General features: G+C 68.6%; 104 protein-coding genes (2 of these 104 running past the window's edge). 49 read left to right on the plus strand and 55 right to left on the minus strand.

Translation table 11 applies throughout. The features are described 5' to 3' along the window. Together cobM and cbiE are read right to left on the minus strand one after the other, a co-directional pair. Positions 1 to 586 carry the 5' portion of a precorrin-4 C(11)-methyltransferase gene (gene cobM / locus EIZ45_RS26560; RefSeq protein WP_043839025.1) on the minus strand. 176 nt of this gene lie to the left of the window's left edge, so the window shows 586 of its 762 coding nt (coding positions 1-586); its start codon is at positions 584 to 586; its stop codon lies beyond the left edge, outside the window. Continuing rightward, complete coding sequence (gene cbiE / locus EIZ45_RS26565; RefSeq protein WP_134662575.1) at positions 583 to 1,731, minus strand: precorrin-6y C5,15-methyltransferase (decarboxylating) subunit CbiE; 1,149 nt, start codon at positions 1,729 to 1,731, stop codon at positions 583 to 585. The genes cobM and cbiE overlap by 4 nt, the downstream gene beginning before the upstream one ends. 70 nt (positions 1,732 to 1,801) lie before the next feature. Here cbiE and EIZ45_RS26570 point away from each other — a divergent pair, with 70 nt between their 5' ends. Genes EIZ45_RS26570 through cobC form a run of 4 tightly spaced genes read left to right on the plus strand, consistent with a single transcriptional unit; the run spans position 1,802 to position 6,768 of the window. After that, a complete protein-coding gene (locus tag EIZ45_RS26570) occupies positions 1,802 to 3,790 on the plus strand; it encodes a putative cobaltochelatase (RefSeq protein WP_134662574.1) in 1,989 nt (662 codons plus the stop codon). After that, positions 3,790 to 4,404, plus strand: coding sequence for a cob(I)yrinic acid a,c-diamide adenosyltransferase (cobO, locus tag EIZ45_RS26575; RefSeq protein ID WP_134662573.1), 615 nt, complete (start codon positions 3,790 to 3,792; stop codon positions 4,402 to 4,404). The genes EIZ45_RS26570 and cobO overlap by 1 nt, the downstream gene beginning before the upstream one ends. Further along, positions 4,398 to 5,750: a cobyrinate a,c-diamide synthase gene (locus EIZ45_RS26580; protein WP_134662572.1), complete on the plus strand. Its 1,353-nt coding sequence runs from the start codon at positions 4,398 to 4,400 to the stop codon at positions 5,748 to 5,750. The genes cobO and EIZ45_RS26580 overlap by 7 nt, the downstream gene beginning before the upstream one ends. After that, on the plus strand, positions 5,743 to 6,768 hold the full coding sequence (gene cobC, locus EIZ45_RS26585; protein ID WP_134662571.1) for an Rv2231c family pyridoxal phosphate-dependent protein CobC: 1,026 nt from the start codon (positions 5,743 to 5,745) through the stop codon (positions 6,766 to 6,768). The genes EIZ45_RS26580 and cobC overlap by 8 nt, the downstream gene beginning before the upstream one ends. On the opposite strand, the gene EIZ45_RS26590 is transcribed toward cobC, so the two are convergent. From EIZ45_RS26590 to EIZ45_RS26605, 4 genes are all read right to left on the minus strand, one after another. Beyond that, entirely contained in the window at positions 6,746 to 7,891 is a 1,146-nt protein-coding gene (locus tag EIZ45_RS26590) for a hypothetical protein (RefSeq protein ID WP_240692038.1), read from the minus strand. The genes cobC and EIZ45_RS26590 overlap by 23 nt on opposite strands. 248 nt (positions 7,892 to 8,139) lie before the next feature. Continuing rightward, positions 8,140 to 8,895, minus strand: a complete 756-nt coding sequence (locus EIZ45_RS26595) for an adenosylcobinamide-GDP ribazoletransferase (protein WP_167756563.1) — start codon at positions 8,893 to 8,895, stop codon at positions 8,140 to 8,142. 277 nt (positions 8,896 to 9,172) lie between these two features. After that, on the minus strand, positions 9,173 to 10,186 hold the full coding sequence (gene cobT / locus EIZ45_RS26600) for a nicotinate-nucleotide--dimethylbenzimidazole phosphoribosyltransferase (RefSeq protein ID WP_167756564.1): 1,014 nt from the start codon (positions 10,184 to 10,186) through the stop codon (positions 9,173 to 9,175). Positions 10,187 to 10,196: 10 nt separating this feature from the next. After that, positions 10,197 to 10,802: a bifunctional adenosylcobinamide kinase/adenosylcobinamide-phosphate guanylyltransferase gene (locus tag EIZ45_RS26605; protein WP_134662570.1), complete on the minus strand. Its 606-nt coding sequence runs from the start codon at positions 10,800 to 10,802 to the stop codon at positions 10,197 to 10,199. A 36-nt stretch (positions 10,803 to 10,838) separates the two neighbouring features. Between EIZ45_RS26605 and EIZ45_RS26610 the strand changes: the two genes are divergently transcribed. Together EIZ45_RS26610 and EIZ45_RS26615 are read left to right on the plus strand one after the other, a co-directional pair. Next, positions 10,839 to 11,834 (plus strand): cobalamin biosynthesis protein, encoded by a 996-nt coding sequence (locus EIZ45_RS26610; RefSeq protein ID WP_134662569.1) that lies wholly within the window; start codon positions 10,839 to 10,841, stop codon positions 11,832 to 11,834. Continuing rightward, positions 11,831 to 13,309, plus strand: coding sequence for a cobyric acid synthase (locus EIZ45_RS26615; protein WP_134662568.1), 1,479 nt, complete (start codon positions 11,831 to 11,833; stop codon positions 13,307 to 13,309). The genes EIZ45_RS26610 and EIZ45_RS26615 overlap by 4 nt, the downstream gene beginning before the upstream one ends. Positions 13,310 to 13,318: 9 nt before the next feature. Here the strand turns inward: EIZ45_RS26615 and EIZ45_RS47415 are convergent, their stop codons facing one another. Genes EIZ45_RS47415 through EIZ45_RS26630 form a run of 3 tightly spaced genes read right to left on the minus strand, consistent with a single transcriptional unit; the run spans position 13,319 to position 15,287 of the window. Beyond that, positions 13,319 to 13,561, minus strand: coding sequence for a response regulator transcription factor (locus EIZ45_RS47415; RefSeq protein ID WP_255443420.1), 243 nt, complete (start codon positions 13,559 to 13,561; stop codon positions 13,319 to 13,321). After that, complete coding sequence (locus EIZ45_RS26625) at positions 13,558 to 14,199, minus strand: response regulator transcription factor (RefSeq protein WP_134662567.1); 642 nt, start codon at positions 14,197 to 14,199, stop codon at positions 13,558 to 13,560. Before EIZ45_RS26625 ends, EIZ45_RS47415 begins: the two co-directional genes overlap by 4 nt. Then, positions 14,193 to 15,287: a sensor histidine kinase gene (locus EIZ45_RS26630; RefSeq protein WP_240690583.1), complete on the minus strand. Its 1,095-nt coding sequence runs from the start codon at positions 15,285 to 15,287 to the stop codon at positions 14,193 to 14,195. Before EIZ45_RS26630 ends, EIZ45_RS26625 begins: the two co-directional genes overlap by 7 nt. 145 nt (positions 15,288 to 15,432) lie before the next feature. Between EIZ45_RS26630 and EIZ45_RS26635 the strand changes: the two genes are divergently transcribed. Further along, positions 15,433 to 15,897, plus strand: a complete 465-nt coding sequence (locus tag EIZ45_RS26635) for a phage tail protein (RefSeq protein ID WP_134662565.1) — start codon at positions 15,433 to 15,435, stop codon at positions 15,895 to 15,897. Here the strand turns inward: EIZ45_RS26635 and EIZ45_RS26640 are convergent. Both EIZ45_RS26640 and EIZ45_RS26645 read right to left on the minus strand, forming a co-directional pair. Beyond that, positions 15,881 to 17,119, minus strand: coding sequence for a hypothetical protein (locus tag EIZ45_RS26640; protein WP_134662564.1), 1,239 nt, complete (start codon positions 17,117 to 17,119; stop codon positions 15,881 to 15,883). The genes EIZ45_RS26635 and EIZ45_RS26640 overlap by 17 nt on opposite strands. Positions 17,120 to 17,328: 209 nt before the next feature. Beyond that, positions 17,329 to 18,204 carry a LysR family transcriptional regulator gene (locus tag EIZ45_RS26645; RefSeq protein ID WP_205669870.1) on the minus strand — a complete coding sequence of 292 codons (876 nt, stop codon included), beginning with the start codon at positions 18,202 to 18,204 and terminating at the stop codon, positions 17,329 to 17,331. A 100-nt stretch (positions 18,205 to 18,304) separates the two neighbouring features. Here EIZ45_RS26645 and EIZ45_RS26650 point away from each other — a divergent pair, with 100 nt between their 5' ends. Genes EIZ45_RS26650 through EIZ45_RS26655 form a run of 3 tightly spaced genes read left to right on the plus strand, consistent with a single transcriptional unit; the run spans position 18,305 to position 21,262 of the window. Continuing rightward, a complete protein-coding gene (locus tag EIZ45_RS26650; protein WP_240690582.1) occupies positions 18,305 to 19,204 on the plus strand; it encodes an MFS transporter in 900 nt (299 codons plus the stop codon). After that, entirely contained in the window at positions 19,131 to 19,610 is a 480-nt protein-coding gene (locus EIZ45_RS46945; RefSeq protein WP_240690581.1) for a hypothetical protein, read from the plus strand. The genes EIZ45_RS26650 and EIZ45_RS46945 overlap by 74 nt, the downstream gene beginning before the upstream one ends. Before the next feature lie 5 nt (positions 19,611 to 19,615). Next, positions 19,616 to 21,262: an amidohydrolase gene (locus EIZ45_RS26655; protein ID WP_167756565.1), complete on the plus strand. Its 1,647-nt coding sequence runs from the start codon at positions 19,616 to 19,618 to the stop codon at positions 21,260 to 21,262. A 172-nt stretch (positions 21,263 to 21,434) separates the two neighbouring features. Here EIZ45_RS26655 and EIZ45_RS26660 read toward each other — a convergent pair whose 3' ends face one another. Both EIZ45_RS26660 and gltB read right to left on the minus strand, forming a co-directional pair. Beyond that, on the minus strand, positions 21,435 to 22,886 hold the full coding sequence (locus EIZ45_RS26660; RefSeq protein WP_134662562.1) for a glutamate synthase subunit beta: 1,452 nt from the start codon (positions 22,884 to 22,886) through the stop codon (positions 21,435 to 21,437). Positions 22,887 to 22,978: 92 nt separating this feature from the next. Further along, the gene (gltB, locus tag EIZ45_RS26665) at positions 22,979 to 27,511 is read right to left on the minus strand and encodes a glutamate synthase large subunit (protein WP_134662561.1); all 4,533 of its coding nucleotides are present in this window, start codon (positions 27,509 to 27,511) and stop codon (positions 22,979 to 22,981) included. 561 nt (positions 27,512 to 28,072) lie between these two features. On the opposite strand from gltB, the gene EIZ45_RS26670 reads away from it, so the two are divergent. Next, complete coding sequence (locus EIZ45_RS26670; protein WP_037817567.1) at positions 28,073 to 28,699, plus strand: YigZ family protein; 627 nt, start codon at positions 28,073 to 28,075, stop codon at positions 28,697 to 28,699. Positions 28,700 to 28,720: 21 nt separating this feature from the next. Here the strand turns inward: EIZ45_RS26670 and EIZ45_RS26675 are convergent, their stop codons facing one another. The 6 genes from EIZ45_RS26675 to EIZ45_RS26700 form a co-directional block, all read right to left on the minus strand. Continuing rightward, positions 28,721 to 28,975 carry a hypothetical protein gene (locus tag EIZ45_RS26675; protein ID WP_037817566.1) on the minus strand — a complete coding sequence of 85 codons (255 nt, stop codon included), beginning with the start codon at positions 28,973 to 28,975 and terminating at the stop codon, positions 28,721 to 28,723. 132 nt (positions 28,976 to 29,107) lie between these two features. Beyond that, a complete protein-coding gene (locus EIZ45_RS26680) occupies positions 29,108 to 29,602 on the minus strand; it encodes a phosphotransferase (protein ID WP_240690579.1) in 495 nt (164 codons plus the stop codon). Between the two features lie 103 nt (positions 29,603 to 29,705). Continuing rightward, on the minus strand, positions 29,706 to 30,272 hold the full coding sequence (locus EIZ45_RS26685; protein ID WP_043839001.1) for a TetR family transcriptional regulator: 567 nt from the start codon (positions 30,270 to 30,272) through the stop codon (positions 29,706 to 29,708). 70 nt (positions 30,273 to 30,342) lie between these two features. Further along, complete coding sequence (locus tag EIZ45_RS26690) at positions 30,343 to 31,551, minus strand: cytochrome P450 (protein ID WP_134662560.1); 1,209 nt, start codon at positions 31,549 to 31,551, stop codon at positions 30,343 to 30,345. A 126-nt stretch (positions 31,552 to 31,677) separates the two neighbouring features. Continuing rightward, a complete protein-coding gene (locus tag EIZ45_RS26695) occupies positions 31,678 to 33,096 on the minus strand; it encodes an MFS transporter (RefSeq protein ID WP_134662559.1) in 1,419 nt (472 codons plus the stop codon). Next, positions 33,097 to 34,533 (minus strand): FAD-dependent monooxygenase, encoded by a 1,437-nt coding sequence (locus tag EIZ45_RS26700; RefSeq protein ID WP_205669869.1) that lies wholly within the window; start codon positions 34,531 to 34,533, stop codon positions 33,097 to 33,099. It abuts the gene before it with no gap. Positions 34,534 to 34,624: 91 nt separating this feature from the next. Between EIZ45_RS26700 and EIZ45_RS26705 the strand changes: the two genes are divergently transcribed. Both EIZ45_RS26705 and EIZ45_RS26710 read left to right on the plus strand, forming a co-directional pair. Then, on the plus strand, positions 34,625 to 35,137 hold the full coding sequence (locus tag EIZ45_RS26705; RefSeq protein ID WP_205669868.1) for a MarR family winged helix-turn-helix transcriptional regulator: 513 nt from the start codon (positions 34,625 to 34,627) through the stop codon (positions 35,135 to 35,137). Beyond that, positions 35,134 to 35,532: a hypothetical protein gene (locus tag EIZ45_RS26710; RefSeq protein ID WP_134662556.1), complete on the plus strand. Its 399-nt coding sequence runs from the start codon at positions 35,134 to 35,136 to the stop codon at positions 35,530 to 35,532. The genes EIZ45_RS26705 and EIZ45_RS26710 overlap by 4 nt, the downstream gene beginning before the upstream one ends. 90 nt (positions 35,533 to 35,622) lie before the next feature. Here EIZ45_RS26710 and EIZ45_RS26715 read toward each other — a convergent pair whose 3' ends face one another. Continuing rightward, entirely contained in the window at positions 35,623 to 36,330 is a 708-nt protein-coding gene (locus EIZ45_RS26715) for a bifunctional 2-polyprenyl-6-hydroxyphenol methylase/3-demethylubiquinol 3-O-methyltransferase UbiG (RefSeq protein WP_134662555.1), read from the minus strand. A 165-nt stretch (positions 36,331 to 36,495) separates the two neighbouring features. Here EIZ45_RS26715 and EIZ45_RS46225 point away from each other — a divergent pair, with 165 nt between their 5' ends. Then, positions 36,496 to 36,648 (plus strand): hypothetical protein, encoded by a 153-nt coding sequence (locus EIZ45_RS46225; protein WP_167756566.1) that lies wholly within the window; start codon positions 36,496 to 36,498, stop codon positions 36,646 to 36,648. 149 nt (positions 36,649 to 36,797) lie between these two features. On the opposite strand, the gene EIZ45_RS26720 is transcribed toward EIZ45_RS46225, so the two are convergent. From EIZ45_RS26720 to EIZ45_RS26735, 4 genes are all read right to left on the minus strand, one after another. Then, positions 36,798 to 38,060, minus strand: a complete 1,263-nt coding sequence (locus EIZ45_RS26720; protein WP_167756567.1) for a pyridoxal-dependent decarboxylase — start codon at positions 38,058 to 38,060, stop codon at positions 36,798 to 36,800. A 248-nt stretch (positions 38,061 to 38,308) separates the two neighbouring features. Continuing rightward, positions 38,309 to 39,241 (minus strand): hypothetical protein, encoded by a 933-nt coding sequence (locus EIZ45_RS26725; protein WP_134662553.1) that lies wholly within the window; start codon positions 39,239 to 39,241, stop codon positions 38,309 to 38,311. Continuing rightward, positions 39,228 to 40,784, minus strand: a complete 1,557-nt coding sequence (locus tag EIZ45_RS26730) for a class I adenylate-forming enzyme family protein (protein WP_134662552.1) — start codon at positions 40,782 to 40,784, stop codon at positions 39,228 to 39,230. Before EIZ45_RS26730 ends, EIZ45_RS26725 begins: the two co-directional genes overlap by 14 nt. A 275-nt stretch (positions 40,785 to 41,059) precedes the next feature. After that, the gene (locus tag EIZ45_RS26735) at positions 41,060 to 41,506 is read right to left on the minus strand and encodes an enediyne antibiotic chromoprotein (RefSeq protein WP_134662551.1); all 447 of its coding nucleotides are present in this window, start codon (positions 41,504 to 41,506) and stop codon (positions 41,060 to 41,062) included. Positions 41,507 to 42,192: 686 nt separating this feature from the next. Between EIZ45_RS26735 and EIZ45_RS26740 the strand changes: the two genes are divergently transcribed. The 9 genes from EIZ45_RS26740 (at position 42,193) to EIZ45_RS26780 (ending at position 51,141) form a co-directional block, all read left to right on the plus strand. Next, positions 42,193 to 42,744 carry a VOC family protein gene (locus EIZ45_RS26740; protein WP_134662550.1) on the plus strand — a complete coding sequence of 184 codons (552 nt, stop codon included), beginning with the start codon at positions 42,193 to 42,195 and terminating at the stop codon, positions 42,742 to 42,744. A gap of 14 nt (positions 42,745 to 42,758) precedes the next feature. Further along, the gene (locus tag EIZ45_RS26745) at positions 42,759 to 43,679 is read left to right on the plus strand and encodes a SagB/ThcOx family dehydrogenase (RefSeq protein WP_134662549.1); all 921 of its coding nucleotides are present in this window, start codon (positions 42,759 to 42,761) and stop codon (positions 43,677 to 43,679) included. 2 nt (positions 43,680 to 43,681) lie between these two features. After that, entirely contained in the window at positions 43,682 to 44,896 is a 1,215-nt protein-coding gene (locus EIZ45_RS26750) for a coproporphyrinogen-III oxidase family protein (protein WP_134662548.1), read from the plus strand. 50 nt (positions 44,897 to 44,946) lie between these two features. Continuing rightward, positions 44,947 to 45,987, plus strand: a complete 1,041-nt coding sequence (locus EIZ45_RS26755; RefSeq protein WP_134662547.1) for a TOMM precursor leader peptide-binding protein — start codon at positions 44,947 to 44,949, stop codon at positions 45,985 to 45,987. Positions 45,988 to 46,103: 116 nt separating this feature from the next. Further along, positions 46,104 to 47,375: a YcaO-like family protein gene (locus EIZ45_RS26760; RefSeq protein WP_167756568.1), complete on the plus strand. Its 1,272-nt coding sequence runs from the start codon at positions 46,104 to 46,106 to the stop codon at positions 47,373 to 47,375. 112 nt (positions 47,376 to 47,487) lie between these two features. After that, positions 47,488 to 48,153, plus strand: coding sequence for a CPBP family intramembrane glutamic endopeptidase (locus EIZ45_RS26765; protein ID WP_167756569.1), 666 nt, complete (start codon positions 47,488 to 47,490; stop codon positions 48,151 to 48,153). Next, on the plus strand, positions 48,153 to 48,995 hold the full coding sequence (locus tag EIZ45_RS26770; protein WP_134662544.1) for a type II CAAX prenyl endopeptidase Rce1 family protein: 843 nt from the start codon (positions 48,153 to 48,155) through the stop codon (positions 48,993 to 48,995). Before EIZ45_RS26765 ends, EIZ45_RS26770 begins: the two co-directional genes overlap by 1 nt. Positions 48,996 to 49,006: 11 nt before the next feature. Further along, positions 49,007 to 50,068: an LLM class flavin-dependent oxidoreductase gene (locus EIZ45_RS26775; RefSeq protein ID WP_134662543.1), complete on the plus strand. Its 1,062-nt coding sequence runs from the start codon at positions 49,007 to 49,009 to the stop codon at positions 50,066 to 50,068. 38 nt (positions 50,069 to 50,106) lie between these two features. Further along, positions 50,107 to 51,141, plus strand: a complete 1,035-nt coding sequence (locus tag EIZ45_RS26780; RefSeq protein ID WP_240690607.1) for an alpha/beta hydrolase — start codon at positions 50,107 to 50,109, stop codon at positions 51,139 to 51,141. An 89-nt stretch (positions 51,142 to 51,230) separates the two neighbouring features. Here EIZ45_RS26780 and EIZ45_RS26785 read toward each other — a convergent pair whose 3' ends face one another. Next, positions 51,231 to 51,860 (minus strand): TetR/AcrR family transcriptional regulator, encoded by a 630-nt coding sequence (locus EIZ45_RS26785; protein ID WP_167756570.1) that lies wholly within the window; start codon positions 51,858 to 51,860, stop codon positions 51,231 to 51,233. Between the two features lie 147 nt (positions 51,861 to 52,007). Between EIZ45_RS26785 and EIZ45_RS26790 the strand changes: the two genes are divergently transcribed. After that, a complete protein-coding gene (locus EIZ45_RS26790; RefSeq protein ID WP_134662540.1) occupies positions 52,008 to 52,757 on the plus strand; it encodes a class I SAM-dependent methyltransferase in 750 nt (249 codons plus the stop codon). A 10-nt stretch (positions 52,758 to 52,767) separates the two neighbouring features. Here the strand turns inward: EIZ45_RS26790 and EIZ45_RS26795 are convergent, their stop codons facing one another. Continuing rightward, complete coding sequence (locus tag EIZ45_RS26795; RefSeq protein ID WP_167756571.1) at positions 52,768 to 53,337, minus strand: response regulator transcription factor; 570 nt, start codon at positions 53,335 to 53,337, stop codon at positions 52,768 to 52,770. A gap of 1,392 nt (positions 53,338 to 54,729) precedes the next feature. Between EIZ45_RS26795 and EIZ45_RS26800 the strand changes: the two genes are divergently transcribed. Next, complete coding sequence (locus EIZ45_RS26800; RefSeq protein WP_134662538.1) at positions 54,730 to 55,920, plus strand: cytochrome P450; 1,191 nt, start codon at positions 54,730 to 54,732, stop codon at positions 55,918 to 55,920. A gap of 3 nt (positions 55,921 to 55,923) precedes the next feature. Next, positions 55,924 to 56,139: a ferredoxin gene (locus EIZ45_RS26805; protein ID WP_134662537.1), complete on the plus strand. Its 216-nt coding sequence runs from the start codon at positions 55,924 to 55,926 to the stop codon at positions 56,137 to 56,139. A gap of 123 nt (positions 56,140 to 56,262) precedes the next feature. Here EIZ45_RS26805 and mtnA read toward each other — a convergent pair whose 3' ends face one another. Continuing rightward, a complete protein-coding gene (mtnA, locus tag EIZ45_RS26810) occupies positions 56,263 to 57,228 on the minus strand; it encodes an S-methyl-5-thioribose-1-phosphate isomerase (protein ID WP_134662536.1) in 966 nt (321 codons plus the stop codon). Between the two features lie 60 nt (positions 57,229 to 57,288). On the opposite strand from mtnA, the gene EIZ45_RS26815 reads away from it, so the two are divergent. Next, positions 57,289 to 57,687 (plus strand): RidA family protein, encoded by a 399-nt coding sequence (locus EIZ45_RS26815; protein ID WP_134662535.1) that lies wholly within the window; start codon positions 57,289 to 57,291, stop codon positions 57,685 to 57,687. A 1-nt stretch (position 57,688) separates the two neighbouring features. Here the strand turns inward: EIZ45_RS26815 and EIZ45_RS26820 are convergent, their stop codons facing one another. The 6 genes from EIZ45_RS26820 to EIZ45_RS26845 all read right to left on the minus strand — a co-directional run bounded on the left by EIZ45_RS26820 (position 57,689) and on the right by EIZ45_RS26845 (position 65,022). Continuing rightward, positions 57,689 to 58,669 (minus strand): GTP-binding protein, encoded by a 981-nt coding sequence (locus tag EIZ45_RS26820; protein ID WP_134662534.1) that lies wholly within the window; start codon positions 58,667 to 58,669, stop codon positions 57,689 to 57,691. Between the two features lie 13 nt (positions 58,670 to 58,682). Next, positions 58,683 to 60,044: a UbiD family decarboxylase gene (locus EIZ45_RS26825; protein ID WP_167756572.1), complete on the minus strand. Its 1,362-nt coding sequence runs from the start codon at positions 60,042 to 60,044 to the stop codon at positions 58,683 to 58,685. Then, positions 60,041 to 60,646, minus strand: a complete 606-nt coding sequence (locus EIZ45_RS26830) for a UbiX family flavin prenyltransferase (RefSeq protein ID WP_037817523.1) — start codon at positions 60,644 to 60,646, stop codon at positions 60,041 to 60,043. The genes EIZ45_RS26825 and EIZ45_RS26830 overlap by 4 nt, the downstream gene beginning before the upstream one ends. 9 nt (positions 60,647 to 60,655) lie before the next feature. After that, positions 60,656 to 62,017 (minus strand): nucleobase:cation symporter-2 family protein, encoded by a 1,362-nt coding sequence (locus tag EIZ45_RS26835; protein WP_134662532.1) that lies wholly within the window; start codon positions 62,015 to 62,017, stop codon positions 60,656 to 60,658. A gap of 208 nt (positions 62,018 to 62,225) precedes the next feature. Next, positions 62,226 to 63,581, minus strand: a complete 1,356-nt coding sequence (locus tag EIZ45_RS26840) for a nucleobase:cation symporter-2 family protein (protein WP_205669866.1) — start codon at positions 63,579 to 63,581, stop codon at positions 62,226 to 62,228. A gap of 34 nt (positions 63,582 to 63,615) precedes the next feature. Next, positions 63,616 to 65,022: an amidohydrolase family protein gene (locus EIZ45_RS26845; protein WP_134662530.1), complete on the minus strand. Its 1,407-nt coding sequence runs from the start codon at positions 65,020 to 65,022 to the stop codon at positions 63,616 to 63,618. A 340-nt stretch (positions 65,023 to 65,362) separates the two neighbouring features. Here EIZ45_RS26845 and EIZ45_RS26850 point away from each other — a divergent pair, with 340 nt between their 5' ends. Continuing rightward, positions 65,363 to 66,346, plus strand: a complete 984-nt coding sequence (locus EIZ45_RS26850; RefSeq protein ID WP_134662529.1) for an amidohydrolase family protein — start codon at positions 65,363 to 65,365, stop codon at positions 66,344 to 66,346. Between the two features lie 25 nt (positions 66,347 to 66,371). On the opposite strand, the gene EIZ45_RS26855 is transcribed toward EIZ45_RS26850, so the two are convergent. After that, entirely contained in the window at positions 66,372 to 67,367 is a 996-nt protein-coding gene (locus EIZ45_RS26855; RefSeq protein WP_037817515.1) for a LacI family DNA-binding transcriptional regulator, read from the minus strand. An 82-nt stretch (positions 67,368 to 67,449) separates the two neighbouring features. Here EIZ45_RS26855 and pucD point away from each other — a divergent pair, with 82 nt between their 5' ends. The 3 genes from pucD (at position 67,450) to EIZ45_RS26870 (ending at position 71,465) form a co-directional block, all read left to right on the plus strand. Beyond that, positions 67,450 to 69,774 (plus strand): xanthine dehydrogenase subunit D, encoded by a 2,325-nt coding sequence (gene pucD / locus EIZ45_RS26860; RefSeq protein ID WP_167756573.1) that lies wholly within the window; start codon positions 67,450 to 67,452, stop codon positions 69,772 to 69,774. Positions 69,775 to 70,122: 348 nt separating this feature from the next. Then, positions 70,123 to 71,001 (plus strand): xanthine dehydrogenase family protein subunit M, encoded by an 879-nt coding sequence (locus tag EIZ45_RS26865; protein ID WP_134662527.1) that lies wholly within the window; start codon positions 70,123 to 70,125, stop codon positions 70,999 to 71,001. Further along, a complete protein-coding gene (locus EIZ45_RS26870) occupies positions 70,992 to 71,465 on the plus strand; it encodes a (2Fe-2S)-binding protein (RefSeq protein ID WP_037817511.1) in 474 nt (157 codons plus the stop codon). The genes EIZ45_RS26865 and EIZ45_RS26870 overlap by 10 nt, the downstream gene beginning before the upstream one ends. Positions 71,466 to 72,205: 740 nt before the next feature. Here the strand turns inward: EIZ45_RS26870 and EIZ45_RS26875 are convergent. Further along, a complete protein-coding gene (locus EIZ45_RS26875) occupies positions 72,206 to 72,985 on the minus strand; it encodes a PIG-L family deacetylase (RefSeq protein ID WP_134662526.1) in 780 nt (259 codons plus the stop codon). Positions 72,986 to 73,193: 208 nt separating this feature from the next. Between EIZ45_RS26875 and EIZ45_RS26880 the strand changes: the two genes are divergently transcribed. Next, positions 73,194 to 74,546, plus strand: a complete 1,353-nt coding sequence (locus tag EIZ45_RS26880; protein ID WP_134730500.1) for a TrpB-like pyridoxal phosphate-dependent enzyme — start codon at positions 73,194 to 73,196, stop codon at positions 74,544 to 74,546. Between the two features lie 640 nt (positions 74,547 to 75,186). Here the strand turns inward: EIZ45_RS26880 and EIZ45_RS26885 are convergent. From EIZ45_RS26885 to EIZ45_RS26895, 3 genes are all read right to left on the minus strand, one after another. After that, complete coding sequence (locus EIZ45_RS26885; RefSeq protein ID WP_134662524.1) at positions 75,187 to 76,773, minus strand: hypothetical protein; 1,587 nt, start codon at positions 76,771 to 76,773, stop codon at positions 75,187 to 75,189. Positions 76,774 to 76,950: 177 nt separating this feature from the next. Beyond that, complete coding sequence (locus EIZ45_RS26890) at positions 76,951 to 77,721, minus strand: ABC transporter ATP-binding protein (protein WP_134662523.1); 771 nt, start codon at positions 77,719 to 77,721, stop codon at positions 76,951 to 76,953. 42 nt (positions 77,722 to 77,763) lie between these two features. Next, positions 77,764 to 78,321: an ester cyclase gene (locus tag EIZ45_RS26895; RefSeq protein ID WP_134662522.1), complete on the minus strand. Its 558-nt coding sequence runs from the start codon at positions 78,319 to 78,321 to the stop codon at positions 77,764 to 77,766. A 79-nt stretch (positions 78,322 to 78,400) separates the two neighbouring features. On the opposite strand from EIZ45_RS26895, the gene EIZ45_RS26900 reads away from it, so the two are divergent. Continuing rightward, positions 78,401 to 79,078, plus strand: a complete 678-nt coding sequence (locus tag EIZ45_RS26900) for a TetR/AcrR family transcriptional regulator C-terminal domain-containing protein (RefSeq protein WP_134662521.1) — start codon at positions 78,401 to 78,403, stop codon at positions 79,076 to 79,078. On the opposite strand, the gene EIZ45_RS26905 is transcribed toward EIZ45_RS26900, so the two are convergent. Both EIZ45_RS26905 and araD read right to left on the minus strand, forming a co-directional pair. Next, the gene (locus tag EIZ45_RS26905; protein WP_134662520.1) at positions 79,062 to 80,837 is read right to left on the minus strand and encodes a VanW family protein; all 1,776 of its coding nucleotides are present in this window, start codon (positions 80,835 to 80,837) and stop codon (positions 79,062 to 79,064) included. The genes EIZ45_RS26900 and EIZ45_RS26905 overlap by 17 nt on opposite strands. A 148-nt stretch (positions 80,838 to 80,985) precedes the next feature. Beyond that, complete coding sequence (gene araD, locus EIZ45_RS26910) at positions 80,986 to 82,704, minus strand: L-arabinonate dehydratase (RefSeq protein ID WP_134662519.1); 1,719 nt, start codon at positions 82,702 to 82,704, stop codon at positions 80,986 to 80,988. Between the two features lie 118 nt (positions 82,705 to 82,822). On the opposite strand from araD, the gene EIZ45_RS26915 reads away from it, so the two are divergent. Genes EIZ45_RS26915 through EIZ45_RS26925 form a run of 3 tightly spaced genes read left to right on the plus strand, consistent with a single transcriptional unit; the run spans position 82,823 to position 84,986 of the window. Next, complete coding sequence (locus tag EIZ45_RS26915) at positions 82,823 to 83,476, plus strand: GntR family transcriptional regulator (protein WP_037817500.1); 654 nt, start codon at positions 82,823 to 82,825, stop codon at positions 83,474 to 83,476. Between the two features lie 4 nt (positions 83,477 to 83,480). Further along, positions 83,481 to 83,984, plus strand: a complete 504-nt coding sequence (locus EIZ45_RS26920; protein WP_134662518.1) for a metallophosphoesterase — start codon at positions 83,481 to 83,483, stop codon at positions 83,982 to 83,984. Between the two features lie 18 nt (positions 83,985 to 84,002). Then, complete coding sequence (locus EIZ45_RS26925; RefSeq protein ID WP_134662517.1) at positions 84,003 to 84,986, plus strand: PHP domain-containing protein; 984 nt, start codon at positions 84,003 to 84,005, stop codon at positions 84,984 to 84,986. On the opposite strand, the gene EIZ45_RS47420 is transcribed toward EIZ45_RS26925, so the two are convergent. Continuing rightward, positions 84,975 to 85,109 carry a hypothetical protein gene (locus EIZ45_RS47420; RefSeq protein WP_255443417.1) on the minus strand — a complete coding sequence of 45 codons (135 nt, stop codon included), beginning with the start codon at positions 85,107 to 85,109 and terminating at the stop codon, positions 84,975 to 84,977. The genes EIZ45_RS26925 and EIZ45_RS47420 overlap by 12 nt on opposite strands. 109 nt (positions 85,110 to 85,218) lie before the next feature. Further along, entirely contained in the window at positions 85,219 to 86,070 is an 852-nt protein-coding gene (locus tag EIZ45_RS26935; RefSeq protein WP_134662516.1) for a chitosanase, read from the minus strand. A 290-nt stretch (positions 86,071 to 86,360) separates the two neighbouring features. Between EIZ45_RS26935 and EIZ45_RS26940 the strand changes: the two genes are divergently transcribed. The 3 genes from EIZ45_RS26940 (at position 86,361) to hrpA (ending at position 91,865) form a co-directional block, all read left to right on the plus strand. Further along, positions 86,361 to 86,678 carry a hypothetical protein gene (locus tag EIZ45_RS26940; RefSeq protein ID WP_134662515.1) on the plus strand — a complete coding sequence of 106 codons (318 nt, stop codon included), beginning with the start codon at positions 86,361 to 86,363 and terminating at the stop codon, positions 86,676 to 86,678. Positions 86,679 to 86,719: 41 nt separating this feature from the next. Beyond that, entirely contained in the window at positions 86,720 to 87,913 is a 1,194-nt protein-coding gene (locus tag EIZ45_RS26945) for a cation:proton antiporter (protein ID WP_134662514.1), read from the plus strand. 76 nt (positions 87,914 to 87,989) lie between these two features. Beyond that, the gene (gene hrpA, locus EIZ45_RS26950) at positions 87,990 to 91,865 is read left to right on the plus strand and encodes an ATP-dependent RNA helicase HrpA (protein ID WP_134662513.1); all 3,876 of its coding nucleotides are present in this window, start codon (positions 87,990 to 87,992) and stop codon (positions 91,863 to 91,865) included. 3 nt (positions 91,866 to 91,868) lie between these two features. Here the strand turns inward: hrpA and EIZ45_RS26955 are convergent, their stop codons facing one another. Both EIZ45_RS26955 and EIZ45_RS26960 read right to left on the minus strand, forming a co-directional pair. Beyond that, entirely contained in the window at positions 91,869 to 92,204 is a 336-nt protein-coding gene (locus EIZ45_RS26955) for a hypothetical protein (RefSeq protein ID WP_134662512.1), read from the minus strand. A 151-nt stretch (positions 92,205 to 92,355) separates the two neighbouring features. Beyond that, the gene (locus tag EIZ45_RS26960) at positions 92,356 to 94,050 is read right to left on the minus strand and encodes a bifunctional 3'-5' exonuclease/DNA polymerase (RefSeq protein WP_134662511.1); all 1,695 of its coding nucleotides are present in this window, start codon (positions 94,048 to 94,050) and stop codon (positions 92,356 to 92,358) included. Between the two features lie 208 nt (positions 94,051 to 94,258). Between EIZ45_RS26960 and EIZ45_RS26965 the strand changes: the two genes are divergently transcribed. After that, complete coding sequence (locus EIZ45_RS26965; protein ID WP_134662510.1) at positions 94,259 to 95,884, plus strand: acyl-CoA synthetase; 1,626 nt, start codon at positions 94,259 to 94,261, stop codon at positions 95,882 to 95,884. Positions 95,885 to 95,890: 6 nt separating this feature from the next. Here EIZ45_RS26965 and EIZ45_RS26970 read toward each other — a convergent pair whose 3' ends face one another. Continuing rightward, on the minus strand, positions 95,891 to 96,475 hold the full coding sequence (locus EIZ45_RS26970) for an ATP-binding cassette domain-containing protein (RefSeq protein ID WP_134662509.1): 585 nt from the start codon (positions 96,473 to 96,475) through the stop codon (positions 95,891 to 95,893). Beyond that, complete coding sequence (locus EIZ45_RS26975) at positions 96,472 to 97,410, minus strand: hypothetical protein (protein ID WP_134662508.1); 939 nt, start codon at positions 97,408 to 97,410, stop codon at positions 96,472 to 96,474. The genes EIZ45_RS26970 and EIZ45_RS26975 overlap by 4 nt, the downstream gene beginning before the upstream one ends. 393 nt (positions 97,411 to 97,803) lie before the next feature. Here EIZ45_RS26975 and EIZ45_RS26980 point away from each other — a divergent pair, with 393 nt between their 5' ends. From EIZ45_RS26980 to EIZ45_RS26995, 4 genes are read left to right on the plus strand one after another with little or no spacing between them, the layout of a single operon-like run. Then, entirely contained in the window at positions 97,804 to 98,559 is a 756-nt protein-coding gene (locus tag EIZ45_RS26980; protein ID WP_134662507.1) for an SDR family oxidoreductase, read from the plus strand. A gap of 13 nt (positions 98,560 to 98,572) precedes the next feature. Then, positions 98,573 to 99,229, plus strand: a complete 657-nt coding sequence (locus EIZ45_RS26985) for a histidine phosphatase family protein (protein ID WP_134662506.1) — start codon at positions 98,573 to 98,575, stop codon at positions 99,227 to 99,229. Positions 99,230 to 99,238: 9 nt separating this feature from the next. Further along, positions 99,239 to 100,159: an SMP-30/gluconolactonase/LRE family protein gene (locus EIZ45_RS26990; protein ID WP_134662505.1), complete on the plus strand. Its 921-nt coding sequence runs from the start codon at positions 99,239 to 99,241 to the stop codon at positions 100,157 to 100,159. Positions 100,160 to 100,208: 49 nt separating this feature from the next. After that, positions 100,209 to 101,030 carry a MerR family transcriptional regulator gene (locus EIZ45_RS26995; RefSeq protein ID WP_134662504.1) on the plus strand — a complete coding sequence of 274 codons (822 nt, stop codon included), beginning with the start codon at positions 100,209 to 100,211 and terminating at the stop codon, positions 101,028 to 101,030. Here the strand turns inward: EIZ45_RS26995 and EIZ45_RS27000 are convergent, their stop codons facing one another. After that, positions 101,031 to 101,858: an enoyl-CoA hydratase family protein gene (locus tag EIZ45_RS27000; RefSeq protein WP_134662503.1), complete on the minus strand. Its 828-nt coding sequence runs from the start codon at positions 101,856 to 101,858 to the stop codon at positions 101,031 to 101,033. Next, positions 101,855 to 102,559, minus strand: coding sequence for an SDR family NAD(P)-dependent oxidoreductase (locus tag EIZ45_RS27005; RefSeq protein WP_037817472.1), 705 nt, complete (start codon positions 102,557 to 102,559; stop codon positions 101,855 to 101,857). Before EIZ45_RS27005 ends, EIZ45_RS27000 begins: the two co-directional genes overlap by 4 nt. An 88-nt stretch (positions 102,560 to 102,647) precedes the next feature. Here EIZ45_RS27005 and EIZ45_RS27010 point away from each other — a divergent pair, with 88 nt between their 5' ends. The 4 genes from EIZ45_RS27010 to EIZ45_RS27025 all read left to right on the plus strand — a co-directional run bounded on the left by EIZ45_RS27010 (position 102,648) and on the right by EIZ45_RS27025 (position 106,638). Beyond that, positions 102,648 to 103,421 (plus strand): PaaX family transcriptional regulator C-terminal domain-containing protein, encoded by a 774-nt coding sequence (locus EIZ45_RS27010; protein ID WP_134662684.1) that lies wholly within the window; start codon positions 102,648 to 102,650, stop codon positions 103,419 to 103,421. A gap of 8 nt (positions 103,422 to 103,429) precedes the next feature. Next, positions 103,430 to 104,221 (plus strand): tryptophan 2,3-dioxygenase, encoded by a 792-nt coding sequence (locus tag EIZ45_RS27015; RefSeq protein WP_037817470.1) that lies wholly within the window; start codon positions 103,430 to 103,432, stop codon positions 104,219 to 104,221. Continuing rightward, on the plus strand, positions 104,218 to 105,417 hold the full coding sequence (locus EIZ45_RS27020; RefSeq protein WP_134662502.1) for a kynureninase: 1,200 nt from the start codon (positions 104,218 to 104,220) through the stop codon (positions 105,415 to 105,417). Before EIZ45_RS27015 ends, EIZ45_RS27020 begins: the two co-directional genes overlap by 4 nt. A gap of 147 nt (positions 105,418 to 105,564) precedes the next feature. Then, positions 105,565 to 106,638 carry a Glu/Leu/Phe/Val dehydrogenase dimerization domain-containing protein gene (locus tag EIZ45_RS27025; protein WP_134662501.1) on the plus strand — a complete coding sequence of 358 codons (1,074 nt, stop codon included), beginning with the start codon at positions 105,565 to 105,567 and terminating at the stop codon, positions 106,636 to 106,638. Positions 106,639 to 107,301: 663 nt separating this feature from the next. On the opposite strand, the gene EIZ45_RS27035 is transcribed toward EIZ45_RS27025, so the two are convergent. The 3 genes from EIZ45_RS27035 to EIZ45_RS27045 all read right to left on the minus strand — a co-directional run bounded on the left by EIZ45_RS27035 (position 107,302) and on the right by EIZ45_RS27045 (position 108,935). Further along, positions 107,302 to 107,487 (minus strand): DUF5302 domain-containing protein, encoded by a 186-nt coding sequence (locus EIZ45_RS27035; RefSeq protein WP_037820589.1) that lies wholly within the window; start codon positions 107,485 to 107,487, stop codon positions 107,302 to 107,304. Between the two features lie 71 nt (positions 107,488 to 107,558). Continuing rightward, positions 107,559 to 107,975 carry a hypothetical protein gene (locus EIZ45_RS27040; RefSeq protein ID WP_134662499.1) on the minus strand — a complete coding sequence of 139 codons (417 nt, stop codon included), beginning with the start codon at positions 107,973 to 107,975 and terminating at the stop codon, positions 107,559 to 107,561. A gap of 93 nt (positions 107,976 to 108,068) precedes the next feature. Beyond that, positions 108,069 to 108,935: an alpha/beta fold hydrolase gene (locus EIZ45_RS27045; protein ID WP_134662498.1), complete on the minus strand. Its 867-nt coding sequence runs from the start codon at positions 108,933 to 108,935 to the stop codon at positions 108,069 to 108,071. A 69-nt stretch (positions 108,936 to 109,004) separates the two neighbouring features. On the opposite strand from EIZ45_RS27045, the gene EIZ45_RS27050 reads away from it, so the two are divergent. Next, a complete protein-coding gene (locus EIZ45_RS27050; RefSeq protein WP_134662497.1) occupies positions 109,005 to 109,715 on the plus strand; it encodes a TetR/AcrR family transcriptional regulator in 711 nt (236 codons plus the stop codon). Between the two features lie 204 nt (positions 109,716 to 109,919). Here the strand turns inward: EIZ45_RS27050 and EIZ45_RS27055 are convergent, their stop codons facing one another. From EIZ45_RS27055 to EIZ45_RS27070, 4 genes are all read right to left on the minus strand, one after another. Further along, the gene (locus EIZ45_RS27055) at positions 109,920 to 110,549 is read right to left on the minus strand and encodes a TetR/AcrR family transcriptional regulator (protein WP_037715077.1); all 630 of its coding nucleotides are present in this window, start codon (positions 110,547 to 110,549) and stop codon (positions 109,920 to 109,922) included. A gap of 106 nt (positions 110,550 to 110,655) precedes the next feature. Further along, complete coding sequence (locus EIZ45_RS27060; protein ID WP_134662496.1) at positions 110,656 to 112,350, minus strand: NAD(P)/FAD-dependent oxidoreductase; 1,695 nt, start codon at positions 112,348 to 112,350, stop codon at positions 110,656 to 110,658. Beyond that, positions 112,347 to 113,123 carry a carbon-nitrogen hydrolase family protein gene (locus EIZ45_RS27065; protein WP_134662495.1) on the minus strand — a complete coding sequence of 259 codons (777 nt, stop codon included), beginning with the start codon at positions 113,121 to 113,123 and terminating at the stop codon, positions 112,347 to 112,349. Before EIZ45_RS27065 ends, EIZ45_RS27060 begins: the two co-directional genes overlap by 4 nt. Beyond that, positions 113,120 to 113,534 carry the final stretch of an amino acid permease gene (locus EIZ45_RS27070; protein ID WP_037820601.1) on the minus strand. Its footprint extends 971 nt past the window's final position, so only the last 415 of its 1,386 coding nucleotides appear in the window; its start codon lies beyond the right edge, outside the window; the stop codon is at positions 113,120 to 113,122. The genes EIZ45_RS27065 and EIZ45_RS27070 overlap by 4 nt, the downstream gene beginning before the upstream one ends.

Raw genomic sequence — 113,534 nt, forward strand, 5'->3', positions numbered from 1 at the left:
GCTGGCTGGCCAGCGCGACGACGGCGGCCGGACAGTCCTCGCCGTAGTGCCCGGAGAGTTCTTCGGTGACGCGCTCGATGTGGTTGATCGCCAGGTGCAGCGCGAGAGTCGTGCCGGTGCGGGCGAAATTCTCCAGCGTTTCGGCGTCCGGCATCGCGGTGGACCTCGCCTGCGCGCGCGTGATCACGAGGCTCTGCCCGATTCCCGGGACGGTCAGTTCGCGGCCGAGCACGGCGGCGGACGCGGCGAACGCCGGAACGCCGGGCACCATCTCGTACGGCACGCCTTCCGGTTCCAGCCGCCGGACCTGTTCCGCGACCGCGCTGTACAGCGACGGGTCTCCGGAACACAGCCGCGCGACGTCGTGTCCGGCTTGATGCGCTTCGATCAGTTTCGCGGTGATCTGGTCGAGGCTGAGGTTCGCGGTGTCGACGCGCTCGGCGTCCGGCGCGCAGTAGGCGAGCAGGTCGGTCGGCGTCATGCTGCCCGGGTACAGGCACACCTGGCAGCGCGCGAGCAGGTCGCGGCCGCGCACGGTGATCAGGTCGGCCGCGCCCGGTCCGGCGCCGATGAAGTAAACGGTCATTTCCAGCTCCACTGCGTGACTGCCCGGGACGGCGTCCATCCGGTGAACCCGCCGAGCGGTTTCGCGTGCTCCACGGAGATCCGTTGCAGTTCCCCGCCGTGCCGGGCGTACGCGGCGGCCAGGATCTGCTCGGCTTCGAGGGTGACACCGTGCGCGACGATCCGGGCGTCGGTTTCGACACACTGGTCGAGGACGCCGGGCACGGTCAGGCCGCCGCCGACGAAGATCGCGTCCGGGCGGGGGAGTCCGGCGAGTGCCTCGGGCGCCGGACCGGTGACCACCTGTAATTCCGGCACGCCAAGGGTATTGGCGTTGCGCTGGACGCGTTCGGCGCGCGCGGGGTCGCGTTCGATCGCGATGGCGCGGTTCAGTGGATGGGCACGGGACCATTCGATCCCGATGCTGCCCGCGCCCGCGCCGACGTCCCACAGAAGTTCGCCCGGAGCCGGGGCGAGGCGGGCGAGGGCGGACGCGCGGAGGTCGCGTTTGGTGAGCTGGCCGTCGTGCTCGAAGGCGTCGTCGGGGAGGCCGACGAGCGGGAGGCCGGGACCCTTGCAGAGCACGGCGAACACAGTGAGCGGGCCGGGGTCGCAGGTCCAGCCGTCGGAGCCGCGCTCGTCGGCCGCGCCGAGGTTTTCCCAGGCGGTAAGGGCGGAATCGCCGTACCCGCGGGCTTTGAGCAACTCGCGCAGTTCTGCTGCGGAGGCGCCCAGGACCAGCAGTTTCCGGTTGGGTGCCAGGGCTCGCGCGACGCGGTGGACGGCGCGGCCGACGACCGTCACGACTTCGGTCTCCTCGAACGACCAGCCGAGCCGCGCGCGGGCCAGTGTCGCTGACGAAACCGCGGGGTGGACGTCGAGCGCGTAGCCGCGGTCACGGAGGGTGGTGGCGATGCCGGACAGGTACGGATCGCCGCTGGCCAGCACGCACACCCGGCCGGTCTGCGTCGTGAGGATCTCGTCGAGCGCGGGGAGCAGCGGGCTCGGCCAGGGCTGGGTCCGGAGGTCCGCGGGCAGGGATTTCAGCTGCCGTTCCGAACCGAGCACGACATCCGCCTGCCGCACGGCGTCGCGGGCCGCGGGGGTGAGCCCGGCCCACCCGTCGGCCCCGATCCCGACCACCGTCAGGCGTGATTCTTCGCGCACGATTTCCCACCCTAAGCGACGGCTTCGCTGTGCGATGATCGGCCGGACGCCGACCCACGAGGGAGTGCTCTTGAAGCCCTATCCGTTCACCGCTGTCGTCGGGATGCCGGACCTGCGTCTGGCGCTCGTCCTGTCCTCGATCTCGCCCGCGGTCGGCGGGGTGCTGGTGCGGGGCGAGAAGGGCACCGCGAAGTCGACCATGGTGCGCGCGCTCGCGGGGCTGCTGCCGGGCGTCGACGTGGTGGAGCACTGCCGGTTCTCCTGCGACCCGGTCAGCCCGGACCCGGCGTGCCCGGACGGGCCGCACGCGGCGGGCGCTCCCGCGCACCGGCGGCCGGCGCGGCTGGTGGAACTGCCGGTCGGCGCGGCGGAGGACCGGGTCGTCGGCTCGCTGAACCTGGAGAAGGCGCTGGCCGAGGGCGTCACCGACTACCAGCCCGGCCTGCTGGCGGCCGCGCATCGCGGGCTGCTGTACGTCGACGAGGTCAACCTGCTGCACGACCATCTGGTGGACACGCTGCTCGACGCGGCGGCGATGGGCCGGGCGACGGTCGAGCGCGAGGGCGTTTCGGTTTCGCACGCGGCGCGGTTCGTGCTGATCGGGACGATGAACCCGGAGGAGGGCGAGTTGCGGCCGCAGCTGCTCGACCGGTTCGGGCTGACCGTCGAGGTCGCGTCGAGCCGGGATCCGGAGCAGCGCGTCGAGGTCGTCCGGCGGCGGCTGGCCTACGAAGCGGATCCGGACGGTTTCGCGGACGGCTACGCCTCGGCGGACGCGGAGCTGGCGGCGAAGATCGAGGCGGCGCAACGGCTTCTGCCGTCGGTGAAGCTGCCGGACGAGGCGCTGCGGCAGATCGCCGAGGTGTGCGCGTCGTTCGAGGTCGACGGCATGCGCGCGGACATCGTGACGGCGCGGACGGCGGTCGCGCACGCGGCGTGGGCCGGGCGCGCCGAGGTCACCACCGAGGACATCCGGGTCGCGGCGCGGCTCGCGCTGCCGCACCGGCGGCGGCGGAATCCGTTTGACGCGCCGGGGATTTCCGAGGAGCAGCTGGAGCAGGCGCTGGAGGATTCGCAGCCGCCGCCCGAGGGACCGGACGACGACGGTCCCGGCGAGGGCGGCCCCGGTCCGGATGACGGCGGCCCGCCGCCGGACGGAGGCCCGTCTGGTTCGGACGGTCCTCCGCCCGCGGACAGCGGCGAAACCCCGGCCCCGTCGGGCAACGGATCTTCGCCGCAGAAGACGGTCAGTGCCGGGGATACCTTTCGGGCGCGGGTCTTCCGGGTGAAGGGCACCGGCGAGGGCGAGCGGGGCCGTCGGTCGCGTGCGATCACGGACACCGGCCGGACGATCGGCGTGCAGCCGCCCAGCGTGCGGGAGGGACGGCCGCATCTGGTCGCGACGATCCGTGCTGCCGCACCGCATCAGCAGGCGCGGGGCCGATCCGGGGCGGGCCTCGAAGTGCGGTCCGCGGATCTGCGGTTCGCGCTGCGCGAAGGCCGCGAAGGCAATCTGGTGCTGTTCTGTGTGGACGCGTCGGGCTCGATGGGCGCGCGGGCGCGGATGCGGGAAGTGAAGACCGCGGTGCTGTCGCTGCTGTTGGACGCCTACCAACGGCGAGACAAGGTCGGTCTCGTCACGTTCCGTGGCACGGACGCCGAGCTGGCGCTCCCGCCGACGATCAGTGTCGAAGCCGCCGCGGCCCGGCTGGAAGGCTTGCCGACCGGCGGCCGCACGCCGCTGGCTGAGGGATTGCTGGAAGCCGCGCGGGTGCTGCGCGTCGAGGCGATCCGGGATCCGCGCCGTCGGCCGCTGCTGGTACTCGTCACCGACGGCCGCGCCACGAGCGGTTCCGACGCGGTCGCGCGGGCCAAGGCCGCCGCGGGTTTGCTGACTGACGTGACGACGATCGTGATGGACTGCGAGACCGGCCGGATGCGTCTCGGCCTGGCCGCGGAACTGGCCGGGTATTTGGGAGCCGAGCACGTGCCGCTGTCCGATGTGGCCGCTGAATCGCTGGCCTCGGCCGTGCGCGAACGGACGGGGAGGGCTGCCTGATGCCGCAGGGAAAACCGGCTGTCGTGCCGAAGGACGGGCTCACCACGCGGCAGCGCCGCAACCGTCCGCTGCTCGCCGTGCACACCGGCGAGATGAAAGGGAAATCGACCGCGGCGTTCGGCATGGCCTTGCGCGCGTGGAACCAGGGCTGGTCGATCGGCGTGTTCCAGTTCGTGAAGTCGGCGAAGTGGCGCGTCGGCGAGGAAGCCGCGTTCAAGGCGCTCGGGAAGCTGCACGACGACACCGGACAGGGCGGTCCGGTCGAGTGGCACAAAATGGGCGAGGGCTGGAGCTGGTCGCGCAAGCAAGGGTCCGAAGAGGACCATGCCGCCAACGCCCAGGAGGGCTGGGCGGAAATCAAGCGCCGGCTCGCCGCCGAAACGCACGATTTCTATGTGCTGGACGAATTCAGCTACCTGCTCAAATGGGGCTGGCTCGAGGTCGACGACGTGGTGTCCACTTTGGCCTCGCGGCCCGGGCACCAGCACGTCGTGATCACCGGCCGTTACGCGCCGCCGGAATTGATCGAGGCCGCGGATCTGGTCGCGGAAATGACGAAGGTGAAGCACCCGATGGACGCCGGGCAGAAGGGCCAGCGGGGGATCGAGTGGTAGCACGGGTCGTCATCGCCGCACCCGGTTCCGGGCACGGCAAAACCACCATCGCGGCCGGTCTGATGGCGGCGTTGCGCGCAGCCGGGCACGCCGTGTCCGGGCACAAGGTCGGTCCGGACTTCATCGACCCCAGCTACCATTCGCTCGCCACCGGCCGCCCCGCACGGAACCTGGACCCGTTCCTGCAAGGCGAGGACACGCTGGTTCCGTTGCTGTGCCACGGTTCCGCGGGCGCGGACATCGCGATCATCGAAGGCGTGATGGGCCTTTTCGACGGCGCTTTGGGCACCGAAGGCTACGCGTCGACCGCCCATGTCGCACGGCTGCTCGACGCGCCGGTCGTGCTGGTGGTCGACGCTTCGGCGGCTTCGCGCAGCGTCGCGGCGACCGTGCTGGGGTTCGCGCAGTACGACACCCGCGTCCGGCTGGCCGGGGTGATCCTGAACAAACTGGGCTCGCAACGGCACGAGGACGAGATTGTCACCGCGCTCGAAGCGACCGGCGTCCCGTTGCTGGGTGCATTGCGGCGTAACGAAAACGTACACGCGCCGAGTCGGCATCTCGGTCTTGTCCCCGCCGCCGAGCGAGCCGCGGAGTCGCAGCGGCTGCTGCCGGAACTGGCGGAATGGGTTGCCGCTGGGGTCGATCTCGAAGGCATCGTGCGGGTGGCCCGAAGTGCTCCCGCACTGAATGGTCCTTTGTGGAATGCCGGTCCCGAGTGGGACGGTCCGCGTGCGACCCTCGCCGCTGCTGGCGGTCCGGCGTTCACCTTCCGCTACGCTGAGAACATCGAACTGCTGGCCGCTCGCGGAATCGACGTCGTGGACATCGACCCCTTGCGAGACAAGGCCTTGCCCGCCGGATGTGCCGGGTTGTACTTCGGCGGCGGATTCCCGGAAGTGCATGCCGCCGAGCTGTCGGCCAATGTGGAACTCCGGACGGCAGTCGGTGAGGCTATCGACGCCGGAATGCCGGTGAGCGCGGAATGCGCGGGCCTGCTGTACCTGTGTCGTTCTTTGGACGGACTGCCGATGGTCGGCGCGGTCGCCGCGGACGCGACCATGACGTCGCGGGGGAAACTCGGTTACCGCCGGGCGGTCTCGGTCGTGGACAACGTGCTCGCAGCGGCCGGGCAACGGGTCACCGGACACGAATTCCACCGCACCGAAATCACTCCCGCGCACGGAGAAACCGCCGCGTGGGGCTGGGATCGCAGCCTGGACGGGTTTGCTTCCGATTCGCTGCACGCTTCTTACCTGCACGTTCACTGGGCCGGGCATCCCGAACTGGCAGACCGTTTTGCCTCGCGGGTGCGTGCTCATTCCCTGGCAGCAGTCCATGGCTGAGTACGACCTCCACCACCACGGCGATCGCGAAGTCGGCGAGGGACTTGTCGACCTGGCCGTGAACGTCCGGCTCCCGGCTCCGCCTACGTGGCTGCGCGCGGAACTCGCCGCCGCCCTGGATGACCTCGCCGCCTACCCGGACCCGACCCGCGCCGCGGAAGCCGTTGCTGCCCGCCATGGCCGGGATTTCGCCGACGTCCTGGTGACTGCCGGTGCCGCGGAAGCGTTCACGCTGCTGGCTTCGCTTCCCGCTGAGCACGCAGTGGTAGTCCACCCGCAATTCACCGAACCGGAAGCCGCTCTGCGCGCCGCCGGACACACCGTCGACCGAGTCATCTTGTCCGAAGTGGACGGTTACCGCTTAGATCCCGCCGCGGTCCCTGATTCGGCCGACCTGGTCTTCGTCGGCAACCCGACCAACCCGACCTCGGTCCTGCACCCCGCCGATTCGCTGCGGGCCTTGGCACGCCCCGGGCGGGTGCTCGTGGTGGACGAAGCTTTCCTCGACGCCGTCCCCGGAGAAGTCGAAAGCCTTGCCGGAGAACGAATCCCCGGCGTGGTGGTGGTGCGAAGCCTCACCAAGACCTGGGGCTTGGCGGGCCTGCGAGCCGGATACGTCCTCGCCGAACCGTCACTGATCGGCCGGTTGCGCGCGGTACAGCCACCCTGGTCAGTGTCCACTTTGGCCGCTGTGGCGACGGTTGCCTGCTGTCGTCCCGCCGCCCTGGAAGAAGCTGAAAAACTGGCCGCCGCTGCGGAAGCCGACCGCGACTATCTGGAATCCGGCTTGGCCGCACAGGGAATCCCCGTACTCGGGACCCCGCGCGGCCCGTTCGTGCTGATCCGAGTCTCCGGCGGCGCGGACGTCCGATTGAGACTGCGCGAAGCAGGCTACGCCGTCCGTCGCGGCGACACTTTCCCCGGCCTTGGCCCCGACCACCTTCGCCTCGCGGTCCGAGACCGCGCGACGACGGACGCTTTCCTTGCCGCCCTGGCTAATGCTTCTGGAGCGCGGTGAATTCCTCAAGCCAAGCGTAATTCGGCGCAACCGTGCCGTCGGGATTCTTCTGCACGGTCGCCCGTGCGAACACGCTGTTGAGCAGCCACGGCGGAGTATCCGGTCCGAAGTCCCCGCCCTTGAGCGCGGCGATGCCCTGATCGATGCCGTACGCGGCGACGGCGAGCTTTCCGGTCGCGCGGAACTTCGTCATCTGGTCGGTGAGGAAGTTCTTGTTGTTCTCGAACCACGGGCTGGTGCGAAGGAAATCGTCCCACCGTGCCTTGGGGAACGGCTGGTGCAGCGCGTTGCGGATGACCTGCCAGACCTTGGTGTCCTCCGGCACGTGGTACTTGCCCGCGTACTCGGCCGAGATCCGGTCGGCGAGATGCTTCTTCCACAGTTGCACCAGGGAGAACTCGGTGACGAGGAACTTCTTGCCGCCCAGCTTGGGCAGGGTGTAATCGAGAAACGCCTGAACTTGGTCTGGCGCGCCGACGTGCGGATGAAGGTCGGTGCCCGCGATCTCCGGCGTGTCGCGGACGTACTTCAGCCAGCGTTCGGTGCCGGCTCCAGTCCACTTAGGATCCTCGAGATTGTTGAGCGCGCCCATGTAGAGGACGGTCTTTCCCTTGCGCTGCTTGATCACGTGGGCGGCGACGGTCTCGTAGAATTCGTTGAGCGCGCCGTTGTTCCAGTCCGCCCGCGGGCATTCGATGAACGGCTCGTTGCCGATCACCAGGATGTCGACCTTGTCCATCACAGCGGGAAGCACTTTGTCGACCCGCGCGAGATCGGCCTGCATCTCCGGGGTCCCGGGCCGTGGAATCGGCTTGTGGGAGTCGGGAAAATACGGAAACTTGAGCGACAGAACCGTGCCGTACTGGCGATCGGCCGCTTGCCGCAAGGTCTTGATCGTCGGGTTTTCGGTGGCGCCGTGCTTGTCCAGGTCGGGCATCGCGGTGAACCCGCGCACCCACTTCGCGCCGGACCGCTGAAGCTCGTCCCAGCCCATGGTGTCCGGATCGGCGTTGAAATTCGCCCCGAGCGCTCCGTCCGGCTTGGGCACCGCGGTGTTCGGGGCCGGGGCATCGGGCGTCGAACTGCAGGCAGCCGTGGCGAAAACCGAAAAACCGGCGGACAACTGGAACAGCCGACGCCGGGTAAAGTGCGCGGATGCGGGCGAGCTGGATGCCACGAGGTCCCCTCGGTCATGCGTCGCGGACTCTTCCTTGGTAACACGAGTGGAGCTCGCGTCGCAGCCTGAGCGTCGATTTCACCGCGCCCGGCGGCGTCTCGGACGGCGATGTGAGCGGCGCGTTTTCGTGGCGGACGTCGGCGAAATCCTTGTGTGGGTCACCTGTCCGGTTTGGACGACGCCTGGTATGTGACCTAGGCGGTCGCCAGCAACGCCGCCGCCACCGCCACTTCGACGCACCCGCCGAGGACGTCGCCGGTCACTCCGCCGATGCGCTGGACGCACCGGGCCAGCAGCACCGCCGCGGCCGCGTACCCGAGCGCTACCGCGAGACCCCCTCGCCACCACGGCAAACCCGGCGTCAACGCGGCGCACCCCGCCGCGAGTACGAACACCAGTACGGCCGCCAGGACCGGAACCGATCCGGCGACCGTCGCGCCCAAGCCCTCCGGCCGGGCCGAGGGGACCCCTCGTGCGCAGCACAACGAGAGCACGCACCGTCCACAGAGGACGGATAGGACGGCGGCGGCGATGCCGTGTCCATGGGCGATCGCGCCGGTCAGCGCGCCGGTCTGGACGAGCAGGACGAAGAGCAACGTCGCGACACCAGTGGGCCCGGAGTCGCCGCGGCGCATGACGTCGAGGGCTTTCGCGCGGTCGTAGGAGGCACCGAGTCCGTCGGCGGTGTCGGCCAGTCCGTCGAGGTGCAGCCCGCGGCTGCCCAGGGCTACCGCCCCCAGCGCCAGTGCGGCTATGGCCAGTGCGGGGAGTCCGATCGCAGTCCCGCCCGCGACGATGAGCCCCGCCACCGCGGCGAGCGGGAGCGCGGCAAGCGGGCCGAGCGCCATCGCGACACCCGCGACCCGTCGATCGATCACGCGCGGCGCAGGCACCGGGACGGTGGTGAGGGTGCCGACGGCGAGGCGGATTCCGTCGCTGAGCCGGGTCACGAGGCGCGCCCCAATGCGGTCTTCTCGGTAGCGGGGGCGGCGTCGACAGGCGCGCTGGACCCGCCCACCCGCGGCACGACCGAGATGGCCGTGAGGGCCACCCTGAGGGAATCAGATTCCCTCAGGGAGGCCCTCACGGACGTTGGCCGGGGCAAGTCGCCACATGGACCCGGCGCAGTATGGCCAGAGCCGCGCGCTGCGGCTGCTGCGAAAACCCCAGCGGGACGCTGCCCGGCGAACTGAACACCGGGCAGCGTCCACTCGCGACGCACCCCGGTCACCCGAGGTCCGCCAGCAAACCCATCTCCGCGATCACCGCGCGCGCCGCGCGCAGGGTCGGCACGGCTTGCACCGCCCCGCTGCCCTCGCCGAGGCGCAGGCCCAGGTCGAGGATCGGCGTCAACCCCAGCGCCTTCAACGCAAACGCTTGCGCGGGCTCGGTCGAACGATGTCCGGCCAGCCACCACTGCTCAGCCCCGGGCGCGATGTCCCGGGCCACCAAGGCCGCCGTCGCCGAGAAGATTCCGTCCAGCACCACCGGGATTCCCCGGACGGCCGCTTCCACCAGGAAACCGGCCGTCGCGGCGAGGCAGGCGCTGCCGAGGGCGGTCAGGCGGTCGAAGGGGTCGGTCACGGGGCGTCGCGACAGGGCAGTGGCGACGACAGCGGTCTTGCGCTCCAAGGCCTCCCCGGACACCCCGGTGCCGGTGCCCACCACCTCAGCCGCGGGAAGGCCCAGCGCAGAAGCCACGACCGCGGCGCAGACGGTCGTGTTGCCGATGCCCATGTCGCCGGGAATGAGAACGTCCGCAGTGGACTCCGAAGCAGCGATGGCACGTCCCGCCTCAAACGCGGCAAGTGCCTCGCCGGGAGCCAAAGCGTCCTCGACGTCGATGGCGCCCGAACCGCGGCGGATCTTGTGGGCGGTGACTTCGGCGGGAACGTCCGAGGCGTCCCAGTCGACAGCGATGTCCGCTACCCGCACCGAAGCCCCGACCTGTGCCGCGAGGACCGTTACCCCGCTTCGCCCGGCGAGGAACACGCGCACCATCGCCGCGGTGACCTCGCGGGGGTACGCCGACTGCGCCGACACCCCGTGGTCGCCGGCGAAGACGATCACGCGGACGTCGTCCAGCGGGCGCGGCGGGACCGCTCCGTGCGCGGCGCTCAGCCAGGCCGCGAGTTCTTCCAGCCGACCGAGCGAGCCGACCGGTTTGACCAGGCCGTCCAAACGCTCCAAGGCGGCGGCGCGGGCGGCGGCGTCCGGGACGGGGATGGCGAAACTCGGCACGGCTGGCTCCTCACGGAAGGTCGAGCGCCCGCCCGGCGACGATGAGCGACACCCGGTCGCTGTCGGCGGACACCCGGTTGTTGAGTGCGCCCAGCACATCACGGAACAGCCGTCCGGACACCGTTGCGGGCACCACACCGCTGCCGACCTCGTTGCTGACCGCGACGATCGGCACCCGGGCCTGGCTCCACGCGGCGAGGAAATCCTCGAGCCGGTCGTCCAGTCTGCGCTCCCAGCCCTTTTTGCCCGACCACGCGCCGACCTCGTCGAGGACCCGCGACAGCCAGGTGCCGAGACAGTCGATCAGCAACGGGCTCGTCGCGTTGCGCAGCACGGTCGCCAGGTCGGTGGTCTCGACCGTCGTCCAGTGGCGCGGGCGGCGGGCCCGGTGCGCCTCGACCCGGGCGGCCCATTCCGGGTCCTCGGCCGACGGGGGCAGCCCGGGAGCGACGTACACGAGGTGGGGGTGGTGCGCGACGAGCCGCTCCGCGTGCCTCGACTTGCCCGAGCGGACCCCGCCGAGAACGAGCACCTTGCCGTCGTCGCGTCCGTACCGGCGGAGGGCCTGCGCCAGGGTTTCGAGAGACCCGGCGAGCCGGTGCGTCAGCTTGGTCATACCCGGCATTCTCTCCCTAGCGCTACGGTTCGCCACGTGCCACTCCGACAAGCCGTCACCGCGGCCGGGCTGATCGCCGGATACGCCGCCGACGCCTGCTTCGGCGACCCGCGCCGGGGACATCCGGTCGCGGCCTTCGGCACCGCCGCTGGCCAGCTGGAACGCTGGTGGTGGGCCGATTCCAAGCCGCGCGGGGCGGCGTACGCGGCGGTCTGCGCGGGATCGGCCGCCGGGCTCGGGATCCTCGCGGAACGATCCGCCCGGAACCGGCCGGGTGTCCGATTTGTCCTGACCGCCGCGGCGACGTGGGCCGTCCTGGGCGGCCGTGGGCTCGCCGCGGAGGGCCGCGAAATGGCGCGATTACTCGAATCGGGTGAATTGCCTGCCGCCCGGCAGCGGCTCAGCCACCTCTGCGCGCGCGACGCCACCGGTCTCGGCCCGGCCGAACTGACCCGCGCGGCCACCGAATCGATCGCCGAGAACACCTCCGACGCGGTCGTCGCGCCGCTCCTGTGGGGCGCGGTCGCGGGCGTGCCGGGGCTGCTCGGGTACCGCGCGGTGAACACCCTCGACGCGATGGTCGGCTACCGCTCGCCGCGGCACCGCAACTTCGGCTGGTTCGCCGCGCGCACCGATGACTGGGCCAATCTGGTGCCGGCACGCGTCGGCGCAGTGCTGACGGCGGTGACCGCGCCGCTCGCCGGCGGCCACGCCCGGTCGGCCTGGCGGGCTTGGCGACGCGACGGGAGCGCGCATCCGAGCCCGAACGCGGGACAGGTCGAGGCGGCTTTCGCCGGGGCGCTGGACATCCGGCTCGGCGGGACGAACACGTATCACGGCGAGGTCGAGCGCCGGAGCACGCTGGGCGACGGTCGTCCGCCGGGGGAGAGCGATCTGCGCCGGGCGGTGCGGTTGTCGCGGTTGGTCGGGGCGGCGGCGCTGGCGGTCGCGGCCGGGATCGCGGTGACCAGGTCGCGGAGTGCGGGGCGGTTCACCGGACCGGCCGCCGCACGCATTACGGTGGCGGGATGAGCGGGCTGCTGATCGCCGGGACCACCTCCGACGCCGGGAAAAGCCTGGTCACCGCCGGAATCTGCCGCTGGTTCGCGCGGCGCGGCGTGCGGGTCGCGCCGTTCAAGGCGCAGAACATGTCGAACAACTCGATGGTCTGCGCGGACGGCGCGGAGATCGGCCGCGCGCAGTGGCTGCAGGCGCGGGCCGCGCGGGTGGAGCCGGAAGCGGCGATGAACCCGGTGCTGCTCAAGCCGGGGAGCGACCGGCGCAGTCACGTCATCGCGCTCGGCAAGCCGTACGGCACCCTCGAAGCCGGTGAGTACGCCACCGGACGGGCCGGGCTCGCGGAAATCGCTTTCGGGGCGTTTTCCGAGCTGCAGCAACGGTTCGACCTCGTCGTCTGCGAGGGCGCGGGCAGTCCGGCGGAGATCAACCTGCGTTCCGGCGACTACGTCAACATGGGCCTGGCACGGCGGTTTTCGCTGCCGGTGCTGGTGGTCGGCGACATCGATCGCGGCGGGGTGCTGGCGGCGATGTACGGCACGCTCGCGTTGCTGTCGGCCGAGGACCAGGCGCTGGTCGCAGGCTGGCTGGTGAACAAATTCCGCGGTGACGTCGGGTTGCTGCAGCCGGGTCTGAACAGCCTGGAGAAAGTCACCGGACGGCCGGTGCTCGGTGTGCTGCCGTGGCTGGACCGGGTATGGATCGACTCGGAGGACGCCCTCGCCGCGGCCGGATGGCGGCACGAAGCCGCGCAACGCGGACTGCGCGTTGCGGTGGTGCGGTTCCCGCGGGCGTCCAACGCCACCGACGTGGACGCGCTCGCGGCGGAGCCGGGCGTGACGGTGAGCCTGACCGCCGATCCGGACACCGTCGCCGCGGCGGACCTGGTCGTGCTGCCGGGTTCGAGGGCCACTGTGGACGATCTGAAGTGGTTGCGCAGCAGGGGTTTGGCAGACGCAGTGACAGCGCGGGCCGCGGCGGGGCGTCCGGTGCTGGGGATCTGCGGCGGGTACCAGATGCTCGCGGAGTCCATTGAGGACGACGTCGAATCCGGCGCTGGTCTGGTGGACGGGCTTGGGCTATTGCCGACGCGAGTGACGTTCGCGGGGGAGAAGGTGCTCGGCCGTCCGGTCGGCGAATGGCGTGGGCATCGCGTGGACGCGTACGAGATCCACCACGGCAGCGCCGGTCCGGCGGACGCGGAGTCGTTTTTGGACGGTTACCGCGTCGGTTCGGTCTGGGGCACGACGTGGCACGGTGCTCTGGAGAACGACGGATTCCGGCGCGCTTGGCTTTCCGAAGCCGCGGCGCAGGCGGGCATCGAATGGCGGGCGGCCGAGGGTGCGCCGGGGTTCGCGGACCTGCGCGAGGACATGCTGGACCGGCTGGCCGACGCGATCCAGTCCGAAGTGGACACCGGAATGCTGATGGCACTGGCGGAGGCGGGCGCGCCGGGCGGGTTGCCGTTCGTGCCGCCGGGGGCGCCCTGACTGGAGGGTTCAGGCGAGTCCGGCGTCGTGCACCAGAATCGCCACTTGCGTGCGGTTGGCGGCTTCGGTCTTGGCCATGATCCGTCCCAAGTGGACCTTCACGGTCGCCTCGCTGAGCCCTAGCGCGCGGGCGATCTCGGCGTTGCTCGAACCCTGCCCGACGGCGACCGCGACCTCGCGTTCGCGGGGCGGGCGTCGGCGTGGCGGCGGAGTCCGTGAGCAGCCGCCAGCAGCGCTGACTGGACGGTTCAGGCGAGTCCGGCGTCGTGCACCAGAATCGCGACCTGTGTGCGGTTGGCGGCTTCGGTCTTGGCCATGATCCGTCCCAAGTGGACCTTCACGGTCGCCTCGCTGAGCCCCAGCGCGCGGGCGATCTCAGCGTTGCTCGAACCCTGCCCGACGGCCACAGCGACCTCGCGTTCGCGGGGTGTCAGGGGTTCGAGCCGGGCGCGGGCGGGTGTCGGCGTGGCGGCGGTGGCGAAGTGCGTCAGCAGCCGCCGGGTGATCGACGGCGACAGCATCGCCTCGCCGCTGCCCACCACGTGCATCGCCTTGATCAGCTCGCGCGGTGGCGTGTCTTTCAGCAGGAAACCGGTGGCACCGTGGCGAAGCGCCTCGTGCACGTACTCGTCCAGGTCGAACGTCGTCAGCACGACCACCGCGGGCGCGTCCGGCTCGGCGGTCACCAGGCGGGTCACCTCCAGGCCGTCGACCTCGGGCATCTGCACGTCGGTGAGCACGAGGTCGGGCCGGTGTTCGCGGACGAGTGCGAGCGCTTCGCGGCCGTCGTCCGCTTCCGCGACCACCTCGATCCCCGGATCGGACTCCAGGATCATCCGGATGCCGCTGCGCACGAGCACCTCGTCGTCGATCAGCAGGATTTTCAGCACGATTCCTCCGCTCGCAGCGGGAACGCGGCCCGCACCCGGTAGCTGCCCGTGCCGTCCGGGCCGGCGCGGAGCGTTCCGCCGGTCAGCGTGACGCGTTCGCGCATGCCGATCACGCCGTAGCCCGCGCCCGGCAGCCCGGATGAATCGGCGAGCGGGTTGGCGACTTCGACCACCAGGTCGTCGTCGGATGTGGACAGTCGCACGTCGATGGTCGTTCCCGGTGCGTGTTTCGCCGCGTTCGTGAGCGCTTCCTGCACGATCCGGTACGCCGCGCGTCCGATCGGGTCGGGCACGTCCGGCATCGGCTCCGGCAGGCTGGCACGCACCTGCGCACCGGCGGCGGCGAGGTCGTCGGCGAGCTGGCGGACCCCGCCCAGCGTCGGATCCGGCAGCGAACGCGGCTCCGGACCGTCGTCGCGGAGCACCTTCAGGATGTCGCGCAATTCGTTGAGCGCGGCGGAACTCGATTCACGGATCACCTCGGCGAGCTGCGCGGTCTCGTCGTCCTTGGCCCGCACGGAGAGCGCGCCCGCCTGCAGCGCGACGATGCTGACCCGGTGCGCGACGACGTCGTGCATCTCGCGCGCGATTCGCCGCCGCTCGGCCGTCACGGCCCGCTCGCCGAGCAGGTCGCGCTCGCGTTCGGCCTGCTCCGCGCGGTCGCGCAGGGCCGCGAGCAAGGCCGCGCGCTGGTGCATCCACAGCCCGGCCAGCGTCGGGACGACGACTTCCATGACGAGGGCGAGCCCGAACGTCTTCCAGTCCGGCAGGTTCGCCGGCCGGACGAACGACACGAGCAGTCCGGTTTCCGCGAGCACGGCGACCGCGGTCGGCCAGCGGAGCCCGCGCAGCGAAGCGACCGTGTAAAGAGTGACGGAGGTGCCCCACAACGGCGGCGTGGCCAGCGCGACGCCGACCGAGACCAGCATCGCGGGCAACGGGAACCGGCGGCGCAGGAGCACCGCCAGGAACATCACCGCGACCGCGACCGGCCAGAACCACGGATGGTCCGCGTCCGGCAGGTCGCCGGCCAGCGTCAGGCCTAGCACGGCGAGCGCCACGGCCAGGTCGATCAGGTGGTTGCGCACCCCGCCACCGTAAGCCCTGCACGAAATTCCCCCACCGGGCGTCTTCGAGGGAAACCGGGGTCCGGCGGCCGCTCCGGTTGCCGAAGGGTTTTCCCCGGGTATTCTGCCGAGCGTCGCGATCAAACCCAGCCCGGGAGTGCGGATCATGTCCTACGCCGTCGATTTCACCGCCGTGTCGACTGTCGGCCTGGAGTCTTCCCCGGTCGCGGACGCGCTCGCCGGGCTGCGGGCGAACGAGGCGCGCTACTTCAAGAACAAGTACGACCACGTCTTCACCGTCGAGCCCGCGGCCGAGGTCCCCGAGATCATCGACTGGGTGCACCGGATCCTCAAGGAAGAACGCGATCTCGTCATCGCCTCGCGGCCGCTCGAGGCGACCGAATTCGAGGTCGACGGCATCCGGATGTCTTACGTGTTCTACGAGAGCGGCCTGTCGATCAACGTCATGTACACCCTCGAAGAGGGCGGCAAGCGGGCCGTCGGGTTCAAGCTGTCCGACGGGATGGACGTCCCGGAGGAACTCGCCGACAAGTTCAAGTTCGCGCGCCAGAAGTCGAAGCTCGCCGGGACGATCCGCGGGTCCTACTTCGTCATCAAGAACGCGTACTGACCCGCAGCGCGGCGCTGCGCAGGCACAGCAGCAGCGGCAGGGAACTGTCGTCGCGCAGCCTCGGCGGCAAGGCGTTCGCTTCGGCCACCGGTACGCCGTCGGCCAGTTCCTCGCCCAGCGCGGCCAGATCGATTTCCAGGACGGTGACTCCGGCGCTGTAAAGCCGTTCCGCGCCCTTCGCGCGGCGGCTGGTCAGTTCGGTGCTGTCGACGGACAGCCGGGTCACGCCGAAGAACTCCGGTTTCGCGCCGCGTTCGAGCCAGCGTGCGAAACCGGTCAGCCGCGTCTCGGAGATCTCGTTGGGCCGGACGGCCGCCTCTTCGCACAGTTCGCGTTCCATCCCCGCACACACCGCGGTGTGCAGGGTCCGGCGGGTTTCTCCTTGCGGGGTAAGGAGATCCCGCGGTTCCAGGCTGCCGCTTCCGGACGGAGCGAGCAGAAGCCCGCTGGCTGAGTTGCGGGCCGACTGGCGGACCACGACGAGCAGGCCGTCCGAGGTGAACGCGATCGTGGACACGCCGACGAGGTCGGCGAGCGTGCTCGCGCCGAGGGTCCGCAGCGCGCCGGACGAGTCGGTCAACTCCTCGTTGCGCAGGTCGTACTCGTGGCCGTCGGCGGAGTTCGTGATGCGCAGCGACGCCAGTTCGTTGCTGCAGACCGCGTCGAAGAACCGGGCGCGATGCAGGACGATCGGCGCCGGCCGCGCCCCGGCGACCGGCAGCGGTTCGCCGCGCATGCCGACGATCGGGCCGTTGAACAGCAACCGGCCGCGAGCCCGCAACGGCAGCACGTGCGGCGCGGTCGCCTTCAGCTTCGCGGGCAGCCGGTAGGGATCCTCGGCGACGGTGATGCTGAAGGTGGTTTCGGCGAGCGCCGCGTCGATGGCGTCGCTGACCAATGCGGTGCCGCGGGAGGGAACCGCCAGGTACTGCGCGTCGGGATAGGCCTGCGGCGGCGGGGTGTCGGCGATCGGGAACGGCGCGACGATCGCGGTGAACTCGTAACCGGCCCACCGTTTCCGCAGCAGGCGGATGTCCCGCACGAGGGTCAGCAGGCCGAGCAGGAGCGCGACGATCGACACGACGACGCCGAACGCGCTCGGCAGGATCGTGACGGCGCCGAGCACGACCCCGAGCGCGGACACGGCGACCGGCCATTCCCCGGCTCCGACGAAGACGAGATAGTCGGCCGTGGCTCGGGCCCGGCGGGTCAGTTTTCCCATCGCCGCACTGTTTAGCACGGATCGGGCCGCCGGGTCACCGAGTCGGGTGAAGAGTTACCGCGAGATCGTGTAGTAGAGGTGGTGGCCTGCTGCGGTGGTCCGGCGGGTAAGGGAGGTCTCGGCGGGCAGCAAGTCCGTGATCGGACCCGCCCCCCTTCACCACGAGTTCGGCGTATCCCGCGCAACGGAAACTTCTCACCGAGTGCTGATCACTCGCCCAACGCGCCACGAAACTCCCGCAACCCCTCGATCAACGCCAGAATCGACGGCCGGGCGTAGTGGTCCCGCCGCCATCCGGCGTACAGCGGCACCGTCAGCATCCCGTCGGCGGTTTCGATCGGGATGGAGCGCAGGCCGAACCGGACCAGGTCGGTCACCAGGCACACCTCGCCGCGGCCGGCGGCGCGGGCCTGGGCGACGCTGGGGGAGCCGGTCTCGTTCAGTTCGGCCGGGACGAGTCCGGCGCGGTGGAACGCTTCGTCCACGACCAGGCGCGCGGCGTTGCTGCGGTTCATCACCAGCAACGGTTCGGTGGCCAGTTCGGCCAGCGGGATCGACTCCGCGTCGTACCAGCGGTGGCCGGGCCGGACCTGCGCGCTGACCAGGACCCGGCCCAGCGCGGCGGTTTCCAGCTGCGCGGGCGGCGGGGACGTCGAGATGCCGAGGTCGGCGCTGCTGTGCAGGAGCCGGTCGAAAACCTGGTCCGGCGGGACCGGGAAGGCGTCCCGCAGCACCGGTCCGGCCTTGCCGGTGGCCATGAACGGCGCCAGCAGGCTGTCCACTGTGCTCGGCGGCGCGACGAGCGTCAGCGGGGTGTCCTCGGTGCGGCCGATCGCGGCCATCACCGCGCCCGCCTCCTCCGCGCGGCGCACCAGGTCCTGGGCGATCGGCACGAACCGGGTGCCTGCCGCGCTGAGGGTCAGCGAACCCGGCGACCGCGAGAACAACGCCACCCCGAGTTCGGTTTCCAGCGCGCGAAGCTGCCGCGACAGCGACGGTTGCGCGACCCGGACGGCGCGCGCCGCGGCGGTGACCGAGCCTTCCCGCACGACGGCCAGGAAATAACGCACCACACGCAGTTCCACGCCTATGCCTCCGAGGTATCGGGTTGGGTCCGGACAGGTATTGGACAGCATAGGTCGCGGGACGAAGACTCTGGGGAACACCGCCGCCAGGGAGTTGCCCGTGAACCACGAAACCGCCACCGGCCGCCGGGCCGCGCTCGCCTCCTTCGCCGGGACGGCGATCGAGTGGTACGACTTCTACCTGTACGGGACCGCGTCCGCGCTGGTCTTCGGGAAGCTGTTCTTCCCCGAGTTGAACCCGGCGACCGGCGTCCTCGCCGCGTTCGGCACGTTCTGGGTCGGCTTTCTCGCCCGGCCGCTGGGCGGGATCGTGTTCGGGCACCTCGGCGACCGGGTCGGGCGCAAGAACACGCTGGTCGTCACGCTGCTGCTGATGGGGTTCGCGACCTTCGCGGTCGGGCTGCTGCCGACGTACGCCAAGATCGGCATCGCCGCTCCGCTGCTGCTCGTCGCACTGCGCGCGGTGCAGGGCGTCGCGGTCGGCGGGGAATGGGGCGGCGCGGTCGTGCTCGCCGCGGAGAACGCGCCCGCCGGACGCGGATCGTACTTCGCGATGTTCGCGCAGCAGGGCTCGCCCGCCGGGTCGATTCTGTCCACAGTGGTCTTTCTCGCCGTGAGCGCGTTGCCGGACGAGCAGTTCCTGACCTGGGGCTGGCGGGTGCCGTTCCTGCTGTCCGGGGTGCTGGTCGCGCTGGGCCTGCTGATCCGGCTGAAGGTCGAGGAACCGGCGGAGTTCGTGCGCGCCAAGGCGAAAGCCGCCGTCGCGAAGGTGCCGCTGGTCGAGGTCCCTGCGGACTGCGTGGCGGACCGTGCTGCTCGGCATCGGCGCGAGCATCATGGGCATCGCCGCCGCGTACTTCAGCAACACGTTCGTCCTCGCCTGGTCCACGAACGAACTGGGCATCGGCCGCCAGACCATGCTGTACGTGCTGCTCGGCGCGTCCGTGGTCCAGTTCTGCTGGCAGCCGGTCGCGGCGCGGCTGGCCGAACGCGTCGGTGAAACGCGGTTCATGGCGGTTTCGCTGGGCTGCAACATCGTGGTGACCGTGCCGATGTACCTGCTGATCGCGTCCGGCAATCCGGGGCTGGCGTTCGTCGGGATCGCGGTCGCGACCGTGTGCGGCTCCGGCTACTACGCGGTGCTCGCCGGATTCCTCACCCGCGGTTTCCCGATCCACCTGCGGTACACCGGAATCTCCCTGTCCTATCAGCTGTGCAGCACCATCTTCGGCGGCACCACGCCGTTCATCGCGCAGGCGCTGCTCAACGCGACGCACGGCGCGATCTGGCCGGTCGTCATCTACCACGTCGTGCTGCTCACGCTGACCCTCACCTGCGTCCTGGCGCTCGCCCGCCGGACCGCGGCCGTCGCCGACTCCGCAAAAACCCTGACCCGACAAGGATGAGCTCAGTGCGTCTCGATGCGTTATTCCACAATGGACGTTTCACCACGCTGGACCGGGACCGTCCACAAGCGACCGCGCTCGGCGTGATCGGCGGCCGGATCGTCGGATTCGACGACGAGGTCCGCGGTCTCGCCGCGGACACGGTGGTCGACCTCGGCGGCGCGCCGGTCGTCCCCGGCCTCAACGACGCGCACCAGCACTTGAGCATGCGCGGCAAGCTGATCCGCGGACTGGACGTCTCGGCCGAAGCCGCTCCGACGCTCGACGCGCTCTACCAGGCCGTGGCGGAGCGAGCCGCGACGCTGCCCGCCGACGCGTGGGTCACCGGCGCGGGCTACGACCAGAACAAGATCGGCGCGCACCCCACCGCCGAAGCCCTGCACCGCGCCGCCGGAGGACGGCCGGTCTGGCTCACGCACACGTCGCGGCACATGGCCGTGGCGAGTACCGAAGCCTTTGCCCTGGCCGGATATTCGGACCGGCTGGGTGTGCCGGACGTTCCCGGCGGCACTGTGGTGCGCGACGAAGACGGCCGCGCCACCGGCTTGCTGCAGGAACGCGCGACCGTCCTGGTCGACCGCCTTCTGCGTCCCGAGGCGACCGAAGAGGTCATCGCCAACATCGCCGCGGGTGCGCACGCCGCCCTCAAAGACGGCCTGACCAGCGTCACCGAGCCTGGCATCGGCACCGTCGACGGCATCGGCCACGGCCGCGCCGACTTCGATTCCTTCCAGCGCACCCGCGAACGCGGGCTGCTGGGCGTGCGGATGACGGTGATGCCCTACATCACCGCCCTGCGCGACTGCGGCCCGTTCGAACCCGGCGGCGAGTGGTTCGGGCTCGACCTCGGCGTGCGCACCGGAGCCGGCGACGACCGGCTGCGCATCGGCCCGGTCAAAATCCTCTCCGACGGCTCGCTGATCGGCCGGTCCGCCGCGATGTGCTGCGACTACGAGGACGCCCCCGGCAACCAGGGGCTGATGCTGTTCGAGCCGGATGAACTGCGCCGCTACATCCTCGAAGCGCACCGATGCCACTGGCAGATCGCCACGCACGCGATCGGCGACGCGGCCCTCGGAGCGGTCCTGGACGCGTATGAGGAAGCTCAGCAGAAGTATCTGCGCGAGGACGTCCGGCACCGCATCGAGCACTGCGCGGTCGCCGACGATGCCGCTGTCGCCCGGATCGCGGAGCTGGGCGTGATTCCCGTGCCACAGGGCCGATTCCTGTCCGAGATCGGCGACGGACTGCTCGCCGCGCTCGGCCCGGAACGCAGCCGGCTGGCGTATCGGATGCGGAGTTTTCTCGACGCCGGAGTGGTTTTGCCGGGCAGCACGGACGCTCCGGTGGTCGCGGCGTCGCCGTTGCTGAGCATCCACGACATGGTCAACCGCCGGACTGCGGCTGGGCAGCCGATCGGGCTGGAGGAAGCGGTGACGGCCGAGGAAGCGCTGCGTGCGTACACGGTGGGTTCGGCGTATGCGGTGCATGAGGAGAAGATCAAAGGCACGCTGAGCCGGGGGAAGCTGGCTGACTTCACGGTGTTGAGCGACGATCTGCTGACGGTCGCCCCAGCGAAGATCGGCGAGATCACCATCGGCGCAACAGTCGTGGGCGGCGAGGTCGCCTACAACGACGGGGCTGCGCACTAAAAAGGACGGGTGCGACGCCGTTGTCGCACCCGTCCGACAGCCGGGGCCAGCGCGGCGGCAGTGACGCGTCAACCCCGAAACTGAACGGGGCGAAGCGCGGCGACGCTGCCACGCTTGGCCCCGAGTCTGAACGGAGCAGGCGCGGCGACGTTGACGCGCCTGCTCCGAGTCCTCAGGAGATCGGCCGGTCCGTCGGCGCGATCGGGGCCGGGAGCACGCCCCGGCCGGTCAGGAAGGCGTCCACGCCGGCCGCGCACGAGCGGCCCTCCGCGATCGCCCACACGATCAGCGACTGTCCGCGGCCCATGTCGCCCGCCACGAACACGTTGTCCACAGTGGTCTTGAAGTCCTTGTCCCGCACGACGTTGCCGCGCTGGTCCAGCTCCACGCCCAAGTCGGTCAGCAGGCCCTCGCGCTGCGGGCCGAGGAAGCCCATCGCCAGCAGCACCAGCTGCGCGGGCAGTTCGGTTTCGGTGCCCTCGACCGGGACGAACTTGCCGCCCTCGTTGCGCACCTCGACCAGCTTCAGCGCACGCACCCGGCCGTTCTCGTCGGCCAGGAACTCCTGCGTGTTGACCGAGTACAGCCGCTCGCCGCCCTCCTCGTGGGCGGACGTGACGCGGTAGATCATCGGGTACGTCGGCCACGGGTGCGCGTCCGAACGCGACTCCGGCGGCTTCGGCATGATCTCCAGCTGGGTCACCGACTTCGCGCCCTGCCGGTGCGACGTGCCGACGCAGTCCGCGCCGGTGTCGCCGCCGCCGATGACCACCACGTCGAGGCCCTTGGCCGAGTACGGCGACTCCTCGAGCTCGCCCGCCGCGACCCGGTTGGCCGGCGGCAGGAACTCCATCGCCTGGTGGATGCCCTCGGCCGAACGGCCCTCGATCGGCAGGTCGCGCCACGCCGTCGCGCCGCCCGCCAGCACCACCGCGTCGTGGTTCTCCCGAAGCTCCTCGACGGTGACGTCCACGCCGACGTTCACCGACGTCCGGAATTCCGTGCCCTCGGCCCGCATCTGGTCGAGGCGGCGGTCGAGGCGGAACTTCTCCATCTTGAACTCGGGGATGCCGTACCGCAGCAGCCCGCCGATCTTGTCCGCGCGCTCGTAGACCACGACGGTGTGGCCCGCGCGGGTCAGCTGCTGCGCCGCGGCCAGCCCGGACGGGCCGGACCCGACGACGGCGACCTTCTTGCCCGTCTTGGCGACCGGGACCTGCGGCGTGACCCAGCCTTCCTCGAAGGCCCGGTCGATGATCGAGATCTCGACCCGCTTGATCGACACCGGGTCGTCGTTGATGCCGAGCACGCACGCGGTTTCGCACGGCGCCGGGCACAGCGTGCCGGTGAACTCCGGGAAGTTGTTCGTGGCGTGCAGCCGGTCCGCGGCCTGCTGCCAGTCCTCCCGCCACACCAGCGTGTTCCACTCCGGGATCAGGTTCCCGAGCGGACAGCCCTGGTGACAGAACGGGATCCCGCAGTCCATGCAGCGGCCGGCCTGCTTCTCCAGCTTGGTCGTCGCGAAGTCCTCGTAGACCTCGCGCCAGTCCATCAGCCGCAGGTCCACCGGACGCCGCTTCGGTTCCTCGCGCGTGGTGGTCAGAAAGCCCTTGGGGTCAGCCATGTGCGGCCTCCGTGTTCTGCGACAGTGTCTTTGCGGGGCACCCGCACCCGGGCCCAGCACCCAGTCGGCACTCATAACTGGCTTCGCGATTATCAGCCATGAGCTGCCTCCATGATCGCCTCGTTCACGTCCCGCCCGTCGCGTTCGGCCGCCACCTGAGCGGCGAGCACGCGCTTGTAGTCCTTCGGCATGACCTTGCCGAACCGGTCGACCGCACTGTCCCAGTCCGCCAGCAAGGCCCGCGCGACGGCGGATTCCGTTTCGTTGTAGTGCTTTTCGATGGTTTCGCGGAGGAAGTCCACGTCCGCGGTGTCCAGCGGGTCGATGTCGACCATCTCCGGGTTGACCCGGTGTGCCGGCAGGTCCAGCACGTACGCGACGCCGCCGGACATGCCCGCCGCGAAGTTGCGGCCGACCTTGCCCAGCACGACCATCCGGCCGCCGGTCATGTACTCGCCGCCGTGGTCGCCCACGCCCTCGACGACCGCCAGCGCGCCCGAGTTGCGCACGCAGAACCGCTCGCCGACCTGGCCGCGGATGAAGATCTCGCCGCTCGTGGCCCCGTACGCGATCACGTTGCCCGCGATGATGTGGTCCTCCGCGACGATCGGCGATTCCTTCGGCGGCCGCACGACGATCCGCCCGCCGGAGAGGCCCTTGCCGACGTAGTCGTTGCCGTCGCCGTAGAGCCGCAGCGTGATGCCCTTCGGAATGAACGCGCCGAACGACTGGCCCGCGGTGCCGGTGAAGGTGACGTCGATGGTGTCGTCGGGAAGGCCCTCGCCGCCCCACTTCTTGGTCAGCTCGGACCCGAGCATGGTGCCGACGGTGCGGTTCACGTTGCGCACCGGCAGTTCCAGCCGCACCTTGTCGCCCGCCGCCAGCGCGCCCTCGGCGAGCTGGATCAGCGTGTTGTCGAGCGCCTTGTCCAGCCCGTGGTCCTGCTTGACGGTCTGGTGCCGCACCGCGCGCGGCGGCAGCTCGGGCACGTGGAAGATCGGCGACAGGTCGAGCCCGGCGGCCTTCCAGTGGTCGACCGCCTTGCGCTTGTCGAGCAGCTCGGCGTGGCCCACGGCCTCCTCGACGGACCGGAAACCCAGCTCCGCCAGGTACTCCCGGACCTCCTGGGCGATGAACTCGAAGAAGTTCACCACGTACTCCGCCTTGCCGCTGAACTTCTCGCGCAGCTTCGGGTTCTGCGTCGCGACGCCCACCGGACAGGTGTCGAGGTGGCACACGCGCATCATGATGCAGCCCGACACCACCAGCGGCGCGGTCGCGAAACCGAACTCCTCGGCGCCGAGCAGCATCGCGATCATGACGTCGCGGCCGGTCTTGAGCTGGCCGTCGGTCTGCACCACGATCCGGTCGCGCAGCCGGTTGGCCAGCAGCGTCTGCTGCGTTTCGGCCAGGCCCAGCTCCCACGGTCCGCCCGCGTGCTTGATCGAGGACAGCGGCGAGGCGCCGGTGCCGCCGTCGTGGCCCGAGATCAGCACGACGTCCGCGTGCGCCTTGGACACACCCGCCGCGACCGTGCCGACGCCGACCTCGGATACGAGCTTCACGTGGATGCGCGCATCCGGGTTGGCGTTCTTGAGGTCGTGGATCAGCTGAGCCAGGTCCTCGATGGAGTAGATGTCGTGGTGCGGCGGCGGGGAAATCAGCCCGACGCCCGGCGTGGAGTGCCGCGTCTTCGCGATCCACGGGTACACCTTGCCGCCGGGCAGCTGCCCGCCCTCGCCGGGCTTCGCGCCCTGCGCCATCTTGATCTGGATGTCGTCGGAGTTCACCAGGTACTCGCTGGTGACGCCGAACCGGCCGCTCGCGACCTGCTTGACCGCGGAGCGGCGCTCCGGGTCGTACAGCCGCTCCGGGTCCTCGCCGCCCTCGCCGGTGTTCGACTTGCCGCCGAGGCGGTTCATCGCGATCGCCAGCGTCTGGTGCATTTCCATCGAGATCGAGCCGTACGAGATGGCCCCGGTGGCGAACCGCTTCACGATCTCCGAAACCGGCTCGACCTCCTCGATCGGCACCGGCGTGCGGTCGCCGAACTTGAAGTCGAACAGCCCGCGCAGCGTCAGCAGCTTCTCGGCCTGGTCGTTGACCGCCTTCGTGTACTCCTTGAAGATGTCGTACTTCCCGGACCGCGTGGAGTGCTGCAGCTTGAACACCGTCTGCGGGTTGAACAGGTGCGGTTCGCCCTCGCGCCGCCACTGGTAGTCCGCGCCGGTTTCCAGCTCGCGGTGGCTCGCCCGGACGCCGTCGACCGGGAAAGCCCGCACGTGCCGCTGCGAAACCTCCTCGGCGAGCGTGTCGAAGCCGACGCCGCCAAGCCGGGAAGTGGTTCCGGTGAAACAGGTGTCGATCACCTCGGAACCGAGGCCGACCGCTTCGAAGATTTGCGCGCCGGTGTAGGAGGCCACAGTGGACACGCCCATCTTGGACATGGTCTTGCGGACACCCTTGCCGAGCGCCTTGATCAGGTTCGTGGTGGCCTGCTTGGGAGTCACGCCCGGGATGAGACCCCGGTGCGCCATCTCCTCGACCGTCGCCATCGCCAGGTACGGGTTCACCGCGGCCACGCCGTAGCCGACCAGCAGCGCGATGTGGTGCACCTCGCGCGCGTCGCCCGCCTCGACGATGAGGCCGACCTGCGTGCGCGTCTTCTCCCGCACCAGGTGGTGGTGGACCGCGCCGGTGAGCAGCAGCGACGGGATCGGCGCGTGGTCGGCGTCGACCCCGCGGTCGGACAGCACGATCAGCCGCGCGCCGTCCTCGATCGCCTCGGACACCTCGGCGCGGATCTCGTCGAGCCGCTGCACCAGGGCGTCCCCGCCGCCGTTGACCTTGTACCGGCCCATGACGGTGACCGCCTGGAACTCCGGCAGGTCGCCGTCGTCGTTGACGTGCACCAGCTTCGCGAGCTGGTCGTTGTCCAGCACCGGGAACGGCAGCACGATCCGGCGGCAGGACGACGCGTCCGCGGCCAGCAGGTTCGGCTCCGCGCCGATCTGCGTGCCGAGCGCGGTCACCAGCTCCTCGCGGATCGCGTCCAGCGGCGGGTTGGTCACCTGGGCGAAAAGCTGGATGAAGTAGTCGAACAACGGGCGCGAACCGGACGAAAGGGACGCCAGGGGCGAATCGTTGCCCATCGACCCGATCGGCTCCGCGCCGGTGCGGGCCATCGGCTCGAGGATGGTTTCCAGCTCTTCCTCGGTGTAGCCGAACGCCTGCTGGCGGCGCACGAGCGCGGCGTGCAGCGGGACCTCGCGGTCGCGTTCGGGCAGCTGCTCCAGGCGCAGCAGCCCGGCGTCGACCCATTCGTCGTACGGGTGCTCGGAAGCGAGCTGGCCCTTGATCTCCTCGTCCTCGACGATCCGGCCCGCGACGGTGTCCACGAGGAACATCCGGCCCGGCTCCAGCCGTCCCTTGCGGACGATCTTCGCCTGGTCTAGCTCCAGCACGCCGACCTCGCTGGCGAGCACCACGAGCCCGTCGTCGGTGACCCAGTAGCGGCCCGGGCGCAGGCCGTTGCGGTCCAGCACCGCGCCGATCTGCGCGCCGTCGGTGAACGCCACCAGCGCCGGCCCGTCCCACGGCTCCATGAGCGTGGAGTGGAACTCGTAGAAGGCGCGGCGCGCGGGGTCCATTTCCTGATGGTTCTCCCAGGCCTCCGGGATCATCATCAGCACCGAGTGCGGCAGCGACCGGCCGCCGAGGTGGAGCAGCTCCAGCACCTCGTCGAAGGAGGCCGAGTCGCTCGCGCCGCGCGTGATGACCGGGTAGATCCGCTTGAGGTCGCCCGGGATCAGGTCCGTCTCGAGCAGCGCCTCGCGGGCGTCCATCCAGTTGCGGTTGCCCTTGAGCGTGTTGATCTCGCCGTTGTGCGCCACGTAGCGGTACGGGTGCGCGAGCGGCCACGACGGGAAAGTGTTGGTGGAGAAGCGGGAGTGCACCAGGCCGATGGCGCTCGTCACGCGCTCGTCGGTGAGGTCGAGGAAGAACTTCTCGACCTGCGGCTCGGTCAGCATTCCCTTGTAGACGATCGTGCGCGAGGACAGCGACGGGAAGTAAACGTCGTCCTCGACCAGCTCGTGCTCGGCGCGCTTGCGCACGCAGAAGGCGGCGCGCTCGAGGGCGAGGCCGTCGAGGTTGTCCTTGTGCCCGGCCAGGAACAGCTGGGTGAAGTGCGGCATGGTCTGCGCCGCGGTCGGGCCGCAGTGCGCGGTGTCGACCGGCAGCTCGCGCCAGCCCACCACGCGCATGTCCTCCTCGGCGGCGATCCGCTCGATGGTGGTCATGGCGCGGCCGCGGCGCTTTTCGTCCTGCGGCAGGAACGCGGTGCCGACGGCGTAGCTGCCTTCGGCCGGCAGCTCGAACCCGGCGACCTCGCGGTAGAACGCGTCCGGCACCTGGATGAGCAGGCCCGCGCCGTCCCCGGTGTCCGGTTCCGCCCCGCGTGCCCCGCGATGTTCCAGATTTTTCAGCGCGACAAGGGCTTTCGCCACGATCTGATGGTCTCGGCGACCGGTCAGGTCCGCGACGAACGCCACCCCGCAGGCATCGTGCTCGTAGGCGGGGTCGTACAGGCCGTCGGTGGCCGGGGTGCTCGAACGGTGGGTCACGGCTGGCCGCCTCCCAAGGCGTTGGCGCGGGTTCTTTCACTCCGAAAGGGGGTTCAGCACTGAACCGGTTAACGAAGTGGTCCGAAACCGCGATGGTCAGTCGAGAAGGGAAACCATCCGGTGCCTCCGCTGTCGCGAGGCGCGGCACTGCGTCGCGATGCGTGGCTGACCGCGGCCGGTCGACGACCGGGCCGGGTGCCGGATGGTTTGTCACCGCACGGCGATGGGCGGCGGAAAAAGTTCTGCACGTCGCTGTACAGGCACACGCGCCGGGGTCGGTCAGCCTGTGTGGTGGGGGCCAGCCGGGGCGCGTGGTGGTGACTCCCGGGTTCGCCGGGTCTTATGACGATAGTGTGAATTCGCTGTGATCGACATACGTCATCGCGCTCTCGTGGGAAAGGCCACGCATACGTTGACGCCCTCCGGGGTACTCCCATATGTCGGGCCGTCTCTCCCGCCACGCGGTCAGCGAAGCCGCTGACCTGCGTAAACCTGTCTGCCTGCCGGGTGTCAACCCCGCGTTCGGTGCTGGTTGACTGGGGGTCATGAGGGGGAGCGCCGATGACTGATCGTTATCTGTCCGTGGCAGTGGCCGGGCTGCACGAGATCGAAATACGGCGTTCACGGTTCCTGTGCGCGCTCGCTCCGGTGGGCGACGAAGCGGCCGCGCGGGAGATCATTTCGGCCCGCCGGCGCGCGGAGCCCGCGGCGCGGCACCACTGTCACGCGTTCGTCCTAGGCCCGGATGGCCGCACCCAGCGCTCGAGCGACGACGGCGAGCCCGCCGGGACGGCCGGGGTGCCGATGCTGGAGGTGTTGCGCCGCCGCGAAGTCACCGACACGGTCGCGGTGGTGTCGCGGCATTTCGGCGGAGTGCTGCTCGGCGCGGGCGGGTTGATCCGCGCGTACGGGCAAGCGGTGTCGGACGCGCTCGACGCGGTAGGCCTGGTGGAGTACCGGCGATTGCGGCTGTTCGACGTAACGATGGACTACACCCGTGCGGGCCGCTTCGAAAACGATCTCCGCGCGTCGCCGTACGTGCTGCACGGGACACGCTTCGAAGCGGCGGCGCACTTCGAGGTCGGGCTCGCTCCCGGCGAGGAAGACCGGTTCAGCGGCTGGCTCGCCGACCTCACCGGCGGCGAGGCTGTCGCGGCCGAGCTGGGGGAGGAGTGGGTGCGCGGGTAGCCCCGGCTCAGGCCCCGAAGATCAAGCTGCGACCGGCTTTCCGTCCAGCGCCCGCACCCCGGCCTCGGTGAGCGCCGCGCGCACCCGCGCGCCGCACGCTCCGTCCTCGGCGGGTTCGATCAGGCCCTTGCGGACGAGGTCGCGGACCGTGCCCTGGTCGCAGAGGCTCAGCCCGTCGACGAACAGGTCCGGTTCACAGCTGCAGCTGATTTCCGCGTGCCCCTCGGCGACGGCACGCAAGGTTGCCCGCTCCCGATGGTTCAACTCGGCAGTCACGGCGGTTCCTCCTTCTGTCCCGGCCCCTGGTGTACCCCGGGAACGGTTCCAGTGTCCGTCGCGATTGCCGGGTTGTCGCGTATTTCACTCCTTTTTACGGGGGTATGTCGCGGGGTAGTCCGGGGGTACCCCTCATACGCCCCACCATGCGTCGGCGAGGGAGACGAAAGTAGGTTCTCGCGGCGCCGGGAGCACGTCGAGGTACCAGCGAAAGTCGCTGTACACGTGCAGAAGCGTGTAGGCGAGGCAACGGCGGGAGAAGTCCGGGCCGAGCTCTGCCGGATGGTAACCGTAAGCGAGCAGAAGACTCCGCAGAAATGCCGAGTCGCCGCTCGAAACGAACAAGCCGACCGCCGCGAACTCGTATTCCGGCGCGCCGCGCATCGCGGGTTCGAAATCGAACAGGCCGGACAGCCGCCAGCCATCCCCTTCGCGGGTGACCATCAGATGGTCGCGCATGACTTCGGTGTGCAACGGCACGGTTTCCGGCGTGCCCAGGTCGACCGCGTCGACGAAGTCCGGGAGTTGGGCCAGCCAGTGTTCGTCCAATGTGGTCTCGCGGTGGTGGTCGACCAGTTTTTCGCGTTGCCCGGCAAGGAACGCGGCCCAGCCCGGAGGTCTTGCCACGGGCCGGTTTGCCGTACGTGAGGGGAACCCTGAGGGAATCAGATTCCCTCAGGGTTCCCCTCACGTACATTCACCGGGGTCACGCGGACCGGGGCGTAGCGAATTACTTGCTGCGTTCGAGCAGGGTGCGCACGGCCGGGCCGATGAGCCGCTCGATCTCGTGGGCGGGCGCGGTGGCGAGCGGGTCCTTGCGGGTGATCGAGCGGACCAGGCCGATGCCGAGCAGCCAGGCCATCGCGAGGTCGGCGCGCAGTTCGGCGTCCGGCGCGTCGGTGAGCCCGGACAACGCGCGGGTGTACTCGGCGTCGAGCTGCGCGCGCAGCGCCTCGTCGGCGCGGTCGGTGCCGGAGGACCGCAGGTAGGTCTCGATCGAACGGGACGCCGAGTCGTCGCGTTCGAGCAGGCTCCGCAGGGCCGCAGTGAACAGCCGTTCGGGCGGGGTCGTCTCGACCTGGGCCAGGCCGCCGCGCGCCATCACGTGCTCGAACAACGCGTCCTTGCTGCCGAAGTACCGGAACAGCAACGCCTGGTTGACGCCCGCGCGGTGCGCGATGTCGCGCACCGTCGTGCGGTCGAAGCCGCGGTCGGCGAACAGTTCGGCCGCGGCGTCCAGCAGCGCGGCCTTGGTCGCCGTCGCGTCGCGTTTGCGCGAAGGCTGGTCCGCGGCCATCGGTTCCCCCTGGTGTGCGCTGGTGTGCGCGACGAGGTTAACCCGAGTGGCCGCGGATCGGCCGGACGAACTACGCGGACCAGGCGACAGGCAGCTCCTCGGGGCCGTAGACGAGCGTGTTGTGCTTGTATGCCAAAGCTTCCTTCGGCACGGCGAGTCGCAGGTCGGGCACGCGGCGGAACAACGCGGTCAGTGCTTCCTGCATTTCGACCCGGGCGAGTTGCTGTCCGATGCACTGGTGCGCGCCGAACCCGAAGGCGACATGCGTGCGCGGCGATTCGCGGGTGAAGTCCAGCCGGTCGGCGTTCGGGTACCGGTCCTCGTCGCGGTTGGCCGAGCTCAGCGCGGCGATCAGCCAGTCGCCCGCGGCGATCGTCTGGTCGCCGACCTTGACCTCCTCGGTGGCGTACCGCAGCACGCCGAACTGCACGACCGAGAGGTACCGGAGCAGTTCTTCGACCGCGCGCGGCGGGTCGGCGAGGGCCTGCGCGCGCTGCTCCGGGTGTTCCATCAGCACGAGCGCGCTGAGCGCGATCATGTTGGCGGTGGTTTCGTGCCCGGCCACGAGGAGGCTGAGGCCGAGCATGATCAGCTCGTCCAGGTCGAGCGCTTCCCCGGACGCCTCGGCGCGGACGATGAGCTTGCTGAACAGGTCCTCCTGCGGGTCCTGCTGCTTGCCGGCGAACAGCGCGCCGAGGTAACCGGCCAGTTCGTGGAACGCCTGGTCCGTGGTGCCCGCGTCCTGGTCGGTGCTGACCAGCAGGCTGCTCTGGCGCTGGAAAAGCTCGCGGTCGGCGTACGGGACGCCGAGCAGTTCGCAGATCGCCAGCGACGGGATCGGCAGTGCGAAGTCCTGGACCAGGTCGGCGCGGCCGGGCTTGGCGAGCATCGCGTCGAGGTGCCGCTCGACCTGCTCGCGGACGTACTCGCGCAGCCGCTCCACCCGCCGCACGGTGAACTCCGCGACGACCATCTTGCGCAGCCGGGAATGCTCCGCGCCGTCGAGCTGGATGATCGAACCCGGGTCGACCCCGTCGTACGGGTCCAGATCGGCTTTGACGTGCGCCGACGAGGCTCCGCGAGAGCTGAGCGCCGGGTCGGCGAGCACGGCGCGGACGTCGTCGTAGCGGGTGACCAGCCAGGTCTCGAACCCGGCCGGGCAGCGGATCCGCGACACCGGCGAGGTCTCCCGCAACGCGGCGTACTCGGCGGGCGGGTCGAACGGGCAGCCGGCCGGGCGGTCGGTCGGAAGGGCCGGGGTCTCGGACGGGGTGGGCATGCGGATGGCGCCTTTCCTCCGGCGGTGCGGGCATCTTCCACTCTGGAGACGCCCGCACCGTCATGGGGCCGTTGATCGGGATAGGCGACGGAAGGACCACGCCTCTGCCCGATTCACCATTCCCGGTTAGACCGGTTCGGCGAGCGGCTCGTCGGCGAAACGGCGGGCGACCCGTTCCGCTCCTGCTCGCGCCCAGGCCGTGGTGGCGAGGACGGCGAGCGCGATGATCAGCGTGGTCCCGCCCGCGACCGCCCACCACGCCGTGGCGTACCCGGTGAGCGGGGTGGCCGCGGCGGCGAGGATGGTGCCTGCGACAGCGACGCCGAGGGTCTGCCCGACCTGCCGGGAGGTGGACGCGACCGCGGCGGCGACCCCGGCCTGGGAACGGGGCATGCCGCTGACCGCGGCGTTGGTGATGGGCGGGTTCAGCAGGCCGAAGCCGAGGCCGAACACGCCGTACGCGATCGCGAGGATCCACAGCGGCGTCGTCGCGGACGCGGTGGTGAGCAAGACGGCGACGACGGTCATCGAGATCCCCGCGGTCAGCAGTGGAATCCGCGCGCCGCGCGTGGCGACCAGGCGGCCGGACAGCGGCGCGGCGATCGTCACGGCCACGGCGGTCGGCAGCAGCATCAGACCGGATTGCAGCGCCGAAAGCCCGCGCACGTCCTGGAGGTACAGCGGCGACAGGAACAGGAACGTGCCGAACGCGGCGAGCCCGCAGACCGCGCTGACCGTGGCCGACGAGAACGGCGCGCTCCGGAAGAACCGCAGCTGGACCAGCGGTTCCCGGCGGCGGAGTTCCCAGCGGATCAGCGCGAGCAAGGCGAGTACGCCGAGCCCGGCCAGTCCCAGGATCGCTGGTGAGCCCCAGCCGAGCCGCTGGCCTTCGATCGCCGCGGTCACCACCGAACCGAGCAGGACCACGACCAGCACCTGTCCCACCGGATCCGGCCGGCGCGGGTGCGGGGCCCGCGATTCCGGCACGTAGCGCGCGGTCAGCACGAGCGCCGCGACGACCACCGGCACGTTGACCCAGAAAATCGCCCGCCAGCCGATGCTCTCGGTCAGCACGCCGCCGAGCACCGGTCCGACGCCCAGCGAGATCCCGACGATCGACCCCCACACCCCGATCGCGCGCGCCCGCTCGCCGGGGTCGGCGAAGACGTTCGTGATGATCGACATCGCGACCGGGTTCAGCATCGCGCCGCCGAGCGCCTGCACGACACGCGCGGCGACCAGCCAGCCGATCGACGGGGCCACACTGCACAGCAGCGAGCCGAGTCCGAAAAGGACCAACCCGGCCTGGAAGGTTCGCTTGCGCCCCAACCGGTCCCCGGTGGCCCCGGCGAGCATGAGGAAACAGGCGATGACGAGCGTGTAGGAGTCGATCGTCCATTGCAGACCGTTGATCGACGCGCCGAGGTCGGTGCGGATGACCGGAAGCGCGACGTTGACGATGGTGTTGTCCATCGCGACGACCAGGATGCTGGAGCAGAGGATGGCGAGAATGCCGAAACGGCCGCGTGCGGTGTCGGCTCCCATTCAGTGCTCCGTCCAGTCGGTGGTGATTTCTTCGCCCGCTGCCCACACTTCGGCGGCGTAACCGTCCGGGCGGACGAGGACGGCGGCCAAGCCGTGCCAGTCGCGGGTTGAGCGCACGACATTCTCGCCCTCCGCGGCGGTGGCGCCGAAAGCCACGAGCGTGAACCGGTCCGGCCGCAGCGCGCGATGGAGGGTGCGGCCGTCGGCGAGCGGAAGGTTGGGTACGCGACGGCCGACGAGGCTGCCGTCCTCGGCATAGGAAACGTCCAGTCCGGACAGCCAGCCGCGCAGTTCGTCCGCGGTGTCGCCGTCGCGGCCGATGAGGTCGGACATCAAGTCCCGCAACGCTTTCCCGCCCGGGGTGAAGGTGACCATGAGCGCCGCCTGGGCGAGGGTGTTCGCCGCGAGCCGGGCCGCGATGGGGCGGCGTTCGGCGTCGTAGGACTGCGGGCCGTCGATGATCCGCCGCGGCGCGCGCCCCTGTACCTCCGCGGCGAGTTTCCACGCGAGGTTCGCCGCGTCCTGCACGCCGACGTTGAGCCCCTGCCCGCCCGCTGGCAGGTGGACGTGCGCGGCGTCGCCCGCGAGGAACACCCGGCCGACGCGGTACTGCTCGGCGTGGCGCGTGGCGTCTCCGGTTCGCGACGCCCACAGCACCTCGGTGATGCCGAAATCGTCGTCGGCGAGCCGCTTGAGCGTCGCACGCAGTTCGGCTTCGTCGGGGATCTGAGTCTGGCGGCGCGCGGCTTCCTCCGGGGTGAGGCCGGTGTCGCCGGGTTCGTGGCCGAAGATCCGGTAAATGCCGCCGGGCAGCGGAAACGCGCTGTACGAACCGCGTTCGTAGTCCCAGTTGTGCGGATGGGCCGGCGGGCGTTCCAGCTTGACGTCGGCGAGGAACCCCATGGTGGACGCGGGAGTTCCGGGGAAGGCGACGCCGAGCGCGTGCCGGGTCGCGCTGTGCGCGCCGTCCGCGCCGATGACGTAACCGGCCCGCCGGGTGTCGCCGGTTTCCGAGACGATGGTGACGCCCTGCTCGTCCTGCGTCAGGCCGGCGAGTTTCCACCCGGGCTCGATCACGACGCCCTGCCCGGCGAGGTGTTCGGCGAGCAGCCGCTCGGTTTCCGGCTGCGGCAGCAGGAGCACGAACGGGAACGAGGTGTCGAGCCCGCGGTAGTCCAGCCGGTTCGGCAGAGTCGCGAAATGCGCGGCGGGCACGGGGTTTCCGGCGGCGACCATGCGCGCGGCCAGCGAACCCGGTTCGTCCGGGATCGCGTCGAAAAGCTCGAGGGTGCGCGGGTGGATCGTCGTCGCCCGCGACTGCCCCGCGCGGGTCGGATCCGCCTCGAAGACCCGGACCGCGACCCCCGCTCGGTGCAGGAACGCAGCCGCCGCCATCCCCACCGGTCCGGCGCCGATCACTGCGACCTCGATGTCCATTATTCCCCCTTTGTCGAAGTTCCTGTGGCGAACTCTCTTGACGTCAAGGTATTCTCCCACTGTCTTGATGTCGAGAGAAAGGTCCGTGCCGGTGAACACAGCGCCGCGGGACGCGGTCGACGATCTGGTGGACGCTGTCCGGCGCGGGGGCGGCGACGAGGGCGTGCTGGCCGCGAAGTCGCTGTCCTACCGGCTGCGCCGCGTCGCGCACCAGCTGGAACTGGCCATGCGCCGCGAACTGTCCGCGCACGGCATCGAACTGTGGGAGCTGGAGATGCTCGCCGCGCTCAAGCGCGCGCCCGGGCACCGGCTGACGCCCGGGCAGGTGATGGCCGCGGTCGAGCTGACCTCGGGTTCGGTCACGCACCGGATCACCCGGCTGGAGGCGCGCGGCTGGGTCCGTCGCGACAAGGACCCGGGCGACCGGCGTTCGGTGCTGGTGTCGCTCACCGAGGAGGGCAAACGGCAGGCGCTCGCGTCGTTCGAGCTCAAGACGGAGATCGAACGCGAAATCGCGAAGGCTCTCGACCCGGAAACCATCGACGTGGTGAACGACGCGCTGCGGCGGGTTTCGCATCACCTCAAAGGAAAGGACGAGCAATGAAGCGGGAAACCCTTGGCGCGGCGGCCGTCGTCGCGGGCCTGGCCGCCGCCGCGCCGTCGGTGTGGCAGACGGTCACGCACATCACCGATCCGAGCTACCGCGCGCCGGAGGTCCGCCACGGCGAAGGGCACGTGCAGTACCACATGGCGCGCGAAGCCCTGATCACCGCGGGCGCGTTCGGCGCGGTGGGCACCGGTTTGGCCGCCGGGCGGGACCGTTCGCCCGCGCTGTGGCGGGCAATGGCGTGTGCCGCAGGCGGTTTCGTAGCGGCGATGTGGTCGGGCGGTCCGACGACGGGGGTGTGGGCGCCGAATCGGAAGGCACTGGCGATTCACGTCGCGTCGACGAGCGCGTTGTCGGTGGGCGTCGCGTTGCTGCGGCCCAGGCGGCGTTAGGGAAACAATCGGGCGTTCTCCGGCCGCGTCCAATGCGGCGATGTGCATTCGGGCAAATCCGGGCTGTCGTCCAGCATGCGACCACGCTGGTCAGCTGGCTTCGGCGGCGACGATCAGAAAGTTCGGCATGCGCACGTAACTCTCGATCCCCTCCGCCACCGCGGGGTCCAGCCCCGGCTCGACCACCTCCCGCAGCCGGCAGCCGAGTGCGGCCATTTCGTTGAGATAGGCGGAAATCGGCCGATGGAAGTCGGAGGCGTCGCGCCCGGCGATCTCGTATTCGGCCAGATACTCCTGCCGGCGGTATTCGCCGTACTTCTGCCAGGTGCCGAACAACTCCTCGAACGCCGGATGCACGATGGCGAACACGAACAGCCCGCCCAGCCGCAGGGCCTCGACACAGGCGCGCATCGCGGGCTTCCAGTCGGGAATCGCCATCAGCACCATGCTGCACACGACAGCGTCGAACGGCTCCAGTTCCGGCAGCCGGGCGAGATCCGCCTGCAGATAGGAAACGTCCGCGGATTTCTCCCGCGCGAACGAAAGCAGGCTTTCGGCCGGTTCGACCCCGGTCACCTCGGCCCCGCGCCGGGCGAGCATCCGGCTGAAGTATCCGTTGCCGCAGCCCGCGTCCAGCACCCGGCGGCCGCGCACGTCGCCGAGCAGCCGAAGGAGGACCGGGTTGACCAGTTGCCGTTTGGCGAAGTCCGCGTGCTCGGCGGTCGCTTCCATCGACTCCCGGGTGCTCGCGGAGTGCCATTGCCGGATGGCGGCTTCGTTCGTCCATTCGGAAGTCATCCAGTCGAACCTAGCTCATCGCGGCCGACTGCCAGCCCAGTATGTTCAAGCTCCGGACAACGATGCCATACGTCGCCGACGGAATCCGGGCCGACGCTAGCGCAAGGTGCCTGGTCCCGCCGCTGGATCGCCATCTGAGAGTCCGTTCCGGCGACGAGGTGTGCCTTGCTCGATCTTCGAGCGCCGGGCGTGGCCATCCACGAGGCGGCGGACACGACGACGAAAGCCGCGGTCCGCGCCGAAGGTACGGTCAAGCACCGCCTCATGTCGCGCACGCTGGTGAAGGCGGTGACAGAACCATCGGTTGCCGCGACTTGATTGGAGTCGGCGACCTGTTCCCGGTTCCGGCTGCTCGGTTCCGCCTTGGTGTCCTTCACCACCGGCGACGATTCGTGGGCAAAGGGGATGGGCGTGGGTTTCCCGGGCTTGGCCGGCAACCGGCCGCGAGACGAGCCGTGCCACATGCTTCACGATCCTTCGTTCTGCGCACTGAGCAGCTGTTCGGCCGCATACCCGGCTACGCAGGTCGCCTCGATCAGCTGGTCGACGTCGTCGAAGCCGGCGATGGGGTTGACGAACGTCAGCTTCAGGCAGATCTGGTGCACTCCTGAGCTTTCCAACCTAGCCGAGGTACGCCCGAGAAGCTGTGTGCCGGCTCGCATCAGTTCCCGCCGCAGGACCGCATTCACCTCGTCGGCGAGTGCGGGTTGGGCCGGCAAGTAGCGAAAAACGACGGAACCGAGTTCTGCGGGGGCAACCAGTTCGAGGCGATGGTCGGCCGCCACCGCCCGTGCAGCGTATTTCGCCAGGTCGCAGCATGCTTCGACCATCCGGCCCAGCTCTGTGCTGCCGTAGCTGAGCAGGGTGGCTGCGATCTTGAGGGCGTCGGCTCGCCGGGTCGTCTGCAAGCTGTGGCCGAGCAAGCCCAGGTATCCGGCCTGGAGATCGTCGGCGGGGTTGAGATACGCCACCTCTTCTCGGAACGAGGCGAGGTCAGCTCTTCTCCGCACCAGCAGCAAGCTGGCGGGCGCGGGCTGCCACCCGAACTTGTGCAGATCGGCGGTGATCGAGTCGGCCGAACCAATACCGTCGAGCAGACGGGAAAGCCGGGGAGAGAACAACGCGCCGAATCCGTATGCGGCGTCGACGTGCAGCCAGATTCGATGTGCCTTTGCGACAGCGGCGATCTCGGGCAAGCGATCGATGCTGCCGAAATCCGTGGTGCCCGCTGTCGCCACGATGGCCAGTGGAACGGCGTCCTGGCTTAACCGGCCCAGAGCGCGCGAAACACCCGCGGCGTCCATCTGCCGTGCGCCGTCCACCTTGACCGAGCGGACGGCATCCGTGCCGAGCCCGAGCGTCGCGCAGGCGCGGCGAACCGAGAAATGCGCCAGCTCTGAGCACAGCACGACAGGCCGGCCTAGCGCGCGTGTTCCGTCGCGGCGAACGTCGAGGCCGCGCTGGCCCGCGAATCTGTCTCTCGCGAGCAGCACCGCCATCAGGTTCGACAACGAGCCGCCTGGAGTGAGCACGCCTGATGCTTCGCGGCCGAGACCCGCGAGCCGGGCCAGCACCTCGACTACCCACGACTCCGCGGCGATCGCGCTGGGCCCCGAATCGAAGGTGTCCACCGACGCGTTGGTCGCGCTGGCCATCGCATCGGCCGCCACTGCGACACAAAGGGGAGGCGGTTGGAGGTGGGCCGCCGCACGAGGGTCGGTCAGGTTCACGCCGTATCTGCTCAGCATGAAGGCGAGACGTCGCAGCGCCGCTCGCGGCCCGATCCCGTGCTCAGGAAGTTCCGGTGGGCCGAGGACCGCGGCGGCGGAGGCCAAGATCGAAGACGGGTCACCGCTGGGGAACGGCCCAAGTTTGGCTGGCGCACTTCCCGCCGCGGCCAGAGCGTCAGCGACAGCTCCCAGGTCAGTGAATGCCCGGGCGGACTCGGCGCACTTCGCGACATCGGAATCAGGCGTGCTCATAGATAGCGGTGGTCGTCGCCGTGCCGCCACGGAAAGTAATGAAGGTTCCAGGCGTTGAGCGAGTTCGCATAGAGGGCGAGACCGCTGATAAGTGCGAAATAGTCCTCCTTGCTCCCGAGCAGATCGAGGGAGGCGAGGACACGCTGAGTGAAGGACCACAGCGTGTGCAATCCGGTGTAGCCGAGAAACTCGGCGGGAACCCGAATGAAATTCGGAGTCAGTTGGCGAAGGAAGTCCAATGGCAGTGAGGTGTTCTGGCATGTTTTGATAAGCCCGTTGAGTGCGCAGTAGCCGAGCGGGCGGGTTTCCCCGTTGACGAAAACCATAGTGGAGAAGTACTGGTCGTAGCTTCCCGCGCGACTGGAGATATCTCCGTCGTGTATGTTCAAAATTTCCTTCGGCGGGGTAACCCAGATACGCTGTGTTTCGTCGTGGATATCTTGGAGCAGCTGCTCTACCCGTTCGTCCGCCACCGGGCCGGGGGGAGGCAACTCGTAGCTCTCCGCCGCCTCGTGTTTGCGTCTGACCCGGACCTCTACTAGTTCTTTCGACAGGTAAGCCGAGTCCCAACAGGCCTCGCCGGCCTTCTTCAGCCGGCCAAGATCGGAGGACATCACTCTGCCCACCGGGGCGGCTGGAAGATATTCGCTCAACGGCCCGTACTTGACAGCCAAATGCTGAAGTTGTGAAAGGAAAACAGTGCCGTCAGGGGACAGTGTCCGATCTTCCGTGCGATCTGCTTGGGTGAAAATAAGTTCTCGTATCGGCGCAAGATGGTACAAATGGTTTCCGGAAACTAGGGCGTGGTTTTGCAGACTATTGTACGGAAGGCTTTCCCATAGCAGGTCGGCTAGCTTCGGGTTCCGTCCGTCGAGCTCGGCGTTAACGGTAACTCCAAGCTGCACCCATTCGATTTCAATTTCCCGCATGTTTGCTTCTCCTGTTTGACGCAGTTTGCTCGGCAAGGTCCGTCGCGGCGCGTTCCCGAAGTGCCTTCTTGTCGGGTTTCGACCGCCCGGTAACGGGCAGCTGGGGGAAGAATCGGAGGTGCGCGGGCGCATGGAGGGGGCCGAGCATTCGAATGACATGTTCGCGAATCTCGGCACCGCTGGGCGGCGAGTCTTCGTGAACGACGGTCACGGCGGCGTAGATGGCTTCCCCGGTGACTTCGTCGGGTACTCCGACCACTGCCGCGTCCCTGATCGCGGGATGCTCGGCCAGCGCCTGCTCGATCTGGGCGGAGTACACGTTCGTGCCGTTCAGCATGATCATGTCGGCTAGCCGGTCGACTACCTGGAGATAGCCGTCTTCCCGCAGCTTCCCGAGGTCGCCGGTGCGGAGCCAGCCATCCCGCAGTACCGCGGCGGTGTGCTCAGGGTCGTTCCAGTAACCCGGCATCACCATGGGCGAGCGGACCCAGATCTCGCCGGCCTCCCCGCCCGCGGCGGCGCCGTCCGCTTCTCGGAGCTCGATCTCCACCTCGGGCGCGGGACGCCCGACAGACCGGAGGACCTGCCTGTTCCCGGCGACGTGGTCAGCGCCGGTGAGCACGCTGATGAACCCGGCTTCCTGCTGGCCGTAGTTCTGGATGAGCTTCCCGCCGAAACTCGCCACCGCGGTTCGCACGTGTGCTTCGGGGATCGGTTGACCGCCATAGATCACCTGGCGCAGTGCGGGGACTTCCTCGCCGGAGGAAGCGGCTTCTTCGGCGAGCGGTCTCAGCATCGGCGGCGCGACGAAGAGGTGGGATATGCGTTCCCGGCGCAACGCGGTGAGGGTGTCCGTCGCGCTGAATTCCTCGGCCCAGAGGACCGCGGTGCCGCCGACCGCGAACGTCCACTGGGCGATCTCGCCGCCGAGGTCGCTGACTGGCATACCTACGAGGAATCGCCACGGCGCTGCCCCGTACATTCTGCGCGCGACTCTGAGATAGGCATCAGCGTTCGCGTAGGAGCAGCAAACCACCTTGGGCGTCCCCGTGCTGCCGCCGGTGCACGTCACCGTTGCGAGGTTCCCAGGCGCGGCCGCGGGTGCGATCGGGGTGTCTGGCTCATCCTCGGCCAGATCGAGGACGTCGGGACCGGGCTCGTCGGTACCCAGCCCGAGCACGCTCGGCACCAGCCCGGCCAGTTCCTCGCCGGATGCCAGCAGTTCCGATTCGATGAGGAGTGCGTGCGGAGCGGTATCCGCGAGGAAACGCGCATGCTGCGCGGTGGAGTACCCGGGGCGCAGGCCCAGATAGCGGGCGCCTAGGAGTTGCGTAGCGAGCCGGCTGGTTACCGCTTCGGCCGAGTTTTCGGTCAACGATGCGACCGTCATTCCAGGAGCGATACCGCAGGAGGCTAGAGCGCGCGTGATTCGATATGTCTCACTGAGTACCTGCTCGCCTGTCAATCTCCGTCGGTCACTGACAATAGCTTCGCCGTGCGAGACGTTTCTCAATCCATCGAATACTTTTTGCAGATAATTCACAGATTCAGCCCTCGGTCTTCGTGGTGTGAGAAGGGGAGGCGGCGGGAGACTGTCTGATCGTTATGCGGCAGCGTCTGGTTCTCGTCACGGCGATCCTCGTAGCGGGCGTGAACCGTGGATCCGGGGCGCGCGTAACGGCGGCCGGTAGGGTTATGGGGTGAAAAGCTATTTCGGCCGCCGTCACGTGAAGTGCGCACCGACTGCGTACCTGTGCCGACAAAGGAATTAATCATCGGAAAGTGGAGGCGGGCACGCTAGTGCATCATCTCTGTTTGTCAGCCAAAGGAAATGGGTGCCGGGGGAGCGAATGTGGAACGGTCGACGGCTGCGGCCATCCAGCATGAAGTTGTCGCATTGCACGTTACGCTTCCGGCGGGGTTTCCTGCTGGGTCGTAACCGTCGAAAGTGCGGTGCGCGGTCGCTGAAACTGTGACGCTTCCGTCCTGGGCCACTGTGCCGTGCTGATCGACCTGCTCGCATACGGGGTTTGCCGGATTGCTGCCTGAACACTCGGTAACGTAGACGGTCTTGCCGGCGGGGAAACCATTTCCGGCGACGACTACGCTTTGCCCGTCAGCCAAGCCGGTCGACGGATCGACCGTGATCGACGGACTCGCGGCGTAAGCGGCGGGAGCGGCAAATACCGCCAGGCCGGCGGCGGCACAAGCCGCCGCAAGGCAACGCAGCGAGCGTAATTTACGTACGTTTTCCATGACTGTCATTCACCTCTTTACGAATATTATTTTCGGTTACTGTGTCACGGATTCGGAAGGTGGATAAACGGCAGCAGAGTGTGAACGGGCCTACACGCGATGCCGTCGGGATCATGCTGCAAGAGTTCTCCGGCTGCTGTCAACTGAGGAAATCAGTAGTGTGCGCCCGCGCTTCGCCGGCCGGCCTGTGGTCATCCGTAGTTGTCGACATCTGTTGCCTCGCTTAAAGTCACGGCAGGTTCGATGCTGGCGGTCAACGCGCGGTCAGCGCCACCGCCACCTGACGGGGATTCACACGCGTGGCCTTCTCCAAGGTTGTCGGCTCGATCGGCTCAACCTGAGGTAGCAGGGTGTGCCGACGCGAGAAACTCGACTATTGGCAAAGGAGGTGAAACTGATGAAGCTTGAAACTGTTGCATTCGTTGAGCATCGAAGCGTCTCTGTGCAGCCCGCACTGGCCGCTTTCGGTCAGAGCGCGAGTGTCGGCATGGTCGTTCCGGGTGGCTGCTGCTCGTGCGCTGGATGTTCCTCGTGCTCGTGTGGTGCTACGGCGGGTCCGCGTGACCGGGTTGCCTGACTCTAGGAGTCCATCGGGTCAGGTCAGGCGGATGGGTTCAGGCTGGCCTGGCCCGATGGACACGCGGACTCCGCCTGGCCGGCGAGTTCTGGTTGTTTGCACTGGGAGGGTGCGGCTCATGGAGCTGTTCAAGCCATCGATTATCAATATTCCGGTCGATGATGTGGCGGCCGGGATTTCTTTCTATCAATCAATGATCGGCGTTCCGCTGGCTCGGAATCTTTCGTACGCCGTTGCGTATCATGCTCCGGTGTCGAGTGACGGCATCCTTCTTGTCGTCAACAAGAAGCGATTCCCCGGAGAAACCGTCACTGTGTACTTTGCCGTGCGGAGTCTAGAGTCGTCGTTGAGCATGCTGCGGGAGTTGGGCGGTGTCGTCATTGCTGGACCGTATGAGCTGGAAATCCCGAAGAAGATTCGCCCAGAGTTTCGCGAGTCGTTCAAGGGAAGTCCGTTCGCGAAGAGCGACGCGGGTGATTCATTAGGAACCGGCGCGTCGGTACAAGATGGTGAGGGTAACCGGTTCGGTCTCATCGAGTTCAATGAGTGGGCTCATGCGACCTTTAAGCTGGGAAGCTATGGCAGGCCGGTCAGCGAGGATCAGATGAAAGACCAGATGATCGCGCTCACCCGAGACGTACCACCTCCTGTCGAATTGTTCGAAAGCTGATAGGAGAAAGTCTCATGACAGAGTCATTGCCTGTCGAACTGCGGCAGGCGGCCGTCGCGAGCACTGCGTACCGAACAGTGAGCCCGGACGTCCGCGCCTCCGGCCTGCGCACGCACCAACTGAGGTTCGAGAACCTGTCCTCCGGGCACTTCGCGCGGGTAGCCGACGAGTTCCTGGTCGGCAGCCGTCTTCGCCGGTGGGATCGTGAGACAGCATTGTCCACGAGTGCGTACTTCGCCGACCCGACAGTGGCGACGTTGGCCGCGTTGGACGGTGAAGTGCTGGACGACGACAGCCTGGTGCGGCTGCCGAAAGGCATTCGTGTTCGGCTAGAACTGGGCGACGCTGTATGGCGCCGTCGCAGCGTACGGATCTTCAGCGGGGATCCAGTCGGGTTTCGGGAGATGAGCACGATCCTGAGGAACGCTGGTGCGATTACGGCTGAAGGCGAGGTGAACCTGATCCAAGGGGGAACCGCCAACTACCGATTCCGCACCGTACCCAGTGCTGGGGGCCTCTATCCGGTCGAGCTGTGGGTCGGTGCGCTTGGCATCGACGGCCTTGACGCCGGCGTATATCGGTATGTTCCTCGCTACGACGGCCTGGTACCCGTCGGCGAGCAGGCTACGCTGGCTCGCCTGCTCGAGACCTTCGCAGTGTCTGACGATCAGATCAGCGTCAGCTCAGCCGCGGCGGTGCTGCTCTACGTAGCGCGGCCATGGAGGTCGATGCGCAAATACGGATCACGTGGATTGCGGTTTGTCATGCACGAGGTTGGCGGCATGTCCCAGAACGTGCACCTGACGGCGACCGCGCTGGGTCTGGGCACGGTCGACTGCGGAGGTTACTACGACGACGAGTTGCACGAGGTGCTGGGCATTGACGGAGTGATGACGTCCGTGCTGCACACTGCACTGCTCGGCTGGCGAGGGTAGTAATGACCAAGCCTTTGCTTGTGTATGTGCATATTCCTTTCTGTATGTCGAAGTGTCACTTCTGCGACTGGGTTACTGAGATCCCTACCGCGGACCTCCTTCTCAAGGAGCGGGACGCGGGAAGAATCTCCTATGTCGACGCACTGTGCCGCCAAATTCGCAGACGGGGCGCGGAGCTGGTCGAACAGGGCTATCGGCCCGCGATCCACTACTGGGGTGGCGGTACGGCCAGTATTCTCACGCTGGACGAAATCCGGCGGATCGGTGCGGCGCTGCACGAAGTATTCGACCTGTCCGAATTAGTCGAGGCTACGATCGAGTGCAGTCCCGAGACGCTCACGCCGGAGAAACTGGCGGTGTTCCGCGACATCGGCTTCTTCAGAATGAGCAGCGGGGTGCAGTCCTTCGACGACAGGAGGCTGCGCAAACTGGGTCGTTCGCATACGGCGGAACTCGCTGTACAGGCCTTCAACATGGCTTCCGACGCAGGATTCGAAGACCTCAACTTGGATCTGATGTGCGGGTTCCCTGGTGAGGACCTGAACGAGATCGAGCACTCCGTCACGGAGGCGCTCTCGCTGCCGGTCACGCATGTGGCTCTTTATCCGTTCAGGCCGGCACACGGCACGGTCATGCGTAGGCAGATGGCGCGTGGCGACAGCCACATTCTTCGTGAAGAGCAGAAGCGCGCATACCGACTGGGACAGCAGATGCTGATCTCGGCAGGATTCCCCGAATATGCGATGAGCCACTTCGGAACCTTGCGGTGCCACAGCGATCTGGCCTACTTCCGGCTCGAGATGGACTGGGTCGGGTTCGGTTCCGGGGCGGGGTCTCTGCTTGCCGGAGAGTTCTCCACGACGGCGAGGGGGCAGCTCCCGGCGTTCAACCGAGACCCGTTCGCTCTCGCGGAGCGTCATCCGGTCGCATCCGGGGCGGTTGCTCCGCGGCTGCTGTATCAGTCGCTTACTACGTTCGAGGGCGCGCTGGAGGCGAACTGGCTCGAGCGCAGCGGCCGACCGCTGGACGAGATCCTGCGGTTGCCGCCGGTCCGCCATCTGACCAGCTTCCTCGACGCGGCGGGCGGTCTGGAGCACACTCCGGAAGGACTGCGTCTGCCTCGCGATCGAATCTCGGACGCTTTCATCGACCTTCAGTTCGCTTCGGCTCCGAAACAGGGTAAACGAGCCGTCGGAGCACAAGCCAAGTTCGGCTGACTCGTATAAACCCGTCCGGAGCTGCCGGGCCACGACATCTGGAGCTTGTGATGCGCAAGAGCAAAGACTTAAGAATCAAGCGTTCTGTGACAATCCTTGGTCACAGTCCCGATGTGGTTGAGTTGCGGTCGGGGGTATGGAATGCGGAGTCGTACACACTTACCGATCACGCTGAATCGGGCAAGCTGTTCAACCTGGTGTCAAGTTTGGGCGGGACATCGTCGCGTTCGGAAATCGCCAAGAACGAAGGAGTTCCTCGGGCGGACGTCGAGGCGCTCATTGATCACCTCGACCAGTTAGGCCTGATCGAGGACGCGCCGACCAGTGCGTTGGACGCATACCTCGACCGGATCGACACCTTGGCGTCCGGCGGCGAAGCGCAGCCGCTTGAAATGCCCGTATTCGTGCTGGGGGACGCGGAGCTCGGTGAGGCGATCGCCGCCCAGGTGGACGATGCCCTCGGTGCGGGCAAAGCTCGGGTGGTCGCGGCGGACAGCCCGGTGTGGCGGATGTTGCTGGACCTGGAGTCGGCCGGAGCGGCCGATGCCCTGGCGTTTTCCGAAGCCGTTGCCGCGGCGGAGGAATGGCGAGGGGGATTGGTCGTACTGGCGGAGACGGTGATCAACCCGTTGCGTTTCCGCTCGTTGAATCGAGTAGCACACGAGCTGGGGACTCCTTGGCTGCACGCGGCGATCGACGGACCGTTCATGTTCGCCGGGCCGACTGTGTTGCCGCGCAGGTCGGCGTGCTACGAATGCTTTGAGACGCGAGTGATGATGAACTTGCGCGAGAGCGCTGGATATCAGCGCTACAAGACGGCCTTGGCGCGCGGCGCGGTTCACTCCGGCGAACAGCCCTTGTTGGGATCGCTGAGAAGTCTGCTCGCCTCGCATGTGGCACTCGAAGTAATCAATTATGCGCACACCGGCAGCGCGTTTACCGTCGAGAAGGTTTTGAGCATCTACCTGCCGACGATGGAGATCGCCTACCATGAAATTCTGCGCCTGCCAGGCTGTTCCACGTGTGGATCCATTGCCGAGCGAGACGACTCATCGCTGTATTTCGACGCACGAGTTTGGATCGGCGAATGAACACGAGGGCTTTGCCGGAAAATCCTCCGCGGGTCGTGGTGTCAGGTGACCCGCTGCAGGCAGTGAATCGTCTTCACCGCAGGATGCATGGCTCGTTGTGCGGACTCGCTCAGTCAATGGGGTTCCTTTACGGACCTCGCTTCGGACCGCGATTCATGTGCGCCGGCGGCGACCTGACGGGAGTGCACGTCCTGCGCGATCAGCCGGCGCCGAAACCCGGGAGCTACCATATCGGAGGCTACGGGGTGCTCCCCTTCGAAAGCCACATTAGAACTCTTGGCGAGACGATTGAACGCTATGCCGGGTATGTGGCTGCCGTCAGCGGCCGCTTTCCCGTCCTGTTCCGGCCCTATTCGCGGATGCTGGCCGATGGGTTGCCAGTCCCCGGCGAGAGCGTATTTGACTTCTTTGATGAAGAACAGCTTCGTCGGCGTGGTTTCCCGTTCGCCCCGTTCGATGCCGAGGCTCCGATCGGTTGGATCCGCGTGGCATCTCTATCGGACGGCGAAGACGCGTACGTTCCGGCTCAGCTTTTTCTGGTCGGTTATGTCGTCCGGGACCTGGATGGGGAGCCATGGCTGAACGCTGCGGTGACGACAGGCACCGCAGCGCACACTACCGGCGGAGCCGCTCTGCTCTCAGCTATGCAAGAGGCCATCCAGCTGGACGCGGCGATCGGACATTGGCACGGCGCGAGAAGAAGTACGCGCATTCAAGCTGACAGGCGTACACAGGCTTTGGAGCAGATTATTGCCGCGTATCTGCCGCCACATCTTCCGAAACCAGAGTTCCACCTGCTGCCCAGCGCGGACTTGCCTGGCCATGTCGTTGCTTGCCTGCTGCGGGACCCGAACGACGCGTTTCCGGCAATCGTGGTGGGCATGGGCGTCGACGGGCGGCTGGCGCAAGCCATGTACAAGTCGTTGCTGGAGGCGATGGGGGTTCGGCATTTGGCCGTAATCGCGGCCGTCAACGATCAGGCGTCGATTGCCGGGGGCGTGGGGAGCGCACACCGGAGTTCGGAAGACAGAGGTCACTACGATCTTGAGAGCAACGTGATCAGGTACGCGCGTCCTGACCAAGCGCACCTGGTCGAACGACGCTTCGCGGACCATGACGTTTCGCGTGCGACGGAACTGCCCCCGGATGACGTTCGCCCTCTCGAGGTTCAAGCGCGCCAGATCGTCGCTGCATACCGGGAAACCGGCAAGCGGCTGTACTACGCGGACCTCACGACGCCGGACGTACGCGACCTCGGGTTTCTGGTCAGCCGGGTGTGGTCCCCGGACACGCTCAGCTTGCCGCTCCCGGACGCGCCTCCAGCAGTGCATCCCCGCTTTGCGGCATATGGAGGGTTTCAGAGCCATGCTCCCCACCCTTACCCCTGACGTCCGGCTGTACCTTATCGTCGCATTGGTCCTTGTCGCGACCTCGTGCCTGACATTGGCCGCACATGTACGCACTCGGTGGCTCGCGGGCCTGGGTATCGGATTCATGCCCGTGCATGCGATCACCATGGGGCTCGTCGTCTGCGCCAGTCTGCTGGTTTTCGACCCGCACGCCGTGCTGAACGTGTCTTTCTGGGGTATCACCGCGGGGTTGCCGGCCGGAATAGCCGGCGGCCTGGTGATCATCGTGGCAGACGGAGCCATCGTACGGTCGCTCGCCGGCTGGGAGCGGCGGACAGCGGCCAGCTTCGGGGACGCCAGCAGGGCAACCCGAGGCGAGGGCGCGCAACAGGTGCGTTCGCTGGCTCCTGGGTCGAGCGAGCCGCGGCGACGCGTAGTCGGCATCTTCAAGGCCAAGGGTACCTTCGTCCCGAGCGCCGAAGACTACCAGGTGGCCCTCGGATGGTTGCTGTCCGTAGCAGCGCTCGAGGAGTTGGTCTTTCGCGGGGTGCTGGTGCAGGCGGCGCTGCTGCTTCCCGGCATCGGATGGCAGGCGGTCGCGATCGCAGCCGGAACCGTCATATTCGCTCTTTCGCATGTCTTTTTCGGCTGGTCGCAGGTGCTCGCGAAGCTGCCGCTGTCGGCTGTGGCGATTTTGCAGACCTTGCTTACCGGGAGCGTCTGCGGTGCGATCGCAACACATGGGATATTCAACTTCTATGTGTGGCGGTATCAGAAGTCGGCAAGAATTACCTACCGTGAATCGTCGGTGCGCTGATGGCGAATGTGCTTCCCTGGCCGTTGAAGTTGGTGTTCGCCTCCGTATTCGTCTTGCTCTACTATTGTTTCTTCAAGAAAATCATGTTCGCGGGCGCTCGCCGAATGGCGCATCGCATATATATTCACGGACGGTATGACCACAGTGAGATAAGCGGCGTGCTGGAACTGGTCACTGCGGCATTTAGTCACGTCCTCGTGGTAGTGGTTCTCCTGGTCCTTACCGGTGTTCCATTCTCGCATATCCACCTGGAATGGGCTGCGCTTCCTCTGCTGCTGCTCGGTGTTCTGACCGGCATCGGCGAGATGGCGCTGTCCTCATTTGCCTGCCGTCTCGTCATCGAGGCTTCCTTGCGCTTCGGCGGAGGGGCGGCTCGTCGTGCGGCGGGAAGCCGGGGTGGTCGAGGGGCTCCGCAGCAGGTCGGGCGAGCCCGGGCGGCAACACCTGCCGCCATTCGGCAGACGGGGCCCGTGACCGTCAAGGCGTGGCTCGCGGTGGGTCGCGGCGGCTGGCTGCGCCATCATTTCAAGACATTGGAAGTGCTTCCGCTGCCGGTCGCGGTGGCGGTCATGGCGATACAGGTCGGCAGCGAGGAAGTAGTATTTCGCGGTATATTTCTGGACTTCTTCCGGCCGGCCGGGTTCGCGATTGCGTTCACTGCTTCTTTCATCTTGTTTGTCACGATGCAAGTCTTTTTCATGTCTTCCTGGCGTGCGGCAATGTTTCCGGTGATCGGCGCGGTCGTGATGGGCGTCGTGCAAGGCGTGTTGGCTTGGTATGTGCCGAATCTTCTTCCGCTTGTCGTGGCGCACATCGTGTTTTTTATCTTCGCCGTCATCTAGTGGAGGTCATTATGGATCACGGTATATCATTGCTGCCTGACTGTGCACCGGAAAAACGTTCGGCGGTCGATTACTTTCGGGACGTCCTTGCGCTGGCGCGACTGGCTGATTCCGCCGGAATGAGTCACGTCAAGATGACGGAACATTACCTGAAGGCATACGGCGGCTATTGCCCGAGTCCGTTGGGGTTTCTTGCCGCGGTCGCGGCGCAGACTCGGCAGATCCGGTTGATGACCGGCTGCGTGCTGCCTGCCTTCCACCATCCTCTTCAGATCGCGGCGGAGGCGGCGATGGTCGACGCGATCAGCGGCGGGCGTGTCGACATCGGGTTCGCGCGAGCTTACCTCCCGTATGAGTTCGAGGCCTTCGGCGTGCCTTTGAACGAGAGCCGCGCTCGCTACGACGCAACGATAAAGGCCGTTGTCCGTCTGTGGACCGAGGAAACCGTCGACGAGGAGACCCCGTTCTTTCGTTATCGCGGCGCGTCCAGTCTCCCTCGCCCGGTTCAGGTTCCGCATCCGCCGGTGTGGGGTGCCGCGGTCCGGTCCCGGCAGAGTTTTGCTTGGCTCGGCGAACAGGGCTTCAATCTGCTGATAACGCCGGCGCTTACGTCCTTGGACGACTTGCGCGACCATGTGGAGGTGTACCGTGAAGCTTTCTCGGCATGTCACGGCGAGACAGGCAGAAAACCGGTAGTGGCGGCGAGTCTGCCGCTCTATGTCAGTGACAGCGAGGCGGAGGCACTGCGGGTCGGAGATGGTCTGTTGCGTGAGTACCTTGATGTGTGGGCAAGTTCTGCCGATGCCTGGTCCAGTACTCGCTCGAGTGACTACCAAGGCTATACGGGCTTGGCTTACGCGATCCGGGGCATGGACGTGGAAGAGTTTCGCAAAACTGGTGGTGCGGTGGTCGGTTCCCCGAGTCAGGTGGTCGACCGGGTAGTGGAAATTGCTGATGTTCTCAGCGCGGACTGCATGCTGTGGCAAGTAGACTTCGGGGGTGTCGCCGGGAATATTGCGGAGAAAAGCCTCGGACTATTTATTGACAAAGTGATTCCGGCGTTGCCGCGCTGATCTATCACTGGTTGGATCGGTGGAACGGAGAAGTGAAGATGTCGATGTTTCGGCGCTTGATCATACTGCCAGTCGCCGCGGCTTGTGCTGGCGCTTCGCTGCTGGCGTCGCCTGCCTCGGCGCAGGCGACGCAAGCGACCCCTGCTCTCTGTCATGAGGTCGTTGTCAAGGTGAGGCTTCCGAGCGGTGCCGCGGCGAAACTGCGGGGTGAGCTATGTCGTCCAGACCGGACCGCATCCGATGTGGTGGAAGTCTTGCTGGCCGGCCTTACTTATGATCGAGCGTATTGGGAGATCGGTCCGGACGTGACCGCACCGTCATACCGAAAGAGCATGAATGCCCGTGGCTACTCCACGCTGGCCCTTGACCGGCTTGGCACTGGGAGCAGCGACCGGCCGGAAGCAAGCGAGGTGTCCTTCGCCGCTGAAGTTGACTCGGTGCACCAGGTAGTCGAACGGCTGAAGGCAGGTCTCGACGGGCCGGCGTTCAAACGTGTTGTTTTGGCGGGTCATTCGTTCGGAGCTGGCGTCGCTCTTGGCGAGAGTGTGGCCTACCACGACGTCGCCGGCGTTCTGCTCAGCGGCTACGCTCACGCTGCGGGCCCCAAGCTCTCCGATTTCGGCGCTGGACTGGTTTCGGCCAAGACTGACCCGGTGCTCGGCCGGACGAATCCTCCGGACGGGTACCTGACTACTGCGATCGGTCGGCGCGCGGAGTTCTTCTACAACGTCGCGAACGCGGCACCGGCTGCGATTGTGCAAGACGAAGCGTTCAAGAGCACGATGACGACGGGGGAGCAAGCCAGTATCGGAAGCTCGTACGATCCTCACCTTGCCGCACAGGTGAACGTTCCGGTACTCATCGCTCTCGGTCAGGATGATCAATTGCTCTGCGGTGGCCAATGGTTGAAGTGTTCTTCGGCAGAAGAGGTCCAGGGCTACGAGAGGCAGTTCTTCACTGGCAGCGCGCGTTTGGATGCTTACCTGCTGCCTGGGGCCGGCCATGCGATGAACCTGCATCGCAACGCGTCCGTGTGGTACGCGGTGGCCGCCGCGTGGACGGCGAGCCTGTAGCGAGGCGGAACTTTCTCTCGAGAGGGGTCTTCCGTGCGGAACGACCCCTCTCGCGTCGTTCGATGCTGCGAATTCCGAATACTGTCAGCTCAGGAGCTGAGGCGGCTTGCTGCATCGAACACCACATCGAGGCCAGTCTCGAATTGTGCGTCCCAGCTGAGTTCTTCGGTGTAGGTCCCGATCTTGGTGAGCAACGGGAACTGATCTGACAGCTGGTCGAGGTTCCAGCGCGGTTCGGCGACAGCTCCGGTCATGGCGTTGACCTCGATGGCGATGAACCCCACGACGTAGCTGCCAATTGTCCGATGTGCTGCGACAAGCGCGGAGTCTGTCAGGCCGGCCTGTGCCAACGCTCGGTATTGGGCCTCCGCGATGCGAGCTGACTCGATGTTCTGCGCGGGGCGCGTCAGGAGGCGCTCGGCCAGGTTGGGATGGCTGAGCACGTTCGTGCGGAACTGCGAGTAGGTGATGCGCAGCTGGTCGCGCCAGGACAGGTGGTCAGGCGGAATCGTGGTGTCCTGCACGCTGATGCTTCCGGTGACTTCGTCCAGCAGTGCCTCTTTGCCCGAAAAGTGGTGGTATATGGCCATGCCCTCGACGCCGAGGTGGGCGCCCAGTCGCCGCATGCTGAACTTGGCCAAGCCTTCAGCGTCGATCAGCTCGATCGCGGCTGTGATGATCTGCGATCCGGTGAGTTGTCTCTTGCCATGGTCGCTCACTGAACACCATCCTGTCACAGCCGCCTTTACACTGTAAAAAAGTTGCGGTACGCTGGGCTTGTCAGCGGCTCGGCACTCCTGATATTACCAGCCCGAGCGCTGCTGGTCCCGGAAGTATCGCCAAGTGCAGCTGTACAGGAGCTATTCATGGGTATCCGGACGTCCGCGGTCGGCAAGCCAGATTTCGGGTTGGACGCACCCCCGGTGATCTATACGTTTCTCGGCGTCGCTGCCGTCGGCGTTGTTCTCGGCGGGGCGGGCTTACTCTTCTCGCTGCCGCTGTTGGCGTTTTTTGGGCTGGTGCCGCTTGCGATCGGGTTGCTTACCGCTAGTGCGATGACGCTGTCGTCGCGTCTCGGGAAGATTGCGCTTCGCGACAAGCTGCTCGACGATCTTTTCCTGGAGGATAAGGAGAGAGTGCTTGATCTTGGATGCGGGCGCGGTCTCATGCTTCTGGGCATGGTCGCTCGCATGTCAGGCGGCGAAGCTGTTGGAATTGACCTCTGGCGTGCTGGAGACCAGAAGGGCACCAGTCGGAGGAACTGTCTTGAGAATGCACGTCGGCTGGGTGTTGCGGACCGAGTCAACCTTGTTGACGGCGACATGAGATTCCTTCCATTTCCGGAGAACTCGTTCGACGTGGTTACCGCTTCTCTTGCCATTCATAATATCTCCGATCGAGAAGGTCGGAGGAAGACCATGGATGAAGTCGCGCGAGTGCTGAGGCCGGGCGGGAGTGTCTTAATCGTCGATTTCAGCAAGACCGAAGAGTATGCGGAAGACGCCCACGCGGCCGGTCTTGTTGACGTGCGACGCTCGAGTCGCAAACTGCTCATGTACCCGCTGGTTCGCGTGGTGAGTGCGAGCAAGTCCGGGGTGCGTGAGGTGTCAAGGTGACCGTGAGCGCCTAAATTCTCAGTCCGTTGGCGTGCGCGGTGGCTTCAACTCGATTATTTACCTTGAGCTTGCCGTAAATTCTCTTTAAGTGAAATTCTATCGTGCTGCGCGAAAGGGACAGCACCCGCGCGATCTGATCGTTGCTCAGGCCGCCTGAGAGCAAGTTGAGCACTTCGTGCTCGCGGCGAGTCAGGCGCTCCCCGGGGGAGAGTGTCGGGGAATCGCTGCGAAATACCTCGTCGACGACCATGAATCCCTGATGGGCTATGGAGAGGGCGTTGAGAAATTTTCTTGATTCGACGGAGCTGGCGAGGTAGGCGCTGCAGCCTCGTTGTAGCCAGCGCCGACATCGTGCTTGATCTTCCGGGTCGCCAAGAATCGCCAACTTGAGGTCTGCGTTCGTGCTATGCGTGGTACTGAATGCGTTGTGAACGTCGAAGTCGTCGGCTTTTGCTCCGACTACTAGCCAGTCGGGTGCATGCGCTAGCAGGAAGTCCTGCAGCAAGCGGGGATTCTCTGGGCAGCTCAGGACGGAAATCGAGGAGTACGCCTTCAGATCGTAGATCAATTCGTCGGGCACGTCGCCTTGGTGTGCGATGATGGAAGAGCGAGTTTTGCTTCCCGGTTCGCGGGGTGTTTCTACTGAATGGTCTCTTTCCATGATTCTCGTTCCCCCATATTGTCGATATTCAGGTTGATGCCCTCTGTTATTTTTTCAATACTGCCGGTTTGCGGTTCGGGAATCTGTCTGAGAGCGTGCTGGCGCGGTGGATTCCTGGCCGTCGGGCATCTCGGTGGCGGGCGATGGCGCGGAACACGAGAGCGGCGCGACCGCGCGCCGGGACCGGCTGTCGGTATACCGCCCAAGTTGCGCAAATCGGACAATGTGGTGCCCATTCTGGCCGGATCGCCGCTAGGCCTCAGGTCGGCGGGCGGCTCGACGCTCGCGCGATGCCGTTCTGCCTTGAGAACACTGCTTCTTTCAGTGCTGTCGAGCTGCTGGGCACGTCTTCGATCTGGCAACAGGGCTTGCTGGCGTGCGGTTTCGACATGACCCTCCCCGATCCTGTCGATCGTCCTTCATGGAATCGGTATCTCTAGTCAGCATAGCGACTAATATTTACGCGTCGAGAGCCAACTGGTGGATCGCTGACCAGCGGCTGCATGTGCGGTGGCGCGGTCGGTCGGCTGCCGGGATTCGCTGATCGATTTTTCGATGACTTTCCGGGTTTAATTGCGAGGAAATCGACCTGGAGTCCGAGGTTGTCACGTGAAATCGTATCGAGCGGTTCGCTTCTTGTGTCGGGTGTGCGATGTCCTTGTGCGGAGTGCTTCCGTGGGAGACGGTCGACCTTGGCTGAGACGGTGTTGCGGAGGAGCCAGTGTGGTCTGCTGCCGTGTTCTGGTGGACGCGAGGTTGTCAAAGCTGGGCGAGTTTCAGGAGATTGTTCTTGCGGCTGTTCGCTGAGATGGCCAGCGAGTGAGTGGCGCGGCGATATTGGAGGCATCTCGGGTGTTCGGGATACTGCCGTCTCAGAAGTACTCAGCGCGTCTATGGGGTGCGTCATCGCGGAGCGAGGAAAGGCTTGTGCGGCCGACGTTGCCATGGAGCGGGGTTGCGAAGGCTGCCGGTCTGAATGAGCGTCGGCCGGCTTGGTGGTCGAGCGCTAAGAACGTGTCAGTCCGTCGGTGAGTCTTGCCGTTAGCCGGCCGGCCGCTTCACGGTGATCGAGCGGGCGTTGCCGCGACCGTCCGCGACTGGCCGTCCGGTGTTGATCGCCGCGGGACTGTTTCGGGCGATTGCGGGCGGCGAAGTTCGCACACTGTCGTGAGGGATATGCCGCGTGGCGGTAATCGTGTGGATGGAGTTGTGGTCGTCGGTCTGGGGGCGAACCGCAGGGTTGACTGGGCGGCGGTTCCTGGAGTAAGCATGTAAGCACCTGCTTACAACGGTATCCGGGGAGTCGTTGGCATGACCACCACGCACACCGAACCGCTCGCCTACCCGTTCAACGAGGAGGCGGGCCTCGCGCTCAACGAGGCCTACACCGCCGCTCGCGAGAACGCCGGGATGGTCCGCGTCCAAATGCCGCATGGCGAGGCTGCCTGGCTCGCCACCCGCTACGCCGACGCCCGGCTCGTGCTCGGGAACCGGCGGTTTTCCCGCGCGCTGGCGCAGGAAAGCGACGAACCGCGGATGTCGGAGTACCGGCGTCCGGGCGGCATCCTCTCGATGGACCCGCCCGACCACACCCGGCTGCGCACCCTCGTCGCGAAGGCGTTCACCGCGCGGCGGGTCGAGGAGCTGCGCCCTCGCGTCGCGCGGCTGGCCGACGACCTGATCAAGGAACTGCGGGAGCACGGGCAACCGGCTGACCTGGTCGATCTGTACGCGCTGCCGATCCCGGTCGCGGTGATCTGCGAGCTGCTCGGCGTGCCGGTGTGCGACCGGCCGCAGTTCCGCGAGTGGAGCGACGCGGCGTTGTCGACCACGCGGCTCACGCCGGAGGAGTCGGAGCGCAGCCGCGAGGAGTTGCGTGCGTACATGGCCGGGTTGATCGCCGAGCATCGTGCGCAGCCGCAGGACGACCTGATGACCGCGCTCATCGAGGCTCGCGACGTGCGGGATCGGCTCACCGAGCTGGAGCTGGTGGACCTGTGCGTCGGGATTCTGGTCGCCGGCCACGAAACGACGGCCAGCCAGATTCCCAACTTCGTCTATGCGCTGCTGGACCAGCACGAGCACTGGGAACGGCTGTGCGCGGACCCGTCGCTCATCCCGACCGCGGTGGAGGAGCTGCTGCGCTTCGTGCCGCTCGGCGCCGGGGCCGGGTTCGCCCGGTACGCGACGGAGGACGTCGAGGTCGGCGATGTCCTGGTGCGCCAAGGGGAACCGGTGCTCGTGGCGATCGGCGCGGCCAACCGCGACCGGCTGCAGTTCGGCGCCGCGGACCAGCTCGTGCTGGACCGCGGGGACAACCACCATCTCGGCTTCGGGCACGGGGTGCACCACTGCCTGGGCGCTCCGCTCGCGCGGCTGGAACTGCAGGAGGCGTTGCGGGCGCTGACCCGCGAGTTGCCGGGACTGCGGCTGGCCGGGGATATTGAGTGGAAGACGCAGATGCTGGTCCGCGGACCGCGGTCGATGCCGATTGGGTGGTGACGGATGACCTGGAAGGTCGAGGTCGACGGGGGCACGTGCATCGGCAGCGGGATGTGCGCGTCGCTGATGCCGGAGACGTTCGCGCTGGACGGCGCCACCGCCCGGCCGATCGCCGAAACCGTGGAACCGGACGACACCGTGCTGGACGCGGCGGATTCCTGTCCTGCCATGGCGATCACCGTGCGGGACGGTGCGGAGATCGTCGGCCCGCGGCCTTAGCCCCGCGTCTCATGCACGCGAACTCCGCCCGGCCGCCACCGGACCGTTCCGCGAGTACGTGAGGGGAACCCTGAGGGAATCTGATTCCCTCAGGGTGGCCCTCACGTACGTTCGCCTTGCCAGTCACGGACGGAACACGCCGTCCTCGGTTACCACCGCGGTGATGAGCGCCGCGGGAGTGACGTCGAAGGCCGGATTGAACACCGCTGATCCCTCCGGGGCGATCTGGGTTCCGCCGAACTTCGTCAGTTCCGCGGCCGCACGTTCCTCGATGGAGATGTCCGCGCCGGTGGCGATGCTTTTGTCCACTGTGGACGTCGGGGCGACGACCACGAACGGAACACCGTGGTGCGCGGCGGCGATGGCCAGCCCGTAGGTGCCGATCTTGTTGGCCACGTCGCCGTTCGCCGCGATCCGGTCCGCGCCGACGAGCACGCAGTCCACCCATCCGCGTGCCATCGCCGCGGCCGCCGCGCCGTCCGGTTGCACGCGGTAGGGCACCCCGGCCTGCTCGAGTTCCCAAGCGGTGAGCCGGGATCCCTGCAGCAGCGGCCGCGTCTCGTCCACCAGCACCGACTCGACCAGGCCGCGCGCGTGCAGGTGCCAGACGACGCCGAGCGCCGTGCCCCACGAGACAGTCGCCAGGTGCCCGGTGTTGCAGTGGCTGAGCAACCGCAACGGCCTGCGCGGGCACGCGTCCAGCACGACTTCCGCCGCGTGCGCCGACGCCGTGCGGTTGCGCTGCTCGTCCTCGTCGAGCATCGCTCGCGCCTCCGCGAGCACCGCATCGGCACCGTCCGGCAGCCGGTCCAGTGCCCGGGAAACGCCCCAGGCCAGGTTGACCGCCGTCGGCCGGGCGTGCGCGATCCGGTCCGCCTCCGCCCGCACGTCCCCGCCTTGTCGAGCCGCCAGCGCGACCCCCAGCGCGCCCGCCGCGCCGAGCGCTGGTGCTCCGCGAACCGCCAGCCGTTGGATCGCTTCGACCAATTCGGTCACCGTGCGCAGCGTGAGCGTGCGGTACTCGCCCGGAAGCGCGACCTGGTCCACGATCACGATCGCCCCGTCGGCCCAGTCGATGGTCCTGCGCATACGCCCTCCGTCCGGAAATCCCGTGGCGGACCGCCGCCGCGGTGAGCGACGATCCGCCTCGTGACCATTGAACGGCAGAACCCGCCCGCCTTGCATCCGACTCCCGGCTACCACCACGTGACCACCGTCGACGCGCGCCGCACCGTGCACCTCGCCGGCCAGTGTCCGCTGACGCCCGGCGGCGGGGTCGTCCCCGGCGACGTCCTCGCGCAGGTGGACCAGGTCGTCGCCAACACCGGGATCGCGTTGACGCATGCCGGCGCGACCCCGGAGGACGTCGTGCGCACGGTGATCTACGTGGCCACCTCCGATCAGCCGACCCTTTCAGCGGTGTGGCAGCGGCTCACGAACTCCTCGATCGCCGCGGCGTTCACCACCGCGAGCACGCTGGTCGGCGTGACGTGCCTGGGCTTCACCGGGCAGCTTGTCGAGCTGGACGTGACCGCGGCGCTCGCCTGAGTCACCGCCCAGCCGCGGCCAGGCTGCAGCGGGACACCGAGTCGGTCAGCTCCGCGCGGTCGAGGTTCCGCCCGATGAGGACGAGCTTGCTGACCGGCGGCGCCGCGCCCCAGTCGCCGGCGTCCGTCAGTTCGTAGATCCGATGCACGCCTTGCAGCACCGTCTTGCGGTCGAAGGCGAGGATTCCCTTGAACCGGTAAAGGTCGTCGCCGCGTTCGGCCAGCAGGGCGGTGAGCCACTGTTCGAACGCGGTGCGGTCCAGGGGGTAGTCGAGTTCGATCGAGACCGATTCCAGCGTCGGATCGTGGTGGTGCGATTCGTCTTCGAGCCAGTCCGGGTCGGCGGCGACGGTGCGGTTCAGGTCGAAGGCGTTGATGCCGAGGATGTCGTCCAGGTCGACGCTGCCGTAGCTGGACGTGAGGATGTCCGCGGTCGCGTTGACCGAGCGGAGCTGCGTGCGCAGTTCCTCGATCTCCGGCTCGGTGACCAGGTCGATCTTGTTGAGCACGATCCGGTCGGCGAACGCGATCTGGTTGCTCACCTGGCCGCCGACGCCGTCGTGCTCGCCCTCCTCGAGATGGCTGCCGACGTGCCGCGCGTCGACGAGCGTCACGATCGCGTCCAGTGCGAACGCCGACGACACCTCGTCGTCCACGAAGAACGTTTGCGCGACCGGGTTCGGGTCGGCCATGCCGCTGGTCTCGATGAGAATCCGGTCGAAGCGTTCGCGGCGGCGCAGCAGCGACTGGAGGATTTCGATCAGGTCCGTGCGCGCGGTGCAGCACAGGCAGCAGCCGTTGCTCATTTCGATGATCTTCTCGTCGCCGCCGAGCACGAGCGCGTTGTCGATCGGGATCTCGCCGAATTCGTTCTCGATCACCGCGATCCGGTGCCCGTGGTTCGCGGTGAGGATGTGGTTGACGAGCGTGGTCTTGCCGGAGCCGAGAAAGCCGGTCAGTACGGTCACCGGGATTTTGGCCATGGTGTTTCCCTCCTTAAACGTTCCCGCCGAGAATCCGGCGAGCGTGCTGACGTGCTTCTTCCGAGACGACAATGCGGTTGCCGTCGAAGTGCGGGCCGCGGGTCGCGTCCAGGCCCATCCGGGACGTCGTCCCGTCGGAGCCCGAGGACGGGTCGAGCGGCGAGCCGGGCAGACCGTCCACAGTGAACAGGTCCTGGTGCGGCTGGAAATGCGTGGCGAGCGCCCAGAGGACGTCGCTGTCGCTGGTGACGTCGACGTCCTCGTCCACCGCGATCACGGTCTTCACGTACGGGTCCCAGCCGAGCAGGCCGAGCATCACCTGCCGGGCTTGACCGGGCCGTCGCTGGCGAAGTGCGACGTAGCAATGGAAGTGCGTGCCGGATGTCGGATAGTGCACCGCGGTGACGTCCGGGAAGCGTGCTTTGAGTTTCTCGGCCATTTCCGATTCCCGCGGCACGCGCGCGAGATTCAGGTGCTCATCGGTGTTGCCGCCGACGACGTCGATGAGCATGGCGTCGGAGCGGCGCATGACGGTGTGCACGCGCAGGAGGTTGTTGGTCGAGCGATTCGAGGAATAGCCGGAGAATTCGCCGAACGGGCCTTCGTCCGCGTGCTCGGACGCGTCGATGGTGCCTTCCAGCACGAAGTCCGACCAAGCCGGGACGCCGATGCCGTGTCGTGGAGTACGCACGACTTCGAGCGGTTCGCCAAGCAATCCGCCGGCGACCGCGCGCTCGTCCACGTCGTAACCGACCCGCGCGGACGCGGCCAGCATGAACAGCGGATGCCCGCCGAGCACCATCGCGACCGGCATCGGTTCACCGCGTTCGGCGTACTTCTGCAGCATCCGCCACAGATCCCCGCGAGAATGGAGACTGGTCGCCAGTTCGGTGCGGGAATGCGGCATCGCCCGGTGGTAGCTGAGGTTGCCGACGCCGGTGTCCGGATCCTCCGCGACGATGATTCCGCTGGTGACGTAAGGGGAACGGTCGCTGGCGAAGTGCCGCAGCATCGGGATGGTCGCCAAGTCGACCTCAGAAGTCACCTCATCCAGCACCGGTCCGCTGTCCACCATCCGCGGCGGGACCGCGCGGAGCGCCCGCTCTTGGTAGGCACTGTGCAAACCGGACGGTCCGGTTTCGAGCATGCGGGCGATGCGCTGCCGCGAAGCGAACATGTTGCTCACCACCGGCACGTCGAGCCCGGTCACCTTCCGGAACAGCACCATCTCGTGCCGTCCGGCGGCAGCGAGTTCGTAAATCACCCCGGTGACGCCCTCGTCGGCCGGGACCGGATCGTCGAGGACGAGCACGTCGTCGGGAAACTCGTGGCGGTACTGGTCAACGAAAGCGTGGGGATCTTGCCGGTGGTTCACCGCGAAACTCCTTGCGAGGCGGGCGGCCCCTGCCAGCGCGCGAACAGGTCGTGCTCGATGCCGAACTGGTCGAGCACCTTGCCGGTCAGGTGGGCGAGGATGTCCTCAATGGACTCGGGCTGGTGGTAGAAGGCGGGCATCGGCGGCAGCACGGTCGCGCCCGCCTCGGTCACCGCCACCAGATTGCGCAGGTGCACGAGGCTCAAGGGGGTTTCCCTGGCGACGAGCACGAGCGGACGGCGTTCTTTCAGGGTGACGTCGGCGGCGCGGACGAGCAGGTCGTCGCTGTAGCCGTGCGCGATCCCGGCGACGGTTTTCATCGAGCACGGCACGACGACCATGCCCATGGTGCGAAAGGAACCGGACGCGATCGACGCGGCGATGTCCCCGCGCGCGTGGCGGACGTCGGCCAGATCGGCGACCTCGGCGGGCGGCATCCCGGTTTCCAGTTCGACGGTGCGGTGCGCGGCTCGCGACATGACCAGATGCGTTTCCACCGTGCCGAGCTTGCGCAGCGCGGTCAGCAGGTGGACAGCCAGGTGCGGGCCGCTGGCCCCGGTGATGCCGACGATCAGCCGGGGCCGCTGCGGTTCGGTGCCCATGACGTCCTTTCAGGACTGGGAAAGCTTCGCGGCGGGTTCTCGGTGCACGAGCGGTTCTTCCGGCCGCCGTTTCCGAGCAGCGAAGAAAAGCAGATTCAGCAGCACCGCCAGCACGGTGCCGGTGGCCACGCCGCTCTTGAGGAAAACCTGTGCGGCGAAGGGAAACTGCTTGTAGAAGTCCGGCGCTCCGGCCGGGATGAGACCCACGCCGAGCGACAGCATGACGATCACCAGGTTGCCGATCTGGTTGAAGTCCACTCGGGACAGCAGCTGGATGCCGGACACGGTGAGCGCTGCGAACGTGGCGACCGCGGCCGCGCCGATCACCGGCTGCGGGATCGCCGCGATCACCCGGCCGACCGGTTGCACCACGCCGAAAACGACGAGGATCATGCCGCCGACCGCGACCGGGTACCGGCTGCGCACCTTGGTCAGCGCGACGAGCCCGATGTTCTGGCCGAAGGTGGTGTAGGCGAAACCGTTGAACACGCCGCTGAGCGCGGTGAGCAGCCCGTCCACCCGCAGCAGGTTCGCGACGTCGCGCGGCCCGACTTTCTTGCCGACCACCTGCCCGACGGCGAGCCCCTGTCCGGACGCCTCGACCATCAGCACGAAAACGATCACCAGGAACAGCAGAATCGACGGGATGTCGAAATGCAACGCTCCGTAGTGCAGTGGTTTCAGCAATCCGAAAACGGGACCGTCGGCGACCCCGGCGAGGCTGCCCAGCCCGGTCAGCCAGCCGACGATCGCGCCGACGGTCAGCGCGATCAGCATCGCCAACTGCCCGAGCAGACCGCGGAACACCCGGTAGAACACCGCGATCAGCGCGAGCGTGAACCCGGCGAGCGCGAGATTCGCGGGCGCACCGTAATTGTGCGCGGACGGAGTGGAACCGGCGATGAGTTTCAGCCCGACCGGGATCAGCGTCAACCCGATCAGCGTGATGACGGTTCCGGTGACGACTTCCGGGAACAGCTTGAGCAGTTTGCTGAACAGCGGCGCGATCAGCACCCAGAGCACGCCGACCACGAGCAGCGAGCCATACACTGTGGACAGCCCCTGGGTGCTGCCGATCAGCACCATCGGGACGATGCCGTTGGACGCGGCCCCGACCACGAGCGGCATCCGGATGCCGAATTTCCAGACGCCGAACGCCTGCAGCATGGTGCCGATCCCGGCGAGCACCAGGTCGACGCTGACCAGGTCGGCGATCTGCGACTGCGGAAGCCCGAGCCCGGCGCCGACCACGATCGGCACCACGACGACGCCGGCGTACATCACGAGCACGTGCTGCAAACCCAGCAGCACCAGCGGACCGAACCGGGGACGTTCGTCCACCGGGGACGGGGGAGACGGGTGACTGGCCATGATTCCCTCACCTCGTTGGGCCGGCGGGGCCGGGAAACGGCCGGGCCGGGCGGATCGCGGGGCGTCGCCGGAGCCGGACGGGCTGCCGGCGGCGAGGACCCCCGGCCGCGCGCGAACCTGCCGCCGCACCTACGGGGTTATGGAATGAGCGAGGTTTTTCCTTCCCTGCAAGGAGTTTCGACTATGGTGCATCGGAAGCCGCCGAGGGTCAATACCCGGGCGCGGCTTCCGTTCCGGTGCGCGGAGCCCGTTCGCGGCGGTTGAGCACGAGATTCAGCAGGAACGCCGCGATGCCGCCGGCGGCGATGCCGCTCGTCAGTACCGTCTGCACCACAACGGGCAGATGTTGGTAAAACTCCGGCGCGCCGACCGGCAGAAGGCCGAAGCCGAACGAGATGGCGACGATCAGGATATTGCGGCCGTTGCTGAGATCCGCCTGGCTCATGATGCGCAGCCCGACCGCTCCGACGGTGCCGAACATGACCACGCCGACACCGCCGAGGACCGGTCCCGGCAGCGACGCGACGGCCGCGCCGAGTTTCGGCACCAGGCTCATGAGCACCAGCACCGCGCCCGCGGTCGCGACCACGAACCGGCTCATCACGCGGGTGATGCTGACCAGCCCGACGTTCTCGCCGAAGGTGACGACGGTGAACGAGCCGAACACGCCGGCGAACGCGGTGCCGAGCCCGTCCGCGCGCAGTGCCCGGGAAATCTCGGGCGGACCGACGTCGCGGCCGACGATCTGCCCGATGGCGAGCGTGTCGCCGGTCGATTCCACCATGTTCACCAATTGCACGATGATCATGGGCAGCAGGGCGGACAACGCGAACGTCGGCATGCCGAATTCGAACGGCTTCACCACGCCGAACCAGTCCGCTTGCCCGACCGAACTGAAGTCAGCCATGCCGAGCGGAACCGCGACGAGGGTGCCGACCGCCAGCGCGATCAGGATCGCGAAGCGGCGCACCGCGGGCGGGGCGAACCGTTCCAAGCAGACAGTCAGCACGATGATGCCCAGGCCGAGAATCAGCCGTCCGGCCGAACCGTGGTCGGCCGCACTCGGGTTCGACCCGGCGATCAGCGTCGCGGTGGAGGGCAGCAGCGAGAACCCGATGATCGCGATGATCGTCCCGGTCACGATCGGCGGGAAGAACCGGATCAGCTTGCTGAACCACGGCGCGACCAGCCAGGTCAGCAGCCCGGCGACGATCGTCGCGCCGAAGACCGCGGGCAGCCCGGCCTCCTTGCCGACGATGATCGCCGGGGTGATGCCGGTGAAGGTCGAGCCCATCACGATCGGCAGCCGGACGCCGACGTTGCCGATCCCGAGCGTCTGCAGCAGCGTCGCGATGCCGCTGACCAGCACGTTCGCCGTGATGAGCGTGGCGATCTGCGCGGTGGACAGGCCGACGCCGAGCCCGATCAGCAGCGGGACGGTGACCATTCCGGAGTAGGCGACCAGCAGGTGCTGGATGCCGAGGGGGAGCATCTGCCGGAACCGGGGGACGGTGTCGACCGCGTCGCGGGCTTCGGCTCGGGTGGTGCGCGGACGGAATCGCATGGTTTCCTCCACAGCGGGGAAGGGGGAGCGCGGATCACCGCGCCCAGGGAGTGAGCAGTCCGCCCATGCCGCTGCGTTCCAGCAGCCGGGCCGCGTGCCGTTCCGCCTCGTCGGCGGCGGCCGCTTCGTCGACGCGGACGCACTGTCCGGCGCGGTAGACGATCTCGCCGCCCACGATCGTCAGCTCCACATCGGACCCGCGGGCGGAGTAGACGAGGGCGGCGACGGCCCGGTGCACCGGGCGCACGTGCGGACGGTCGAGCGCGGTCACGATGACGTCGGCGAGTTTGCCCTCGCTCAGCACACCCGCGTCGATTCCGGCGTAACGGGCCCCCTCGCGGGTGGCCATTTCCAGCGCGTCCTCGGCCCGCAGCGCGGTCGGGTCCAAAGTGGCCGTTCGCTGGCCGAAGACGCTGAGTTTCATCGTCTCGAAAAGATCTTGCCGATGGCCGCAGCTGGGACCGTCGGTGCCGAGCGCGACCGGGACGTGCTGTTTCCGCATGTTCGCGATCTGCGCGGTGCCGGACGCGAGATAGCCGTTGGACGCCGGGTTGTGCGAAACTCCCGCGCCCGCCGCCGCGACCTGCTCGATTTCGGCTTCGTCGAGCCAAATCGCGTGCGCGAGCGTGGCCCGTTCGTCGAGCAGACCTTCCTTCGCGAGCCACTCGACCGGCCGCACCCCGTGGGTTTCGAGGTAGCTGACCGGATCGGTTTTGCTCTCGCAGCAATGGGTGTGCCAGCGAGTGCCGTATTCCCGGGCGAGTTCGACCGTCTGTCGGACGAGTTTTTGCTCCACGTAACAGAGGTTGAGCGCGGCGGGCCAGACGGAGACCTTCGAACTCGGCGGCCGGTGCTGCATCGCCTCGCGGGTGATCGCGAATTCGTCCTCGCTCGAGTAGCGGAACAGTTCGATCGGCTGGCCGCGACGGTCGGCGATTTCGGTGCGCTCGCCCAGCATGCCGCGGGCGACCGCACCGCGAAGCCCGGCTTCCTCGATGACGTCCGCGACGGCGAGCGTCGTTTCAAGATCGCTTGGCGCGTAATGGTTGTCGATCACCGTCGTGATGCCGGCGCGCAACGCTTCGACCGCACCGAGCCGTGCCCCGGCCACCGCTTCCGGCCCGGTGATCGCGATCGAGTACGGCCACATGAATTCGCACAGCCACGGCACGATCGACATGCCTTCGCCGAGCCCTCGGGCGAGTGCCTGGTACAGGTGGTTGTGCCCGTCGACCAGGCCGGGCAGCACGGCTTTGCCGCGACAGTCGACGACCTCGGCGGCGCGCCAGCGTTCGGTGCCAGCCCCTTCGCCGACGCCGGCGATCCGGTCGCCGATGATCGCGACGTGGCCGGTCTGGTGGACAGTGCGCTGGTCGTCGACGGTCACCACGGTGCCGCCGGTCAGCAGGAGATCGCAGGGTTCCGGTTCCGCAGCCGACATCGGGCCGCCCTTCCCCGGGCGGGGTCGGACCCGGCCCGGCGGTCGTCTCCAGCGCGCGGCTGGAGGCAGCTGGCCGAACGGTTGGCCCGAAACGGGAGGTCACCGGCGCCCGGCAGCGCCGCCGGGTCGTTCAATGCAAAGCCCTCGCGGGACCGGTGTCAAGAGGGGAATCCGGAAAAGTCTTGCCGCGCAAGGCATTCGGCGATCATGTGTTGACACCGGGCGGCGGAGGTGCTGCACTCGGTTGCGCCGGAGCGCGGATCGCGCTTCCGGGTCCCGTAGGTGCGGTGAAGCGCGGCCGGGGAGTCCTTTACTCAAGTCTTGCGTAAGGAGACATCCGGTGATTATCGATACCCATGTCCATCCGACGAATCTCGTCGACGAAGCCTGGCGCCACACCGGAACCCCGTTCACCGGCGAACGCACGCTGGAAATGATGGACGGTCCATTCTGGATCAACGGCAAACCGCGGCGCGTGGACGTCAGCTGCATCATGCCGCCGCCGGGGAACACGACCTGGCGCGAGGGCAACAAAACCGGCCGCGAGGGCATCCGCGAATACCAGGCGTACGTGACCTCGCTGGTGCAGCAGTACCCGGACCGGTTCGTCGGCAACTTCATGTACAACCCCCGTTTCGGCCCGGAAAACGGCGCGGCGGAGCTGGCCTTCCACGTGAAGGAATACGGCTACAAGATGCTGAAGCTGCACGCCAACATGCATTCCTACCGCCCGGACCGGGCGCTGGACTGGCTGCGGCCGGTGATGCGGGTGTGCGACGAACTCGGCGTGATCGTGCTGATCCACACCGGGGACGGGCCGTACTCGATTCCCACCCAGTTCTACCCGATCATCCGCGAGTTCCCGAACGTCACGTTCATTCTCGGCCATTTCGGCATCCAGACCGGCGGCGTCTACTGTTTCGAGGCGTACTGGATGATCCAGGACTCCCCGAACGTGATCGGCGAATCGGGCTGGCTGCTGCAGTCGCGGATCGTCGAATTCGCCAAGGAGATGAAGAAGAGCGACCTGGTCTTCGGCACCGATTCGCCGCCGAACGAGCCGGGGATGTGGGCGCGCGAGCTGGAAGTGCTGTGCCACCAGCCGCCGCAGGGCCTGAACCTGTCCGAGGACGACCTGGAGGGCTACCTCGGCAACAACATGGCCAAGCTGCTCGGCCTCGCGCCGACGCCGCCGCCGAAGGACAAGGCGGAAGCCGAGGCGTATTTGCGCGGCGACATTCCGCAGGCGTCCGCGGCGAATACGCACGCGTCGCATTACCTCGGCTATACGCCTTCGGCGTGGGCAGAGGCCGCTAACTCCTGATTCCGTCGGCGCGCCGGCTGCGGGGTCAGTCGCACCCGCAGCTGGCGCGCGCGGTCAGGTGGACGTCGAGGACGCGGTCGTCCGGCTGGGTGTTCTCGCGGAGCTGGTCCAGAGTGGACACCGCGGCGTCGGCGAAATCGTCGAAGGAATGTCCGGCAGTGGACAACGCGGGCCAGCTGTGCGCGGCGGCGTCGGTCCCGCCGAAGCCGATCACCGCAAGGTCTTTCGGCACGCTCAAGCCGAGTTCCGCTGCGACCGTGAGCGTGTCGAGCGCCAGCCCGTCCGCTGTCGCCATGATCGCGCGCGGCCGCTCCGGCGACTGCAACCACCGCCGGATATCGGCCCGCGCGGCATGCCGGTCGAGTCCGGTGCGGACGACATTGCCCGCGCTCCGCTTCGCCGCCCGCATCGCCTCGGTCCAGCCTCGGGCGCGATCGGCCACCGGCCCGGACCGCGCGGTTCCGGTGAGACAGCCGATCTCGCGGTAACCGTGCCCGAGCAGGTGTTCGGTGGTCAACCGCCCGCCCGCCTTGTTGTCCAGCACGACGGACGGCGCGGCAGTGCCTGTCGGGGCGTGGTGGTGCAGGTAGACGACCGGAACGTCCAAAGTGGAGTGGGTGGCGGCCGCTCCGGCGATCTCCGCGCGGACGAGCAGCAGGCCGTCCACGCGCATGTTCGCCAGCGATTCGGCGTACCGCAGCTCCTGTTCGCGGGAGAACGCCGAATTCCCGAGCAGGACAAGGGATCCGCGAGCGAACGCGGCCCGCTCGACCGCGTGCGTGAGCTGGGTGAAGTAGCCCTCGCTGCTGTCCGGCACGACCAGCCCGAGCACATTGCTGCGCGTGGACCGCAACGCCCGCGCGACGAGGTTCGGCCGGTAGCCGAGCTCGGCGATCGCCTGCTCGACCCGCGCTCGCGTGGCGGGCGCGACCGGCCGCGGGCCGTTGTTGAGCACGTAACTGACCACGGCCGGCGAGGTGCCCGCCAGCCGTGCGACATCGTCCCGGGTGACCCGCTGCATGCGCCAGACGATACCCGAAGAGCCGTTGACAGTCCCGATCTACACGTGTTGAATCCGTGCAGTCGGCAACGCAGGAAAGCTGGTGGTCACTGTGGACTCGCTGGTACGCGCCGCGGAAACCGGGAGAGCCGCCGGGGTGGGCGAAAGCGCCCTCCGTCCGGACGGCGCCGCCAAGGTAACCGGCAGGTTCGCCTATTCGTCGGATTTGTGGATCGAGGGCACGGTCTGGGCGACCACGCTGCGCAGCCCCTACGCGGCAGCGCGGATCCGGTCCATCGACACGAGCAAGGCACTCGCCCAGCCAGGCGTGCACGCCGTGCTTACCCACGAGGACGTGCCCGGCGCGAAAACGTACGGAATGAAATCGGCCGACCAGCCGGTCCTCGCGGTGGACGAGGTCCGCTACCACGGCGAACCGGTGGCGCTGGTCGCCGCCGACGACCCGGAAACCGCCCGGCAGGCAGCGAAACTGATCATGGTCGACTACGAACCGCTCGACCCGGTCACCGATCCGATGACGGTCCTGGACGAGGGCGTCCGTCCCGTCCATCCGGACGGCAACCTGGTCCGGCATGTGAAAATCCGCCACGGCGATCTGGCCGCGGCGCGCGCCGAAGCGGACGTCGTGGTCACCGGCGAGTACGAGGTCGGCATGCAGGACCAAGCTTTCCTGGGCCCGGAATCCGGTTTGGCGATTCCTTCTGAGGACGGCGGCGTCGAGCTTTATGTTTCCTCGCAATGGCTGCACAAAGACCTGGAACAACTGGCCCCGTGTCTGGGCTTGCCGCCGGAAAAAGTGCGGCTGACCCTGGCCGGCGTCGGCGGTGCTTTCGGCGGACGGGAAGACCTCTCCGTCCACGTGCACGCCTGCATGCTCGCCCTGCGACTCGGTCGTCCGGTCAAGATGTCGTACAACCGCTACGAATCCTTCTTCGGCCACGTGCACCGCCACCCGGCCAAGATGCGCTACGAACACGGAGCCACCAAGGACGGCCGCCTGGTCTACGTCAAAGCCCGCCTGGTCTTGGACGGCGGTGCTTACACCTCAACTTCACCCGTAGTCATCGCCAACGCTTGCTATTTCGTGACCGGCGCCTACGACGTCCCGAATGCCGAAATCGACGGCCTAGCAGTATTCACCAACAACCCGCCCTGCGGCGCAATGCGCGGTTTCGGCGCCGTCCAATCGGCCTACGGCTGCGAGTCCAATATGGACAAACTCGCGCACGAACTAGGCATGGACCCGATGGAATTGCGGCTCCGCAACGCCATGACCACGGGCACCGTCCTGCCCACCGGCCAAGCCGTCGACGGCCCGGCCCCCGTCGCGGAACTGCTGCAAGCCCTCCGCGACCGTCCGCTGCCGCCGGCTGGCGCTGATGATTTGCTCTCCCTGCCCGGCGGAGCCGCCAACACGACGCACGGCGAGGGGGTGCGTCGCGGAGTCGGCTACGCGGTCGGGGTGAAAGCGATCGGCTACTCAGGAGGCGTCGACGACATCTCGACGGCCCGAGTCGCCTTGGCGGTAGTGAACGGCGCCCCGGTCGTCTCGGTGCACACCGCCGCCGCGGAGTGCGGACAAGGCGCCACCACGGTGCAGTCACAGGTAGCGAGCACGGAACTGGGCGTCTCCCGGGTAGTCGTCCTCCCCGCCGACACCCAAATCGGCGACGCCGGTTCCGCGTCCGCCTCCCGAATGACGTGGATGTCGACCGGCGCCGTGCAAGGCGCCTGCCGCCACATCGCCCGGGAACTCCTGCGCCGCGCCGTCGACGCCTACAGCCTGCCCGCTTCGGCCCTGTCGCTGGGCAACGATCACGTCCTGGACAGCGGCGGACATCCGGTGTGCCCGATCGCCAGCGTCGTCGGTTCGGACACCGTCTCGCACACCTTCGAATACCACCACCGCCCGACCCAAGGCATCGACCCGGAAACCGGCCAGGGCAACGCACACATCGCGTTCGCCTTCGCCGCGCACCGAGCCGTGGTGGACGTGGATGTCGACCTGGGTTTGGTGAAGGTGGTCGAGCTGGCGACCGCCCAGGACGTCGGCAAGGCGATGAACCCGCTGGCTGTAGAAGGCCAGATCGAAGGCGGCAGCGTACAGGGCCTGGGTTTGGCTTTGATGGAGGAAATCCTGGTCGACCGCGAGGGCCGGGTGCGCAACCCGTCCTTCACGGACTACCTGATCCCGACCGTGCTGGACGTCCCGCCGATGCCGATCAGCCTGTTCGAATTCCCGCATCCCGACTCGCCGTACGGCCTGAACGGCGTAGGGGAGCCGCCGACCCTGTCGTCGACCCCCGCGATCCTGAACGCCCTCCGCTCTGCGACCGGCCTTGCCCTGCCGAACGCTCCCATCCGCCCGGACGACATCGCCCTGGCCGGTCGCCGCGCCGCTTCGTGATGGTGGCCCGTGTGCAGCGTTCCGCCGTGGCCTATTCGCAGCGGCCCGTTTTCGTGAGCGCGGTGGCCCGTGCGCAGCGTTCCGCCGTGACCTGTTCGCATCGGTCCGTTTCGTGGCCGGTCCGTTTCGTGAACATGGTGGCCCGTGCGCAGCGTTCCGCCATGGCTGTCCGCAGTGGTCCGTTTCGTGAGCGCAGTAGCCCGTGTGCAGCAGTCCGGCGTGACCTGTTCGCAACGGCCCATTTTTCCCTCGTGCCGCATGCCCCCAGCCTTCCTCCCGCTTCTCGCCCGTGCCCCTTTGCCCTTCCTGCCCGTCCCTGACCGGCAGCCCGCCTCCCGGAGGTGCCCCGTGGATTTCCTGGCCCCCGCGACCTGGGCCGAAGCCCTGGCCGCCAAGTCCGCCCGCCCGGACGCCGTCCCCCTGGCCGGCGGCACCGACGTCCTGGTCGAACTCAACTTCGACCACCGCCGCCCGTCCGCACTGCTGGACCTCACCCGGATCGGCGACCTGACCGAATGGACCGAGCGAGACGGCCGGATCCACCTGGGCGCAGGCGTCTCGTACACGCGGATCATCACCGAACTAGGCACCCGCCTCCCCGGCCTGGCGATGGCGAGCCGCACCGTCGGCTCCCCGCAAATCCGCAACCGAGGCACCGTCGGCGGAAACCTGGGCGCGGCCTCTCCCGCTGGCGACGCCCACCCCATGCTCCTGGCCTGCGACGCGACCATCGAAGTCGCGTCCGTCCGCGGCACCCGGATGATCCCGGCGACGGAGTTCTACCAAGGCGTCAAACGCAACGCACTGGCCCCCGACGAGCTGATCGCCGCCATCCACCTCCCCGCCGCGACCGGCCCGCAACAGTTCGCGAAGGTCGGCACCCGCAACGCGATGGTCATCGCAGTGTGCTCGTTCGCCCTGGACCTGGCCCCGGAAACCGGCTGGATCGGCGCCGCGGTCGGTTCGGCCGCCCCGACCCCGCGCCGGGCAACCGCCGCCGAAGACTTCCTCCGCGACGCCCTGTCCGACGCGTGGACCTCCCGCTCTCGGCTGCCGGACGCGGTTGTCCGCCGCTTCGGCGAACTGGCCGCGAGCGCCGCGTCCCCGATCGACGACGTCCGGGGCAGCGCCGACTACCGCATCCACGCGATCGCCGTACTGGCCCGCCGGACGTTGAGCTGGGCCTGGGAAGACTACCGGAAAGGCGGGCAGCCGAAATGCGCCTGAACCTCACTGTCAATGACGAACCGCGCACCGTCGACGAGGTGTGGGAGGGGCAGAGCCTGCTCTCCGTGCTGCGTGATCAACTGGGTTTGCCAGGCTCGAAAAACGCCTGCGAACAAGGCGAATGCGGTTCGTGCACAGTGTATTTGGACGGTACCCCAGTGTGCTCGTGCCTGGTCGCCGCGGGCCAAGCCGAGGGCAGGAACGTCCGCACAGTAGAAGGCCTAGCGGACGGCGACCAGCTGGACGCAGTACAACAAGCTTTCCTCGACACCGGCGCCGTGCAGTGCGGCTTCTGCACACCGGGGTTGATCGTCGCCGCGCACGAGTTGGTGCACCGCGTGGATGCCCCTTCGGATCCAGAAATCCGCGAGGCATTGGCCGGGAACCTCTGCCGCTGCACCGGATACGAAAAAATCCTAGACGCGGTCCGCCTGGCCTCGGCCCGGGTGGCGGAGCCTGGGTGATGTTTGCGGGTGCCTCGATGCTCGCCAGCTCGCAGGGGTACGAGGCCGAGCTGACTCAGCCCTCGCGGAGCTTGCGTTAGCTCGGCCGTGCTCGGGAAGGCACAGCTCGACCTCGCCCATGGACCGCCGCCCAGACTGGGCGACCGCTCCGCCCAGCCAGCGGACGGCTCGCCGCTTGCCCGCGACGGCCACTCCGACCCGCCCCGAGCGCCTGTCCCGCGCCGGAAGCCCATTGCCCGGGGCCTCGCCCGAGCCTTCCCCAGCCCTGAGGCCAATGAAGATGGCTCGGTTCGAGGGTTCGCCAGTGCCGGTCTAGGGCTGGGGCCAGCAACCCGCGGGCCAGGCCCGGTCTGTCTCGGGCCCGCAGACCGCAGTGGAAACTCGCACCGGGCGGTTGGTCCGCCCCGGTCTTGGGCTCGCGCCGGTGACCCGTCCGCGGGCTCGGCCTGCAGCAGTCTCTGGCTTGCGGACCGCAGCGCAACTCGCGCCCGGTGGTTCGTCCGATCCGACCTTCGGCTCGTGCCGCTAACCTGCGTCCGGGGGCTCAGCCCGCGCCTGTCTCAGGCACGCAGTCCCCAGCGGGACCTCGCACCCGATGGCTCGTCCGTCCCAGCCTTGGGCTCGTGCGAGCGATCCGCCCGCAGGTTCGGCTCGCGCCGGTCGAGGGGCCGCCGTTCACAGCGGCAACCCGCGTCTGGCGGTTGCACGAACCCCCGAACCCCTGCGCTCATTCGGTCCGGTCAGAGGCCCTTCATCAGGTCCGTCTCCGTCACCCCCGGCCCCTGTCCTTCCCGGATGAACCATTCCGTCCCGAAGGCCTCGCCGAACTTGTCGTCCGGGAGCGCCAGGAAGAACGACTCCTCGCTGATCTGGCTCCGATGCGCGCGCATCGCCGCCCGCTTCACCTTCAGGTATGCCGTGACGTCCACTTCGGCCGTCAGCTCGGCTTCCGGTTTCCCGATGATCATGTCCGCGTCCGGGCCGCCTTCCTCACCAGCCGCGCGGGCGGCTTCGGCGGCTCGGCGGATCTGGTCGCGGTTCGTCGAGCCCTGGTAAACCCGCGGCGTGCCCGCGAGTTCGGCCGCGCGCATGCCGACCCGGTGGACCTGGATGTGGTCCGGGTGGCCGTAGACGCCGAAGTCGTCGTACACCGTGAGCACGTCGGCCGACTCCTCGATCAGGATCGCAGCCAGCCGCTTCGCCGCTTCCTCGACCGGCGCGCTCCAGAACGTTTCCGGGCCGTCGTTGGAAGGGTCGCCCATCATCCCGGAGTCCTGGTATCCCAAGAACTCCACTCGCGAGACGCCCAGCACCTCGGCGGCTGCCTGCGTCTCCTGCACTCGGCGGTCCGCGAGCTGCTCGCCGTCGTCGAGCAGGCCCTCGGGGATCTCGCCTTTTTCTCCGCGCGTGGCCACCACGAGCACCACCCGGTGCCCCTCGTCGGCCGCTTTGCGCATCACGCCGCCGGTCATGATCGCCTCGTCGTCCGGGTGGGCGTGGAACGTCACCAATGTCGCCATGCCACCGAACGTACCGGCACCCACCGACAAAAACCGGCGCCCGCCGGAAACGGCTTCCGGGGAATCAGCCACACCCTCCATTGTGGACAGGTCGCCCACATGGGTGGACCTGCGGCTTTAACGGCGCGAGGGGTCCCCTCGCGCGCTCCGGCGCTTGGCTTCTCCCGCCGCCCGGCTTACGTTGGGGTCCGCCGACCGAGGAGGCGTCATGGCAGAACGGACGAAATACATCCTGGACGAGGCCGATCTCCCGGCGCAGTGGTACAACGTGGTGCCGGACCTGCCCGAGCCGCCGCCCCCGCCGCTGCACCCGGGAACCCGCGAGCCCGTCGGGCCCGCGGACCTGGCCCCGTTGTTCCCGCAGGCGCTCATCGAGCAGGAAGTCACCACCGAGCGCTACATCGACATTCCCGAGGAAGTCCGGGACGTCTACCGGCTCTGGCGTCCGTCCCCGCTCTACCGCGCCCGACGGCTGGAGAAGGCGCTCGGCACCCCGGCCCGGATCTACTACAAGTACGAAGGCGTCAGCCCGGTCGGCTCGCACAAGCCGAACACCGCTGTGCCGCAGGCGTTCTACAACGCGGCCGAGGGCGTCACGCGGCTCACCACCGAAACCGGCGCCGGGCAGTGGGGGAGCGCGCTGGCGTTCGCGTGCGCGACGTTCGGGCTGTCCTGCGAGGTCTGGCAGGTGCGCGCGTCGTACGACCAGAAGCCGTATCGCAAGCTGATGATGGAGACTTTCGGCGCGCAGGTGTACCCGAGTCCATCGGACCGAACCGCCGCGGGCCGGGCGATCCTGGCGGAGAACCCGCAGTCGACGGGCAGCCTCGGGATCGCGATCAGCGAAGCCGTCGAGCAGGCCGCGGCGGATCCGGGCGCGCGGTACGCGCTGGGCAGCGTGCTCAATCACGTGTTGCTGCACCAGACGGTGATCGGCGAGGAAGCGCTCAAACAGTTCGAACTGGCCGGCGACACCCCGGACGTGCTCGTCGGCTGCACCGGCGGCGGCTCCAACTTCGGCGGGCTCGCTTTCCCGTTCCTGCGGGAAAAACTGGCCGGCCGGATGAACCCGGTGATCCGCGCGGTCGAACCGGCGGCCTGTCCAACCCTCACCCGCGGCCGCTACGCCTACGACTTCGGCGACACCGCCGGTCTCACGCCCCTGCTGAAAATGCACACGCTCGGCCACGGCTTCATCCCGGACCCGATCCACGCCGGCGGCCTGCGCTACCACGGGATGTCGCCGCTGATCTCGCACATCTACGAACTGGGCCTCATCGAGGCGCTCGCGATCGGACAGCAGGAATGCTTCGCCGCCGGGGTGCAGTTCGCCCGCACCGAAGGCATCATTCCCGCTCCCGAGCCGACGCATGCGCTGGCCGCGTGTATCCAGGAAGCGTTGCGCTGCAAGGAGACTGGCGAAGAGAAGGTGATCCTGACCGCGCTGTGCGGACACGCGCACCTCGACCTGCCCGCGTACGGCGCGTATCTGGCGGGCGACATGGTGGACAACGAACTTCCGGACACGGCACTGGAGGAATCGTTGGCGGCGCTGCCCTGAGAGGTGCGGCTGGCGGGGCGCAGGAAGGAGGTTGAGGGGAGCGGAGGGCAGGCGAAGGCGCGCTGTGAGGGAGCGGTTGGTGAGGGTTGGTGGGGTTGGTGGAGGTGTGCTGGGAGGGCGCGGTTGGTCAGGATTAGTGGGCAGGCGAAGGTGTGCCGGGTGAGAGCGGTTGGCGGGTTGGCGAAGGCGCGCTGGGAGGGCACAGTTGGTGAAAGTTGGTGGGCTGGCGCAGGTGTGCTCGGAGGGCGCGGTTGGTGAGGGTAGTGGCAGGTGAAGGTGTGGCTGCGTGGGAGCGGTTGGTGAGCTGACGAGGCTGCGGTGCGACGGCCCAGTTGCTCCCGCGTTTCGGCGAACGGGCCGTCGGTCGTCGTGACCGCGCCGTTCGCGGGGCGGATGACGGTGGCGGCGTGCGAGGGGCGCAAACCGCCGACGAACACCCAGGCACCGGCGGTTTTCATGTCGTCGGTGCCTGGGTCGGTGCAAGCCGTCTGGGCGGCCAGCTCCTCGCCGGTCTCCAGCGTGGTTTCGCCTCCCAGGACGGCCAGCAGGTACTGCTTCACGGCGAACTCCCCTGGCGGGGTCTCTTGCCTTGGTTATCAACGCGCGCGACTCCATGAGACACCTCGGCAAGAAGAATTTCTCACCGTTCCTTGGAGACGGTCGCCAGTAGCTCCGGACCCCGCGTCACCAGTCGTTGCTGGGCGAGCGAACCCCACCACCATGCCAGCGCGATGCCGGTCGCGATTCCGGCTGGGATGCCGAGCCACTGCAGTACCGGCAGGTCTGCCAGCTTTCCGGCCACGCCCAGTGCCACCACCGGCAGCGCGCCGAGCACGATGAGCAGTGTGGTCGCCAGCATCAGGGCGGCTCGGGCGCACCCGGGGCGTCCGCCGGAGGACCATGGGCTGCCGCTTCGGCGTTGATCCGGCAAGGGGAAGGCCAGGAAGACTGATTGCAGCATCAGGACTCCGGCACCGGCGCCCAGCGTTGCGGGGACCAAGCCTAGGACCCACGGGTACGCGCCTGGTACGCCGGTGACGCCGGGCAGGACCAGGGCCAGCACCAAAGCCACGGGGGCGACGATCAGGACCCACGCCAGTTGGCGGCCGCGGATGTCGGCTCGTTCGGCGCCGGGGACGACCAGTGTGTGCCACAGGGCGCTGCCGTCCATTCCGTACAGGTTGCCGGACTGCATCGAGGCGAAAAGGACTACTGCGACACCGAAATACGGCAGCATCACGGATTGGCCGCCCCCGCCGGACAGGGCTGGGACGACGGTGATGACGAAGCCGATCAGCAGCGTCGACAGGAGGGCGACGCGGCGGCGGGCGTCTCGCCACCAGGTGTGCAGTTCCTTGCGGGCCACGGCGCCGACCGGGGTCGCGGGCAGCAGGCTGCGTCGCGTGCGGGTGCTCTTCGCGCGGGTTCGGGAGGCTCCGCGGAACGACGGCGTGGTGACCTGGCGGGCCAGCAGCGCGCCCCAGAGCACGACCAGAACCGCTACGACGCCGAGCAGTGCGGCGAAGAGGCCGCCGACCGTGCCCCAATTCCCGACTCCGGCCGCGTGTACCGCGAGCGTGCCCCAACCGGACGGGAGGGCGTGCATGACGCTGACGAAGCCGGGCATCTGACCGGTGACGATCGCCGGGCCGACGCTCCGCATCACGTAGTTGACCGCGACGCCGGACAACCCGGTGAGCGCTACCAGGATGATGCCGAGTTCCTTGCCCTTGCGCGACGTCAGCAGCGTGCCCAGCGCGGCCATCACCACGCGGTACAGCAGCACCACGAACGCCAGCTGCAGCACGGTGAACACGAGACCGACGAGCGCGGCGCCGGCGCCGAACCGCAGGCCGTAGAACACCAAGCCGAGGAACGCCAGCAGGCTCACCACTGCGGTGACGCCCACGAAGCTCGCCGCGAGCAGGCCGACCGCCAGCTTGCGGCGGCCGATCGGCAGCAGTGCGAAGTGTTCCGGCCGCAGGGTGTCGTCGCCGCCGCCGGTCGCGATCGGCGCGAGCACCCAGCCTGCCATCCAGACCGCGTAAATCGAGGTGAGCAGGTCGACGGTGATCCGCGCTTCCGGAGCCGGGAACACCGCGATGCCGATCGTGAACAGGGCCGCCAGCAGACCGAAGAGGCCGCCGACGATCATTCCGGCGATCTGTCGGCCGCGGAGGGAGTTGCGCAGGACTCGGAGCTTTAGCCGGATGAGGATGCCGATCATGCTGGCCCCTCCGTTCCGCTGGTCTGCGCGTCGGCGATCCGTCGTCCGCGCAGCGAATCGCGCGGGACCCGCGGCTTCAGTCGGGTGAGGACGCCGATCATGCTGGCCCCTCCGTTCCGCTGGTCCGCGCGTCGGGGATCTGCCGTCCGCGCAGTGAATCGCGCAGGACCCGCGGCTTCAGTCGGTCGAGGACGCCAACCACGCCAGCCCCTCCGTTCCGCCCGTCCTGCCGCCGACGATGTGCACGAACGCGTCTTCCAGCGTGCCTTCGCCCCGCACGTCAGCCACTGCGCCCGCGGCGACGACGCGTCCGCGTGTGATCACCGCGACGTGGCTGCACAGCTGTTCCACCAACGCCATCACGTGGCTCGACAGCACGACCGCGCCACCGGAGGCGACGAATCGCTGCAGGATCGTGCGGATCGTCGACGCGGAAACCGGGTCGACCGCCTCGAACGGCTCGTCCAGCACCAGCAGCCGCGGGCCGTGCAGCAGCGCCGTCGCGAGGCCGATCTTCTTGCGCATCCCTGCGGAATAGTCGATGACGAGGGTGCGCTCGGCGTCCGTCAGCTCCAGCACGCCGAGCAGTTCCTGGGCGCGTTCGGCGACCGTGTCCGGGGCGAGCCCGCGCAGCAGGCCCATGTATGTGAGCAGTTCCCGTCCGGTGAGCCGTTCCGGAATGGACAGTCCGTCCGGAAGAACGCCGATCAGGCTTTTCGCCCGTTCCGGTTCCCGCCACACGTCCACGCCGAACACGCGCGCTTCGCCGGCGTCCGGCCGAAGCAGGCCGACCGCCATCGACAGCGACGTCGTTTTCCCGGCTCCGTTGGGGCCTACGAGGCCGAAGAACGACCCCCGCGGCACTTCAAGCCGCACATCGTCTACTGCCAGCGTGGTCCCGAACCGTTTGGTGAGTCCGTAAAGCCCCATGGCCGCGTCGTCGGACACCGGTTCCCCCTTCCCGTGGTGTGCGCACGACTGTACGCGGGGTCACCGACAAAAAGCGGGCGGAGTGGTGTCGGAAAGCCGTGGATCCGGGGTCCCGGACATCGCGAGCATCCCGCGCACCGCGCGCACGAGCTTGGGCCACGAAGTGGGCTTCCGGACGTCGTACGCGCGCAGCAGCTGCCGGAGCATGGTGAGCGTGTCGAAGTAAATGCGTTCGCACACCAGCTGTTCGTCCGCGTCGAAGAGGAAGTACGCGGTCATCCGGACCCGGAACCGCTGCCCGGTGGGCGGGATCTTCCCGAGCGGCCCGCGATGCGTGCCGAGAAGCCAGAATTCGACGACTACCGCATCCGCGCTGTGGCGCAGAGCGATGATTTCGTGGTCTTGATCGGGAAAAGCGCGGCGCGTTTCGTCGTAGTAGCCGCGCACGGCGGAATCGCCGTCGTGCACGGTCATCGTCGGCACGATCTCGTAGTGCGGATGCGGGAACGTCGCCAGCACGTCATCCCAGTCCTGGCGCACCTCGTCGTGGAAGTGGTCGAGGACGAGCTTTTGCCGGGCACGCAGCACTTCGGGCGCGGGGATGGCCAACGGGTCCACGGGTTCCTCCAGACCAGGGGAGCGAAGCCGCAATTTAATCCACACTGTGGGTTTACCGCAAGTGCGCCATGATGGAGCCGTGAACACCACGACGCGCCGGGGACGCCCGCGCAAGGGAGACGCCAGGCTGTCGCGGGAGGCGATCCTGACGGCCGCGCTGGAAGTGGTCGACGCCGACGGGGCGGCGGCGGTGAGCATGCGGACCGTCGCGCAGCGTCTCGGCGTGGACGCGAAGAGCCTCTACCACCACATCGACGGCAAAGAGGCCTTGCTCGACGCCGTCGCCGGACACGTACTGGGCGGGATCGACCTTCCGGAGCTCACCGGGCAGCCCGAAGCGGATCTCCGCGTGATCGCCCAGGCCTTCCGGAAAGCCACCCGCGCGCACCCGCAGGCCGCCGCGTTGGTCCTAACCAGACAGTTGCCGTCGATCGCCGCGCTCGCTCCGGTCGAGGCGGTGCTTTCGGTGCTGCGCAAGGCAGGTGCGTCACCGGAAGAGGCGGTGCACCTGCTGCGCTCGCTCCTGGCCGTCGTCGTCGGCTCGCTCCTGCGCGAGGCGGGCGCGGGACCGGCTTTCGGCGTCACCGACGAAGCCGGGATCGCCCACCGCCGCGCCGAATTGGAGCAGACCGAACTTCCCGCCGTGGTCGAATCCGCGCCGCATCTGGCGCGGTGCGATCACGAAGCGGAGTTCGCTTTCGCCGTCGACCTCGCGGTAGCCGCCACGATGCAGCGACTCGCTACTCCCCGCAGGTGATCTTCGGCTGCGGGTTGTAGCGGACCGACCGCGTGTGCCGCGAAACTTCCCGGCCCGACGAGGCGTCGCGCAGGATCCGGGTGTCGCTCGCGGTGAAACCGGGCGCGCCGTTGGACGCGTGGCAGCTCTCCGCCGGACCCGGTTTCGTCGGCGGCGGCGTCGGATTCGTGCGCTCGCCGGGGACCGATTCGACCGTGTACCGCTTGGTGCCCCACAGTTTCACGGTGATCGACGACGGCGTCCAGACGGTCTGGATCGCGACGCCGGTGTCCGAGTCGTTGGTGAATTTCAGGTCGATCACGCTGGCGCCGTTGGGGTTCTGGAACACCGTCGCCTCGCGCGCGGCCGGGTAGCGGCTGATGTAGTAGCTGTGTTCCTTGTGCCCGGCGTCCTTCATCCCGGAGAAGTACGCCGCGTTGTACAGCGTGGTGGCGAACTGCGAAATGCCGCCGCCGACCTCGCGGGCGGGCGCGCCGTTCTCGATCACGCCGGCCTCGACGTAGCCCTGCGGACGCCCGCGCGGACCGGTGAATCCGTTGAGGCTGAACGTTTCTCCCGGCTTCACGATCGCGCCGTTCACCTTCTCGGCGACTACCCGGATGTTCGTGCCGGAGTCGGCGGCGAACCCGCCGGTGGTGAACTCGCCGATGACTTCCTTGACGCCCAGCTTGTCCGCCTGCTCGGTGGTCACCTTCGCGGGCGTCTTCTTGTAGATCGCCTTGAGCTCGCGGCTGTCGGTCTGCTTCAGCGTGTTCGGCAGCGGCTTGAGGCTCTGCTCCCAGTCGACCGTGTTGCCGTCCGCGGACGGCTCGACGACCGGTTTCCCGCCGGAGAACGCGATGGCCGCGTCCTTGCCCTCCTGCTCGGTGGACTTCAGCTGCGGCGCGAGCGCGTCGGTGACCTTCTTCGGGTCGATCTGCGGGGCGAGGCCGCCGCCGTCGCCGGGCACGAACGTGAGCGCGCCGGCGATCTGCTCCGGCGTCAGCGTCGCGTCCGCGCCTTCGCCTTTGACGATGACCGGCGCGGACACCGCGGGCTTGGCGAATTCGGTGAGTGCGCGCTGAACGCCCTCGGCGGTGGTGCGCACCGGCGTCGGTGTGACCGGAAGCGTCAGTTCGCTGCCCGAAGCCCAGCCGCTCAGCACCTTCGCCCGCGCCGCCGCGACGTCCAGCTTCTGCCCGACCTGCGGCGGGACCGCGACCGGCGTGGTGCCGTCGAATCGGATCGTGCCCTCGGCGGGCGCCCGGTCGACACGGCCGCGCAGGTCCTCGAGCGCCGGGTCGAGCTTCGCCGCCTCGACGTGCGACACGACGCCCAGTTCCCGCGTGCTGAAGAACGACGCGAGCCGGGTGAAGGGGTTGATCGGCTGGTCGCCCGCCTGGTCGAGGGTGCCGCTCCAGTCGAGCCCCAGCCCGGCCTCGGTCGGCGACAGCTTGGTGTGCGCGTTGCCCGCGGTGACCGTGAGCGGCTGGGTGAGCCGGGGCTCGATCTTCCCGCGCAGCTCGCGTTCGGCGACCGGCCGCTCCAGCCCGCCGACGTCCACGCCGGCCACGACGACGCCGCGCGGCACCCGGCCCTGGCTGGTCAGCAGGTCGATGAGGTACGCGACGACCAGGACGCCGAGCACGCCGCCGCTGATCCAGCCGGCTTTGCGCAGGCCGCGCCTTCGCGGCGGGGACGGAGGTTCCTCCGGTGGTACGACCGGCAGGACCTCGGTCTGGTCACTGTCGGTTTCCGGCCAGCGCGGTTCGTACTGCACCTCACGACCCCTTCGATTCGCTGCGGTCAGGGGCACAGCGTACGGGCCGAGCCGGACATGCCGGACTACTGCCCCCAGGGGAACAAACCGGTCACCCAGCGTCGTGAGTGGCGATGCCGGTTAGAACCGGCGCCAGCACTCACGAGGGTCACCCAGCGTCCGGTTCCGGATTGGCGCCGGCGCGGGCGAGGAAGTCGAAGTCGCAGCCCTCGTCGGCCTGCGTGATGTGCTCCGCGTACAGCGCACCGTAACCCCGCTCGAACCGCGGCGCAGGGGCGGCCCACGAGGCGAGACGACGCTCCAGTTCGGCCTCGTCGACCTCCAGCTGCAACGTCCGCGCGGGCACGTCCAGGGTGATCAGGTCGCCGTCGCGGACCAGCGCGAGCGGCCCGCCGACGTGCGATTCCGGTGCCACGTGCAGCACGCACGCGCCGTAACTGGTGCCGCTCATCCGGGCGTCGGAGATCCGCACCATGTCCCGTACGCCTTGTTCCAGCAGGTGCGCCGGGATCGGCAGCATGCCGTATTCGGGCATGCCCGGACCGCCGAGCGGCCCGGATCCGCGCAGCACCAATACGGAATCGGCGGTGATGCCCAGTGCCGGGTCGTCGATGCGCTTCTTCAGGTCCTGGTAGTTGTCGAAAACCACTGCCGGACCGGTGTGGGTGAGCAGAGCGGGGTCGGCGGCGATGTGCTTGATCACTGCGCCGCCGGGCGCGAGGTTGCCGCGCAGCACGGCCACGCCGCCCTCGCTGGCGACCGGGTTGTCGCGCGGGCGGATCACGTCGTCGTTGTGCACGCGGGCGTCGGCGAGCGAGTCGGCGAGCGGACGTCCGGTGACGGTGACCCGGTCGAGGTGCAGCAGGTCGGTCAAGCGGGACAGCAGCCCGGGCAGGCCGCCCGCGTAGTAGAAGTCCTCCATCAGCCAATCACCGCCGGGCCGGATGTTCGCCAGCACCGGCACGCGGCGGGCGATCGCGTCGAAATCCTGCAGGGACAAGGAAATCCCGCTGCGGCCGGCCATCGCGATCAGGTGGATCACCGCGTTGGTCGACCCGCCGAGCGCCAGCACGGTGGTGATCGCGTCGGCGTACGCGCGCTCGTCAACGATCTTCGCGATCGTGAGGTCTTCCCACACCATGTCCACGATGCGCGCGCCGCTCGCCGCCGCCATCCGGTGGTGCGCGGAATCGACCGCCGGGATCGAGGCCGCGCCGGGCAGCGTCAGCCCGAGCACCTCGGCGGCGGACGTCATGGTCGACGCGGTCCCCATCGTCATGCAGTGGCCGGGGGAGCGGGCCAGGCCGCGTTCCAGTTCGGCCAGTTCGCGGTCGCCGATCGTGCCCGCGCGCCGTTCGTCCCAGTACTTCCACATGTCGGTGCCGCTGCCGAGCACCTCGCCGCGCCAGTTTCCGCGCAGCATCGGGCCCGCGGGCACGAAAATCGACGGCAGCCCGGCGCTCGCCGCGCCCATCAGCAGCGCCGGGGTGGTCTTGTCGCAGCCGCCCATCAGCACCGCGCCGTCGACCGGATACGACCGCAGCAGTTCCTCGGTCTCCATCGCCAGCAGATTCCGGTACAGCATCGGCGTCGGCTTCTGATACGTCTCCGACAGCGTCGCCACCGGGAACTCCAGCGGGAACCCGCCCGCCTGCCACACGCCGCGCTTGACCTGCTCCGCGCGTTCGCGCAGGTGCTGGTGGCACGGGTTGATGTCGCTCCAGGTGTTGAGGATGCCGATCACCGGCTTCCCGAGGTGTTCTTCGGGCTCGTAGCCGAGCTGCCGGGCGCGGGTGCGGTGGCTGAAGTTCCGCAGGTCGCCGCCGCCGAACCAGCGGTGGCTGCGCAGGTCCTCGGGTGCCTTCATTGCTGCGCGTCCTCTCGGTCGACGGATGGCATCTGATATATGATCGTACGTGTCGACGCTCGGAGACGCCCGCCTGGTTGAATGTGCGGGGACGAGCGCGAAAGCCAGGAGGGTCGGCATGCCGTCCACGTTCAGCCTCCCCGCCTCCCGCACCGAGGTGGTGCTGGAGGAGATCCGGCGCGGCATTCTCGCCCGCGAGCTGGTGCCCGGTCAGCAGCTGGTGGAGGCGGAGCTGGCCGCGCGGCTCGGGGTCTCGAAGACGCCGGTGCGCGAGGCGCTCAAGGTGCTGTCCAACACCGGGCTGGTCACGTTCAGCCCGTACAAGGGCGCGTCGGTGTGCGTGGTCGACGCGGAGCTGGCGCGCTCGGTCTACGACGTGCGGATGGTGCTGGAACCGGAAGCGCTGCGCCGCGCGGTGCGGGCGGCGGACCGGGAGTCGTTCGACGAGGCCGCGCAGATTCTCAAGGAAGCGTCGGCCGCGGATGCCGACCAGACCACGTTGAGCCTGCTCAACCGGCGGTTCCACCGCGCGCTGTACGCGGGCTGCGGCAACCCGCTGATGGTGTCGATGCTGGACGACCTGCGCGACCGCGCCGCGCTGATCACCGTGGTCGGCTGGGACGCGAATCCCAGTTGGCGCAAGGAATGGAACGAGCACAAGGCGGTGCTCGCCGCCGCGCGGAAGGGCGACGAGGACGGCGCGGCCGAGCTGCTGCGCGCGCACATCGCGGCGTTCCTCGACCACGTGCTCGAGGCGATCGGGGAGGAGTGACGGCGTGCGGTTGCTGCTCGTCGCGGACACCCACCTGCCGAAGCGGGCGAAGGAACTGCCCGCGCAGGTCTGGGACGAGGTCGCGAAGGCCGACGTCGTGGTGCACGCGGGCGACTGGGTCGACGTGGACACCCTCGACGCTCTTGAGACCCGCAGCGCGCGGCTGATCGGCGTGTACGGCAACAACGACGGTCCTGAACTGCGGAAACGTCTGCCCGAAGTGGCGAGGGAGACGCTGGAGGGCGTCCGGGTGGCGGTCGTCCACGAAACCGGCGACGCGAAGGGCCGGGCGGCTCGCTGCGACGCGTTGTATCCGGACGTCGACGTGCTGATCTTCGGGCACAGCCACATCCCGTGGGACACGGTGACGCCCGGCGGGCTGCGACTGCTCAACCCCGGCTCGCCCACCGACCGGCGGCGGCAGCCGTTCTGCACCTACCAGACCGCCGAGATCAAGAACGGCCGTCTCGGCGACGTCGAGTTGCACGAGCTGCCTCGGCGCGGCTGAGCGGGTAAAACAGGAGGCATGGACCCGGCCCGTGCGCTGCGCGACATCGCCTTCCAGCTCGAACGCGCCGGCGAACCGACTTACCGCGTGCGCGCCTTCCGTCAGGCCGCCGCTGTGGTCGACAGGCTCTCCGAAGACGAGCTGGCGTCGCGCGTCGGCGCGAAGACGCTTCAGGCATTGAAGGGGATCGGCAAAGCCACTGCTGGCGTCATCGAGGACGCGTGGCACGACCGTACGCCCACGTACGCGACGAAGCTGCCCGAAAGCATGCTGCCGGACGGCGGTGCGCTGCGTACGGCGCTTCGCGGCGACTGTCACACGCACTCCGACTGGTCCGACGGCGGCAGCCCGATCCTCGAGATGGCCGAGACGGCACGCGACCTGGGGCACGAGTGGATCGTGCTCACCGACCATTCGCCGCGGCTCACCGTCGCGCGCGGTCTGTCTCCGGAACGGCTGCGGGCGCAGATGGACGAGGTCGCGCGAGTGAACGAGCAACTGGCGCCGTTTCGCCTGCTGCACGGCATCGAGGTCGACATCCTCGACGACGGCGCGCTCGACCAGACCGAGGAGCTGCTGGACCGGCTCGACTTCGTGGTGGCGAGCGTGCACTCGAAACTGCGGATGCCCGCGCGGGAGATGACGCCGCGGATGCTGGCCGCCGTCGAGAACCCGCACGTCCGCGTGCTGGGGCACTGCACCGGACGGCTGGTCGGCGGGCGCAGCAGGCCGGAGTCGCAGTTCAACTCGGAGAAGGTCTTCACCGCGTGCCGGGAGAACGGCGTGGCGGTGGAGATCAACTCGCGGCCGGACCGGCTCGACCCGCCGATGCGGTTGCTGCGCCAGGCCGTCGAGCTGGGCTGCGAGTTCGCGATCGACAGCGACGCGCACGCGCCCGGCCAGCTCGATTGGCAGGCTTACGGCTGCGAGCGCGCGGAAAAGGCGGGCATCGGACCGGACCGGGTCGTCAACACGCGGACGGCCGATCAGTTACTGCGATGACCGCGCGGGATCGAGCCAGCGCAGCACCGCGATCAGGTCGTCTTGCGCGAGAGCGACACAGCCCGCGGTCGGCCCGCCGGTGGACACGTGCAGAAAGAACGCCGAACCGGCCTTCGCGCGCAACGCCGATTCCTTGCGCGCCGACGTCCGCTGGGTACGGGCCGAGCTCCCGTACCCAGCGGTCGCCGTCGCGGTCCCACGCGGAGGCGGAGTGCGAGAACCTGCTGCGGGCTCAGTTGATCTCGTACGGGTCGCCGTAGACCTTCCACTTCAGCGGCGTGTGCAGATCGAGGTTGCCGTCGTTGAGGAACACCAGCTGCTCGGTGTCGACGCGGGAGGTGTCCGCATGCGCTTCCTCCTTCTTCATGACCACCTTGCGCGCGTCGAGGAACGCCTTGAGGTAGGCGGTTTCGTCGCCGCCCTGGGACGGCGGCTTCGCCTGCGACAGCGCGGCGTCGCGGATGCCGCCGAAGCTGTCGGTGCTCGTGCCGGGGCCGTGCATCACGATGGCGTCGTAGTAGATGAACTGGCCGAGCGCGCCGAGACCGTCGGACTTGCCTTGGTTCACCGCCGGGTCGAAGTACACGCGGTCGCGCTCGCTGTTCTGCGCGGCCTGGAATTCCTCGGTGCCTGCGGCTTGCTTCCACGCGCTTTCGAAGGCCGAGCCGAGACCCTCGTGCGAATCGGAGCCGTTGACCTTTTCCAGCGCGGGCAGGAACTTCGCCAGCGGGTTGTCCGGCACGGACTTGGTGTAGGCCTGCACGAGTTCGAGCATGTCGCCGGTGCCCGAGCAGAACCCGATGATGCCCGCGGTGTACCCGCGTCCGTCGCCGATGTCCTCGATGTAGGAGTACTGCTTCTTCCAGTCGAGCGACGAGTTTTCCGCGCTCGACACCAGCTGCATCGCGATCTCTTTTTTCTCCGGGGACGCGAGGTCGCTGCCCGAGCCGAGCACCGAGGACGCCGAAGCGGCGAGCGGGGCGGGCACGGCGGCGGCCGAGAGAGCGGGAGTGCTGAGGACTAGAGCGAGGGCCGAGGCAGCCGTGAGACCGGCGGCCAGCGCGGGCCGCATCGTCTTGCGCATGGGGGGAATCCCTTTCCGCGGTACGTGGGCAAGGCGGCCGGACCGGCGAATGAACCGGTTCCGGGTACTGCTGCGGCGTAGCGCCACGATAACCGAGCGTGAAGCGGCGAGGCAAGGGATACGAAAATTTTTCACGGATGTGAACATCTATGGTCCACTGTGGACGATGCAGGTTGCCTGAAGCAGACCGGAAAATGACCGGGGCCACGGGATCCGGCAGTCATCTGTCTACTGTGGACTCGCGGTCGAGCTCCCGGCGAACCTTAAAGACATGGTAAACTCGCCCCGAGATGACGACTGCTGCCGCCGCTCCCGCGCCGCGGCACCGGTCCATCCTCGTGCTGCTGCTCGCCGCGCTGCTCCTGCTCGGCGTAGCGGTCCCCGGGCCAGGACCGGCGGGCCCGCGTCCGCACGACGCCGAACCCGCCCTGGTCCAGGAACAGGGCCCGCATCTCGTCGCCGCGCATCCGCTGCCGCTCGCCGACGCTCCCGGCGAGATCCGCCTCGCCCGGCCGGATTGGTGCACCGTCCCGTTTTCCGCCGCACCGCCGGTTGAGCTGGACCGCGCGCCCGCAGCCGCCGCGGCACGCGCTCCTCCGGATTGCTGAGTACTCGTTTCCCACCTGTACCCGGCTCTCAAGAGGATTTCATGAGCAACGGTCATGCTTTGCTGGCCGTCGGCGGCGCGTTTCTCGCCGCCGGCGCCCTCGCCCGCGTCGGCGCCCGGATCGGGCTGCCCACGATTCCCCTGTTCATGCTGGCCGGTTTCGTCTTCGGCCCGCACACTCCCGGACTGTCCCTTGTGGACGATCCGGCCGAGTTCGGCGTACTGGCCGGGCTCGGTCTCGTGTTCCTGCTCTTCTATCTGGGACTGGAGTTCTCGCTCGACGACCTCGCCCGCGGCGGCGCCAGACTCGCCGGCGCGGGGGTGGCCTACCTCGTGCTGAACATCGGCGGCGGGCTCGCGTTCGGCTTCGTGCTCGGCTGGGGCACGCGCGAGGCGCTGGTGATCGCGGGCGCGATCGGGATCTCGTCGTCGGCCATCGTCACCAAACTGCTCCTGGAAACCCGGCGGATGAACAACCGGGAATCCCGCCTCATCATGGGCATCGTCGTGCTCGAAGACCTGTTCCTCGCGCTGTACCTGGCGTTGCTGCAGCCGGTGCTCAGCGGTGCGGACGGCTTCGGCGCGGCGCTCGCCGACTTCGGCAAGGCGTTCGGCTTCCTGCTCGTGCTCGCCGCACTGGCGCGCTGGGGCGGGCGGCTCGTGTCGCGGCTCTTCGGTTCGGCGGACGACGAACTGCTCACCGTCTGCTTCGTCGGCGTGGCCGTGCTCGGTGCCGCGGTGGCCGAGGAGGTGGGCGTGTCCGACGCGATCGGCGCGTTCATGGTCGGCATGATGCTCGGCAACTCCCAGGTCGCGCCGCGGGTGCACAAGCTGGTGCTGCCGCTGCGGGACGCGTTCGGAGCGTTGTTCTTCTTCATCTTCGGGCTGTCGATCGACCCGGGCGCGGTCGGCACGGTCGTCCTCCCGGTGCTCGCCGCGGTCGCCCTGACGCTGGTGCTGAATCTCGCCGCCGGCGCGTTCGCCGCCCGGCTGCACGGCTTCGATCGGCAGGAGGGCGTGAACATCGGCCTGACCGTGCTCACCCGGGGCGAGTTCTCGCTCGTCTTGGCGACGATGGCGACCGCTGCTGGGCTGGATTCGCGGGTGGCCCCGTTTGTCGCCGGGTACGTGCTGCTCCTGGCCGTGATCGGCCCGCTCGCGGTGCTCCGCTCGGACCGGCTGACCTGGCTGCTTCCGGCCAAGCTCGTGCGGCCGCGTCCGGCCCCGGTGCCGTGAGCCGGGGACGCCGGGCTGTCGCTCGCGGCATATTCGGAAGCCACGACGGTCACGCACGGCTATCCTTGGCCCAAGTATGTCCACTCCAGCCCCCTACGCAGAGCTGCGCGCCCAGCTGCCCGAATTGATGCTGCGCGACGAGCACCGGCTGCGCCGTCGTCTCGACGGCGCGCGCCGGTCTCGCGACAAGCAGCAGACGGCCGAGCGCATCGCCGCCGATGTCGAAACGGCGCTGCTGCGCGTGCAGCAGCGCCGCGAAAGCGTGCCGAAGATCGAGTACCCCGCCGAGCTGCCGGTCAGCAGGCTCAAGGACGAGATCGGCGACGCGATCCGCGACCACCAGGTGGTGATCGTCGCGGGGGAGACCGGGTCGGGCAAGACCACGCAGCTGCCGAAGATCTGCCTCGAGCTGGGCCGCGGCGTGCGCGGGCAGATCGGGCACACCCAGCCGCGCCGGCTGGCCGCGCGCACGGTCGCCGACCGCATCGCCAGCGAGCTGAAGACCGAACTGGGCGACACCGTCGGCTACAAGGTCCGGTTCACCGACCAGTCCGGCCAGGACACCCTGGTCAAGCTGATGACCGACGGCATCCTGCTGGCCGAGATCCAGACCGACCGGATGCTGCGCCAGTACGACACGCTGATCATCGACGAGGCGCACGAGCGCAGCCTCAACATCGACTTCATCCTCGGCTACCTCAAGCAGCTGCTGCCGCGCCGTCCCGACCTGAAGGTGATCATCACCTCGGCGACCATCGACCCGGAGCGGTTCTCGCGGCACTTCGACGACGCGCCGATCGTCGAGGTCTCCGGCCGGACCTACCCGGTCGAGGTGCGCTACCGGCCGCTCGTGGACCCGGACGATCCCGAGGGCGACCCGGACCGCGACCAGACGCAGGCGATCGCCGAGGCGGTCCAGGAGCTGTCCGGCGAAGGCCCCGGCGACATCCTCGTCTTCCTCTCCGGGGAACGCGAGATCCGCGACACCGCGGACGTGCTGAACCGGCTGGAGCTGCGGAACACCGAGGTGCTGCCGCTGTACGCGCGGCTGTCCGCGGCTGATCAGCACCGCGTGTTCCAGCGGCACACCGGACGGCGGATCGTGCTGGCCACGAACGTCGCCGAGACGTCGCTGACCGTGCCGGGGATCAAGTACGTGATCGACCCGGGCACCGCGCGCATCTCGCGCTACAGCCACCGGACGAAGGTGCAGCGGCTGCCGATCGAGGCGGTTTCGCAGGCGTCGGCGAACCAGCGCAAGGGCCGGTGCGGGCGTACCTCGGACGGCATCTGCATCCGGCTGTACTCCGAGGAAGACTTCGAGTCCCGGCCGGAGTTCACCGATCCGGAGATCCTGCGGACGAACCTCGCGTCGGTCATCCTGCAGATGACGTCGCTCGGCCTCGGCGACATGAACGCGTTCCCGTTCGTCGAACCGCCGGACCGCCGCCAGGTCACCGACGGCGTCCAGCTGCTGCAGGAGCTCGGCGCGTTCGAGACCGGCGATTCCTCGAAGCTCACCGAGGTCGGCCGCAAGCTCGCGCTGCTGCCGGTGGACCCGCGGATGGGCCGGATGGTGCTGGAGGCGGCGCGGAACGGCTGCGTGCGCGAGGTCATGATCATCGCCGCCGCACTGTCCATTCAGGACCCGCGCGAACGGCCCGCGGAGAAGCAGCAGGCCGCCGACGCGCAGCACGCCCGGTTCGCCGATCCGACCTCGGACTTCCTCTCCTACCTCAAGCTGTGGGAGTACGTCAGCGAACAGCAGAAGACGCTGACCGGCAACCAGTTCCGCCGGATGTGCCGCACCGAGTACCTGAACTACCTGCGGATCCGCGAGTGGCAGGACATCTTCGGCCAGCTGCGCCAGCTCGCCAAGCCGCTCGGCATCACGCTCAGCACCACGCCCGCCGAACCGCAGCACGTGCACACGGCGCTGATTTCCGGGCTGCTGTCGCACATCGGGCTCAAGGACCCGGCGAAGGGCGACTACCTCGGCGCGCGCGGGGCCCGGTTCTCGGTGTTCCCGGGTTCGGCGCTGTTCAAGAAGCAGCCGCGCTGGGTGATGTCGGCGGAGCTGGTGGAGACGTCGCGGCTGTGGGGCCGGGTCAACGCGCGGATCGAGCCGGACTGGGTCGAACCGCTCGCGCAGCACGTCGTGAAGCGTTCGTATTCGGAGCCGCACTGGGAGCGCAAACAGGGCGCGGTGATGGCGACCGAGAAGGTGACGCTGTACGGCGTGCCGCTCGTCGCCGACCGGCGCGTGAACTACGGCCGGATCGACCCGGAGATCTCGCGCGCGATGTTCATCCGGCACGCGCTGGTCGAGGGCGACTGGCACACGAACCACCGGTTCTTCGCCGAGAACCGGGCGCTGCTGGACGAGGTCGAGGACCTGGAGAACCGCGCCCGGCGGCGCGACATCCTGGTGGACGACCAGACGCTGTACGAGTTCTACGACGCGCGAGTGCCCGAGGACATCGTGTCCGTGCGGCATTTCGACAGCTGGTGGAAGAAGGCGCGGCGGAACGAGCCGGACCTGCTGTCGTTCGAGAAGTCCATGCTCATCAACGAGGTCGCGGGCGCGGTCCGCGAATCGGACTACCCGGACTCGTGGACGCAGGGCACGCACGTTTTCAAGCTGACCTACCAGTTCGAGCCCGGCGCGGACGCCGACGGCGTGACCGTGCACATCCCGCTGCCGGTGCTGAACCAGGTGACGCCGGACGGGTTCGACTGGCAGGTGCCCGGCCTGCGCGGCGAACTGGCGACGCAGCTGATCAAATCGCTGCCGAAAGCGTTGCGGCGCAACTTCGTCCCGGCTCCGGACACGGCCGCCGACGCGTTGACGCGAATGTCCCCTTCGGACGGTCCGCTGCTCGACATCCTCGGCGACGAACTGCACGCGATGCGCGGCATTGACATCCCCCACACGGCGTGGGATCTCTCGACGGTGCCGGACCACCTCCGGATCACCTTCCGCGTGGTGGACGAGCGCGGCAAGCGGGTGGCCGAGGGCAAGGACCTGGACGAGCTGAAGCGCCGTCTCGCTCCGCGCGTGCGGGAGACGATTTCCAAGGCCGCCAACAGTATCGAGAAGGCAGGCTTGGTGCAGCCGTCGTTTGGTGAGCTGCCGAAGGTGTTCGCCTCCACCCGGCGCGGCCACGACGTGAAGGCGTACCCGGCGCTGGTGGACGAGGGCGCGTCGGTGGCCGTGCGGCTGCTGGACACGCCCGCTGAACAGCAACACGCGATGTGGTCCGGCACGCGGCGGATGCTGCGGCTGAACCTGAACTCGCCGATGAAGTTCATTACGCGGTCGCTGTCGAACTCCTCGAAGCTCGTGCTGAACCGCAACCCGCACGGCAGCGTCGCGGGCCTGCTGGAGGACTGCGTCGACTGCGCGGTCGACGCGCTGATGGCCGCGGCGGGCGGCCCGGTCTGGGACGAGGCGGGTTTCGCGGCGCTGCTGGAAAAGGTGCGCGCGGGGTTGAACCCGAAGGTGCTGGAAGTGCTGACGGAGGTCGAGCGGATCCTGCGCGCGGCCATCGACGTGGAGACTCGTCTCGCGGACACTCGCGGCCCGGCCGAATCGCTGGCGGACATCCGCGGTCAGCTGGACGGTTTGGTGCACGCGGGCTTCGTGACGGAGACCGGCGCCGCGCGGCTGCCCAACGTGGTCCGGTACCTGCGCGGCATCGAGCGGCGGCTGGAGAAGCTGCCGCTTGAGCAGACGCGCGACCTGCAGCGGATGGCGGACGTCGCCTGGATCACGAAGGAGTACGAGGACGCGATGGCCACGTTGCCGCCGGGGACGTCGTCGCCCGCCCTGGCGGAGGTGCGGTGGATGATCGAGGAACTGCGGGTGAGCTTCTTCGCGCAGACACTGGGGACGGCGCATCCGGTGTCGTTGAAGCGGATCACGAAGGCGTTGGACGAGGCGCTGGCGTAGCCGTCACTTCACCAGGAGCGTGATGGTGGCGGCACCGGCGGAAACCGTTCCGGCGACGGCGGAAAGCGAGGCTGCCACTCCCTTCACGTTGCCGAGCATCCTTCCGAGGGCTTTCGCTGGTGCTTGCGCCTTGAACGCCATTTTGAGCTTCTGCCATTTGTGCTGCCGGATGTGGCAGCCGAGCAGGATGCCGTTGGCGTTGTTGCGGCAGAACTCGTTCTTCCTGGTGTTCGCGACGCCCGGCCCGATCGACGGGATCGCCCACAGGGCGATGACCGCGATGAAGGCAAGAAAGCTCCAGAAGCTGCCAAGTGTGCGTTGTGTTTTTCTCCCTGCCATGGCGCACGACGGTACTGATCATTTCCGATCCGCGGATAGCGCCTTTGCGGTGGAATGTCCCGCAGCGAGTGCGACCGACGGAAACCCCGCGTCCCCCGAACGGATTTCCCGGGTGCCGCCATGTGGTTGCTGGGAAACATGAGTCAGCTGATCACTTCGCCTCCGCGTAATTGTCCACCGATTTCGCTTCCATGGGAAATCGCACCGGGCACGCCTCGCCGAAGACCAGCCGGGCCGCTTCCTGGATCGCTGTCTCCACGATTTCCGCGACCTCATCAGCCAGCTCCGCAGGGGCATGCACGATCACCTCGTCGTGCAGGAAGAACACCAGATGCGCCGGTTCGGGCAGCCGACCGCGCAAGGTAGCCAGCAGGACCGCCGTCAGGTCAGCCGCACTCGCCTGCACCACGAAATTCCGCGTGAACCGGCCCCAACTCCGCGACGCCCGCCGCGCGCGGGTTTCTGTTGCCTCGTCTTCGGTGAGCCCGCCGGTCAAGGCGCGCCAAGCAGCAGACGGGGCCGGAGAAGTGCGGCCCAGCCGCGACCGGACCCGTTCGCCCCGTTCGCCCGCCGCGGCGGCGTGCTCCACATAGGACACTGCGTCCGGGAAACGCTGGCGCAGCAACGCGAGCAGGGGACCGGCCTCGCCGGAGGTGCCGCCGTACATCGCGGAGAGCATGGCGATTTTCGCGCGGGAACGGTCGTCTCGCGTGTCTCCGGGGCGGAGCGGGACGTAGCGGGTGCCGGAGAACAACGCTTCCGCCAGCCGGGCATACAGATCGGTGGCCGCGGCGACTTCGGCCAGGCGGCGGTCGCCGGACAGCGCGGTGAGGACGCGCGGCTCCAGTTGCGCCCCGTCGGCGACGACGAGTTTCCAGCCGGGATCCGCGGATGCGCACGAGCGCAGCGCGCGCGGGATCTGCAGCGCCCCGCCGCCCCGGGTGGCCCAGCGGCCGGACACCACGCCGCCGACCACGTAATGCGGCCGGAAGCGTCCGTCGGCTACCCATTCGTCCAGCCACGCCCAGCCGTTGGCCGAGTGCAGCCGCGACAGCTCCTTGTACTCCAGCAGCGGCGCGACCGCGGGATGGTCGATGTCCTGCAGCAGGTACTTCCGCGCCGCCGGGATTTCGATGCCCTCCCTGGCCAGCGCGCGGACGACGCTGGCCGAGGAATCGGGATTGACCGGCCGCCCGCCCAGCGCCGCGGAGATTTTCGCGGCGAGCTCGACCAAGACTTTCGGGCGTTGACCAGCGGGTACGCGCGGGCCGAGGCGTTCTTCCAGCAGCTGCAGGTGCCGGTCGGCGCGCCAGGGCAGCCCGGCGGCCGAGATCTCCGCGGCAGCCAGTGCGCTGGCGGATTCGGCCGCGAGCAGCAGCCGCATCCGCGCGGGGGCCTCGGTGGCGGCGACGCGTTTCTCCTGTTCGGCCAGCACTCGCCGGGCCGCCGCGGCGACGGTGACTCCCGGGGGCAGTCCGGGGCCGCGCGGGGAGAACAGCGTGGGTTGCGCGTCCTCGCCGAAGGCCGGGCCGTCGTCGGGCGGTTCCTCCCCGTTCGCCCGGGCCCACGCTGCCCGCAAACTGCGCGATTCGCCCTCCCGGCCCTCGTAGGCGAGCAGCAGCCCTTCGGCGAGCGACAGGTCGTGGCAGCGACCCAGCCGCACCCCCGCCTTGATCAGCGTGGGATAGATCTCCTCGGCCGAGGGCAGCACCCAGCGCGGGCTCTCGGCCGCCTCCAGCCGGCGGACCTCGTCGGCCCAGTCGGCGCGCGAAAGCCCGCGGAGGGTCCCCGCGGGGCCCTCGATCGTGTAGCCGGAGTCCTCCTCCCGGCCGGTGATCACCTGCACCGTCCCATTGTGCGGACCAGCACCGACAATTTCTGCGCACCGGCTCTCGAAGCACCTCACGGACGGTCCGCGACCGGCGTGGGAGATTTCCTCCCCGGCCGGGCACTGGTGCGCGGACGGGCCTTGCTTTACTGTCGAGTAACTCCCATACCGGCGGTACGGAGACCGTCGGCGTGGGCGCTCCCGCCGCAGCAATGGAGGTGCCCGGATGAGTGTGGCCGAGCTGGCCGGCCAGGTGGCAGGCAAGCTGACCGAGACCGTGCGCAGCGTCGAGGTGATGCGCCGCGCCGGCCTGGTGCCGTTTCCCCGGCTCGACGAGGGCCTGCGTTCCCTCGTCGCGATCCGCAAGTACGGCCCGTTCGCCGGCGCGAACCACATCGCCGCGCGGCGCGATTCGACGGCCGTCGGGATCGTCGACGACCTCGGCCCGCTCACCTTCAAGCAGCTCGACGACCAGTCCAACGCGCTCGCCCGCGCCTGGTCGCAGCGCGGGCTCGGCCCCGGTTCGGTGATCGCCGCGCTGTGCCGCGACCACCGCGGGCTCGTGCTCACGATGGCCGCCTCGGGCAAGCTCGGCGCGCGGCTGCTGCTGATGAACACCGGGTTCGCCAAACCGCAGTTCGCCGACGTCGCCCAGCGCGAGGGCGTCACCGCGCTCGTCTACGACCAGGAGTTCACCGGCCTGCTCGACGCGATCGACGAGAACGTCGACCGGTACCTGGCCTGGGTGGACGAACCGGGCGGGCACGAGATCCCGGTGCTCGCCGAGATCGTCGCCAGCACCGACGACCGCCCGCTGCCCGCGCCCGTCAAACCCGGCGGCTTCGTGCTGCTCACCAGCGGCACCACCGGCACCCCGAAGGGCGCGCCGCGACCGCACACGTCCGCGCTGGCGTCGGCGCAGTTCCTGGACCGCATCCCGCTGCGCTCCGGCGAAGCGACCTTCATGGGCGCGCCGCTGTTCCACGGCACCGGGCTGTCGCAGTTCATCCTCAGCTTCGCGCTCGGCTGCACGGTGGTGATGCGCCGGAAGTTCGACCCGGAAGCCACGCTGAAGGGCGTCGCCACACACCGGTGCACCGCGCTCGTTCTGGTGCCGACGATGCTGCAGCGGATCGTCGACCTGCCGAAGGAGGTCCGCGACCGGTACGACACGTCGTGCCTGCGGATCATCTTCGTCGCCGGGTCCGCGCTGTCGCCGGATCTCGGCAACCGGGCGAACGAGGAATTCGGCGACGTCGTGCACAACCTGTACGGCTCCACGGAAGTCGCGGTGGCGACGGTCGCGACGCCGGAGGACTGGAAACGCGCACCCGGCACAGTCGGCCGCGCGCCGGTCGGCTGTCGCGTCGCGCTCTACGACGAACATGGCACCAAGATCACCGAGCCGCACGTGACCGGGCGGGTGTTCGTCGGCAGTGGGCTCAGCTTCGGCGGCTACACCGACGGCCGCAACAAGGAAATCATCGACGGCCTGCTCTCGAGCGGCGACGTCGGCCACTTCGACGAGGACGGCCTCCTGTTCATCGACGGCCGCGACGACGAAATGATCGTCTCCGGCGGCGAAAACGTGTTCCCGATCGAGGTGGAGAACCTCTTGGTGGAGCGCGAAGACGTCCTCGAGGCGGCGGTGATCGGCGTCGAGGACCCGGACTTCGGCGAGCGGCTCAAGGCGTTCGTGGTGCGCACCGAGGGCTCGACCCTCGACGAGGACGGCGTGCGCGAGTACGTGAAGGCGAACCTGGCGCGCTACAAGGTGCCGCGGGACGTGGAGTTCCTGGACGAATTGCCGCGCAACGCGACCGGGAAGGTGTTGCGGACCAAGCTGAGCTGAGCGCGGTCAGGGGAAGAAGCCCTCTACGTAGGGATCGGCGAGAGAGCGGATTCCGGCGGCACCGGTGTCGGCGTACGCGCGCAGGCTGGCCCACACCTCGTATGCGGTGCCGCGGTCGAGGGACGCGCTGGGTTCGTCCACAACGAGCAGGTCCGGTTCGGACAGCAAGGCCGCCGCGAGCGCGGCCCGCTGAACCTGCCCGCTGGAAAGCTGGTGGGGAAAGAGCTCCAGCGTCTCCATCGGACAGACCGCTGCCTTGCAGGCGTCCTCGACGCTCCGTCCGTGATGGAGCTGCTGACGCTCGTCCAGCTGCGCGCCGACGGTTCGCTCCGCAGCGAACGCCGTGACCCCGGACTGCGGCACCAGGCCGACGGTGCCGTTGACCCGCACGTCCCCCGAGCTGCGCGCCACCGAAGGAAGCGAACCCGTCAACGCCGCCGCGACCATCGATTTGCCGCATCCGGATTCGCCGAGCAACGCGGTGATCCGTCCCGCTGGCACCGCGAAACACACCGAGTCCAGAACCGTCTCGCGCCACCGTCCGGTGTCGACCACGACGGTCAGCTCGCGGACCTCGGCTACCGGAGTCACGAACCCCAGCCGATGCCGAAGATCCCCGGCCCGAAATCCAGCGCGATCGCGTGCACGCCGTTGCCGCTGTCGAGCCGCAGCCGGCGCCGGGCCGGTGCTTCGTCGGTGGCGTTCGCGTACTGCCAGCACCGGGCGGGCACCGCGGTCGGGTCGAAGCGGATCTCCAGCAGGTACTCGCGGACCGAGCGGCGGAATTCCCGGTAGTGCGTGGCCCGGCATTGCGGGTACGGCGGCCCGGAATTGCGCAGGGTGTACTCGATGAGGTGCGTTTCGCCGCGTTCCAGCGCGCGGTCGAAGAGCAGTTCGGCCACCAGGATGCCGTGGTCGTCGTCCACTTCGGCGCGGCCGACGCGGCAGTTGCGCACCGGCTGCAAGTCGGGCACCGCCGTCGCGTCGCCCTGTGCGTACACCAGCAGCCAGCGGTCCTGACCGTCCGCACCGGACTGGAACACCGCGCGCGAGGTGACCGAGAGCTGGCCGCCGTCGGCCGCGATGTCGCAGCGGTCGTGCAGGCCGATCAGCTTCAGCTGGTGCTGCTGGTCCAGCGCGTCGGGGGCGCCGACGCGTTCCAGCAGCGGCTGCAGGATTTCGCGAGTGAAGGTGACCGGTTCCTCGCCAGCCCGGTCGCGTCTGCTCGCGCCGCGCGGGCGGGGCGGCGGCAGCAAGCCGAGCAGCGCGCCGTCGGGGACGTCGAGGATTTCCTCCAGCACCCGCACCGCGGAGAGCGATCCGGCCCGCTCCGGCTGGCGTTTGCCCGACTGCCAGTAGCTGAGCGCGGTGACGCTGACCGCCGCTCCCCGCGCGCGCAGCCTCGCCTGGATCCGGTCCAGGGAAAGCCCGCTGGCTCCGATCGCGGCTCGCAGCGCGCTCGCGAACGCGGTCCGGGCACCTCCGTCGGTGTCCGGACCGGCGTGGTCCGCCTGCCGCTGCGTCATGTCCCGCTGCCCGCCCCCGCTGGTAACCGACCGTGCCGAGCCCGACACAGGCACGGTAGCAGCCGTCCGACCAGGTTGTACCGCCGTGCCATTCGGACGAACGGGCTAGTACTGGCAACTGGGAACCATTGCCGTGACCTGCGCGGTCGCGCTTCCATGGCCAGGACGGAACGCGCCGCCCCCGGCGCGTCCGGAGCCTCGGCCCCGGCAGCGCGGACCGCGCCCCGCGCCCGGCCGGCGGCCGCGCCCGGAACCGGTGGCCCGGCATGCCCCCAGAGGCCGGGCCACCGGTCATCCGCCGCGGCGAGCGCGAAACTCCTTCGGTTTTCTCCCGGGCCTTCGACGGGATCACACGAACCGCCAGGTGCGGTTACCAGCGGGTAGGCTCCGGGCATGGTCTTGCGGCAGAACATCCTGATCACCGGAGCCAGCTCCGGTCTCGGCGAGGGAATGGCCCGGCAGTTCGCCGCTCGCGGCCGCAATCTCGCGCTGTGCGCCCGGCGCACCGAACGGCTCGACGAGTTGGCCGGAGAGCTGCGTGCCGCGTACCCGGGGATCACCGTCGCCACGCGCGCGCTCGACGTCACCGACCACGACCGCGTCTTCCAGGTATTCGAGGAATTCCGGGCGGAACTCGGCAGGCTCGACCGCGTGATCGTCAACGCCGGGCTCGGCAAGGGACAGCCGGTCGGCGCGGGACGGTTCGACGCCAACCGGCAGACCCTCGAGACCAATCTCGTCGGCGCGGTGGCTCAGATCGAGGCGGCAGCGGGCATTTTCCGCGAACAGCGCGACGGACACCTCGCGGTGATCTCGTCGTTCATGGCGCTGCGCGGTTTTCCCCGGAATCTCACCGCGTACTCCGCGTCGAAGGCCGGGATCTCCGCGTTCGCCGACGGTGCGCGGCTGGAGCTGAGCAGCCACGGCATCACGGTCACCGACGTGCGGCCCGGCTATATCAGTTCGGAGATGACCGCTCGCTCGACCAAACGCAACCCGCTTATGGTGTCCGCCGAAGCCGGTGCGCACGCGCTGGTCAAGGCGATCGAAGCGGAACCGAAGCGCGCGTACGTGCCTTCGTGGCCCTGGGTGCCGCTGAGTCTCGCGGTACGCTTGGCTCCTGGCCGGTTGCTGCGGATGTTTTCCTGACGGGACGGCATAAATGGGTGCGATTTACCTGATCCGGCACGGCCAGGCGTCGTTCGGCGCGGCGGATTACGACGCGTTGTCGCCGCTGGGGTTCGAACAGTCCACATTGGTCGGCGCGGAGCTGAAACGGCGCGGGGTCGAGTTCGCGCAGGTGCGCTCGGGAACGCTGGCCCGCCAGCGGGACACCGCGGCGACGGCGTTGAAGGCCCTCGGCTGCGACGTGCCGGCGATCGAGGACGAACGCTGGAACGAATACGACCACGTCGACATCGCCGCGCACCACGCGGGCGGCGCGCCGCAAGAGGATCCGCGCGAGTACCAGCGGTTGCTGGACGCCGCGCTGACCGCGTGGGTCGACTCCGGCGACAGCGGCCCGTGCACCGAAAGCTGGCCTGCTTTCCTCGGCCGCTGCACGGCGGCGCTGGCCGAGCTGGCCGGTTCGCTGGGCAAGGGCGAGAACGGGCTCGTGTTCACGTCCGGCGGCGTGCTGGGCGCGGTCGCCGGGTCGTTGCTGGGCACGCCGGGGCCCGGGCTGCTGAAGCTGAACCGCGTCACCGTGAACACCGGCATCACGAAATTGACGTCCGGCCGCGGCGGCGTGAACCTGTTGTCCTTCAACGAGCATCCGCACCTCGAAGGCGAGAACGCGCGGCTGCTCACCTACCGGTAGGAGGCCGGCGTGCAGTTCGGTGAGGTCACCATCGTGCCGGTGAACGGGCACGGTCCGGAAGACGTGGTCGTGGACGCCGAGGGCCGGGTCTACACCGGTGTCGACGACGGCCGGATCCTGCGTGTTTCGCCGGACGGACGGCGGATCGACCTGCTCGGCGACACCGGCGGCCGCCCGCTCGGGCTGGAGCTGTACGGCGACGACGAGCTGCTGATCTGCGACGCCCGCGCCGGTTTGCTGACCATGCCGCTGGCCGGCGGCGAGACCACGACCCTCGCGACGTCCGGGGCCGGGCTGGACTTCGTGTTCTGCAACAACGCCGCGGTCGCCGCCGACGGAACGGTCTACTTCACGGATTCCTCGCGCCGCTTCGGCATCGACAACTGGCGTGACGACCTCATCGAACAGACCGCGGGCGGACGCCTGCTGCGCCGCACGCCGGACGGGCACATCGACCTGCTCGCCGACGGTCTCCAGTTCGCGAACGGCGTCGCGCTGCCACCGGACGAGTCCTATGTGGCGGTCGCCGAAACCGGAGCGTGCCGGGTCAGCCGGGTCTGGCTGACCGGACCGCGCGCGGGCGACCGCGACGTCCTGATCGACGACCTGCCGGGCTTCCCGGACAACATCGCGACCGGTTCGGACGGACTGATATGGATCACCGAGGCCAGCCCGCGCCTCCGCGCCCTCGACGTCGTGCGCCGCCTGCCCACGGCGGTCCGGACCGCGGTGCGCGCGTTGCCGGATTCCCTGCAGCCCGCCCCGAAACGCCAGGTGGGCGCCGTCGCCGTCACCCCGGCGGGCGCGGTGGTGCGGGAATTGCGCGGCGAGATCCCGGGATTCCACCTGCTGGTGGGCATCCGCGAGTACCACGGTCGGCTGTGGTTCGGGTCTCTGGAAGAGAACGCGATCGCCTACACGGATCTCTGAAGGGCTTCTTGACTCTCACACCGTGTCAGGCGGTCAACTCGAAGGCGTCATGTTCAGTATCGGAGACTTCGCCCGGCACGGCCGCGTTTCGGTCCGCATGCTGCGGCACTACGACGCGACCGGGCTGCTGCGCCCGGCTCAGGTCGACCCCGACACCGGTTACCGCTACTACGCCGCCGCCCAGTTGGCGCGCCTCAACCGCGTCATCGCGCTCAAGGATCTCGGCTTCACTCTCCAGCAGGTGCAGGAGATCCTCGACGAGAAGGTCACCACCGAGCAGCTGGGCACCATGCTGCGACTGCGCCGGGCAGACCTGGAGGCGGCGATGGCAGCCGCGGCGGCTCGGCTGGTCCGGGTCGAGGCGAGGCTCCGAGCGATCGAAAGCGAGGGGTGCATGCCCGAGAACGACGTCGTCGTCAAGAACGTCCCCGCGGTGCGGGTCGCGGAGCTGACCGCGATCGCCGCGAGTTTCGAGCCCGAGGACATCGGTCCCGTCATCGGACCGCTCTACGACGAGCTTTTCCGGCGAATGGAGGCGGCGGGCATCGCCAGCACCGGCCCCGGGGTGGCCTATTACGAGGACGTCCCGGAGGGCGACGGCAAGGTCGTCGTCCACGCCGCCGTCGAGGTTTCCGCCCCGTTGCGGGACGGCGACGTCCGGGTCCTCGACCTGCCGCCGCTGGAGCACGCGGCGACCATCGTGCACCGCGGTTCCATGGAGACGATCGATCCAGCGGCCCAGGCCCTGGCCCGCTGGATCGACGCGAACGGCTACCAGTCGACCGGCTACCCGCGCGAGGTCAACCTGGAGTGCCCGGAAACCCGCGACGACTGGGTGACGGAACTCCAGGTCTCGGTGACCCGGGCCTGATCAGCGTCCGGTCCACTGTGGACTGCGACCGGCGGCCCAGGCGGCGTAGAACTCCTTGTGGTCCTTGGCGGTCATCAGCAACGCCTGCGTGATGGCTTCCAGTTCGATCGAGCTGCCGAGGTCGCTGTCGAGTTCGCGGGTCAGCAGCACCTTCGTGGTCGAGTACGCCAGCGCCGGACCGTCCGCGAGGCGGCGCGCCAGCGCGGCGGCTTCGCCGGCCAGTTCGGCGTCTGGCACGACCCGGTTCGCCAGTCCGATCGCCTCGGCGCGCGCGGCGGGGAGTTTGTCGCCCAGCATCAGCAATTCCGTCGCGCGGCCGAGGCCGACCAGGCGCGGCAGCAGATACGCCGAACCCATGTCCGCGCCCGCCAAGCCGACCTTCGTGAACAGGAACGCGAACTTCGCCGATTCGGCCAGCAGCCGGAAATCGCTCGCCAGCGCGAGCACCGAACCTGCGCCCGCCGCGACGCCGTTGATCGCCGCGATGATCGGGATCGGCGTCTCGCGCATGGCTTTCACCACCGCGCCGGTCATCCGGGTGAACTCGAGCAGTTCCGCGGTGTCCATTTTCTGGAGTTCGCCGATGATTTCCTCGACGTCGCCGCCCGAGCAGAAGCCGCGGCCCTTCCCGGTGAGCACGAGCACCCGCACGTCGCCGCGGTGCGGCAGTTCGGCGACGAGGTCGCGCAGGTCGGCGTAGATGTCGAAGGTGAGCGCGTTGAGCTTCTCCGGCCGGTCGAAGGTCACCGTCGCGACCCCGTCGTCCACCGTGAACTCGAAATGCTCCCACGATTTCGTGAGCGGGACACTGGCGCGGAACGGGCTCATTTCTGGATTCCTCCACCGTCGAGTACGAGGGTCTGTCCGTTGATCGCGGCCGCCTCCGGGGCGGCGAAAAACTCCACGGCGTACGCGATTTCGCCGGGTTCGAGCAGCCGTCCGAGCGGAGACGCGGCGGCGAGCGCGGCTTCCGCGTCGGCCTCGTCGCGGCCGGTGCGCTCGCGGATCCGGGCGACCGAGGTCGCGGTCATGTCGGTGCGCACGAACGACGGGCACACCGCATTCGACGTGACGCCCGTGCCGGCCACTTCCGCCGCCACCGCGCGCATCAGGCCGACCGCCGCGTGCTTCGACGCGGTGTAGCCCGAGGTGTAGCGCGCCCCGGCCAGCCCTGCGGTCGACGCGACCGTGACGATCCGCCCGAAGTCGCGTTCCCGCATCCCCGGCAGCACCTCGCGCGTGCACAGGAACGCGCCGGTCGCGTTCACCTCGAACTGGCCGCGCCAGTCGTCGAGGCCCGTCTTCGCCAGCGGCGCGCTCGAGGACACCCCCGCGTTGTTGACCAGCACGTCGACCGGTCCGAGCTGGGCGAAGTACGCGCGGACGGCGGCCTCGTCGGTGACGTCGCATTCGGCACGGCCGGGGGAGTGCACGGTCGCACCGGCGCCGCGGAACCGCTCGGCGACGGCCGCGCCGATGCCGCGGGTGCCGCCGGTGACCACGACGACTCGGTCGGAAAAACTGCTCACTCCCGAAAGCTACACCGCAGCGGGCTGAGGTGTATAGAGTTGGCTCGTGCCCGACACCGAACCCGCCCGCACGCCCCAGGAGCTCGTGATGACGCTGCTGGGCAGCTACGTGCGCCCGCGCGAGAGCAGGCGCGTGTGGTCCGGCGGGCTCGTCGCGCTGCTGCACGAGCTGGGGTTCTCCGACGGCGCGGCCCGGATCGCGCTGACCCGGCTGGTGCGCCGCGGCCTGCTGTCGCGGCACCGCGAGGGCAGGCTGGTGCACTACTCGCTGACCTCGCGCACGGTCGCCCTGCTCGACGACGGCGATCGGCGGATCTTCGGCCTCGGCCGCCGCGACGAACCGGCCGGGACCTGGACCGTGCTGTGGCAGAACATCCCGGAAACCCGCCGCAAATCCCGCGAACGGCTGGTGCGGCGGCTGCGCTTCCTCGGTTTCGGCCCGGTCCAGGACGGCACCTGGCTGGCCCCGCACGACCGCGAGGCCGAGGTGCTCGCCCTGCTCACCGAACTCGAGGTCGCCGAACACGCCGGTCTGATGCTCGGCACGCCGTCCGCCGCGCTGGACGTGCGCCGGCTCGCCGGACGGGCCTGGGACCTCGACGGACTGTCCGCCCGCTACGCCGCGTTCGTCGCGGAATTCGGCGACTGCCCGCGCGAGCTCGGCGATCAGGAAGCGTTCGCCGTGCGCACCCGCCTGGTGCACACCTATCGCGAATTCCCTTCACTGGACCCGGAACTGCCTGCCGAGCTGATCCCCGCGCCGGAGACCAGGGCCGCGGCCGTCAAGCTGTTCCACGACCTGTACTCGGCGCTCGCGCCACCCGCCCAGCGCCACTTCGACCGAACCCTGTCCACGAGATGAGGAACCCGATGACCGGAACCGACGACACCCAGGCCGCACTCAGTTACACGTCCTATCTGGCCCTCGACGAGGTGCTCGGCGCCCAGCGTCCGCGCTCGGACGAACACGACGAACTGCTGTTCATCGTAATCCACCAGGTTTACGAACTGTGGTTCAAGCAGATCCTGCACGAGGCCGAGTTCCTGCAGGAAAGCCTCGAAGCGGGCAAGACCGCGCATTCGATCCGCACGCTGCGCCGCATCCTGACCGTGCTGAAGGTGGTGGTCGCGCAGATCGACGTGCTGGAGACGATGACGCCCAGCCAGTTCACCAGCTTCCGCGCCCGCCTCGACGCTTCGAGCGGTTTCCAGTCCGGCCAGTTCCGCGAACTGGAGGCGGTGCTCGGCCGCCGCGACGAGCGCGTCTTCGCGCACTACCCGGACGGCGGCGAGCAGCGCACCCGGATCGCCGACGCGATGCGCCGCCCGTCGGTGTTCGACTCGTTCCTGACGTATCTGTCCGGAAAGGGCTATCCGGTCGCTACCGACCGTGACGTGACCCGTCCGCTGGAGCCGTCGCCGGAACTGCAGGAAGTGCTGCTGAAGGTCTACCAGGACGACGGCGGCCCGTCGGTGCTCGCCGAGGCGCTGGTCGACCTCGACGAGGGCCTGCAGGAATGGCGCTACCGGCACGTGAAGATGGTCGAACGCACGATCGGCGACAAGACCGGGACCGGCGGTTCGTCCGGCGCGGCCTACCTGCGCACCACGCTGTTCAACCCGATGTTCCCGGACCTGTGGGCCGTCCGGAGCCGGTTGTGACCACAGTGGAGTCCTTGCGCGCCAAGGAAAACGCACTCGCCCCGCATTACTCGCGGTTCCGCGTCGCCGACCGGCTGCTGCTGTCCGCGCATTCGCACCAGGCCTGGCCGGACGTCGCCGAGGAGGGGTTGCGCGAAGCGTTCGCCGACGCCGCGGAGGAGGTGGACGAGAAGTGGGGCCGGGCGTTCGCGAAGGCCGACGAGCTGCGGAACGGGTTCCGGCAGTGGCTGTCCGATCCGCACGGCGACTACGCGCTCGGCCAGAACACCCACGAACTCGTGCTGCGGTTCCTGTCCGCGATCGAGCTGCGGAAGCGGCCGCGATTGGTGACCACGGACGGGGAATTCCACACCCTGCGCCGCCAGCTCACCCGGTTGGCCGAGGAGGGCGTCGAGGTCGTCCGCGTGCCCGCCGCGCCGGTCGCGACGCTGGCCGAACGGCTCGCCGAACAGGTCGACGACCGCACTGCCGCGGTGCTCACGTCGGCGGTGCTGTTCGAGACGTCGTGGATCGTGCCGGGCCTCGCGCATCTGGCTGACACGTGCCGGAGCCGCTCGGTCGAGCTGGTCGTCGACGCCTACCACGCGGTCGGCGCGGTCCCGTTCTCGCTGCACGACCTCGGCCTCACCAACGCGTGGGTGCTCGGCGGCGGCTACAAGTACCTGCAGCTCGGCGAGGGCAACTGCTTCCTGCGCCTGCCCGCGCACGCACAGGAGCTGCGCCCGGTGATCACCGGCTGGTACGCGGAATTCGGCGCCCTCGCCGACGAACGCCGGCCGGACGAAGTCGCGTACGCACCCGGCGGCGACCGGTTCGCCGGAGCCACTTACGACCCGTCGAGCCACTACCGCGGCGTACGAGTGCAGCAATTCTTCGCCGAGCAAGGACTCACCGCCGAGTTCCTGCGCGAGGTTTCGCAGCACCAGGTCGGCCTGCTGGCCAGCTGCTTCGACAGCCTCGGCCTTCCGGACGACGTCGTCACCCGCGACCGCGAGACCCCGCTCGACGGCATCGGCGGCTTCCTCTCGCTGCGCAGCCCGGTCGCCGGGCAGCTGTGCGAGCGCCTGTCCGCGCGCGGCGTGCGGACCGACAGCCGGGGCCATTACCTCCGGTTCGGACCCGCGCCGTACCTGTCGGATGAACAGCTCGAGACCGCGATTTCCACGCTTCGGGAAGCTGTCGCGGATCTGGGGTGAAGCTCCCGGGATGCGGGTGGTGGCCCGGAGAACGGCGAAGTAGGTTGACGGTGTGCACTGCGGGACGGGCAACCCCCGTCCCCCGGTGCGCACCGTTCACACATTTGCGCGGCCACGAGCCGCGTGGGAGACAAAGGAGTCACCACCGTGACCGAAGGCGTGTTCGGCCGTCACACCGGCCATGAACAAGTCGTGTTCTGCCACGACGAGGCCAGCGGGCTGAAAGCCATCATCGGCATCTACTCCACCGCTCTGGGCCCGGCCCTCGGCGGCACCCGGTTCTACCCCTACGCCACTGAGGACGCCGCCCTCGACGACGTTCTCGCGCTCTCCAAGGGAATGGCGTACAAGAACGCACTCGCCGGCCTCGACCTCGGCGGCGGCAAAGCCGTCATCATCGGCGACCCGAACACGCTGAAGTCCGAAGCGCTCCTCCGCGCGTACGGCCGCTTCGTGGAATCGCTCGGCGGCCGCTACATCACCGCCTGCGACATGGGCACGTACGTCCGCGACATGGACGTGGTCGCCCGCGAAACCCGGCACGTCACTGGACGTTCCCCTGAGGACGGCGGGGCAGGCGACTCCTCGGTGCTCACTGCTTTCGGCGTGTACCAGGGAATGCGCGCGTCCGCGGACCAGCTCTGGGGCGTACCCGAACTGACCGGCCGCCGCGTCGGCGTCGCGGGTGTCGGCAAGGTCGGCCACATCCTCGTCGGCCATCTCGTCGAAGCCGGCGCGCACGTGGTGATCACCGACGTCGCGCCCAGCGCGGTGGAACGCACCCGCGCGGCGTACCCCGGGGTCGAGGTGGTGTCCGATGTGGACGCCATGATCGGGACCGAACTGGACGTCTTCGCCCCCTGCGCGATGGGCGGCGTGCTCACCGACGAGACAGTCGCCGCCCTGCGCACGCAAATCGTGTGCGGCGCGGCGAACAACCAGCTGGCGCACCCCGGCGTCGACAAGCTCCTGGACGACCGCGGCATCCTCTTCGCCCCCGACTACCTGGTGAACGCGGGCGGCGTCATCCAGGTGGACGACGAACGCCACGGCTTCGACTTCGCCCGCGCCCAGCGCAAAACGGCGGCCATCTTCGACACCACGAAAGCGGTGTACGACCTGGCGAAGGACGACGGCGTACCCCCTGCCGCCGCTGCCGACCGCCTGGCCGAACGCCGGATGACCGACGTCGGCCGCCTGCGCTCGATCCTCACGGTGTAGCTCCGCCGAGTACGTGAGGGGAACCCCCACGGAACCAGATTCCTTCAGGGTTCCCCTCACGACCCACCACCCGGTACGTGAGGGGCCCCTTCACGGACTTGGATTCCCTCAAGGAGCCCTTCACGGCCCGCCACCCGCGCCCCGCCCGCCCGGGATGCGCCCGCCCGCCTCGCGCTCGCCCGCCTGTGCTCGCTCGCCCCCGCACGCCCGGGATGCGCGCGCTCGCCGGAATGCGCTCGCCCTGTGCCAGCCCGACCTGAGTTCGCTCGCCCCGCGCTCGCCGGAGTGCGTTCGCCCCGTGCTAGCCCGATCTGAGCTCGCTCGCCCCGCGCTCGCCGGAATGCGCTCGCCCGCCCCGCGCTAGCTCGACCTGAGCTCGCCAGGATGCGCCCCAATGCGGCATTGGGTGCAGCCCACGCACCGAACGCCACATTGGGTGCATCTGACGCACCCAATGCCACATTGGGGGCGCTAGCCCCACCCACCCAACCGCAGCCAGTGCACCCGACGAGCGAGGCGCCCACACCACCCCCGCACCCCGATACGAAGCCAAAACACGGGCGGAGGGTGCTTGTCAAGGCATCTTTCCCGCCTTGACAAGCACCCTCCGCCCGTAGTTACACTCAAGCTTCGGGGTGCCCCACGCCACCCGAAGCCCAGCGATCAGCCGCTCTTCCGCCGGAACGTCCGCTTGTTCGCCGCGGGTCCGTGCGCGTGCTGGCTCTGCTGCCCCGCGTTCTCGTGCGCTGCCCCGTCCCGCGCCTTGGCCTGCTTCCGTTCCAGCGCCTCGCGGAACTTCCGCTTGACGTCGCCCTCCCCGTCGCTGGGTGCCGGTTGCGCTTCACTCATGGCTGACCTCCGAAGGTGACGACGTGATACCCCGTCAGCCTGGCACCCTTCCCGCACCTTGGCGAGCCATTTCAGAGTGACGCCACCCGGCGGTGGCTCGATTCGACCGCCTTCCGCGGCACCGGCACGACAGCTTCCGCGACCACCGGAGGATCCCGCCGGACCGCGCGCCATCCAGCACCGGCAGCGAGCCCGAACCCCGCCGCACCAGCCAAGATCACCGCGACCCAGCCGGTCGCCGCGGTGACAACCAGCGCGCCGGCTCGGCTGTAGACGAAGCCGGAAAGCACCGCCCAGCCCACTATCGCCGCCCCGCCCGCCGCGAGGGGAGTCGTGATCACTGCCACTGCACCGACCGCGAGCGCGACGGCTGCCACGGCATAACCGGGATGCGCGGGCGCGAGTTTCGCCGCGATCGCAGCTGCCACCACCGCCACGCAACCGAGCGGGAAACCGAATCCGCCAGCCAGCCGTCCGTCAGTACGCATGCCCCATGGCACCTCGCGCGGGCGCGTAAGGGAGGGTGCGCGGACAGGTTCCGTACGCTCCGGCGCGAGGTATTGACGGCTTCTTGACCCCGGTCAGGCGCGGGCGGCCGCGCGGACGATCGCGGCCACGATCTCCGGCCACAGCGGCTCCGGCAGGTCGTGCCCCATGCCCGGAACGATGACCAGCTCGGCGTCCGGGATCGCCGCCGCGGTCGCCTTCCCGCCGCTGACGTCGATCATCACGTCGGAATCGCCGTGCAGCACGACGGTCGGCACCCGGACGTCGTGCAGTCGTTCAGTGCGATCGCCCGACGCGACCACGGCGGCGGCCTGCCGCTGCATCCCGACCGGATGCCGTCCCCGGTCGTAGTTCCGGGTTGCCTTGCGCCGCAGGTATTCCTCGGTGGCCGGATAGCCCGGCGACCCGGTCACCCGGTAGTTCGCGACGCTCAGCTCGATCTGCTCCTCGCGCGTTTCCGGCGCCGGCTTGGTGAGCGTTTCCAGCGCGGCGGGCGAGACCTGGCCGACCGACGGGTCGCCGGTCGTCGACATGATCGAGGTCAGGCTCAGCAGCCGGTCCGGGTGGTCGATCGCGAGCTGCTGCGCGACCATTCCGCCCATCGAGGCGCCGACGACGTGCGCCTTCGCGAAACCGAGCGCGTCGAACAGCCCGACGACGTCGTCCGCGAGGTCCGAGAGCAGGTACGGCGCCGGGGCCGTGCCCGCCATGATCCCGGCGAGGTCCGGCGTGCCGAGTTCGTCGAACCAGGTGGACAGGCCCGCGTCGCGGTTGTCGAAGCGCACCACGTGGAAGCCGCGGCTCGCGAGCAGCTCGCAGAACCCCTCCTCCCAGGTGATCATCTGGGCGCCGAGTCCCATCACCAGCACGATCGGCGGCGCGGCCGGGTCGCCGAACGTGTCGTACTCGAGTTCGAGGCCGTTGGCCTGTGCGCGTGGCATGCCCCGATCATGCCGCAGCGCGGAACCGCGTGTGGCCGAGCCGGGCGGTCGCCGGTTACGGTGCACGCCATGCCGACTTCGCGTGCCGGACAGCGCGCCCGGTCCCGTTCCGCCGCCGGGCTGCCCGCGGTCACCGCGAAGAAGGTGATCGACGCGGCGGTGAAGCTCACCGTCGAACGCGGCCTGGAGAACTGGACGCTGCGGCAGCTGGCCGCCGCGATCGGGGCGTACCCGGCGGTCGTCTACCACCACGTCGGGGATCGCGACGCGGTCGTGTGCGCGGTGCTCGACCGGGTGGTCGGCCAGCTGCGGCTGCCCGACGAGAAGCTGGACTGGCAGGAGTGGTTCGTCGAACTGCTGACCGGTCTGCGCGAGGTGCTGCGCAAGCACCCGGGCACGGCGCGCCGGATGGCGTCGTTCGGCCCGTCGGTCGCCGCGGCCACGCCCACGGTGGACCGCGGCGTCCGGATGCTGTTGGACGCCGGCTTCGGCGAGGAGAGCGCGCTCGCCTACACGATGCTCACCACCACCGCGTGCCAGTACGTCGCGCTGGAGGACGACCGGGACTGCAGCCTCGGCCTGCGCCTGGACAACACCGAGGAGTACGCCTCGTACCACGACCGCGACGACCTGCCCGGGATGGCCGCGCACGGCCGCGCGATGCGGGAACTGCTCGCCGACCCCGCGGCCGCCGCCGGTTACCATCCGCAGCTGTTCGACTTCGCGATCCGCAGCTGCCTGGACGGGCTCACGTGCCGATTGGCCCGGTTGCGCGGCTGAAATTCGCGAAATTGCCCGGCCGGGGCGTCCGCGCTGGGCCGTCCGCGTGGTCGTGGTGAAAAGTCGGGCTGTCGCCGCGCCGACCGACACCGATTCGACGCCTTCCCGGCGTAGCGTGGACAGCTACCGGGGGCCTCGCCTCCGGAAGGGGCCCCCGGCACTTTCCTCCCCCCTCGTGGTGCCGGGGGTTCTCCTTCCGGTACGTCAGTGCTGGGGCGGGTGCTGGATCGCGGGGAAGACCTGGCCGACCACGGTCACGAGCGACATGGTCAGCAGCGTGTGCACCTGGCGCCGGTCCAGCGAGCGGTGCACGAGCCATTCGCGGCCCGCCGCCTTCACCATGCCGGCGAACGCGCGCACCGCCGCGTTCAGCTCCTCGCCGTGCGCGCTGTCGCGGGACAGCCCGACCGCTTCCAGGACGCGGTCGGCCGACGCGCGGTCGGCCTCGGCGACGATCCGGTCCACCTCCGGGTCGCGGCCGATGCCCTCCGGCGCGATCGCGGCGAGCCACAGCTTCTCCTGCCCGCGCACCATGTCGAGCAGCCAGTCGATGGCGGCGTCCGCGCGTACTTCCAGCGGGCCGTCCGGCAGAATCTGCACCGCAATCCGTGGCACGGTAAGCGCGCGCCGAACGATTTCGAGGTACAACTCCCTTTTCGTTCCGAAATAATGATTGATCAGTCCGCGGGCCACGCCTGCCTCGGCCGCGATGTCCGAAGTGGACACTTCCGAATACGGTCGTTCGCCGAACAGCCGCGCCGCACAGGCGTAGATCTGCTCTTTGCGTTCGTCCGGTTCGAGTCGCCGCCACTTCGGCGCCGGATCGGTGCTCATGGCATCAGTTTGGCATGATCGGTTCAGTAAGGCGGAACAGCCGGGCGGAATGTCGCGGCGGAAACACGTTCGGCTGCTACCGCGCGGTATGGGTTGACGGCTTTGCTCAGTCCGGGAGTTCGATCGGCGCGAGGTCCGCGAAACGGTCGCCGGGGCCGGGATTCGCCGGATCGCTCGTGCCGCCGAAGTGCCGCTGCACGCCCCATACCGCGTTGAGCGCGGTCTGCACCGCGCCCTCGGCCCAGCCCGCCGTCCACGAGATGTCGTCGCCCGCGAGGAACAAACCGCGATAGCGCTCGGGCAGTGAATCCTGCACGAAGTGCGTGAAAAGCCGGTGCTGGTACCGGTAATGCCCGGGCAGGTTCGCCTTGAACGCGCCCATGAAATGCGGTTCGGCCTCCCACGACACGGTCACCGGGTCGCCCACGATGTGCCGCCGCACGTCGACGCCGGGGTAGATCTCGCGCAGCGACTGCAGCATCACCTCGACGCGGTCGGACACGCTGAGCGGCAGCCACTTCAGCGAATCGTCGGCCCACGTGTAGGACAGGCAGATCACCGCGGGCCGGTCCGGGTCGTCGCCGAGAAGGTAGGTGCCGCGCGGCATCCGGTCGGTCAGCGTCATGCTCATCGTGTCGCGGCCGGTGACCGGGTCGCGGTCGAGCCAGAACGGGCGGTCGACCGGCACGAACACCTTGGAGGAGGCCATGTAGTGGGTGCGCTCGATGGCCGTCCAGTGGTCGATCGGGAACAGCGCCTCGTCGCATTCGATCTTCGACAGCAGCATCCAGCTCTGCGCGGTGAAGACCGCGGCGCCGAACGTGCGGATGTGGCCGGAGGCGTCGGTGACGGTGATGTTGTTCGGCGCGGTGCGATGCAGCCGCGTGACCCCTGGCCGCGGCGCGCCGTTTTCGTGCAGGGAAGCCAGATTCGTCCCGGACGGCCAGTGCGCGAGCTTCTCCGGGACGTGCTCCCACAGCCGTTTCGGAAGCTGTCCGCTGCCGCCGACGATGCTGCGGTGCTCGTCGTCCGCGCCGGTATAGACGACCCGGAGGATTTCCAGAATCGAGTTCGGGAAGTCGGTGTCCCAGCCGCCGGTGCCGAATCCGACCTGGCCGAAGATCTCGCGATGTTGGAAGGAGGAAAACGCCGGGGAATCGCACAGGAATCCGTAGAAGGTCTGGTTGTCGAGCCGGGGCACCAGCTCGTTCCAGATCTTTTTCACCGTCGCGACGTCGCGATTGCGGATCGCGGTCTGCATCTCGGCGAACGAGGCGTGTTCATCGAGCGTGCGTTGCCATGCCCGCGCCACTTCGCCGTACACGTCGGGCAGATCTTCGGGCGTGCGCGCGTAATGGCTGCGGCCCTTGAGATCGACCACCGTGCTCGGCGTGGCGGGCGAAAGCGGGTTCGGGAACGGCGTGGTTTCCAGCCCGGCCTTGGCGATGTAGTGGAACAGCGACGTCGACGACGGCGGGAACCGCATCGCGCCCATCTCGGCGACCACGTCGTCGGGCAGCCCGGGGAAGCGGTGCGTGCGCAGCCGCCCGCCGATGCCGTCGATCTCGTAGACGACCGGCCGCAGCCCGAGCTTCATCAGCTCGTAGGCGGCCACGATGCCGGAAAGGCCGCCGCCGATCACCGCGACCTCGGTGCCGTGCGCCTGCTCCGGCACGCTGCCGAGCCCGGCCGGATGCGCGAGGTAGTCGTCGTAGGCGAACGGGAAATCGGGGCCGAACATGGTGATCGGCCGGCCGGCGGGTTCCTCGGCGTGGATCGCGGCGGGAACTGCGGAGGTCATGCCCGGGGTCCTTCGGTGAGAGAGCGATACAGCGACGGCCGTCGGTCGGCCAGGTACGGGGTTTCGGCTCGCGCCTGGGCGAGCACAGCGGGGTCGAGTTCGGCGAACAACAGCTCTTCGTCCGGCCCAGCCTTCGCGACGACTTCGTCCGGCGACGCGACTGTCGAGCGTCCGCAATAGGTGAGTTCGCCTTCGGCGTCGCACCGGTTCGCGTACACGAGGAACAGCTGGCTTTCGTGCGCACGAACCGGAATGAGCAGGTCAGCGATGCGCTCGTACGGCCGCATCAACGCGGTGGGCACGAGCAGCAGTTCGGTACCCGTGAGCGCGTGCGCGCGGACCAGTTCGGGGAACTCGACGTCGTAACAGATCAGCAGACCGGCGCGGAGACCGTTGAAATCGGCCTGCACCACCGGCTCGTCGCCGGGCGAGAACTGGTCGCGGTCGAGGTCGCCGAACAGATGCGTCTTGCGGTAGTTCGCGAGCCGTTCCCCTTGCGCGGACAGCAATTGCGCCGAGTTGTACACCGCGTCGCCGACGCGCTCGGGATAGCCGTAGACGACCGCGATCTGGTGCTTGGCGGCCAACGCGCCCAACTCGGCGGCTCGCGGTCCATCCGCTGGTTCGGCCAGCTCCGCGACGGCTTTCGCGCCGATGTTGTAGCCGGTCGTGCCCATCTCGGCAGTCACGATCAACTCGGCACCGCGCTCCGCCGCGGCGGCCATCGCCTCGGGCAGCCGGTCGAACGGTCCCTGGTGGACGGCGATGATCATCGGACGCCTTCCGCGAGCCGCGAGCGACGGATGCTGTAGCCGAAGTAGATGACGAGCCCGACCAGCATCCACGCGCCGAACACGACCCAGGTCGCCCCGTCGAGGCTGAACATCATGTACGCGCAGCAGGCCATCCCGATGATCGGCGTGACCGGCGAGAACGGCACCCGGAACGTGCGCTGCGCCTCGGGACGGCGTTTGCGCAGGATCAGCACGGCGACGTTGACCAGCCCGAACGCGAACAGCGTCCCGATGCTGGTGGCGTCGGCGAGCTTGCCGAGCGGGATGAACGCGGCGAGCAGCGCGACGAACCCGGACACCACGAAGGTGTTGGTGCGCGGCACGCCGGTTTTCTCGTGCACGGTGGAGAGCGACTTCGGCACGAGCCCGTCGCGCGACATGGCGAAAAGG

Origin of the sequence: Amycolatopsis sp. CFH S0740 (assembly GCF_004522315.1) — a bacterium.
In the GTDB taxonomy this organism is placed as follows: Bacteria; Actinomycetota; Actinomycetes; order Mycobacteriales; family Pseudonocardiaceae; genus Amycolatopsis; species Amycolatopsis nivea.

What these genes read in the sequence shown, in the direction of transcription:
- cobO (WP_134662573.1), top strand. Translation starts at nt 3,790, where the DNA reads ATGCCGCAGGGAAAACCGGCTGTCGTGCCGAAGGACGGGCTCACCACG.
- cobC (WP_134662571.1), top strand. Translation starts at nt 5,743, where the DNA reads ATGGCTGAGTACGACCTCCACCACCACGGCGATCGCGAAGTCGGCGAG.
- EIZ45_RS26605 (WP_134662570.1), bottom strand. Translation starts at nt 10,802, where the DNA reads ATGACCAAGCTGACGCACCGGCTCGCCGGGTCTCTCGAAACCCTGGCG.
- EIZ45_RS26615 (WP_134662568.1), top strand. Translation starts at nt 11,831, where the DNA reads ATGAGCGGGCTGCTGATCGCCGGGACCACCTCCGACGCCGGGAAAAGC.
- EIZ45_RS26635 (WP_134662565.1), top strand. Translation starts at nt 15,433, where the DNA reads ATGTCCTACGCCGTCGATTTCACCGCCGTGTCGACTGTCGGCCTGGAG.
- EIZ45_RS26640 (WP_134662564.1), bottom strand. Translation starts at nt 17,119, where the DNA reads ATGGGAAAACTGACCCGCCGGGCCCGAGCCACGGCCGACTATCTCGTC.
- EIZ45_RS26660 (WP_134662562.1), bottom strand. Translation starts at nt 22,886, where the DNA reads ATGGCTGACCCCAAGGGCTTTCTGACCACCACGCGCGAGGAACCGAAG.
- EIZ45_RS26670 (WP_037817567.1), top strand. Translation starts at nt 28,073, where the DNA reads ATGACTGATCGTTATCTGTCCGTGGCAGTGGCCGGGCTGCACGAGATC.
- EIZ45_RS26685 (WP_043839001.1), bottom strand. Translation starts at nt 30,272, where the DNA reads ATGGCCGCGGACCAGCCTTCGCGCAAACGCGACGCGACGGCGACCAAG.
- EIZ45_RS26690 (WP_134662560.1), bottom strand. Translation starts at nt 31,551, where the DNA reads ATGCCCACCCCGTCCGAGACCCCGGCCCTTCCGACCGACCGCCCGGCC.
- EIZ45_RS26695 (WP_134662559.1), bottom strand. Translation starts at nt 33,096, where the DNA reads ATGGGAGCCGACACCGCACGCGGCCGTTTCGGCATTCTCGCCATCCTC.
- EIZ45_RS26700 (WP_205669869.1), bottom strand. Translation starts at nt 34,533, where the DNA reads ATGGACATCGAGGTCGCAGTGATCGGCGCCGGACCGGTGGGGATGGCG.
- EIZ45_RS26710 (WP_134662556.1), top strand. Translation starts at nt 35,134, where the DNA reads ATGAAGCGGGAAACCCTTGGCGCGGCGGCCGTCGTCGCGGGCCTGGCC.
- EIZ45_RS26715 (WP_134662555.1), bottom strand. Translation starts at nt 36,330, where the DNA reads ATGACTTCCGAATGGACGAACGAAGCCGCCATCCGGCAATGGCACTCC.
- EIZ45_RS26725 (WP_134662553.1), bottom strand. Translation starts at nt 39,241, where the DNA reads ATGCGGGAAATTGAAATCGAATGGGTGCAGCTTGGAGTTACCGTTAAC.
- EIZ45_RS26735 (WP_134662551.1), bottom strand. Translation starts at nt 41,506, where the DNA reads ATGACAGTCATGGAAAACGTACGTAAATTACGCTCGCTGCGTTGCCTT.
- EIZ45_RS26740 (WP_134662550.1), top strand. Translation starts at nt 42,193, where the DNA reads ATGGAGCTGTTCAAGCCATCGATTATCAATATTCCGGTCGATGATGTG.
- EIZ45_RS26745 (WP_134662549.1), top strand. Translation starts at nt 42,759, where the DNA reads ATGACAGAGTCATTGCCTGTCGAACTGCGGCAGGCGGCCGTCGCGAGC.
- EIZ45_RS26750 (WP_134662548.1), top strand. Translation starts at nt 43,682, where the DNA reads ATGACCAAGCCTTTGCTTGTGTATGTGCATATTCCTTTCTGTATGTCG.
- EIZ45_RS26755 (WP_134662547.1), top strand. Translation starts at nt 44,947, where the DNA reads ATGCGCAAGAGCAAAGACTTAAGAATCAAGCGTTCTGTGACAATCCTT.
- EIZ45_RS26760 (WP_167756568.1), top strand. Translation starts at nt 46,104, where the DNA reads ATGGGGTTCCTTTACGGACCTCGCTTCGGACCGCGATTCATGTGCGCC.
- EIZ45_RS26770 (WP_134662544.1), top strand. Translation starts at nt 48,153, where the DNA reads ATGGCGAATGTGCTTCCCTGGCCGTTGAAGTTGGTGTTCGCCTCCGTA.
- EIZ45_RS26775 (WP_134662543.1), top strand. Translation starts at nt 49,007, where the DNA reads ATGGATCACGGTATATCATTGCTGCCTGACTGTGCACCGGAAAAACGT.
- EIZ45_RS26780 (WP_240690607.1), top strand. Translation starts at nt 50,107, where the DNA reads ATGTCGATGTTTCGGCGCTTGATCATACTGCCAGTCGCCGCGGCTTGT.
- EIZ45_RS26790 (WP_134662540.1), top strand. Translation starts at nt 52,008, where the DNA reads ATGGGTATCCGGACGTCCGCGGTCGGCAAGCCAGATTTCGGGTTGGAC.
- EIZ45_RS26800 (WP_134662538.1), top strand. Translation starts at nt 54,730, where the DNA reads ATGACCACCACGCACACCGAACCGCTCGCCTACCCGTTCAACGAGGAG.
- EIZ45_RS26805 (WP_134662537.1), top strand. Translation starts at nt 55,924, where the DNA reads ATGACCTGGAAGGTCGAGGTCGACGGGGGCACGTGCATCGGCAGCGGG.
- mtnA (WP_134662536.1), bottom strand. Translation starts at nt 57,228, where the DNA reads ATGCGCAGGACCATCGACTGGGCCGACGGGGCGATCGTGATCGTGGAC.
- EIZ45_RS26820 (WP_134662534.1), bottom strand. Translation starts at nt 58,669, where the DNA reads ATGGCCAAAATCCCGGTGACCGTACTGACCGGCTTTCTCGGCTCCGGC.
- EIZ45_RS26830 (WP_037817523.1), bottom strand. Translation starts at nt 60,646, where the DNA reads ATGGGCACCGAACCGCAGCGGCCCCGGCTGATCGTCGGCATCACCGGG.
- EIZ45_RS26835 (WP_134662532.1), bottom strand. Translation starts at nt 62,017, where the DNA reads ATGGCCAGTCACCCGTCTCCCCCGTCCCCGGTGGACGAACGTCCCCGG.
- EIZ45_RS26840 (WP_205669866.1), bottom strand. Translation starts at nt 63,581, where the DNA reads ATGCGATTCCGTCCGCGCACCACCCGAGCCGAAGCCCGCGACGCGGTC.
- EIZ45_RS26845 (WP_134662530.1), bottom strand. Translation starts at nt 65,022, where the DNA reads ATGTCGGCTGCGGAACCGGAACCCTGCGATCTCCTGCTGACCGGCGGC.
- EIZ45_RS26855 (WP_037817515.1), bottom strand. Translation starts at nt 67,367, where the DNA reads ATGCAGCGGGTCACCCGGGACGATGTCGCACGGCTGGCGGGCACCTCG.
- EIZ45_RS26870 (WP_037817511.1), top strand. Translation starts at nt 70,992, where the DNA reads ATGCGCCTGAACCTCACTGTCAATGACGAACCGCGCACCGTCGACGAG.
- EIZ45_RS26875 (WP_134662526.1), bottom strand. Translation starts at nt 72,985, where the DNA reads ATGGCGACATTGGTGACGTTCCACGCCCACCCGGACGACGAGGCGATC.
- EIZ45_RS26880 (WP_134730500.1), top strand. Translation starts at nt 73,194, where the DNA reads ATGGCAGAACGGACGAAATACATCCTGGACGAGGCCGATCTCCCGGCG.
- EIZ45_RS26885 (WP_134662524.1), bottom strand. Translation starts at nt 76,773, where the DNA reads ATGATCGGCATCCTCATCCGGCTAAAGCTCCGAGTCCTGCGCAACTCC.
- araD (WP_134662519.1), bottom strand. Translation starts at nt 82,704, where the DNA reads ATGAAGGCACCCGAGGACCTGCGCAGCCACCGCTGGTTCGGCGGCGGC.
- EIZ45_RS26915 (WP_037817500.1), top strand. Translation starts at nt 82,823, where the DNA reads ATGCCGTCCACGTTCAGCCTCCCCGCCTCCCGCACCGAGGTGGTGCTG.
- EIZ45_RS26925 (WP_134662517.1), top strand. Translation starts at nt 84,003, where the DNA reads ATGGACCCGGCCCGTGCGCTGCGCGACATCGCCTTCCAGCTCGAACGC.
- EIZ45_RS26935 (WP_134662516.1), bottom strand. Translation starts at nt 86,070, where the DNA reads ATGCGCAAGACGATGCGGCCCGCGCTGGCCGCCGGTCTCACGGCTGCC.
- EIZ45_RS26940 (WP_134662515.1), top strand. Translation starts at nt 86,361, where the DNA reads ATGACGACTGCTGCCGCCGCTCCCGCGCCGCGGCACCGGTCCATCCTC.
- EIZ45_RS26945 (WP_134662514.1), top strand. Translation starts at nt 86,720, where the DNA reads ATGAGCAACGGTCATGCTTTGCTGGCCGTCGGCGGCGCGTTTCTCGCC.
- hrpA (WP_134662513.1), top strand. Translation starts at nt 87,990, where the DNA reads ATGTCCACTCCAGCCCCCTACGCAGAGCTGCGCGCCCAGCTGCCCGAA.
- EIZ45_RS26955 (WP_134662512.1), bottom strand. Translation starts at nt 92,204, where the DNA reads ATGGCAGGGAGAAAAACACAACGCACACTTGGCAGCTTCTGGAGCTTT.
- EIZ45_RS26965 (WP_134662510.1), top strand. Translation starts at nt 94,259, where the DNA reads ATGAGTGTGGCCGAGCTGGCCGGCCAGGTGGCAGGCAAGCTGACCGAG.
- EIZ45_RS26975 (WP_134662508.1), bottom strand. Translation starts at nt 97,410, where the DNA reads ATGACGCAGCGGCAGGCGGACCACGCCGGTCCGGACACCGACGGAGGT.
- EIZ45_RS26980 (WP_134662507.1), top strand. Translation starts at nt 97,804, where the DNA reads ATGGTCTTGCGGCAGAACATCCTGATCACCGGAGCCAGCTCCGGTCTC.
- EIZ45_RS26985 (WP_134662506.1), top strand. Translation starts at nt 98,573, where the DNA reads ATGGGTGCGATTTACCTGATCCGGCACGGCCAGGCGTCGTTCGGCGCG.
- EIZ45_RS26995 (WP_134662504.1), top strand. Translation starts at nt 100,209, where the DNA reads ATGTTCAGTATCGGAGACTTCGCCCGGCACGGCCGCGTTTCGGTCCGC.
- EIZ45_RS27000 (WP_134662503.1), bottom strand. Translation starts at nt 101,858, where the DNA reads ATGAGCCCGTTCCGCGCCAGTGTCCCGCTCACGAAATCGTGGGAGCAT.
- EIZ45_RS27010 (WP_134662684.1), top strand. Translation starts at nt 102,648, where the DNA reads ATGACGCTGCTGGGCAGCTACGTGCGCCCGCGCGAGAGCAGGCGCGTG.
- EIZ45_RS27015 (WP_037817470.1), top strand. Translation starts at nt 103,430, where the DNA reads ATGACCGGAACCGACGACACCCAGGCCGCACTCAGTTACACGTCCTAT.
- EIZ45_RS27035 (WP_037820589.1), bottom strand. Translation starts at nt 107,487, where the DNA reads ATGAGTGAAGCGCAACCGGCACCCAGCGACGGGGAGGGCGACGTCAAG.
- EIZ45_RS27040 (WP_134662499.1), bottom strand. Translation starts at nt 107,975, where the DNA reads ATGCGTACTGACGGACGGCTGGCTGGCGGATTCGGTTTCCCGCTCGGT.
- EIZ45_RS27045 (WP_134662498.1), bottom strand. Translation starts at nt 108,935, where the DNA reads ATGCCACGCGCACAGGCCAACGGCCTCGAACTCGAGTACGACACGTTC.
- EIZ45_RS27050 (WP_134662497.1), top strand. Translation starts at nt 109,005, where the DNA reads ATGCCGACTTCGCGTGCCGGACAGCGCGCCCGGTCCCGTTCCGCCGCC.
- EIZ45_RS27055 (WP_037715077.1), bottom strand. Translation starts at nt 110,549, where the DNA reads ATGAGCACCGATCCGGCGCCGAAGTGGCGGCGACTCGAACCGGACGAA.
- EIZ45_RS27060 (WP_134662496.1), bottom strand. Translation starts at nt 112,350, where the DNA reads ATGACCTCCGCAGTTCCCGCCGCGATCCACGCCGAGGAACCCGCCGGC.
- EIZ45_RS27065 (WP_134662495.1), bottom strand. Translation starts at nt 113,123, where the DNA reads ATGATCATCGCCGTCCACCAGGGACCGTTCGACCGGCTGCCCGAGGCG.